Origin of the sequence: Parvibaculum indicum, from assembly GCF_011762095.1 — a bacterium.
Classification (GTDB): Bacteria; Pseudomonadota; Alphaproteobacteria; order Parvibaculales; family Parvibaculaceae; genus Parvibaculum; species Parvibaculum indicum.
Genome location: NZ_JAASQO010000010.1, coordinates 74114 through 185393, shown reverse-complemented (window position 1 = coordinate 185393; position 111280 = coordinate 74114). Strand labels below are relative to the sequence as shown.

General features: G+C 63.5%; 109 protein-coding genes, 2 tRNA genes and 1 other annotated feature (2 of these 112 cut by a window edge). Of the genes, 50 read left to right on the top strand and 61 right to left on the bottom strand.

What is annotated here, in order from left to right:
- A protein-coding gene (locus FHS78_RS13595) for an acyl-CoA dehydrogenase family protein (protein ID WP_167094910.1) crosses the window boundary here: on the bottom strand, positions 1–1286 show its 5' portion. The gene continues 385 nt to the left of window position 1, outside the view; the window shows 1286 of its 1671 coding nt (coding positions 1–1286); the start codon lies at positions 1284–1286; its stop codon lies off the left edge, out of view.
- A gap of 281 nt (positions 1287–1567) precedes the next feature.
- On the opposite strand from FHS78_RS13595, the gene FHS78_RS13590 reads away from it, so the two are divergent.
- Positions 1568–3016 carry a TrkH family potassium uptake protein gene (locus FHS78_RS13590; RefSeq protein ID WP_167094909.1) on the top strand — a complete coding sequence of 483 codons (1449 nt, stop codon included), beginning with the start codon at positions 1568–1570 and terminating at the stop codon, positions 3014–3016.
- 115 nt (positions 3017–3131) lie between these two features.
- Here the strand turns inward: FHS78_RS13590 and ccrA are convergent, their stop codons facing one another.
- The 3 genes from ccrA to FHS78_RS13575 all read right to left on the bottom strand — a co-directional run bounded on the left by ccrA (position 3132) and on the right by FHS78_RS13575 (position 5300).
- A complete protein-coding gene (gene ccrA, locus FHS78_RS13585) occupies positions 3132–4415 on the bottom strand; it encodes a crotonyl-CoA carboxylase/reductase (protein ID WP_167094908.1) in 1284 nt (427 codons plus the stop codon).
- 208 nt (positions 4416–4623) lie between these two features.
- On the bottom strand, positions 4624–4938 hold the full coding sequence (locus FHS78_RS13580) for a helix-turn-helix domain-containing protein (RefSeq protein WP_167094907.1): 315 nt from the start codon (positions 4936–4938) through the stop codon (positions 4624–4626).
- A gap of 2 nt (positions 4939–4940) precedes the next feature.
- Positions 4941–5300, bottom strand: a complete 360-nt coding sequence (locus tag FHS78_RS13575; RefSeq protein WP_246220499.1) for a type II toxin-antitoxin system RelE/ParE family toxin — start codon at positions 5298–5300, stop codon at positions 4941–4943.
- A 174-nt stretch (positions 5301–5474) separates the two neighbouring features.
- Between FHS78_RS13575 and FHS78_RS13570 the strand changes: the two genes are divergently transcribed.
- From FHS78_RS13570 to FHS78_RS13555, 4 genes are all read left to right on the top strand, one after another.
- Entirely contained in the window at positions 5475–6578 is a 1104-nt protein-coding gene (locus FHS78_RS13570) for a ferritin-like domain-containing protein (protein ID WP_167094906.1), read from the top strand.
- A 142-nt stretch (positions 6579–6720) separates the two neighbouring features.
- Positions 6721–8457: an alpha/beta fold hydrolase gene (locus FHS78_RS19680; protein WP_167094905.1), complete on the top strand. Its 1737-nt coding sequence runs from the start codon at positions 6721–6723 to the stop codon at positions 8455–8457.
- A gap of 126 nt (positions 8458–8583) precedes the next feature.
- Positions 8584–9066 (top strand): anti-virulence regulator CigR family protein, encoded by a 483-nt coding sequence (locus FHS78_RS13560; RefSeq protein ID WP_167094904.1) that lies wholly within the window; start codon positions 8584–8586, stop codon positions 9064–9066.
- 179 nt (positions 9067–9245) lie between these two features.
- Positions 9246–11264: a protein meaA gene (locus tag FHS78_RS13555; RefSeq protein ID WP_167094903.1), complete on the top strand. Its 2019-nt coding sequence runs from the start codon at positions 9246–9248 to the stop codon at positions 11262–11264.
- Between the two features lie 237 nt (positions 11265–11501).
- Here the strand turns inward: FHS78_RS13555 and FHS78_RS13550 are convergent, their stop codons facing one another.
- Positions 11502–12146: a class I SAM-dependent methyltransferase gene (locus FHS78_RS13550; protein ID WP_167094902.1), complete on the bottom strand. Its 645-nt coding sequence runs from the start codon at positions 12144–12146 to the stop codon at positions 11502–11504.
- 362 nt (positions 12147–12508) lie between these two features.
- Here FHS78_RS13550 and FHS78_RS13545 point away from each other — a divergent pair, with 362 nt between their 5' ends.
- Genes FHS78_RS13545 through FHS78_RS13535 form a run of 3 tightly spaced genes read left to right on the top strand, consistent with a single transcriptional unit; the run spans position 12509 to position 14662 of the window.
- Positions 12509–12817 carry a hypothetical protein gene (locus FHS78_RS13545; RefSeq protein WP_167094901.1) on the top strand — a complete coding sequence of 103 codons (309 nt, stop codon included), beginning with the start codon at positions 12509–12511 and terminating at the stop codon, positions 12815–12817.
- Positions 12814–13971, top strand: a complete 1158-nt coding sequence (locus tag FHS78_RS13540; RefSeq protein WP_167094900.1) for a hypothetical protein — start codon at positions 12814–12816, stop codon at positions 13969–13971. Before FHS78_RS13545 ends, FHS78_RS13540 begins: the two co-directional genes overlap by 4 nt.
- A 16-nt stretch (positions 13972–13987) precedes the next feature.
- On the top strand, positions 13988–14662 hold the full coding sequence (locus tag FHS78_RS13535) for a hypothetical protein (protein WP_167094899.1): 675 nt from the start codon (positions 13988–13990) through the stop codon (positions 14660–14662).
- A gap of 64 nt (positions 14663–14726) precedes the next feature.
- Here the strand turns inward: FHS78_RS13535 and FHS78_RS13530 are convergent, their stop codons facing one another.
- Entirely contained in the window at positions 14727–15065 is a 339-nt protein-coding gene (locus tag FHS78_RS13530; protein ID WP_167094898.1) for a GIY-YIG nuclease family protein, read from the bottom strand.
- Between the two features lie 137 nt (positions 15066–15202).
- Here FHS78_RS13530 and FHS78_RS13525 point away from each other — a divergent pair, with 137 nt between their 5' ends.
- Positions 15203–16156, top strand: a complete 954-nt coding sequence (locus FHS78_RS13525; RefSeq protein WP_167094897.1) for an AEC family transporter — start codon at positions 15203–15205, stop codon at positions 16154–16156.
- A 180-nt stretch (positions 16157–16336) separates the two neighbouring features.
- Here FHS78_RS13525 and FHS78_RS13520 read toward each other — a convergent pair whose 3' ends face one another.
- The 5 genes from FHS78_RS13520 to gluQRS form a co-directional block, all read right to left on the bottom strand.
- Positions 16337–17407 (bottom strand): acyltransferase family protein, encoded by a 1071-nt coding sequence (locus FHS78_RS13520; RefSeq protein WP_167094896.1) that lies wholly within the window; start codon positions 17405–17407, stop codon positions 16337–16339.
- A gap of 392 nt (positions 17408–17799) precedes the next feature.
- On the bottom strand, positions 17800–18702 hold the full coding sequence (locus FHS78_RS13515) for a fatty acid desaturase (protein ID WP_205305316.1): 903 nt from the start codon (positions 18700–18702) through the stop codon (positions 17800–17802).
- Positions 18699–18896, bottom strand: coding sequence for a hypothetical protein (locus FHS78_RS13510; protein WP_167094895.1), 198 nt, complete (start codon positions 18894–18896; stop codon positions 18699–18701). The genes FHS78_RS13515 and FHS78_RS13510 overlap by 4 nt, the downstream gene beginning before the upstream one ends.
- Positions 18893–19558, bottom strand: a complete 666-nt coding sequence (locus FHS78_RS13505; RefSeq protein ID WP_205305315.1) for a TetR/AcrR family transcriptional regulator — start codon at positions 19556–19558, stop codon at positions 18893–18895. Before FHS78_RS13505 ends, FHS78_RS13510 begins: the two co-directional genes overlap by 4 nt.
- Before the next feature lie 250 nt (positions 19559–19808).
- Positions 19809–20717, bottom strand: a complete 909-nt coding sequence (gene gluQRS, locus FHS78_RS13500; protein ID WP_167094893.1) for a tRNA glutamyl-Q(34) synthetase GluQRS — start codon at positions 20715–20717, stop codon at positions 19809–19811.
- Between the two features lie 227 nt (positions 20718–20944).
- Here gluQRS and FHS78_RS13495 point away from each other — a divergent pair, with 227 nt between their 5' ends.
- The gene (locus FHS78_RS13495; RefSeq protein ID WP_167094931.1) at positions 20945–21496 is read left to right on the top strand and encodes an HNH endonuclease; all 552 of its coding nucleotides are present in this window, start codon (positions 20945–20947) and stop codon (positions 21494–21496) included.
- A 484-nt stretch (positions 21497–21980) separates the two neighbouring features.
- On the opposite strand, the gene recQ is transcribed toward FHS78_RS13495, so the two are convergent.
- Together recQ and FHS78_RS13485 are read right to left on the bottom strand one after the other, a co-directional pair.
- On the bottom strand, positions 21981–23831 hold the full coding sequence (gene recQ, locus FHS78_RS13490; protein ID WP_167094892.1) for a DNA helicase RecQ: 1851 nt from the start codon (positions 23829–23831) through the stop codon (positions 21981–21983).
- A 168-nt stretch (positions 23832–23999) separates the two neighbouring features.
- On the bottom strand, positions 24000–25223 hold the full coding sequence (locus tag FHS78_RS13485; protein ID WP_167094891.1) for a VRR-NUC domain-containing protein: 1224 nt from the start codon (positions 25221–25223) through the stop codon (positions 24000–24002).
- Between the two features lie 134 nt (positions 25224–25357).
- Between FHS78_RS13485 and FHS78_RS13480 the strand changes: the two genes are divergently transcribed.
- Together FHS78_RS13480 and FHS78_RS13475 are read left to right on the top strand one after the other, a co-directional pair.
- A complete protein-coding gene (locus FHS78_RS13480; protein WP_167094890.1) occupies positions 25358–25591 on the top strand; it encodes a hypothetical protein in 234 nt (77 codons plus the stop codon).
- A gap of 70 nt (positions 25592–25661) precedes the next feature.
- Positions 25662–26378 (top strand): DUF4336 domain-containing protein, encoded by a 717-nt coding sequence (locus FHS78_RS13475; protein WP_167094889.1) that lies wholly within the window; start codon positions 25662–25664, stop codon positions 26376–26378.
- A gap of 312 nt (positions 26379–26690) precedes the next feature.
- Here FHS78_RS13475 and FHS78_RS13470 read toward each other — a convergent pair whose 3' ends face one another.
- Positions 26691–27353 (bottom strand): glutathione S-transferase family protein, encoded by a 663-nt coding sequence (locus FHS78_RS13470; protein ID WP_167094888.1) that lies wholly within the window; start codon positions 27351–27353, stop codon positions 26691–26693.
- A 10-nt stretch (positions 27354–27363) separates the two neighbouring features.
- A complete protein-coding gene (locus FHS78_RS13465; RefSeq protein ID WP_167094887.1) occupies positions 27364–27945 on the bottom strand; it encodes a dihydrofolate reductase family protein in 582 nt (193 codons plus the stop codon).
- 92 nt (positions 27946–28037) lie between these two features.
- Between FHS78_RS13465 and FHS78_RS13460 the strand changes: the two genes are divergently transcribed.
- Entirely contained in the window at positions 28038–28550 is a 513-nt protein-coding gene (locus tag FHS78_RS13460) for a winged helix-turn-helix transcriptional regulator (protein WP_167094886.1), read from the top strand.
- Between the two features lie 376 nt (positions 28551–28926).
- Here the strand turns inward: FHS78_RS13460 and FHS78_RS13455 are convergent, their stop codons facing one another.
- The 4 genes from FHS78_RS13455 to FHS78_RS13440 form a co-directional block, all read right to left on the bottom strand.
- Positions 28927–29373: a glyoxalase superfamily protein gene (locus FHS78_RS13455; protein ID WP_167094885.1), complete on the bottom strand. Its 447-nt coding sequence runs from the start codon at positions 29371–29373 to the stop codon at positions 28927–28929.
- Between the two features lie 233 nt (positions 29374–29606).
- On the bottom strand, positions 29607–30260 hold the full coding sequence (locus FHS78_RS13450) for a demethoxyubiquinone hydroxylase family protein (RefSeq protein ID WP_246220498.1): 654 nt from the start codon (positions 30258–30260) through the stop codon (positions 29607–29609).
- Entirely contained in the window at positions 30260–30805 is a 546-nt protein-coding gene (locus FHS78_RS13445) for a disulfide bond formation protein B (RefSeq protein ID WP_167094884.1), read from the bottom strand. The genes FHS78_RS13450 and FHS78_RS13445 overlap by 1 nt, the downstream gene beginning before the upstream one ends.
- A gap of 40 nt (positions 30806–30845) precedes the next feature.
- The gene (locus FHS78_RS13440) at positions 30846–31427 is read right to left on the bottom strand and encodes a YqaA family protein (RefSeq protein WP_167094883.1); all 582 of its coding nucleotides are present in this window, start codon (positions 31425–31427) and stop codon (positions 30846–30848) included.
- A gap of 174 nt (positions 31428–31601) precedes the next feature.
- Here FHS78_RS13440 and FHS78_RS13435 point away from each other — a divergent pair.
- A tRNA-Leu gene (locus tag FHS78_RS13435) sits at positions 31602–31688 on the top strand.
- Between the two features lie 10 nt (positions 31689–31698).
- Here FHS78_RS13435 and FHS78_RS13430 read toward each other — a convergent pair.
- The 3 genes from FHS78_RS13430 to FHS78_RS13420 form a co-directional block, all read right to left on the bottom strand.
- Positions 31699–32514, bottom strand: coding sequence for a sulfotransferase domain-containing protein (locus FHS78_RS13430; RefSeq protein WP_167094882.1), 816 nt, complete (start codon positions 32512–32514; stop codon positions 31699–31701).
- Between the two features lie 173 nt (positions 32515–32687).
- Entirely contained in the window at positions 32688–33200 is a 513-nt protein-coding gene (locus tag FHS78_RS13425) for a GNAT family N-acetyltransferase (protein WP_167094881.1), read from the bottom strand.
- A gap of 3 nt (positions 33201–33203) precedes the next feature.
- The gene (locus FHS78_RS13420) at positions 33204–33902 is read right to left on the bottom strand and encodes a TetR/AcrR family transcriptional regulator (RefSeq protein ID WP_167094880.1); all 699 of its coding nucleotides are present in this window, start codon (positions 33900–33902) and stop codon (positions 33204–33206) included.
- Positions 33903–34087: 185 nt separating this feature from the next.
- Here FHS78_RS13420 and FHS78_RS13415 point away from each other — a divergent pair, with 185 nt between their 5' ends.
- From FHS78_RS13415 to FHS78_RS13405, 3 genes are all read left to right on the top strand, one after another.
- A complete protein-coding gene (locus tag FHS78_RS13415) occupies positions 34088–34909 on the top strand; it encodes a Coq4 family protein (RefSeq protein WP_167094879.1) in 822 nt (273 codons plus the stop codon).
- Between the two features lie 96 nt (positions 34910–35005).
- Positions 35006–35359, top strand: a complete 354-nt coding sequence (locus tag FHS78_RS13410) for an arsenate reductase (RefSeq protein ID WP_167094878.1) — start codon at positions 35006–35008, stop codon at positions 35357–35359.
- Between the two features lie 11 nt (positions 35360–35370).
- Entirely contained in the window at positions 35371–35949 is a 579-nt protein-coding gene (locus FHS78_RS13405; RefSeq protein WP_167094877.1) for a GNAT family N-acetyltransferase, read from the top strand.
- Positions 35950–36079: 130 nt separating this feature from the next.
- Here the strand turns inward: FHS78_RS13405 and FHS78_RS13400 are convergent, their stop codons facing one another.
- Positions 36080–36367 carry a sulfurtransferase TusA family protein gene (locus FHS78_RS13400; protein WP_167094876.1) on the bottom strand — a complete coding sequence of 96 codons (288 nt, stop codon included), beginning with the start codon at positions 36365–36367 and terminating at the stop codon, positions 36080–36082.
- A 120-nt stretch (positions 36368–36487) separates the two neighbouring features.
- Positions 36488–36543, top strand: a sequence feature (sul1 is cis-regulatory element that is thought to sense ions involved in sulfur or methionine metabolism; They are found in Alphaproteobacteria).
- Positions 36544–36615: 72 nt separating this feature from the next.
- Here FHS78_RS13400 and FHS78_RS13395 point away from each other — a divergent pair.
- The 3 genes from FHS78_RS13395 (at position 36616) to FHS78_RS13385 (ending at position 41046) form a co-directional block, all read left to right on the top strand.
- Entirely contained in the window at positions 36616–38100 is a 1485-nt protein-coding gene (locus FHS78_RS13395; RefSeq protein ID WP_167094875.1) for a SulP family inorganic anion transporter, read from the top strand.
- Between the two features lie 109 nt (positions 38101–38209).
- Complete coding sequence (locus FHS78_RS13390; protein ID WP_167094874.1) at positions 38210–39064, top strand: universal stress protein; 855 nt, start codon at positions 38210–38212, stop codon at positions 39062–39064.
- Between the two features lie 182 nt (positions 39065–39246).
- On the top strand, positions 39247–41046 hold the full coding sequence (locus FHS78_RS13385) for a long-chain-acyl-CoA synthetase (RefSeq protein ID WP_167094873.1): 1800 nt from the start codon (positions 39247–39249) through the stop codon (positions 41044–41046).
- A 93-nt stretch (positions 41047–41139) separates the two neighbouring features.
- On the opposite strand, the gene FHS78_RS13380 is transcribed toward FHS78_RS13385, so the two are convergent.
- A complete protein-coding gene (locus FHS78_RS13380; protein ID WP_167094872.1) occupies positions 41140–42354 on the bottom strand; it encodes an LLM class flavin-dependent oxidoreductase in 1215 nt (404 codons plus the stop codon).
- 60 nt (positions 42355–42414) lie between these two features.
- Positions 42415–43014 carry a TetR/AcrR family transcriptional regulator gene (locus FHS78_RS13375; RefSeq protein ID WP_167094871.1) on the bottom strand — a complete coding sequence of 200 codons (600 nt, stop codon included), beginning with the start codon at positions 43012–43014 and terminating at the stop codon, positions 42415–42417.
- A gap of 209 nt (positions 43015–43223) precedes the next feature.
- On the opposite strand from FHS78_RS13375, the gene FHS78_RS13370 reads away from it, so the two are divergent.
- Positions 43224–44030: a glucose 1-dehydrogenase gene (locus tag FHS78_RS13370; RefSeq protein ID WP_167094870.1), complete on the top strand. Its 807-nt coding sequence runs from the start codon at positions 43224–43226 to the stop codon at positions 44028–44030.
- Positions 44031–44135: 105 nt separating this feature from the next.
- Here the strand turns inward: FHS78_RS13370 and FHS78_RS13365 are convergent, their stop codons facing one another.
- The 5 genes from FHS78_RS13365 to FHS78_RS13345 all read right to left on the bottom strand — a co-directional run bounded on the left by FHS78_RS13365 (position 44136) and on the right by FHS78_RS13345 (position 49326).
- Positions 44136–45071 carry a glutathione S-transferase family protein gene (locus FHS78_RS13365; protein WP_167094869.1) on the bottom strand — a complete coding sequence of 312 codons (936 nt, stop codon included), beginning with the start codon at positions 45069–45071 and terminating at the stop codon, positions 44136–44138.
- Positions 45072–45080: 9 nt separating this feature from the next.
- A complete protein-coding gene (locus FHS78_RS13360) occupies positions 45081–45863 on the bottom strand; it encodes a glutathione S-transferase family protein (RefSeq protein WP_167094868.1) in 783 nt (260 codons plus the stop codon).
- A 103-nt stretch (positions 45864–45966) separates the two neighbouring features.
- Entirely contained in the window at positions 45967–46941 is a 975-nt protein-coding gene (locus tag FHS78_RS13355; protein ID WP_167094867.1) for an MBL fold metallo-hydrolase, read from the bottom strand.
- A 65-nt stretch (positions 46942–47006) separates the two neighbouring features.
- Positions 47007–48407 carry an amidohydrolase family protein gene (locus tag FHS78_RS13350; protein WP_167094866.1) on the bottom strand — a complete coding sequence of 467 codons (1401 nt, stop codon included), beginning with the start codon at positions 48405–48407 and terminating at the stop codon, positions 47007–47009.
- 10 nt (positions 48408–48417) lie between these two features.
- A complete protein-coding gene (locus FHS78_RS13345; protein ID WP_167094865.1) occupies positions 48418–49326 on the bottom strand; it encodes a fumarylacetoacetate hydrolase family protein in 909 nt (302 codons plus the stop codon).
- A 79-nt stretch (positions 49327–49405) separates the two neighbouring features.
- On the opposite strand from FHS78_RS13345, the gene FHS78_RS13340 reads away from it, so the two are divergent.
- The 5 genes from FHS78_RS13340 to FHS78_RS13320 all read left to right on the top strand — a co-directional run bounded on the left by FHS78_RS13340 (position 49406) and on the right by FHS78_RS13320 (position 53832).
- Positions 49406–50107, top strand: a complete 702-nt coding sequence (locus FHS78_RS13340) for an FCD domain-containing protein (RefSeq protein WP_167094864.1) — start codon at positions 49406–49408, stop codon at positions 50105–50107.
- A 187-nt stretch (positions 50108–50294) separates the two neighbouring features.
- On the top strand, positions 50295–51680 hold the full coding sequence (locus tag FHS78_RS13335; RefSeq protein ID WP_167094863.1) for an arylsulfotransferase family protein: 1386 nt from the start codon (positions 50295–50297) through the stop codon (positions 51678–51680).
- Positions 51677–51943 carry a hypothetical protein gene (locus FHS78_RS13330; RefSeq protein ID WP_205305314.1) on the top strand — a complete coding sequence of 89 codons (267 nt, stop codon included), beginning with the start codon at positions 51677–51679 and terminating at the stop codon, positions 51941–51943. Before FHS78_RS13335 ends, FHS78_RS13330 begins: the two co-directional genes overlap by 4 nt.
- A 27-nt stretch (positions 51944–51970) precedes the next feature.
- Complete coding sequence (locus tag FHS78_RS13325; RefSeq protein ID WP_167094862.1) at positions 51971–52705, top strand: hypothetical protein; 735 nt, start codon at positions 51971–51973, stop codon at positions 52703–52705.
- On the top strand, positions 52702–53832 hold the full coding sequence (locus tag FHS78_RS13320) for a sulfotransferase family protein (protein WP_205305313.1): 1131 nt from the start codon (positions 52702–52704) through the stop codon (positions 53830–53832). Before FHS78_RS13325 ends, FHS78_RS13320 begins: the two co-directional genes overlap by 4 nt.
- A 15-nt stretch (positions 53833–53847) precedes the next feature.
- Here FHS78_RS13320 and FHS78_RS13315 read toward each other — a convergent pair whose 3' ends face one another.
- From FHS78_RS13315 to FHS78_RS13305, 3 genes are all read right to left on the bottom strand, one after another.
- Positions 53848–54705 carry an SDR family NAD(P)-dependent oxidoreductase gene (locus tag FHS78_RS13315; protein ID WP_167094861.1) on the bottom strand — a complete coding sequence of 286 codons (858 nt, stop codon included), beginning with the start codon at positions 54703–54705 and terminating at the stop codon, positions 53848–53850.
- A gap of 75 nt (positions 54706–54780) precedes the next feature.
- Positions 54781–55341 carry a carboxymuconolactone decarboxylase family protein gene (locus FHS78_RS13310; RefSeq protein WP_167094860.1) on the bottom strand — a complete coding sequence of 187 codons (561 nt, stop codon included), beginning with the start codon at positions 55339–55341 and terminating at the stop codon, positions 54781–54783.
- A 4-nt stretch (positions 55342–55345) separates the two neighbouring features.
- The gene (locus FHS78_RS13305; RefSeq protein WP_167094859.1) at positions 55346–55888 is read right to left on the bottom strand and encodes a carboxymuconolactone decarboxylase family protein; all 543 of its coding nucleotides are present in this window, start codon (positions 55886–55888) and stop codon (positions 55346–55348) included.
- Positions 55889–56121: 233 nt separating this feature from the next.
- On the opposite strand from FHS78_RS13305, the gene FHS78_RS13300 reads away from it, so the two are divergent.
- The 5 genes from FHS78_RS13300 to FHS78_RS13280 all read left to right on the top strand — a co-directional run bounded on the left by FHS78_RS13300 (position 56122) and on the right by FHS78_RS13280 (position 62096).
- Positions 56122–57690, top strand: a complete 1569-nt coding sequence (locus tag FHS78_RS13300; protein WP_167094858.1) for a long-chain-fatty-acid--CoA ligase — start codon at positions 56122–56124, stop codon at positions 57688–57690.
- A 155-nt stretch (positions 57691–57845) separates the two neighbouring features.
- Complete coding sequence (locus FHS78_RS13295) at positions 57846–59717, top strand: AMP-binding protein (RefSeq protein ID WP_167094857.1); 1872 nt, start codon at positions 57846–57848, stop codon at positions 59715–59717.
- A 226-nt stretch (positions 59718–59943) separates the two neighbouring features.
- Positions 59944–60492 carry a DUF924 family protein gene (locus tag FHS78_RS13290; RefSeq protein WP_167094856.1) on the top strand — a complete coding sequence of 183 codons (549 nt, stop codon included), beginning with the start codon at positions 59944–59946 and terminating at the stop codon, positions 60490–60492.
- Between the two features lie 207 nt (positions 60493–60699).
- Positions 60700–60906 (top strand): hypothetical protein, encoded by a 207-nt coding sequence (locus tag FHS78_RS13285; protein ID WP_167094855.1) that lies wholly within the window; start codon positions 60700–60702, stop codon positions 60904–60906.
- 251 nt (positions 60907–61157) lie between these two features.
- Positions 61158–62096 carry an alpha/beta hydrolase gene (locus tag FHS78_RS13280; RefSeq protein WP_167094854.1) on the top strand — a complete coding sequence of 313 codons (939 nt, stop codon included), beginning with the start codon at positions 61158–61160 and terminating at the stop codon, positions 62094–62096.
- Positions 62097–62323: 227 nt separating this feature from the next.
- Here the strand turns inward: FHS78_RS13280 and FHS78_RS13275 are convergent, their stop codons facing one another.
- Positions 62324–63097, bottom strand: coding sequence for a TIGR01458 family HAD-type hydrolase (locus tag FHS78_RS13275; RefSeq protein ID WP_167094853.1), 774 nt, complete (start codon positions 63095–63097; stop codon positions 62324–62326).
- A gap of 138 nt (positions 63098–63235) precedes the next feature.
- On the opposite strand from FHS78_RS13275, the gene FHS78_RS13270 reads away from it, so the two are divergent.
- The 4 genes from FHS78_RS13270 to FHS78_RS13255 all read left to right on the top strand — a co-directional run bounded on the left by FHS78_RS13270 (position 63236) and on the right by FHS78_RS13255 (position 67915).
- On the top strand, positions 63236–64822 hold the full coding sequence (locus FHS78_RS13270) for an AMP-binding protein (RefSeq protein WP_167094852.1): 1587 nt from the start codon (positions 63236–63238) through the stop codon (positions 64820–64822).
- Between the two features lie 107 nt (positions 64823–64929).
- Positions 64930–65457, top strand: coding sequence for a hypothetical protein (locus tag FHS78_RS13265; RefSeq protein ID WP_167094851.1), 528 nt, complete (start codon positions 64930–64932; stop codon positions 65455–65457).
- A gap of 196 nt (positions 65458–65653) precedes the next feature.
- A complete protein-coding gene (locus tag FHS78_RS13260; protein WP_167094850.1) occupies positions 65654–67360 on the top strand; it encodes a SulP family inorganic anion transporter in 1707 nt (568 codons plus the stop codon).
- Positions 67361–67483: 123 nt separating this feature from the next.
- Complete coding sequence (locus FHS78_RS13255; protein WP_167094849.1) at positions 67484–67915, top strand: hypothetical protein; 432 nt, start codon at positions 67484–67486, stop codon at positions 67913–67915.
- Positions 67916–68196: 281 nt separating this feature from the next.
- Here the strand turns inward: FHS78_RS13255 and FHS78_RS13250 are convergent, their stop codons facing one another.
- The 4 genes from FHS78_RS13250 to FHS78_RS13235 all read right to left on the bottom strand — a co-directional run bounded on the left by FHS78_RS13250 (position 68197) and on the right by FHS78_RS13235 (position 73534).
- On the bottom strand, positions 68197–69867 hold the full coding sequence (locus tag FHS78_RS13250; RefSeq protein WP_167094848.1) for an FAD-binding oxidoreductase: 1671 nt from the start codon (positions 69865–69867) through the stop codon (positions 68197–68199).
- A 210-nt stretch (positions 69868–70077) separates the two neighbouring features.
- Positions 70078–71079, bottom strand: a complete 1002-nt coding sequence (locus FHS78_RS13245; RefSeq protein ID WP_167094847.1) for a diacylglycerol/lipid kinase family protein — start codon at positions 71077–71079, stop codon at positions 70078–70080.
- Positions 71076–72770 (bottom strand): glycerol-3-phosphate dehydrogenase/oxidase, encoded by a 1695-nt coding sequence (locus tag FHS78_RS13240; protein ID WP_167094846.1) that lies wholly within the window; start codon positions 72768–72770, stop codon positions 71076–71078. Before FHS78_RS13240 ends, FHS78_RS13245 begins: the two co-directional genes overlap by 4 nt.
- Before the next feature lie 293 nt (positions 72771–73063).
- Positions 73064–73534: a GNAT family N-acetyltransferase gene (locus tag FHS78_RS13235; RefSeq protein WP_167094845.1), complete on the bottom strand. Its 471-nt coding sequence runs from the start codon at positions 73532–73534 to the stop codon at positions 73064–73066.
- 244 nt (positions 73535–73778) lie between these two features.
- Between FHS78_RS13235 and FHS78_RS13230 the strand changes: the two genes are divergently transcribed.
- Positions 73779–74063, top strand: a complete 285-nt coding sequence (locus tag FHS78_RS13230; protein WP_167094844.1) for a hypothetical protein — start codon at positions 73779–73781, stop codon at positions 74061–74063.
- Here the strand turns inward: FHS78_RS13230 and FHS78_RS13225 are convergent.
- Complete coding sequence (locus FHS78_RS13225; RefSeq protein ID WP_167094843.1) at positions 74060–74707, bottom strand: 2-hydroxychromene-2-carboxylate isomerase; 648 nt, start codon at positions 74705–74707, stop codon at positions 74060–74062. The two genes, FHS78_RS13230 and FHS78_RS13225, sit on opposite strands and share 4 nt — an antisense overlap.
- Before the next feature lie 191 nt (positions 74708–74898).
- Here FHS78_RS13225 and FHS78_RS13220 point away from each other — a divergent pair, with 191 nt between their 5' ends.
- A complete protein-coding gene (locus FHS78_RS13220; RefSeq protein ID WP_167094842.1) occupies positions 74899–76146 on the top strand; it encodes an MFS transporter in 1248 nt (415 codons plus the stop codon).
- Here the strand turns inward: FHS78_RS13220 and FHS78_RS13215 are convergent.
- A complete protein-coding gene (locus FHS78_RS13215) occupies positions 76127–76618 on the bottom strand; it encodes a GNAT family N-acetyltransferase (protein WP_246220496.1) in 492 nt (163 codons plus the stop codon). The genes FHS78_RS13220 and FHS78_RS13215 overlap by 20 nt on opposite strands.
- A gap of 313 nt (positions 76619–76931) precedes the next feature.
- On the opposite strand from FHS78_RS13215, the gene FHS78_RS13210 reads away from it, so the two are divergent.
- The 4 genes from FHS78_RS13210 (at position 76932) to FHS78_RS19430 (ending at position 78788) form a co-directional block, all read left to right on the top strand.
- Positions 76932–77417, top strand: a complete 486-nt coding sequence (locus tag FHS78_RS13210) for a hypothetical protein (RefSeq protein ID WP_167094841.1) — start codon at positions 76932–76934, stop codon at positions 77415–77417.
- A gap of 149 nt (positions 77418–77566) precedes the next feature.
- The gene (locus tag FHS78_RS13205) at positions 77567–78004 is read left to right on the top strand and encodes a hypothetical protein (protein WP_167094840.1); all 438 of its coding nucleotides are present in this window, start codon (positions 77567–77569) and stop codon (positions 78002–78004) included.
- 343 nt (positions 78005–78347) lie between these two features.
- Entirely contained in the window at positions 78348–78560 is a 213-nt protein-coding gene (locus FHS78_RS19435) for a DUF6998 domain-containing protein (RefSeq protein WP_246220495.1), read from the top strand.
- Between the two features lie 33 nt (positions 78561–78593).
- Positions 78594–78788, top strand: coding sequence for a hypothetical protein (locus FHS78_RS19430; protein ID WP_246220494.1), 195 nt, complete (start codon positions 78594–78596; stop codon positions 78786–78788).
- 144 nt (positions 78789–78932) lie between these two features.
- On the opposite strand, the gene FHS78_RS13195 is transcribed toward FHS78_RS19430, so the two are convergent.
- Together FHS78_RS13195 and FHS78_RS13190 are read right to left on the bottom strand one after the other, a co-directional pair.
- Positions 78933–79595, bottom strand: coding sequence for a hypothetical protein (locus FHS78_RS13195; protein WP_167094839.1), 663 nt, complete (start codon positions 79593–79595; stop codon positions 78933–78935).
- Between the two features lie 2 nt (positions 79596–79597).
- A complete protein-coding gene (locus FHS78_RS13190; protein WP_167094838.1) occupies positions 79598–80809 on the bottom strand; it encodes a TIR domain-containing protein in 1212 nt (403 codons plus the stop codon).
- 270 nt (positions 80810–81079) lie between these two features.
- On the opposite strand from FHS78_RS13190, the gene FHS78_RS13185 reads away from it, so the two are divergent.
- From FHS78_RS13185 to FHS78_RS13170, 4 genes are all read left to right on the top strand, one after another.
- A complete protein-coding gene (locus tag FHS78_RS13185; protein WP_167094837.1) occupies positions 81080–81988 on the top strand; it encodes an alpha/beta fold hydrolase in 909 nt (302 codons plus the stop codon).
- A 5-nt stretch (positions 81989–81993) separates the two neighbouring features.
- A complete protein-coding gene (locus FHS78_RS13180; protein WP_205305312.1) occupies positions 81994–82917 on the top strand; it encodes an alpha/beta fold hydrolase in 924 nt (307 codons plus the stop codon).
- A gap of 322 nt (positions 82918–83239) precedes the next feature.
- The gene (locus FHS78_RS13175) at positions 83240–84217 is read left to right on the top strand and encodes an alpha/beta fold hydrolase (protein WP_167094836.1); all 978 of its coding nucleotides are present in this window, start codon (positions 83240–83242) and stop codon (positions 84215–84217) included.
- Positions 84218–84296: 79 nt separating this feature from the next.
- A complete protein-coding gene (locus tag FHS78_RS13170; RefSeq protein WP_167094835.1) occupies positions 84297–85007 on the top strand; it encodes a type 1 glutamine amidotransferase domain-containing protein in 711 nt (236 codons plus the stop codon).
- A 168-nt stretch (positions 85008–85175) separates the two neighbouring features.
- Here FHS78_RS13170 and FHS78_RS13165 read toward each other — a convergent pair whose 3' ends face one another.
- The 9 genes from FHS78_RS13165 to FHS78_RS13125 all read right to left on the bottom strand — a co-directional run bounded on the left by FHS78_RS13165 (position 85176) and on the right by FHS78_RS13125 (position 94204).
- A complete protein-coding gene (locus FHS78_RS13165) occupies positions 85176–85943 on the bottom strand; it encodes an SDR family oxidoreductase (RefSeq protein WP_167094834.1) in 768 nt (255 codons plus the stop codon).
- 410 nt (positions 85944–86353) lie between these two features.
- Positions 86354–88210 carry an acyl-CoA dehydrogenase C-terminal domain-containing protein gene (locus tag FHS78_RS13160; protein ID WP_167094833.1) on the bottom strand — a complete coding sequence of 619 codons (1857 nt, stop codon included), beginning with the start codon at positions 88208–88210 and terminating at the stop codon, positions 86354–86356.
- A gap of 83 nt (positions 88211–88293) precedes the next feature.
- Complete coding sequence (locus FHS78_RS13155; RefSeq protein WP_167094832.1) at positions 88294–89622, bottom strand: hypothetical protein; 1329 nt, start codon at positions 89620–89622, stop codon at positions 88294–88296.
- A 558-nt stretch (positions 89623–90180) separates the two neighbouring features.
- Complete coding sequence (locus tag FHS78_RS13150; RefSeq protein WP_167094831.1) at positions 90181–90501, bottom strand: helix-turn-helix domain-containing protein; 321 nt, start codon at positions 90499–90501, stop codon at positions 90181–90183.
- A complete protein-coding gene (locus tag FHS78_RS19425) occupies positions 90498–90689 on the bottom strand; it encodes a type II toxin-antitoxin system RelE/ParE family toxin (RefSeq protein ID WP_343041980.1) in 192 nt (63 codons plus the stop codon). The genes FHS78_RS13150 and FHS78_RS19425 overlap by 4 nt, the downstream gene beginning before the upstream one ends.
- Positions 90690–91149: 460 nt before the next feature.
- Entirely contained in the window at positions 91150–91704 is a 555-nt protein-coding gene (locus tag FHS78_RS13140; RefSeq protein WP_167094830.1) for a PAS domain-containing protein, read from the bottom strand.
- A 310-nt stretch (positions 91705–92014) separates the two neighbouring features.
- Positions 92015–92434, bottom strand: coding sequence for a hypothetical protein (locus FHS78_RS13135; protein ID WP_167094829.1), 420 nt, complete (start codon positions 92432–92434; stop codon positions 92015–92017).
- A gap of 272 nt (positions 92435–92706) precedes the next feature.
- Positions 92707–93528, bottom strand: a complete 822-nt coding sequence (locus FHS78_RS13130; protein WP_167094828.1) for an enoyl-CoA hydratase/isomerase family protein — start codon at positions 93526–93528, stop codon at positions 92707–92709.
- 322 nt (positions 93529–93850) lie between these two features.
- Positions 93851–94204, bottom strand: coding sequence for a hypothetical protein (locus tag FHS78_RS13125; protein WP_167094827.1), 354 nt, complete (start codon positions 94202–94204; stop codon positions 93851–93853).
- Between the two features lie 242 nt (positions 94205–94446).
- Here FHS78_RS13125 and FHS78_RS13120 point away from each other — a divergent pair, with 242 nt between their 5' ends.
- Complete coding sequence (locus FHS78_RS13120; protein WP_167094826.1) at positions 94447–94857, top strand: DUF6165 family protein; 411 nt, start codon at positions 94447–94449, stop codon at positions 94855–94857.
- Here the strand turns inward: FHS78_RS13120 and FHS78_RS13115 are convergent.
- The 3 genes from FHS78_RS13115 to FHS78_RS13105 all read right to left on the bottom strand — a co-directional run bounded on the left by FHS78_RS13115 (position 94839) and on the right by FHS78_RS13105 (position 96961).
- Entirely contained in the window at positions 94839–95786 is a 948-nt protein-coding gene (locus FHS78_RS13115) for a glycosyltransferase family 9 protein (RefSeq protein ID WP_167094825.1), read from the bottom strand. The genes FHS78_RS13120 and FHS78_RS13115 overlap by 19 nt on opposite strands.
- Positions 95787–95894: 108 nt before the next feature.
- On the bottom strand, positions 95895–96593 hold the full coding sequence (locus FHS78_RS13110; RefSeq protein ID WP_167094824.1) for a S24 family peptidase: 699 nt from the start codon (positions 96591–96593) through the stop codon (positions 95895–95897).
- Positions 96594–96884: 291 nt separating this feature from the next.
- Positions 96885–96961, bottom strand: a tRNA-Arg gene (locus tag FHS78_RS13105).
- Between the two features lie 445 nt (positions 96962–97406).
- Here FHS78_RS13105 and FHS78_RS13100 point away from each other — a divergent pair.
- Genes FHS78_RS13100 through FHS78_RS13090 form a run of 3 tightly spaced genes read left to right on the top strand, consistent with a single transcriptional unit; the run spans position 97407 to position 100379 of the window.
- Complete coding sequence (locus FHS78_RS13100) at positions 97407–97982, top strand: helix-turn-helix transcriptional regulator (protein ID WP_167094823.1); 576 nt, start codon at positions 97407–97409, stop codon at positions 97980–97982.
- A gap of 31 nt (positions 97983–98013) precedes the next feature.
- Complete coding sequence (locus FHS78_RS13095; RefSeq protein WP_167094822.1) at positions 98014–98895, top strand: thermonuclease family protein; 882 nt, start codon at positions 98014–98016, stop codon at positions 98893–98895.
- A gap of 32 nt (positions 98896–98927) precedes the next feature.
- Positions 98928–100379, top strand: coding sequence for a M48 family metalloprotease (locus FHS78_RS13090; RefSeq protein ID WP_167094821.1), 1452 nt, complete (start codon positions 98928–98930; stop codon positions 100377–100379).
- Here the strand turns inward: FHS78_RS13090 and FHS78_RS13085 are convergent.
- From FHS78_RS13085 to FHS78_RS13060, 6 genes are all read right to left on the bottom strand, one after another.
- Entirely contained in the window at positions 100369–101274 is a 906-nt protein-coding gene (locus FHS78_RS13085; RefSeq protein ID WP_167094820.1) for an RNA polymerase factor sigma-32, read from the bottom strand. The genes FHS78_RS13090 and FHS78_RS13085 overlap by 11 nt on opposite strands.
- A gap of 202 nt (positions 101275–101476) precedes the next feature.
- Positions 101477–102637: a CarD family transcriptional regulator gene (locus tag FHS78_RS13080; protein WP_167094819.1), complete on the bottom strand. Its 1161-nt coding sequence runs from the start codon at positions 102635–102637 to the stop codon at positions 101477–101479.
- 698 nt (positions 102638–103335) lie between these two features.
- Positions 103336–103674: a ferredoxin FdxA gene (gene fdxA, locus FHS78_RS13075; protein WP_167094818.1), complete on the bottom strand. Its 339-nt coding sequence runs from the start codon at positions 103672–103674 to the stop codon at positions 103336–103338.
- Between the two features lie 102 nt (positions 103675–103776).
- Positions 103777–104229 (bottom strand): tellurite resistance TerB family protein, encoded by a 453-nt coding sequence (locus FHS78_RS13070; RefSeq protein ID WP_167094817.1) that lies wholly within the window; start codon positions 104227–104229, stop codon positions 103777–103779.
- Between the two features lie 58 nt (positions 104230–104287).
- Complete coding sequence (locus FHS78_RS13065) at positions 104288–104773, bottom strand: RNA-binding S4 domain-containing protein (protein ID WP_167094816.1); 486 nt, start codon at positions 104771–104773, stop codon at positions 104288–104290.
- A gap of 10 nt (positions 104774–104783) precedes the next feature.
- A complete protein-coding gene (locus FHS78_RS13060; RefSeq protein ID WP_167094815.1) occupies positions 104784–107876 on the bottom strand; it encodes a helicase-related protein in 3093 nt (1030 codons plus the stop codon).
- Positions 107877–108231: 355 nt separating this feature from the next.
- Here FHS78_RS13060 and FHS78_RS13055 point away from each other — a divergent pair, with 355 nt between their 5' ends.
- Entirely contained in the window at positions 108232–109527 is a 1296-nt protein-coding gene (locus tag FHS78_RS13055; protein WP_167094814.1) for an acyl-CoA dehydrogenase family protein, read from the top strand.
- A gap of 37 nt (positions 109528–109564) precedes the next feature.
- Here the strand turns inward: FHS78_RS13055 and FHS78_RS13050 are convergent, their stop codons facing one another.
- Positions 109565–111280 carry the 3' portion of a PAS domain-containing sensor histidine kinase gene (locus FHS78_RS13050; protein WP_167094813.1) on the bottom strand. The gene runs 549 nt beyond the window's last position, so only the last 1716 of its 2265 coding nucleotides appear in the window; its start codon lies off the right edge, out of view; it ends in the stop codon at positions 109565–109567.

The window sequence follows — 111280 nt, the reverse complement described above, 5'->3', positions numbered from 1 at the left end:
TGCGCGACGCCGACCGCGCGGGCCGCCGTCTGGATGCGGGCGCTCTCGAAGGTCTGCATGAGCTGCTTGAAGCCCTGGCCTTCCTCGCCGCCCAGCAGGTTTTCCGCCTTCACCTCGAAATCGTCGAAGCCGATCTCGAACTCCTTCATGCCGCGATAGCCGAGCACCTCGATCTCGCCGCCCGACATGCCGTTGGCGGGGAAGGGTTCGTCGTCGTCGCCGCGCGGCTTTTCCGCGAGCAGCATGGAAAGGCCCTTGTAGCCCGGCGCATCGGTGGTGCGCGTCAGCAGCGTCATCACGTCGGCGCGGGCGGCATGGGTGATCCAGGTCTTGTTGCCGCTCACCTTGAAGACGTCGCCCTCGCGCCTGGCGCGCGTCTTCAGGCTTGCAAGGTCGGAGCCCGTATTGGGTTCGGTGAAGACGGCGGTGGGCAGTTTTTCGCCGCTGGCGATCAGCGGCAGCCATTTGTTCTTCTGTTCGTCCGTGCCGCCGCCCAGAATGAGTTCGGCGGCGATTTCGGAGCGCGTGCCGAGCGAGCCCACGCCGATATAGCCGCGCGACAGTTCTTCCGACACGACGCACATGGATTCCTTGCCGAGGCCCAGCCCGCCGAATTCCTCCGGGATGGTGAGGCCGAAGACGCCGAGTTCGGCCATGTGCGAGACGACCTCCAGCGGAATATAGTCGTCCTTCAGATGCCATTCATGCGCATACGGAACGACTTCGGCATCGGCGAAGCGGCGCATCTGGTCGCGGATCGCATCATAGGTTTCCTCAAGGCCGGTATCGCCGAAGGTCGCCGCGCCCGCCTGCGTGCCGAGGATTTCGGCAAGGCGGGCGCGCACTTCCGCCGTGTTGCCCCGTTGGGTCAGCGTCTCGACCGCCGGGATCATCAGCTCGCGCTGGTCGTCCTGGCTCAGGCCCATATCCTGCGGGCGCAGAATTTCGCCCTGGCTCATCGGGATGCCGCCATAAATCTGCCAGAGATATTCGCCGAAGGCGATCTGCACGATCAGCGCTTCCGTCTCGCCGAAGCGGCCTTCGCCCGTCATGCGCTCGGCATAATCGGCGAGCTGGCGCAGCGCCTCCACATAGGTCGCAAACCAGGCCAGCCCGTGGGCGGCGAATTGTTCGCGCTCCAGCGCGGCCGCCGACACCTTGCCGTCCGCCACGACCTTTTCACGCACGCCCGCGCGGGCCTTGGCGAGCAGCTTGTCGGCCGCCGTCACGGCTTCCTTGGCAAGCCCGATCAGATTGTCGAGAACGGCGGGGGAGGTCTGGCTCATGGCGATACTCTTCGGTTTCGGGTCGTTTCGGGCCGGGTGAAACGGCCGGGCGGGGCCCCGCGCGCAACGGGGAACTAGGCCCTTATATATCGCGCTTGGGGCATGCGGCCAGTGCTGCGCTGCGTCATATTTGCCTCCCTGCCCCGGCGCGGGGTGGTTCGTGGGGTTTGTACATCCCCGCGGGGCAGGATAGAAAGAGGCCCTTCGCGGCGGCGGCGAGGGGGTTTGCCGGCCCGGAGAATGCCAGGAGACCGGGGAGATCCGGCTAATGAGAGGACTTCATGCATAGCGGCAAGGTTGTCGGTCTCGTTCTGGGCGCGTTGCTGGTCGCGCTGGCGGTGCTGATGCTGGTGCCCGCGCTGGCGGACCTCGTGGCCCAGCGCGACGACTGGACGGCCTTTCTGCTGGCCGCCGCCATTACCGGGTTCGCGGGCGGCGGGCTGATGCTCGCCTTCAGCACGGAAGACCGCGATCTCGGCTATCGCGCCACCTTCATGATGACCACGCTGGGCTGGCTCGGCGTCTCCGCCTTCGCGGCGCTGCCCTTCGTCTTCTCCAGGATCGGGGTGAGCTACACGGACGCCTTTTTCGAGGCGATTTCGGGCGTCACGACCACGGGCGCGACCGTCTTTTCCGGCCTCGACAAGATGCCGCCCGGCATTCTTCTCTGGCGCGCGCTGCTGCAATGGATCGGCGGCGTCGGCATCATCGTCACCGCTGTGGCCATTCTGCCTTTCCTGCGCGTCGGCGGTATGCAGCTCTTCCGCACCGAAAGTTCCGACCGCTCCGAAAAGGTGCTGCCGCGCCCGGGGCAGATCGCGCTCGCCATCGCCGAGATCTATCTGCTGCTGACGCTTTTCTGCGCCGTGCTCTACATGTTCGGCGGCATGACGCCCTTCGATGCGATGACGCATGCCATGACGACGCTCTCCACGGGCGGCTATTCCACGCATGATGCGTCCTTCGGCTATTTCGACAATCCGTGGCTGAGCTGGGTCGCGATCGTCTTCATGATCGCGGGCTCGCTGCCGCTGGTCGTCTATATCCACATGGTCCGGGGCGAGCACGATGCGTTGTGGAAGGATCCGCAGGTGCGCGGCTTTCTTCTCTTCATCGTCATCGCCGTCCTGATCCTGACCCGCTCCATCTGGATGGACGGTCATTACGACCTGCTGGAATCGCTGCGCCACGCGGCGTTCAATGTCGTGTCCATCGTCACCACGACGGGCTATGCGACGACGGACTACACCCTGTGGTCGCATTTCGCGGTGATGTTCTTCTTCCTGCTGACATTCGTGGGCGGCTGCACGGGCTCCACGGCGGGCGGCATCAAGATCTTCCGTTTCCAGATCCTCGGCATCCTGTTCCGCACCCAGATGCGCCAGACGCTTTATCCGCATGTGGCGCAGACGCTGCGCTATGGCGAGCGCACGGTGGACCGCGAGATCGTCTTTTCGGTCGGCCTTTTCATCGTGCTTTATTTCGCGACCGTCTTCGGCATCGCGCTGGCGCTGGGCGCGCTGGGGATCGAGTTCATGACGGCGATTTCGGCGTCGGCCACCGCGGTCGGCAATGTCGGCCCCGGCCTCGGCGAGATCATCGGCCCGGCGGGCAATTTCGCCACGCTGCCCGACGCCGCCAAATGGCTCCTCAGCGCGGGCATGCTGATGGGACGGCTCGAACTCCTCACCGTCTTCATCATGTTCACCAAGGATTACTGGCAGCAGTAGAGTTTCCCCTCTACCCGTCATTGCGAGGAGCGCAAGCGACGAAGCAATCCAGCGCAGCGCTTGCCGCTTCTGGATTGCTTCGCTTGCGCTCGCAATGACGGAAAATAAAGAACTCCTACTGCCCCGAAAGCTCCAGCACATCCTCATAGGTGCGAAGCCCCGGCCTTTGCGCCGTCACCAGCACGGCCATGTTGCCGGGCAGGTGTTCGTTCTTCCACATCTTGGTGTGGGCGCGCGGGATGTCTTCCCAGGAAAACACTTCCGACATGCAGGGGTCGATGCGGCGTTCGACGACGAGCTGGTTTGCGGCGCTTGCCTGTTTCAGATGCGCGAAATGCGAGCCCTGAATGCGCTTCTGGCGCATCCAGACGAAGCGCGCGTCGAAGGTGAGGTTGAAGCCCGTCGTGCCCGCGCAGAAGACGACCATGCCGCCGCGCTTGGCCACCATGCAGGAAACAGGGAAGGTCGCCTCGCCGGGATGCTCGAACACGATGTCGGGGTCGATCCCCTTGCCGGTGATGTCCCAGATCGCCTTGCCGAATTTGCGCGCTTCTTTCATGAAGTCGTTGAATTCGGGCGAGTTCACCTTGGGGAGCTGGCCCCAGCAATTGAAGTTTTTGCGGTTGATGACGCCCTTGGCGCCCATCGACATGACGAAGTCGTGCTTGGACGGATCGGAGATGACGCCGATCGCATGGGCGCCCGCCGTCGCGCAGAGCTGCACGGCAAAGGAGCCGAGGCCGCCCGACGCGCCCCAGACCAGCACGTTCTGGCCCGGCTGCAGCCCGTGCGGGCGATGGCCGAACAGCATCCGGTAGGCGGTGGCGAGCGTCAGCGTGTAGCAGGCGCTTTCTTCCCAGGTCAGGTGCTTGGGGCGCGGCATGAGCTGCTGCGACTGCACACGCGCGAACTGCGCGAAGGAGCCGTCCGGCGTCTCGTAGCCCCAGATGCGCTGCGAGGGCGAGAACATCGGGTCGCCGCCATTGCATTCCTCGTCGTCGCCGTCGTCCTGGTTGCAATGGATGACGACTTCGTCGCCCACCTTCCAGCGCTTCACCTTGGAGCCGACCGCCCAGACGATGCCGGCGGCATCGGAGCCGGCGATGTGAAAGTCGTTCTTGTGCGAGCCGAAGACGGAGACGGGCTCGCCGAGCGCGGCCCAGACGCCGTTATAGTTCACGCCCGCCGCCATCACGAGGACGAGCACTTCATTGCTGTCGATTTCCCAGGTGGGCACGACCTCGACCTGCATGGCGCTCTCGGGCGGCCCGTGCCGGTCGGCCCGGATCGACCAGGCGTACATGTTCTTGGGGACGTGACCCAGAGGCGGCACTTCGCCGACTTCGTACAGGTCTTTCTTCTCCGCACCGCTGTCGGCACCGGTCTCGACGGCTGTCATTTTTCGCACCTCTTTCGCATGTCGCGCGCCGGATTTGAGGCTGCCACCGAAGGGCGCGCGGACGGCTTGGAGTGATGGTCGCATTTTCATGACCGTTTTGCCGGGATCATTGGCGCTCGACACAGCGTATGCAAGGCATTTTTGCGGTGCAGCAATAATCTGGCGGCTTTGCGGGCATGCATCGGCACCTCTGGCGCGGGGGCGTCCGTCAGGCGCTGAGGCGTTCCCTGTTCTGCTCGATGGCCGTGCGGATGGCGTCCGGCGCGATCTCGATGAGCCGCACCAGGGTCTTGACCGAGCCGGGCGGCTGCCGCTTTCCCTGCTCCCATTTCTGGAGCCCGGACACGCTGGTGCCGAGGAGAGGCGCGAAAGCGGCCTGCGTCATGCCCAGCGCCTTGCGCGCATTCCGGATTTCTTCCTGCGCGGAACGGACTTCATGGATGGTCACGCCACTCGCACGCCCTTCGGCATGCGCGGCGGCTTCCTCCATGGCCTCGATGAGTTCTTTGCCAAAGTCGGACATGGTCATGTCTCCTTCTTCTTCGCCGCGGCTTTGATCCGTGCCGCCAGGGCGGAAACGATCTTCTTCTCCTCCGCGGAGAGGTCGGCTTTCTCGTTCTTGCCATAGATCGTGAGGGCGTAGAGCGGGATCGTGGCGTTGAAGACGTAGTAGATCACGCGAACGCCGCCGGATTTGCCTTTGCCTTTCGCCCTGAAGCGCAGCTTTCTGACGCCGCCGGTGCCTTTGATTTCGTCTCCGGCTTCCGGATTGTTCGCCAGATAGGAAATCAGTTCGGTCCGGCTTTCCTCCGTCAGGAGGAGCGCGGCCTTTCTCGAAAAGACGCTCGTTTCGGCAACGGTCTGCACGACCGGAATGTAACCCAATGGGCGATATAATCAAGTAAAAACCAACCCAATGGGCGATGCGGGCCCGCATGCCGTCCGGGCATCCGTCTCCCCTTTCCCTTGCGTCGGCGGAGCAGAGTGTTAGACTTCCAAGTGCGTAGTGGAGATACGCAATTTTACGATACACGCATCATCGCTCGGGGAGGAGACCGGATGAAGCAGATCAAGGACATGTATGCGCTTGCGCTGGACGACAGCCATTGGGACGTCCCGCAGGATTACGACGTGATGTTCAACTGGGAATACGATCCCGAACGCACGGCGATGATGGGCCTTTACCAGAAGGGCAAGGAAATGCAGTGGGATGCGGAAACCCGCATCGACTGGTCGCAGGAGCTCGACGAGGACAATCCCGAACAGCTTCCCGACGAAATGCTGCCGATCAACGGCATGGCTGAGTTCGAGAAGATGTCGCGCAAGGAGAAGGCCAATGTGCGCAAGCACTTTCAGGCCTGGCAGCTTGCGCAGTTCATGCAGGGCGAGCAGGGCGCGCTCATCTGCACCGCCAAGATCGTCACACAGGTGCCGGACATGGACTCCAAGTTCTATGCCTCGACCCAGGTGATCGACGAGGCCCGCCATGTGGAGGCCTACAAGAAGCTCCTGTCGAAGTTCGAGGTCGTCTATCCGATGACCAAGCCTCTGAAGGATCTCATCGAGCAGACGCTGCGCGACAGCCGCTGGGACATGACCTATCTCGGCATGCAGGTGGTGATCGAGGGCCTTGCGCTCGCCTCCTTCGCGCAGATCCGCGACAACGCGCAGAACCCGCTCTGCGCGGCGGTGAATGCCTATGTGATGCAGGACGAGTCCCGTCACGTCGCCTTCGGGCGTCTGGCGCTTCGGGACTATTACCCGCAGCTCACCCAGGCCGAGCGCGACGAGCGCGAGGAATTCCTTCTGGAAGCGAGCTATCTCATGCGCGACCGTTTCGACGCGGTGGAGGTCTGGCAGAATCTCGGCCTCGATCCGGTGAAGTGCGGCGAGCATATGTACAACTCCGGCTTCATGGAGATGTTCCGCAACTCGCTCTTCACGCGCATCCTGCCCATCGTCAAGGATGTCGGCCTGTGGGGCGACAAGATCCGCACCGGCTATGAGCAGATGGGCGTCATCCAGTATGCCGATCAGGACGTGCAGGCGCTGCAGGACGAGGACGAAAGCATCGCCCGCGAGTTCGATGCGCGTGCCGCCCATATCGCCAGCATCGCCGCCCGCGCTCAAGGCATGAACGCCGGGGCGAGCGCGGCGGAGTGACATAGACCGGCTGCGAAGCGATTTACGGGCGGGCCGCGCGGATATGTGCGGCCCGCCCTTTTTTTGTTTTATAATGACCGCTTGTTCGGGGTGTCATGCGTAAGGGGCGGTTGTGGAAACCGGAACAGGGAGCGGCGCCGGGGTGGCGTCGCGCACAGCGGGAAACGGGATCGCCGAGGCGGTGGATGCCGTCTATGGCTTCGCCACGATTCCCGACAATTGGGAAGACCTGATCCGGCTCCTCGAACATCTCGACGGCGGCGCGGAGGCCGGGGACATGACCGGCGCGCCGGGCGAGGCGTTCCGCAATGTCGTCGTCTCGCATCTGCTGCGCGCGCAGGAGCTGGCCGACCGGCTGCATCGCGCCGACGAAACCGCGCCGGAAGCGCCTTATGCCTATCTGCTGATCGACCGCGACCGCCGGGTCGCAGGCGTCAATGCCAGCGGCGCGGCGGTGTTCGGCGAGGTCGTGGCGTCGCTCGAAACGGGCACGCGCCTTTCCTTCCTTACCGAAGAACACGGCCATAATTTCGCCGATGCGCTGAAGCGGGCCGGGGAGGGCGCCGCCGGGCCGTCCATCATGCGTTTCCTCTCCGATGAAGGCGGGGTCGATCTTCTCTGCTATCTCGTGCCGCCCGCTTCCGTTCCGGCGGCCATGCTGCGCGCGGGCGGGGCGGCGTCGCGCGACAATCTTCTCTGCGCGCTGGCCGCGCCCGAACATGGCGGCGGGCAGGGCGGGCCGGATGTCCGTCTGGCGCTGGGCCTCACCCATGCGGAGGAACGCCTTGCCGCCCGGCTCAAATCCGGTCTGGCGCTGAAAGAGGCGGCGGCGGATCTCAACATTTCCGTCAACACGGCGCGCAACCAGCTCAAGAGCATTTTCGAGAAGCTCGGTATCAAGCGGCAGAGCGATCTGGTGCGTCACCTCGTCGAACTCAACATGGTTGCGGCCTTTCTCGACACGCCGTCCGGCGAGGCGGCCCCCGTGGAGACGGGCGGTGATGCGCGGCGGTTCTTCCATTTGCCGGCCTCGGGCGAGGAACCGGCGCGTACGCTTGCCTATCGCGATCTCGGGGCGCGTAACGGCTTTCCCGTCTTCGTCTTTCAGAGCCTCATCGTGTCGGGCCTGATGCGGCCGGACGAAATCGAGGCGGCGACGCGCGCGGGCGTGCGTCTCATCAGCGTGGACCGGCCGGGCGCCGGTCTGTCGACGCCCGATCCCGCCTTCGGCTATGCGAGCTTTGCGCGCGACTGCCGCGCGCTTGCCGACCATCTGGGGCTGCGGCGCGCGGCCATGTTCGCCTGGGCGTCGGGCGCGCCTTTCGCGCTGGCCGCGGGCGCGGAGCTGGGCGAGCGCGTCACGGGCGTCATGCTCGTCGCGCCGCGCCTCGTCTTCCAGCCGGATATGGAGCGCACCCATCCGGCGGCGGAGTTTTTCGGCGGGCTTCGCCGTCATCCCTGGCTCATCGACGCGGTCTTTTCCATCATCCGTTCCAAGCGCTCGCGGCGCTTTCTCGGACCGATGATCAAGCGCTTCTTCGAAGGCTCGGCGGCGGATGCCGCCGTGATCGAGCGCGATCCCTCGCTCGTGCCGTTTTTCGTCGACGGCGTCATCGAGGGGCTCGACGTGACGCGGGAAGGGCCGGTGCGCGAGGCGCTGATGTTCGCGGAGAAGACATCTCTCGATCTTTCCGGCCTCACCGCGCCCGTGACCGTCTGGCTCGGCGGCGACGACCGCATGAACGGGCCCGACGATGTGCGCCGTATGCTGAAGAATATTCCGGTCGCCGATTTCAGGCTCTTTCCCGGCGAAGGCCATCTCGTCGCCATCACGCGGTTCGGGGAGATGATGGAAAAGCTGAAAAGGGAGGCGGGCTGACGCCGCTATCCCTCGCCGCCGCGTCGTCTCGGTGCCGTCCCATCGCGAAGTTGCGGTTTCCCGCCGCGTCATTTTCTCGCCATATGCCGTTGCTCATCTCCTCGCCCTTATATCGAGGAGGTCAAGATGACACATGCATGGAAGAGCCCGCTCGCGGCCGGTATCGCGGTCGCACTGGCGCTGGCGCCCGCATCCGCCTTCGCCGATCCGCCCGGCAAGATGAAAGGCCCCGGCAACGGCAAGGCGGCGCATGGCAATCCGCATAGCGGCAATCCCGGCGCGGCGGGGAAGGGCAAGGGCGGCGATCTCGGGAGCGGGATTCTCGACGCCTCCATCAATGTGCGCTTCGGCACGCGCGAGGCGGAGATCATCCGCGACTATTTCGGCGCGCAACCGGCGGCGACCAAGCCCCTGCCGCCCGGCATCGCGAAGAACCTCCAGCGCGGCAAGCCGTTGCCCCCCGGCATCGCCAAGCGCTATCTGCCCTCCGCGCTTCAGGCCCAGTTGCCGTCCCGCGACGGCTATGAGCGGCTTCTCGTCGGCAATGACGTGCTGCTGGTGAAGGCGGCGACGGGGATCATCGTGGATGTGCTGACCGGTATCCGCTGAGCGCATCTTCCCGCCTTCGAGCCCTTAACAAGCCCGGTTTTCCGCCGTTTCGGGACGGGAGGCCGGGCTTTCCCTTTTGCGGTGCGGCAAGGGGTGTGATAATGGCCCTTACCTCGCGGCAGGCAGGGGCGGCGCGCCTTTCTGCCGCGCTTTCCATATTTGGCAAGAGCGGACGGGTCATGGCGGATCAGGACAACAAGGGCGCGGGCGGCAAGGCGGCGAGCGAGGATCGCCCCAAAGACAGGCCGTGGATTTTCCGCACCTATGCGGGCCATTCCAATGCGAAGGCCTCCAACGAGCTTTACCGGACCAACCTGTCGCGCGGCCAGACGGGGCTTTCCGTCGCCTTCGATCTGCCGACCCAGACCGGCTATGACAGCGACCATGTGCTGGCGAAGGGCGAGGTCGGCAAGGTCGGCGTCGCCGTCTCCCATATCGGCGACATGCGCGTCCTTTTCGACCAGATCCCCATGGAGGAGATGAACACCTCCATGACCATCAATGCGACGGCGGCCTGGCTGCTGGCGCTTTACATCGCGGTCGCGGACGAGCACGGCGCGGACCGCGCAAAGCTCACCGGCACGGTGCAGAACGACATCATCAAGGAATATCTCTCGCGCGGCACCTACGTCTTCCCGCCCGAGCCTTCCATGCGCCTCATCACCGACATTGTGAGTTTCACCTATTCGGAAATGCCGAAATGGAACCCGACCAATGTCTGCTCCTACCATTTGCAGGAAGCGGGCGCGACGCCGGTTCAGGAACTCGCCTTCGCGCTGGCGACGGGCTGCGCCGTGCTCGATCATGTGAAGGCGAGCGGGCAGGTGCCGGATGCCGATTTCGCGAAAGTCGTCGGCCGCATCTCCTTCTTCGTCAATGCGGGCGTGCGCTTCGTCACCGAGATCGCCAAGATGCGCGCCTTCGTTGATCTCTGGGACGAAATCTGCCGCGAGCGTTACGGCGTGGAAGACGAAAAGCTCCGCCGCTTCCGCTATGGCGTGCAGGTGAACTCGCTCGGCCTCACCGAGCAGCAGCCGGAAAACAATGTCTACCGCATCCTGATCGAGATGCTGGCCGTGACGCTGTCGAAGAAGGCCCGCGCCCGCGCCGTGCAATTGCCTGCCTGGAACGAGGCGCTCGGCCTGCCGCGTCCCTGGGACCAGCAATGGTCGCTGCGCGCGCAGCAGATCCTCGCCTATGAGACGGACCTTCTGGAATATGCCGACATCTTCGACGGCTCGGAGGTGATGGAGGCCAAGGTCTCCTCGCTCAAGGAGGAAGCCCGGGCGGAGCTTCAGCGCATCGACGAGATGGGCGGCGCCGTCGCCGCGGTCGAGAACGCCTATATGAAGCAGAAGCTCGTGGAATCGAATGCCGCGCGGCTGGCCGATATCGAGGCCGGCCGCATGACCGTCGTCGGCGTCAACAAATATGAAGAGACCGCGCCCTCGCCGCTTTCCACCGGCTCGGGCGATATTCACGTCATCGAGGAAGGCGTGGAGGCCGCGCAGGTCGAGGCGCTGAAGACATGGCGCGAGAAGCGCGACGACGCGGCGGTTGAAAAAGCGCTCGCCGCGCTGAAAGAGGCCGCGAAGTCCGGCGCCAACATCATGGAGCCTTCCATCGCCTGCGCGAAGGCGGGCGTCACCACGGGCGAGTGGGGCGCGGCGCTGCGCGAGGTCTTCGGCGAATATCGTGCGCCGACCGGCGTGTCGCAGTCCATGCGCGCCGACAGCTCGCATCTCGACGAGGTCCGCAAGCAGGTTGACGCGGTTTCCGCCAAGCTCGGCCGCCGTCTGAAATTCCTCGTCGGCAAACCCGGCCTCGACGGCCATTCCAACGGCGCCGAACAGATCGCCGTGCGTGCGCGCGATTGCGGCATGGAGGTCGTCTATGAGGGCATCCGCCTCACCCCCGCGCAGATCGTCAACGCCGCGCTGGAAGAAGGCGTCCATGTGGTCGGCCTCTCCATCCTGTCGGGCTCCCACGTCTCGCTCGTGACCGAAGTGCTGCGCCTGATGAACGAAGCGGGCATCGGCGAGATCCCCGTCGTCGTCGGCGGCATCATCCCGCCCGACGACGAACAGACCCTCATGCGCGCCGGCGCGGCGGCCGTCTACACGCCGAAGGATTTCCAGATCAACGACATCATGTCCGAGATCGTCCGCCTGGTGGACTATTCCGACGAAGCGGCCTGAGGTTTCCTTCCCCTCCCCCTTGACGGGGGAGGGCCAGGGAGGGGGTGAAGCGGCAAGCGCCGCGCCTTCGATTGTCTCCACCGCCGCATCCCCCCACCCGGAAATCCGTTTCACGAATTTCCGACCTCCCCCTCAAGGGGGGAGGTGAACCCGTGCTCGAGGATGCTCCCCCCAGAAAACGGATGTCATCCCGGCGAAAGCCGGGACCCACTCGCCTTCGCGGAACAAGGGCCGCCCTCAGTCCCCCGCGCGGGCGGCGATGAAGGGGCGGGTGTCCTTCTTCTCGGAGCCATGGCGTTCCTCGGCGAGGATATCGAACCCCGCCGCGCGGATCGCCTCCGCGAGCGAGGCGGCGGTCATCGACGCCACGCTGGAGGGTGCCTTGCCGAACAGGCGCATGACCGGAATCGCCAGGCCGATCAGCGGGTTCATGTCGCCCAAACACGGCGTCTTGGAGATGAAGAGCCCGCCGGGCCGCAGCAGCGTCCCGATATCGCGAAGCGCTTCGGGCACGTCGCTCACCAGGTGAAGATAGTTGAAGCCGAGCACGGCGTCGTAGCGGGTGCCTTCCGCGGCCAGCTCGCGGGCCGTCGCCTGCCGGAAATCCGGTCGCGTGCCGTCCGCCGCCGCGGCTTCTGCCTTTTCCTTCGCGATCGCGATCATCTCCGCCGAGATGTCGGTGGCGAGATAGCGCTGCGCCGCGTCGGCGAGCCGCAGGGCCGCCGTGCCGGTGCCGCAGCCCAGTTCCAGCACGCTTGCGGCGGGCGGCAGCAGCTCGCGGGTGCGCGCCAGCGTCCTGTCGAACCCCGCCATATCGGCGACGGGCGATTTTGCATATTTCCGCGCCGCCCTGTCCCAGAAGGCTGCGTCCGCTTCGCTCATGCGTCTTTCTCCCGTTCCCGTCTTGCCGTTGCCGCTTAAGGGCGGCCCTCTGCCATCCTCTGCCATCCCCATTCTCGCCATAATAGCCTGTTTCACTCCGGTACGGTCGGTTAAGGCTAATCCGCGTGAAGACTCGCGTCGCGTGTGAGCCTTCATGTAACTTTCATCCGTCTGAGGACGGCGTTTGGCCTGAATCCGTCAGCTTATGCCTTGAGAGGGCGCGATTGCGCCCGCATGGTTAACAAAACGTAAAATCGTTCAGCCGGCATTCATCTCGGCCGGGCGATTATGGCAAGTGGGTTCGCATATCCGCCGGGGCCGATGCGGCGCGGCGGAGTTGCGAAGGCGCAAGCGGGGTAGCAATGAGCGAGAGTTACGATACCGCCCGCGAGGCGGGCAAGGGTCAGTCCGCGGCGGCCTATGGCCGTCATGTCGAGCCGCTGCCGGAAATCCATATCTTTTCGCGTCTGTCCGAGCTCGACGCGGCCTATGCCGCCGATCTCGCCAAGCGCCGGGCGCGCCAGGAAACGCTGGAGCGCGAGATCGCAGGGCTTGCCAAACATCTCGCCGCGCCGCTCGAAGGCGAGGAGCCGGAGGGCGCGCGCCGCGGTTTCTTCGCCCGCCTCTTCGGCACCGGCAAATCCAGGGCGAACAAGGGGGGCGAGGCATGAGCGCGAACGTCTCTCTCATCGCGGAGGATATGCGCGAAAGCATCGGGCGCAATTTCGTGCGCTCCGAGCGGGCCGCGCGCATGGCACCCTTCTTCTTTATCGGCTTCGTGCTGACGGCGCTTGTCGCGCTGGGCGCGGTGGCGGTCGATTACATGATCGTCTCGGAATTCTGGACGCGCGCGCTCGCCAACGAGTTTCTCGAACTGCCCGGCGCGCTCGGCCAGTCCGTCGCCTTCAAGTCGGCGCAGGTGCTGTTCGCCACCGTCGCCGCGCATATGCTTTACGAGCAGCTCGGGCCCATCGGCAAGGCGGTGTTCGTGCGCATCGTCTTCGTGCTGGCGATCCTCATGCTGCTGGGCGTCGGCTTCATGCTCGCCTTCATGTCGCTGCCCAACGGCATCGCCGCCACGGGCGACGGCGGCGCGGGCTCCTCGCTGTCGGATACGCTGGCCGGCCTCGGCCTTGCCACCGGCGGCACGGCGGAGACCGCGCGCAGCGCGAGCGAGATCGACAAGGTGCGCGAATGGCAGCCGCTGGCCTGGCTCGGCTCGCTCGGCATCGTCTTCCTCGTGGTCACGGGCGTCGCCGCGCTCTGCCTCCATGTCGCCATGGCCTCGGTGCGGCGCATCTTCCTGTCGCGCGACTATCGCCACCGCAAGCAGGACATGGCCAGGCTCGCCGCGCTGGAAGAGGAATATGACGCCAACCGCCATGCGCTCACCGAAATGGAAGGGCCGGAAAACCGCCGTCACCTTCTCTGGACCGGGCTGATGCGCGAGGCGCGCGCCTATGAGCAGGGACTGGACGAGGCCCGCCGCGAGGCAGCAAAGCCTGCCGCGCCTGCGCCGTCCGTCCCGGCGTCGAAGACATCGCGCGGCCTTCTCGGCCGCAAGAAGGAGGAGGCCCTCCCCACCGCCGTTTCCGACCGGGGCAAGGACGGTCAGGCCGCTTTCGCGGAGCGGATCAAGGCCTGCGAGCAATCCCGCTCGCTGGCGCGTCACGAAAAGCTGTTCGACGAATGGTGGGAGCGCCGCTCGCGCAATGCGATGAAGGCCGGTCCGTCCGGCGTCACCCATGTGCGCGAGCCCATCGGCGAAGTCCTGCCGCCGCCGCGCCGCGTGCCCATCGGCCGGCAGGGCCGGGAGCAGGATTGAGGGAAAGACCGAGCCCATGCGCCTCTTCGTATTGATCGTCGCCCTTCTCGGCACGCTGGCCGCCGTCTTCGTCAATCGTGCGGCGAATGCGGCGGAGGCGCCGCGCACCGTGGTGATCGGTCTCGACCTCTCCAAAAGCAATCCGCTGGTGAACGACGATGCCTATGCCGCCCGCGCGGGCCGCAAGGTCGTTGCGCATATCGAGCATCTGTCGCCGCATTCCCGCGTCATGCTGCGCACCTTCGGGTCCTACGATGTGACGGCGAATGCGCTGAAGGTCGATCAGGTGATTTCCGCCCGCGCCAAGCCCGACGCGGTGGCCGACGGGGTCCGCGTGCTCATCGCCAACATTCCGAAGCTGGTGCGCGACGGCAAGCTGGAGGCGCAGGGCTTCACCAATATCCTCCCCTTTCTCGACACCATGTCGCAGGTGGTGGACTGCGCCGCCCAGCCGACGGATTACATTCTGCTGACGGACGGTTTCGAGGATTCCGAATATGCGAAGCTGAAAGCGGGCGGGAAACTGCCCCGTCCGCCGGGCGATGCCTTTCAGGACTGCGCCTCGCTCACCATTCTCGGTCTCGGCCAGGGCGCAGGCAGCCCCGCCGTCACGCAGCGCGTGCGCGACGAATGGCGCAACTGGTCGATAGCGGCCGGCTTCCGCCACTTCGCCGGGCTTTACGACTGGTGATTTAACCCACGGTGTCATCCCGCTTGGCGACCGGGTTTCAGTGACAGACAGGTAAAAACAAATGTCACCCCGGGCTTGTCCCGGGGCCTAGGGGCGAACCTGCTCTGTCCTCTCCAACAAGGTCGTCGTACAAGTCACGCCATTGAGGGTTCATCTCCTCAATGACATTTAGCTTGTAGGCGCGTGACCACTTTTTCATCGTCTTTTCAAGCTGGATGGCGGCATCGACGTCGGGCGTTTCCGAATACCAGACAAGGCGATGCACGCCATGTTTCTTCGTGAACCCTTCCGCGATGCCAGATTTGTGTTCGGCCACCCGGCGAGCAAGGTCGTTCGTCACGCCTACATAGAGGGTGCCGTTTCGACCGCTTGCCAGAAGGTATACGTAGTAGCTCCCCTGCATGGGCAGAAGCGTACCGCCCCTGGGCCCCGGCACAAGGCCGGGGTGACACCTAAAATGTGCGCACCCACACACCTTTGACCCCGGCCCCGGCCCGGGCTAGCTTCCGCCGGCCTCACCACCTGCCGGAACGTCGTCCCATGCTTTTCGCCCTCAGCCTCGTCCTGCCGATCTTCGGCGTCATCGCGCTCGGCTATGCCGCCTCGCGCTCCGGGCTCATGAGCGACGAGGCGATCGACGGGCTCGACACCTATGTCTTCACCTTCGCCATGCCCTGCCTGCTGTTCCGCAATCTGGCGACGACGCCCTTTCCGGACGTGCTGCCCTGGGGCTTATGGGCCTCCTATTACGGCGCGATGCTGATTTCATGGGGCGTGGGCAGCGTCGTCGCGTTGGGCGCGCTTCGCCGCCCGAGCACGGATTCGGTGATGATCGGGTTCGGCGCGGCGCAGGGCAATACGGTGATGCTCGGCATTCCGATCATCGTGACGGGCTTCGGCGAGAAGGCGGGCTTTCCCGTCTTCCTCATCCTCGCCTTTCACGGGATCATCCTCTTCACCGTCGTCACCTTCCTGCTGGAGTTGACGAAGCCGCGCGCCGAGCATGAGCAGATACATTTCCTGTCGATCCTGAAAGAGGCGCTGAAGGGCACGGCGAAGAACCCGGTCATCATCGGGCTGGCGCTGGGCGTCGCCTATGGGCAGACGGGACTTCCCATGCCCGGTATCGCCAACGACACGCTGCATCTCATCGGGCGCTCGGCGATCCCCTGCGCGCTGTTCGTGCTGGGCGGCATGCTGACGCGCTATGCGATCAAGCGCTCCATCGGCGCGGCGACGCTCACCTCGGTGCTGAAGCTCGTCTTCATGCCGGTGCTGGTGTTCCTCGCCTCGCATTATCTCTTCGACATGCCGCCGCTCTGGGCCGTCGCGGCGACGGTGCTGGCGGGCATGCCGGCGGGCGTCTATTCCTCGATCATGGCCAAGCGCTACAACGCCGCGCCCGGCGCGGCGTCCTCCGCCGTGGTGCTCTCCACCGCGCTCAGCCTCGTCACGATCACGCTGATGCTCAGCTACTTCCTGCCCGAGGGGTGACGAGAAAATTCCCCTCCCCCTTGAAGGGGGAGGGTCAGGGAGGGGGTGTGGCGGCATACGCTATGCCCGCGATTGCCTCGATCGCCGGTTCCCCCACCCGCCGCGCTGCCGCGCGTCGACCTCCCCCGCAAGCGGGGGAGGTGAGAGAATGCGCAGGCGTCGATGGGCTTGCCGAGGGTCTCAGACCCCCGCCGGGATCGCCGCTTCCTTGTCGGGCCGGGCCGGTTCGTCCTTCAGGCGGAACATCGCGGGCCGCACGAAGAGGAAGGAAAGCGGCGTGCGCTTCAGCACCTCATAGCCGACGATCGGGCCCGCCACCGCCACCACGAAGGCCACGAGGGTGATGAGGTCGCCGTTTTCCCAACCGGCGAATTTCACCAGACCCACCCGCATCGCGGCCATCGGGGCGAAGAAGGCCACGAAGATATAGAGCGAGCGGTGCCCGATATAGGAGAGCAGGCCCGCCAGGCCGATATCCGCCAGCACGGCGACGGCCATGATGGAGCCGATGCCGCCCGCATAGCCCATCAGCAGTTCCAGCGCGCGAATCTCGATGAGGCCGGAAAAGACCATTGTCCCCACGGCCGCGTAGAGGAGCGCGGCGAGGCCGAGCGCCTCGGCCTTGTGCTCGCGCGACCAGGCGGCCAGCTCGAAGATGCGGCTTGCGCCATAGACGCCGGAGACGAACCAGATGAAGCGCCAGGCAAATTCGTCGATCAGCATCCAGCCGGTCGCGATCTGGGTGAAATAGAGCGCGACGGCGGCGGCGAAGAACCAGGCCGGGTTCGCCTTGCGGAAGACGCGCAGCACGGTGAAGAAGATCGCCAGCTCATAGATGAACCAGAGCACGGCAAAGGGCTGGATCGGGATGAGCCACATATCGGTCCAGGTGGTGGTCCAGTTGCCGCCCGTCGGTATGGCGATCTTGATGCCGATCTGGATCACGGACCAGAGCAGGTAGAAATAGCCGAAATGCAGGAGCTTGCGGTCGAGGAAATCGCGCCAGGGGCCGTTGATCGCCTTCCAGGCGAAAAGGCCGGCCACGAGGAAGAAGAGCGGCATGCGGAAGGGCTTGGCGAAGTCCGACAGGTCGCCGAAGATCTCCGGTCGCGTGCCCAGCGTCGCCATCACGCCCCAGGTGGTGTGTTCCATCACCACCAGGCTGATGGTCAGGCCCTTCACGGCGTCGATCCAGCCCAGACGCGGTTTTTCTCCCTTTGAAACGGTGGTCGCCGTCCCGGAATCGGCCATTGCGCTCGTCATATCCTGCACCTCGCGTCAAATCGGGCCGGAACCGTTCCCCTTCGGGATCGGTCGCCCTGTTCACGAAAGATCGGAGCAGGATGCGGGCCATCCTTCGAGACGTGGGCCGGAAAAGCCCTCCCGCGAGCGGAGAGGTGAAGGGGCGTCGTGTGCCTAAAGCCCTCCCCCGCTTGCGGGGGAGGGTTGGGAGGGGGTGAAGCGGCAAATACAAGCGTTTGCGGATGCCGAAAGGCAGTGTCCCCCACCCGCCGCGCTGTCGCGCGTCGACCTCCCCCGCAAGCGGGGGAGGTGAAGGAGGGGCGGAGTATGTAACTAAGCCCTCCCCCGCTTGCGGGGGAGGGTTGGGTGGGGGATAGGGCGTCGGACTGAAACGCGAGGCCTCAGAACGTCTCCATGCGGCAGCCGCGCGCTTCGAGGATGGGCCGCATCTCGCGGAAGGCGGCGCCGTTCCAGTTGAGCGGGATCGCCGGGTGCAGGTGATGGACGATGTGATACTGCATCCCCATGGACAGGATGTTGCCCACCGTCGCGTCGAAATAGCGGGTGTTGCGGTAGCGCCCCCGCTCCGTCATGGGGTGGTGCGGCGCCCAGCTCAGCATCATCGAAATATAGATCGAGCCGATATAGCGCGGCAGCCACCAGATCGCGGCGGCCTCGATGGCATGGCCGCTCCAGGCCAGCGCGCAGAGAATGCCCCAGAAGGCGAGGGTCTGGGCGAGCCCTTCCAGCTTCGCCCGGTTGACGGTGGCCGAGTTCCCCAGCCGCTCCAGCGTGCGGCCGTAGTCGTTGGGGCGGCCCGGCTGGCGGCGGGCGATATTGTTCAGCACGAAATGCCACCAGCTATCCGCCTTCACATTGTAATCCGGGTCGAGCTCGGGATCGTTCGTATGCGTATGATGTTCCATATGCGTCAGGCGCGCGATCTTGAAGGGCAGCACCAGCGGAATGGTGGAGGTGTAGCCGATCAGCTCGTTCAGCCAGCGCAGGCGGCCGTTCTTGGCGAAGTTGGAATGCTGCGCCTCATGCGAGGGCAGGTAGCACAGGATCACGTTGAGCGTGGCGATGGGGAAGGCCGCCCAGACGGGCAGCATGCCCGTGAGCGTCAGCGGCCAGAGCGCCAGCCAGCAGGTGAGGTTCGCGATCCACCAGACGAGCATGAACCAGGAAAAGCGTCCCAGATATTTCCGCGCGATGGTCATTTCCGCGCGCATCAGCTCCTGTTCGCCCATCTCCCGGAAATCGGGTGTGCCGGTGAGCGTTTTGTCGGTCGCATTGATGTTCATAGCCAGCGCCCCCTCAGCTTTGCGGCCAGGCCGAGCAGCGTCCCGCAGATAAGCCCCGCCTCGACGGGCGTCAGGCCGAGCGGCGGCATGCGGTCCAGCTTCTCGATCGTCTGGGCGATCAGCGGCGCGAGAAATCCCACGCCGAAAAAGACCGGGCCCCAGGGGCCCAGCTTTCCAAGGATTGCTTTGATCATCGGTTCCTTCCCTTCGTGCCGGCGTTCTTTTGGGCATTCCGGCCACGGCTCTTCTGCGGCGCGGCCGGGTCGATGATGAGGCGCACGATGCGCTCGATCAGCTCGTCCGTCGTGCTGTCCTCATCCTCGAGGTTCATCTCGCCGGGGCCGTGCAGCGGATCGGAGAGCGAGGCGGCGGCGCCGCGCACCGTGGCGATGGAAAACATCATCACGTCTTCGGTCCGTTCGTCGGAGAGCCAGCCCGCGGCCTGCGCGGCGCGCGCGGCCTCGAAGATCATGTCGTGGCGGCGTTCCGCGCTTTCGTTCAGCTTCCTGTCGGCATGCGCGGCCACTTCCGGGTGGTTGATGGCGCGGTAATAGGCCGGGTAGGTGAGGCTGAAGCGGATATAGGCCTTGCCCATGGCGGCGTAGCGTTCCAGCGGATCGTCCTTCGCTTCGTCCGCCGCCGTCATGATGTAGTCGATGAAGCGGTCGCTGCCTTCCGTCGCCAGCGCGCGCAGCAGGGCGGCCTTGTCGGCGAAGTGGCGCGTGGGCGCGGCATGGGAGACGCCGAGATCGCGGGCCAGCGCGCGCAGGCTCAGGCTTTCGATCCCCTGTTCGGCGATGACATGCGCGGCGCGCTCCAGCAGCTTCTGGCGCAGATTTCCATGGTGATAGGACATGCGTCCTCCGGCCTCCGTCCCATATGTTGTCACTGACAACATTTCCGCGACTCTAGGAGGCGGCCCCAATGTTGTCAATGACAACTTTGCGGGGAGGTTTTCTCTCCATCGTCATGCCCCGGCCATCCTTCGAGACGGACGCTGTCGCGTCCTCCTCAGGATGAGGTGTGGACTGAACCCGGTTCCTCACCCTGAGGAGCGGACGCAAGTCCGCGTCTCGAAGGGCGAGGCCCGGGAAGGTGAGAAAGCCTCACGCCCTTTCGGCGAGCCCGATCGTTTCGCGCACCTCTTCCGGGGTGACGCCGCGGGCGCGCAGTTCGCGCAGGCCCATATCCTTCGCCGTCTTGGAGAGCCGCCGCCCGTCCGCGTCGCGCACGAGTTCATGGTGGTGCCAGCGCGGTTCCGGCAGGCCCAGCAGCACTTGCAGCACGCGGTGGATATGGGTGGCGGGGGCGAGGTCCTGGCCGCGCGTCACCAGCGTCACGCCCTGCGTCGCATCGTCCAGCGTGACGGAGAGGTGATAGCTCGTCGGCACGTCCTTGCGGGCGATCACGACGTCGCCATAGGCCTGCGGGCGGGCGCGGATCAGGCCGTGTTCGCCGCGCGATCCGACGCCTTCCTCCATGAAGGTCACCGGCCCGCCGTTCAGCTCCTCGGCCATGGTGCAGGCCTTTTCGGTGTCCATGCGCCAGCAATAGGAGCGACCTTCCCACATCAGCTCGTTGAGCTGACGTTTGGGAATGTCCTTGTAGAGGCCGGGATAGACGGGCGCGCCGTCCGGGTCGAGCGGCCATTGGCGCGGCGGGATGCCGCTCTCGGCGATGGCGTCCTGGATCTCCTTGCGCGTGGCGAAGCAGGGATAGACGAGGCCCATCTCGCGCAGCTTCTTCAGCGCCGCTTCATATTCCGCGAAATGTTCCGATTGGCGGCGCACCGGCTTTTCCCATTCGATGCCGAGCCAGGCGAGGTCGTCGTAAATGCCTTGCTCGTATTCCGGGCGGCAGCGGCCGACATCTATGTCCTCGATGCGCAGGATGAAGCGCCCGCCCGTCGCCCGCGCCATATCCCAGGCAAACAGCGCCGAATAGGCATGGCCCGGATGCAGCCAGCCGTTCGGGCTGGGGGCGAAACGCAGCGTTTCGCGCTTTGTGTCGGGCATGAGGAACTCCGTGTGCAGCTCGGGGCGGGCGCGCGCGCAAAGGGGCGGGGCTCACATATCGGTATGCCGGTCCGGTCTGCCAAGCGCGGGATGGAATATCCACCTTCGGTGGCTTCACAAAGCCGTTGCACAATATATAGTAAACTGCAGTCACTGGGGTCTACCGCTTCGCGGCAACCTGGTGTAGCCGCGGCGGGCCCGCCCTTAAGGAGGACGGTGTGCAGGCGATGTTTGCCAGTCCGGAAGCGTGCCCGGCACTTGTGCTGAATGCGGATTACCGTCCGCTCAGCTATTACCCTCTCTCGCTCTGGTCCTGGCAGGACACGATCAAGGCGGTCTTTCTGGACCGGGTGAATATCGTTTCCTCCTACGACACCTTCGTGCGCTCGCCCTCCTTCGAGATGCAGCTGCCGAGCGTCGTTTCCCTCAAATCCTATGTGAAGCCCGCGCGCTATCCCGCCTTCACGCGCTTCAACCTGTTCCTGCGCGACAGCTTCACCTGCCAGTATTGCGGCGACCGGGGCGAGCTGACCTTCGACCACGTCATCCCGCGCTCGCGCGGCGGGCAGACGACCTGGGACAATGTCATCACCGCCTGCGCGCCCTGCAATCTCAGGAAGGCCAACAAGATGCCGAAGGATGCGGGCATGGAGCCGACGCAGCATCCCTACCGGCCCACGGTGAACGACCTCCACAAAAACGGCCGCGCCTTCCCGCCCAACTACCTGCACGATAGCTGGCAGGACTATCTCTACTGGGACAGCGAACTGGAGCCGTAAGGGCCTCCCCGTCATTGCGAGGAGCGATGGCGACGAAGCAATCCATCCTTCGAGACGGCCCTTTGGGCCTCCTCAGGATGAGGCCATTGTCTTGGCTCCTCATGCTGAGGAGCGGCGAAGCCGCGTCTCGAAGCAGCTTCGCGTGCGCTCGCAACGACGACGAAAATTCGGGACACCCCCAAAACAAGGTGTCATCCCGGCCACCTTCACACTTAAGGAGGGCCGGGACCCATTGGCGTTCCCGCAAATAGGAGAGGCGAGTGGGTCCCGGCAACAAGTGCCGGGACGACACGGGGTTTTTGATTTTCAGCCTTTGCGCTAATCACCGTTGTCATCCCGGGATTTATTCCCGGGATCCACTCGCCTTTCCGCTTGCCGCAGCGCTAGTGGATTCCGGGTCAAGCCCGGAATGACGTTTTCGTGTGGGTGCGGCTACAAAAGACACGTCACCCCGGACTTGATCCGGGGTCCATGGAGTCTTGCCTCAGGCGCTCTCGCGTATCAGCGTGAGGAACGGCTCCGCGAATTCCTTCAGCTTGGCCGCGCCCACGCCATGCACCTGCGCAAACGCCTCGCGCGTCGTGGGCGCTCTCCGCGCCATGTCGATCAGCGTCTTGTCGGAAAACACCACATAGGCCGGCACGCCGCGTTCCTGCGCGATGTCGAGGCGCAGCGATTTCAGCCTGGTGAACAGCCGGTCTTCTTCCGGCGTCAGCTTTTCCGCATCGCTGGCGCGCTTGCGCTTCGCGGTCTTCTTGTCATGGCTGTCCGGGCGGTAGAGGAATTCTTCCTCGCCCGCCGCGAGGCTTTCCCCCAGCGCGGTGATGATGAGGCTGCCATAGCCGCCCACATCGACCTCCAGATAGCCGCCCGACACGAGCTGGCGGATCAGCGATTGCCAGTCCGGCTTTTTCAGCCCCGCGCCCTCGCCGAAGGCGGGCAGCCGGTCATGCTTCACGGCCAGCACCTTTTCGGTTTCCTCGCCCAGCATGATGTCGATGATATGCGCCGCGCCATAGCGCTCGCCCGTATCGCGAATGGCCGACAGCGCGGACATGGCCATCTCCGTCCCGTCGCTGAGGTCGGCCGGGTTCAGGCAGTTGTCGCAATTGCCGCAAGGCTCCGCCGTCTCGCCGAAATAGGAGAGCAGAATCCGGCGGCGGCATTGCGGCGCATCGGCATAGGCCAAGAGCGCGTTCAGCCGCTGGTGCTCGCGGCGCTGGCGCTCCGGCCCCGCGTCTTCGTCGTCGATGAATTTCCGCCGCATGCGAATGTCGCCCGGGCCGAACAGCATATGCGCTTCCGCCGGTTCGCCGTCGCGGCCTGCGCGGCCGATCTCCTGGTAATAGGCTTCGAGCGAGCCCGGCAGGTCCACATGCACGACGAAGCGCACATCCGGCTTGTCGATCCCCATGCCGAAGGCGATGGTCGCCACCATGACGAGGTTTTCTTCCGCCATGAAGGCGCGCTGGTTCGCCTCGCGCTCTTCCTTCGTCATGCCCGCGTGATAGGGCCGCGCGTTACAGCCGTTCTGGCGCAGCAGCGCGGCGGTCTCTTCCGTCTTCTTGCGCGACAGGCAATAGATAATGCCGTTTCCGACTTCCGGCCCGCGCCTGTCCAGGAAACCCAGTAGCTGGTCCTTCCAGCTCGTCTTGGTTTCCACGCTCAGTTGAATGTTCGGCCGGTCGAAGCCCAGCACCTGCGTGTCCACATCGCCGGCGAAGAGCTTCTGCGCGATGTCGGCCCGCGTCACCTCGTCCGCCGTGGCGGTGAGCGCGGCGACGGGCACGCCGGGGAACACCTCGCGCAAGCGGCGCAGGTCCTCATATTCGGGACGGAAGGCCGGGCCCCATTGCGAGATGCAATGCGCCTCGTCGATGGCGAAGAGCGTCACGTCGAGCCTGCCGATGGCCGCCAGCATCCGCTCCGTCATCAGCCGTTCGGGCGCCATGTAGAGAAGGTTGAGCTCGCCCGCCGCGGCGCGCCGCCAGACGGCGACATTGTCCTCGCGCGACTGGCCGGAATGGATCGCGTCGGCCGCGACGCCCGCCAGCTTCAGCGCCGAGACCTGGTCCTGCATCAGCGCGACGAGCGGCGACACCACGATGGTGAGCCCGCCCTTCACCAGCGCCGGCACCTGAAAACAGAGCGATTTGCCCGCCCCCGTCGGCATCACGGCCAGCAGGTTGCGGCCCTCAAGCAGCGTATCCACCGCCTCTTCCTGTCCGGCGCGAAACCCCTCGAAGCCGAACACCTCGCGCAGCACGGCATATTTCGCAGCGTTCGGATCCTGCGGATCGCGCGCGTCGGACCGGGCTGCGAGGGTGGAGGCCATGAGACTCGAATGGGCAAATAGAGCAGGGCCCCGAAAAAACGCCCGGAGCCGAAAGGCGGGCGCGGCAGGCCTCCAAGCGTCTCAAAGACGAATCAAGCCCCGCCGCACCCCCAGACTCTCACGGGGAGGGGTGAGGGGGCAAATTGGACTACGTAGAGCCAGGGAGAGTTACGTGCTCATTTTGTGTAACTTGGCAATAGCAAAAGGTAGGTGAAGGCAATTTCTATTGTTGATAATCCATCGTTTTTGATCATTGCTCAGCTTGTCGTTAGAAGATTTTACTTCCACCAGAAGATAATCATCTTCCCTATATGCAATTAGATCTGGCCAACCTAGGTAGTGGTGCCAATAGTCGTTCAAAAGATATTGCAGGATTTCGATAATTTTCATGGGTTCCATAATCGTTAAGAGGAGGCGAGCTTTGTTTAAATCCTCCGCTCGATGGGCCCATAGGTACTGTCGTAGATCGGAGCTGCCACCGATCCAGTAGTCAAAAAGCCAAATCAAGTCATCCTTGTGTTCCGAAATCCAATTGAGATGTTCTGTAATTTCGGCTTCTCTTCTTTGTGCGTATCCTTCACATCCGAAGTCTTCAGGTAGAAACGTCTGTATCAAGTTTACGTCGAATTTACTGTTTGACCAATTGTCCCGTCTTCCGAAGCAGACAATTCGATTCATAGGGTCCGTGACGTCTTGAATAAGGAGCCACAAAAAGACGCCAAACAACGCGTGGAGAGGTGTGCTCTCCAGTTTTTCTACGCACCATCCTTCTGATTTCAGGTGCTGGCAGACAAACTCCTCTGGGGAAATCGCTTTGCCATCCCAGAGGATAGCTTTCCCTTTCTCTGGTTTGTCTGTATACTGAGCATATAAATCTAAAACTCCTATATTTTGCTCTTTTATAATTTCTGCTTGAGATGGCTCACTCATGTCATATTTCGGAGATTTCTTGTGTAGCTCCTTTATTTTTTTGAGGGCAGCTTCTTTGGTTGCGTTGTGGGCGGCTAGACGTTCGTTTGTTGTGGCGTTGGGGTTCTGTTCGTCCCAGTCTGCGGCAAGAGTAGTCTCTTCAAAGAAAAGCTCTCTCCAGTAATACCGCTTTATTTTTGTTGTTCGACCGTAGATCTGAGCAGCTGGATGAGCTTCGAGGGGCTCATTGCGGCATTCGGCACAGATGTTTGGTTGAAATCCATGAGTGACCGGAACTCGGCGTTGGGTCTTGAGTTCCGTGCCCACATCTAACTGGTGAGAGAGAAACCTCCTTCCGAATTTTTCATCACAGCGACACATCATGACCGCGCCACATGACAGGCAGCGGTATTTTCGAATCAACTCATGTTGATTCAGGCACTCTACTTTCGCGTGAGCGCAAACTTCGTTGGCCGTTTGCATTGTGCCCTCCTAGGTAAGCGAGGACAGTTTCGCCATTTAGGAAATTAGACGTTCGCCCCTAGGACAATTCTGTGCATCATAGAAGTGTTCTGCAATATTGTTTTCTTTTATCCATTTGAATTGAGTGGGGACATATGAATAAAACTACAAGCTCGACGGCTCGCGCAATCGTATTGACGTTTGGTGTTGTTGGGTTTCTGGCTGCTTGTGACGGAAAGCAGGAAGCCAGCCAAGATGACCTCATAAAGGTTGCGGTTGTAGTGAGTGCGCTGAATGGTCGTGTCGCGGATCTGGAACAAGAGGTTGAGGCTCAAAAGTCGAAGATCAGCGACTTGGAGGACGAAGTTGTTCGGTTGAGAAATAACTGAATCGCTAGCAGGTGCTGCCTTTGCAGCTGAACGTCCTAAGAATAAAGTTTGTTATTTCGCGAGAGTGACCATGCTGAAACCATTCGCGCCGGACATCTGGATCGCGGAGGGGCCGGTGGTTTCGGCTTATCTCGGCTTTCGTTATCCCACCCGCATGGCCGTCATCAGGCTCCCCAAAACGGAAGAGAGCGATGGCGGTCTTTTCATCTGGTCGCCGGTGGCGCTGACGGATGAGTTGCGCGCTGAAGTCGCGGCGCTGGGGCCGGTCGCTCATATCGTCGCGCCGAACGCCCTGCATCACCTCTCCATCCCCGAATGGGCGCGCGCCTTTCCCGACGCGAAACTTCATGCCGCGCCGGGCGTGCGTGAGAAGCGACCGGAGACGCGCTTCGCTGCCGACCTTACCGACGCAGCCGATCCCGCCTGGGCGGGCGCGATGGATCAGGCGGTGCTGCCCAATGCCATCGCCACCGAGATCGTCTTCTTCCACCGCGCGAGCGGCACGGTGTTTTTCACCGATGCGTTGCAGCAGTTTTCCGACGACTGGTTTTCCGGCTGGCGGCGATGGGTCGCGAAGGCCGACCTCATGGCCGGCGACGAGCCGCATGTGCCGCGCAAGTTCCGCCTCGCCTTTCGCGACAAGCCCGCCGCCCGCGCCGCGCTCGCGCGCATTCTCTCATGGCCGGTGCAAAACGTCGTGATGGCGCATGGCGAGCCCGTCACTTCTTGCGAGACGGGTGACGCCTCCGCCTTCCTCGCCCGGGCGTTTTCGTTTTTGAAAGTCTGACCGGCTTGTCTTCTCTTTCCCTCCCCCTTGAGGGGGAGGGTCAGGGAGGGGGGAGGCGTCACGCTCAGACATTTGCGGGCAGGCAGGGCCCCCACCCGCCGCGCGGACCGCGCGCCGACCCCGGATCAAGTCCGGGGCGGGCTCTCCCCCGCCAGCGGGGGAGGTGAAGGGAGTCGGTTCCGGAAACCTCAGCAAAAACGGGTGTCATCCCGGCACTCGTTGCCGGAACCCACTCGCCTCTCTCCCTGCCGCGGCGCCAATGGATCCCGGGAATAAATCCCGGGATGACAGTTCTTTCCCTTTCGGACCCCCTCAATCCCTGTCCGTCGGCGCGCCGAGCGGGAAGAGGTGGCGGAAGGGGCGCGCTTCGTCGAGCGCCCTTGCAAAGGAGGGCCGCTCGATCAGCCTCTGGCGATAGGCGCGCAGGGTTTCGAACCGCGCCGGGATCTCATAGGTCCAGTCCGCATAGAGCAGCGCGGGCGCGGCGGCGCAGTCGGCCATGCTGAAATCGTCGCCCGCCGCCCATTGCAGCCCGGCCATTTCGCCGTCGAGCCATTCATAGCTCGTATCGAGCAGCTTCTGCGCTTCCGCCACGCCGTAAGGGTCGCGGTCGCCTTCCGGTCGGATCGCGTCGAAGACACAGCGCCCCTGCGGCGTCATCACGTAATTGTCGAAGATGCGGTCCATCATCCGTACACGCACCGCCTGCGCCGCATCCGCCGGGATGAGACTTGTCCCGCCCGCATGATGCGCCTCCAGCCATTCGATGATGGCGGTCGCCTCCATCACCTGTTCGCCGTCGGCCACCATCAGCGGAAAGCGGCGGACCGGCCAGCGCCGCCCGTGTTCTTCGTTGTTCTCCGGGTGCTCGGGCGAGAGCATGCGCAGCGTCCAGGGCACCTCCTTCTCGTAGAAGGCCATGATCGCCTTCATGCAATAGGACGAGAAAGGGTGCGCGAAAATTTCGATGGTCATGCCGTGTTCCTCACGCGCCGCGCCTGCGGCGATAGCGCAATATGGTCGCGCCCGTGTCGAGTGCGCGCGTTTCCACAAGCTCCAGCGCGAGGCGCGGGCCGCCCGTGCCGAACAGTTTCTTCCCGCCGCCGAACAGGTCCGGCGTCAGCAGGATCTTGTATTCGTCGGGCAGATCCGCCGCGATGAGGCTTTGCGAAAGCTCCGCGCCGCCAAGCGCGATCACATCTCCCCCGTTTTGGCCCTTATCCGCGCGCTTCAGCTCCGCGATGCGGGCGGCGAGTGCGTCCATGTCGCGCAGCACCGTCGCGTTCCAGCCGGGCGCGTCCGGCAGCGTGGTGGAGAGCACGGTTTTGGGCAGGCCGTTCATCCGGTCCGCATAGGCGATCTCGGCGGCGGGGCCCGTCTCGTCCAGCCAGAAATCCGTGTTGAAGGTGAAGTTCTTCCGCCCGTAGACGAGGTGGCCCGCGCGGGCCAGCGTTTCGCCGGACCAGTGGACCTCCAGATCGTCCGACCAGGCCGGCGGCACGAAGCCCTCCGGCCCCTCCATGAAGCCGTCGAGGCTCATGAAGGCGGCAAGCACGAGATCGGCCATTCTTCTCCCCCTAATACTGGTTGCGTTTCGCAATCGGTTGTATCCTGCCGATGCCGGTTTTATTTTGCAACCGGTTTCTTTCGGGAGTGCAAATGGACGCGGATCATCGCTCGGGCTGTCCGATCAATCTGACGCTGGAAATGCTGGGCGACCGCTGGAGCCTCATCGTCATTCGCGACGTGATGTTCGGCGATCGCCGTCATTTCCGCGAGCTGCTGACGCAGTCGGAGGAGGGGATCGCGTCGAACATTCTCGCCGCGCGGCTGAAGCGGCTGGTGGCGGCCGGGCTCCTCACCAAAGAGCCCGATCCCAGCCACAGCCAGAAGGCCGTCTACAGCCTCACCGGGCCCGCCATCGAGCTGGTCCCCCTCATCGCCCAGATGGGCGCCTGGGGCCGCCGCCATACGCCGGTTTCCGAGGAGCTTTCCATCCGCGCGCAACTATTGGAGGAGGGCGGGCCGAAGCTCTGGGCCGGCTTCATGGACGAGCTTCGCCACATCCATCTCGGCGCGCCGAAGCCCCGCCGCTCGGTACTGGCCGAGCTTCAGGCGGCCTATGAGCGCGTCGTCGCGGAAAACGCGGCAAAGCGCAAGCGCGGCCGGTAGGGGGAAATCCGTCTCCAAACACCGTCATGGCCCGGCTTGTCCCCACGTCTTCCCTCCCTGCCGCAGCGCGCGTGGATCCCGGGAATAAATCCCGGGATGACAATGTTGAGTGAGGCAAAGGCAGGAAATCAAAACACAGTGTCGTCCCGGCACTTGTTGCCGGGACCCACTCGCATCTCCGATTAGCGGCAGCGCGGGCGGATGAACTCATTCCCTCCCCCTTGAAGGGGGAGGGTCAGGGAGGGGGTGAGGCGGCAGGCGCCGGCGTTTGCGGTAAGGCAGGGCCCCCACCCGCCGCGCGGACCGCGCGCCGACCTCCCCCGCAAGCGGGGGAGGTGAAGAGCAATCATCAGTCAGCGGATGATTGCGCCTCTTCTTACTCCTCTTCCGCCACCACCATGTGCCGCTCGCCGTCGCCGGTGCGTTCGCGGCTTTCGCCTTCGCTCGACACGCGCGCCGTCACGCGGTGGCGGAAGGCGGAGAAGCTGTCGAAACTCACCACATCCACCGGCTCGTCGAACTGGATGGTGATCTCATAGGCCTCGCCGCCCGCCATTTCCCGCGCGGCGATAATCTCGCCCCTGAAAGGCTGTTTCAGATAGGTGCCGGTCACGCGCATGCCGAGCGCCGGTTTGAATTCCGGCCGGTTCGACAGCCGCGCGCTTGCCGTGTTCCAGTCGCGATAGCCGAGTTCGCGCGCCACCAGTTCCAGGGCGGCGCTATGGGTGAGCGATGTGCCTTGCGCGGCAAGTTCCATGCGCAATTCGCGCGCGCGGCGTTTGGCGGCTTCGCGCGTCGGCAATGTCTCATGGGGGGTCTGCATCTCGCAGTCCTTCCGTCAGTCGGCGGTCTTTGAAAGCGGGGGCTCACATTTGCCGCGCGACCGCGGATGAACGGTTGGGCTGCGTTCGCATCTGGCGCCGGAGACGGGGTCTCCGGGGAGGTCTTCACCATCGGACATATCGTCCGGTGAGCGGCGGGCGCCTCTTGCCTGCCGGGAGTGATAGTCCGGGCAGGCGAAAGGATCAAGAGGCCCGTAGTGTCAGGCCTTCGGTGTCAGACCTTTTCCGCGACGCGGATGGCGAGCTTGCAGCCGAGGCGGATGGCGCCGGAAAGGAGCGGATAGCCAACGGCCTCTTCCGCGCCTTCGGCCAGCGCTTCTTCCTTATGGCGCACTTCTTCCTCGCGGAAGGTCTCGATGGTGTCGGCCAGTTCCGCCTCTTCGCCGCCCAGCTCTTTCAACTTGGCGATCTGGTCGCGGTAATGGCCGTCGATCACCTCTTCCACCGCCGCAGTGCAGGCATGGGCCGCCTTTTCGCCCATCAGCGCGGTTGCCGCGCCAAGCGCGAAGCCCGCCACATGCCAGAAGGGGGTGAGCGCCGTCGGGCGCACGCCGCGCTCGCGGATCAGCTCGCTGAACTTCGCCAGATGCACCTCTTCCTCGTCGCGCATATGGGCGAGCGACTCGGTGATCTTGCGTTTGTGCGGCAGGCGTTCGAAGACGGCGAGCTGGCCGGAATAGATGCGCACCGCGCCATATTCGCCCGCATGGTCGACGCGGACCATTTCCTGTACCGCGTCCTGGCGCGTCACGCCCGGCAGTTCCGTCATTTTCGCGTAACCGCTCGGGCTCTTGCGGCGCGCGCGTTTCACGCCCGGTCTTTTTGCCGCCATGTCCCTTTTCGCCGCCATCTCCGAAGTCCGGGCCATCAGGCGTTCTCCTTCCGGGTCTGAAGGTAATGCGCGATGGGCGCGGCGGAAAGGGCGGCCAGCAGGAGCGAGATCAGGAAGTTGTAGCCCGCCAGCGAAATGCCGAACAGCGTCCAGGCCGCCTCGTCGCAGCGCGGCGGGTGGATGCCGCCGGAAAGCTGGGCCTGAAATTCCTCCACCGAGCCGGGCAGCGCCACGCCGCCGCCGCAGCTGTCCGGCCCCGGCCAAAGCCCGTATTCCGCGCCTGCGTGATAGAAGGAGAGGCCGCCATTATAGAGGAAGGCCGCCAGGCAAAGCGCGAGCGCGGCGAGCACGAATTTCTTGCTCACGCCTTGCGCGCCCGCAATCCCGGCGATCAGCGCCAGCGGCACCGTCAGGTAATAGGGCTCGCGCTCCATCCAGCACAGCGCGCAGGGCACATAGCCGAAGCCATATTGGAAGATCCAGGCACCGGCCAGCGTCGCCGCGCTGATGGCCGATATGGCAAAGGCGGCGCGCGTGGGCCCGAAAGGGAAGGGCGGGGCAAGGGGCGTCTTCGTCGTCATGGCGTGCATTCAAGCATGGGCGGGCGCTGCTTGTCCTGCGTCAGAATAGCCATTTGATCGCCACGAAGCCGCCGATCAGCAGCACGATGAAGGCGATGGAGATGAGGCCGAAATAGCGCTCGATGAAGTCCTTGATGGGCGGGCCGAAGGCCCAGAGCAGGCCGCAGACCGCGAAAAAGCGGATCCCCCGCGCCACCAGGCTCGCGGCCATGAAGACCGGGAAATTCAGCGCCGTCAGGCCGCTGGCAATGGTGATGACCTTATAGGGAAAGGGCGTCAGCCCGGCGATCAGCACGATCCAGACGCCATATTCGTTATAGCGGCTGGCGAAGCTCTCGAATTTGTCCTGATAGCCATAGAGCTGCAGGATATGCGCGCCGATGGAATCGTAGAGGAAATAGCCGATCGCATAGCCGAAGGCGCCGCCGATGACCGAGGCGATGGTGGTCCACAGCGCATAGACCCAGGCCTGGTCGCGCTTGGCGAGCACCATGGGAATGAGCGCCACATCGGGCGGGATCGGGAAGACGGAGCTTTCGGCGAAGGCCACCGTGGCAAGGCCCCAGCGCGCATGGCGATGCGCCGCCAGATTGAGCGTCCAGTCGTAAATGCCGCGGAACATCTGAAAGCGCACCCCTCAACAAAGCCGGAAAACTCAATTAGCAGGCGGGACGGGGGGTGTCTATCCGCAGTCTTTCCGGGGTCTCTTCGGCGTCGGGCCGCGAAACCGTTTGCCGCTGCGCCATGTCTGATTATGATGCGGCCCTTCCGGCGGCACCTCGCGCCGCTCTGCGAAGCCCCTGTGGCGGAACTGGTAGACGCGACAGACTCAAAATCTGTTTCTGGCAACAGAGTGCCCGTTCGAGTCGGGCCAGGGGCACCATTTTTCCGGATTAAAGATAGCCGAGCTTTTCCATCGACGGGCCGAATGCGTCCTCGATGCGGCGCGCGGCGACGGGCGGGAGTTCCTCGCGCCAGGTCTCAGCCTTTGCCTTGCGGACGAAACGGGCATTCTCGTCGAATTTGTGTTTTCCTCGTTTGTGCCCGATATCGCCCGCTTCCTCGATTCTGCGCATTTCGGCGGCACTTGCGCGTTCGACGGCGGTTTCGATCGCTTCGTGACTGGCGGGGATTTTCAGGAAATGCGCGATACGCGACAGTTCCGATTCCGGCGCGTTCATCATCGCTTCATAGGAAACGGGAAGGAATTTCGGATCGTCTTCCTTCGCGCCAAACCAGCTCCCGACATGCTCGCCCCAATTGCCGAAACCGTTGCCGCTGATAGGTCCCGATTCCACGAACAGTTTCGAATAGCCATCGAGACTTAGGGATTCGTCGACCGCGCCGGTCGCCTTGCCGTGGTGGAAATAGGACACGGCGACATCCCGAGGGTCGCGATAGAGGTAGACGACACGGTCATAGTCGGGGCGAAAGGCCTCATGGCTCTTGATGACTGAGAAAGCTCCCTTGTCGAGATCCTTCGCTTTCAGCACATAGATGTCGGGCACCGTTTGCTGCACGTCCGCGCCATTCGCTATTTCGCCCGGCCGGATCACATGGGAGAGGAGAAAGCGGAGCCATGTGTTGCCCGATTTCGGGTAGGAACAAAGCACTCCATATGGCTCGCTCAGCCGGACTGTGGCCGCTGGCGTCTGATCGCCCACCCGGATACGCAAGCTGGGCGGCAAAACCTTTGTCTGTATGGTCACATGTCCGGTCATATCGCTGGCTTTTTCTTCCCTTTATCTGTCTGGCATGCATGATTTCGGCACCGGAACGTAAAGCAGGCTGCGGTGGTTTAAAGTGCATTTCTTTATTGTAACGGCGAACTATAAGAATTCAGTCGCTGGATTCAAAAAAATCAACATAAGAACATTATATATTAGGCGGAAAGCATTTTCTGCATCAGCACCAGGTCCAGCCTTCGGCCGAATTTGAGGCCGACTTCGGGCATGCGCGCCGTCTCGGTGAAGCCGCGGGCGGCATGAAGTGCGATGGAGGCGGTATTGCCCGCCTCGATCCCGGCGACCATGACGTGGAGGCCCCGGCCTTGCGCGTGACCGATCAGCGCGTCGAGCAGGGCGCCGCCGATCCCGCGGCCCTGCAGCTCCGGCATGACATAGACGGAGTTTTCGACCGTCTCCCGATAGCCTTCATGCGGGCGGAAGGGGCCGTAGGTTCCATAGCCGGCGAACCCTCCGTCCGCTTCCGCGACCAGTACCGGAAAGCCGGCGGCGCGGCGCTCGTCCATCCAGCGGCCGCGCTCTCCGGGGTCGGAAAGCGTTTCGTTCCAGATGGCGGTGGTTTCGCGGACGGCGTGGTTGTAGAGCGCCGACAGGGCGGGCAGGTCGTCGGGCACGGCGTCGCGGATCGAGGCCAGGGCGCTCTGCGTCATCGCCTATTTTCCTTCATCGTCTCCGGCGGGGGTGTCGGTCCGCTCCACATGCTGGCGCAGCAGTTTGCCGAACCAGTTGCGGAAGCGTTTGACGCCGGCTTCGTCCAGGCCCGCCTCTTCGGCCAGATAGCGCCCGATAATGGCGTCGCCGAAGGCCACGCTGGTGGTCAGCATGGCCAGGAAGAAGGTGTCCTCGCGGTCCGGCGCGGGCGCGCCGTTCTGGCTGGCGTTTTCCTCGCGATAGGCATGAAGCTGGTCCGCGATTTCCGTCATCAGCATTTGCGGGCTTCTGTCGGTGTCGGTCACGCGGCCTGTCAGCAGCAGCCAGGCGAGAAGGCGCGCCGTGCCCCGGTCCGAAAGCGCCTCGAAAACGCTTTCGATCGGGTCCTGGGCGGGGTCGTCGGCATTGCTCAGCGCCGCCAGGAGCTTTTCGCGGAGCTGGGTGTTGGTGCGCGCGATCAGCGCTTTCACCAGCCCTTCGCGGCTTTCGAAATGATGCAGGATGGCGGGGTGCGAAATGCCGACATCGCGGGCGATGTCCTGCAGGCGGATGCCTTCGGGCCCTTGCGTCGCCAGTCTTTTTTCCGCTGCGTCCAGAATGAGGCGGCGCGCCTCCTCCGCCGTCCGCCGGACGCGCTTTTGCGCGGGCTTGGCAGGTGTCGGCGATGTGGCCGCTGTGTGTGAGCTGGCGGTACTGGACAAGGGGCCTCCTCAACTTTCATATATTGACAGCAATGTAAGTATAACCTATCTGAGCATGAGGCGCAGCATAAGGCGTCGGTCAGTCTTTGCGTAGTCGCGCAACGTATTTATTTGTCTGGCCGCCTGCCAAGTCACGATGTCCCTGAAGGACAGGCCCTTGGGGCCCCTGACCCGGAGCAGAAACAATGACTGTCACACATCCTGCCGGTGAAACGAACGATCCCGCGGTTAAAGCGGCTGAACGGCCCCGGCGCAAGCGTATCCAGCCGCTGAAGGCGCTGGCCGCGATCCGCGCGCTGAAAGAGAACAAGGAAGATACAGGCCAGGTCTTCAAGGTGATCGAAGCCCTGTCGGGCGGCGCGGAGGAGCGCTTGTTCCATCGTTTCGAGGCCTCCCATGGCGGCAAGCGCGTCCTCGGCGAGAAGCTCGACCTCCTGTCCGTGCTTTGCGACCGCGAAAAGCTGGCGGCGATGCCCGAAGGCAGTCTCGGCGCGGCCTATTACCGGTTCATGACGTCGGAAAACCTCACGGCGGACGGGCTGGTGGAGGCCAGCAACGAGATGAAGCTGCGCGAGAACATGCCCGAGGCGGGCAAGCGCTTTCGCGACCGGATCCGCGACCAGCACGACCTCTGGCATATCGTCACCGGCTATGGCCGCGACGGGCTGGGCGAGTTGTCGCTGCTTGCCTTCTCCTATGCGCAGACGCGCAATCGCGGCATCGGCGCTATTGTGCTTCTCATCACCTACTCGGCGAACAAGACCTATGCGGGCTGCGGGCTGTGGCGCGCCATTCGCGAGGGCTATCGCCGCGGGCGCGAGGCGCATTGGCTGCCGGCGGAAATCTGGGAAGAGCTTCTGCCGCTGCCGCTCGAACAGGTCCGCGCGAAACTCGCCGTCACGGTGCCTGCGCCGGAATACCGCCGCGCCATGGCCGCCGCCGAAGCGCTCGATCTGGCGCGCGCCGAACTCGGCCAGCCGACCGGCGACGTCAAACTCGCGGCATAAAGCCGGGAAACCGGCTTCAGGCGGAAGGGCGGACGGGCTTCAACCCGCCGCCCTTTTCGTTATGCTGTCCCCCTCCATCGGAAAGAGGCTGGCGGCATGATCAAGGTATATGGACTGAAGAACTGCGACACCTGCCGCAAGGCGCTGAAATGGCTGGAGATGCGCGGGACGGCGCATAGCTTCCACGATTTGCGCGCCGACGGCATCGCCAGGGCCGACATCGAGAAATTCGCCGCGGCGGTCGGCTGGGAAAAGCTGCTCAACAAGGCGAGCACGACTTGGCGGGCGCTGGACGATGCGGAAAAGGACGGCGTGAACGAGAAGAAGGCCATCGCGCTCATGGCGGCGCATCCCGCGCTCATCAAGCGTCCGGTCTTCGTATCCGGCAAGACGATCATTGTCGGCTTCCGCGACGAACAGAAGGCCGCCCTCGAAAAAGCGGCCAAATAGGCATGGCCGTCATGTCGCTGAACGGTGGCAGGAAAGGTGCGCCCTTCATTGCGCTGCCGCTGGAGACGCCGCGCCTTGTCCTGCGCGATTTCGTCATGAGCGACTTCGACGCGGTTCATGCATGGTCCGCGCGGGAAGATGTGACGCGCCATCTCATATGGGGGCCCAACAGCAAGGCGCAGACGCGCGCGGCCTTGCGCGACTTCAAGGCCGATCAGCGCCGCCGGCCGCGCCGCTGCTGGGAGCTGGCGGTCACGCTCAAGGACGGCGCCGGGCTTATCGGCGGCGCGGGGCTCCGGCTTCATGAATGGGAAGAGCGGACGGGCGAGCTCGGCTATGTGCTGCATCCGGATTACTGGGGGCAGGGCTATGCCGGCGAAGCGGCATGGGCGATGCTGAATGAGGGCTTCGGTACGCTCGGCCTTCACCGCATCATCGCCACATGCGACCAGCGCAATACCGCGTCTGCCCGGCTGATGGAGCGGCTCGGCATGCGCCGCGAAGGCGCCTTCCGCGCCTCGCGCTACATTCAGGGCGAATGGTGCGACGAATATCTCTATGCGCTGCTGGCATGGGAGTTCGCGGGCTGAGGGATTGGGCGGTCTGCTGTCTCTCCACGTCATGCCCCGCTTCATGCGGGGCATCCACGTCTTTTCATCCGCCTTGCCTTAGAGACGTGGATGGCCAGGACAAGCCGGGCCATGACGAACGAAAATACTTCTACAAACCCCGCACCGGCTTCGACAGGATATCCTCGTCCGGCTCGCGCACATTCTCGCCCCGCCGGATCAGGAATTCGAGCCAGGTGCCCCTGTCGCGGACTTCCAGCAATTCATGGCCCGCCTCGGCGCAGAAATGCGGCATGTCCAGCCGGGCCACCGGGTCGGTTGCGAACACGCGGAGCAATCGGCCGGGGTCGAGCCGCAGCAGGCGCTTGCGCGCGCGCAGCACGGGGAGCGGGCATTGCTGCCCCATCACGTCGAGTATGATTTCTCCCTGATCGTCCATTGCGCTGTCCCGTTTTGTCTCCGTCCGGACATAGCACGGCCGTCTTTTTCGCGGAAATGAGCCGAATGGGCGGGGCCCATGTTGCGTCGCAGCATAAGGAGCGCTAGAAAGGCGCCTCACCTTGGACCCGGGTTCTCGCCGGGTGGCTCTTCCGGCCGCCGATCCGCCGGACAACCCCATTGAAATGACAGGCGCGTGCAGCGGACCGCTTATCCGATCCGTCCCGCTATGCCTCAATCGGGAGACCCATGTTCAGTTCAGTTGCGTATCGTCATGAGTGGTTCGGCAATATCCGGGCGGACCTGCTGGCCGGGCTCGTCGTGGCGCTGGCGCTTATTCCGGAAGCCATCGCCTTTTCCATCATCGCGGGCGTCGATCCCAAGGTCGGCCTCTACGCGTCCTTCTCCATCGCCTGCATCGTCGCCTTCACCGGCGGACGGCCCGGGATGATTTCGGCGGCGACCGCCGCCACCGCCGTTCTCATGGGGACGCTGGTCAGGGAGCACGGGCTTCAATATCTCCTCGCCGCCACGGTGCTGGCCGGCGTGCTGCAGGTGGCCGCGGGCTATCTGAAGCTCGGCAATTTCATGCGCTTCGTTTCACGCTCGGTGATGACGGGTTTCGTCAATGCGCTCGCCATTCTCATCTTCATGGCGCAATTGCCGGAGCTGATGGGCGTGCCGCAGCTCACCTATGTCATGGTCGCGGCCGGGCTCGGCATCATCTATCTCTTTCCGCGCCTGACGAAAGCCGTCCCCTCGCCGCTTGTCTGCATCATCGTGCTGACGGCGGTGACGCTCTATTTCGGTTTCGATCTCAGGACGGTGGGCGATATGGGCGAGCTGCCGGACGCCTTGCCGGTGTTCCTGCTGCCGCAGATCCCGCTGACCGTCGAAACGCTGCTCATCATCCTGCCCTATTCGGCAGGCGTGGCGGCGGTGGGCCTGCTGGAATCGCTGATGACGGCCTCCATCATCGACGATCTCACCGACACGCCGAGCGACAAGAACCGCGAATGCGTCGGCCAGGGCGTCGCCAATTTCTGCACCGGGTTCATCGGCGGAATGGCGGGCTGCGCCATGATCGGCCAGTCCATGATCAATGTGAAATCGGGCGGGCGCGGGCGGCTTTCCACCTTCAGCGCGGGCGTTTTCCTGCTGATCCTCATTGTCGGGCTCGGCGACTATGTGAAACAGATCCCGATGGCGGCGCTCGTCGCCATCATGATCATGGTCTCGATCGGCACCTTCAGCTGGTCCTCGATCCGCAATCTGCGCGATCATCCGAGGTCTTCGTCGGTGGTGATGCTCGCCACCGTCGTGACCGTGGTCGGCACGCATAATCTTGCCATCGGCGTGCTGGTGGGCGTGCTGCTGTCGGGGCTCTTCTTTGCCTGGAAGATTGCGCAGATCTTCCGCGTCACCTCCACCCTGTCCGCGGACGGGCGGGAGCGGGTCTATACTGTCGAGGGGCAGATCTTCTTTGCCTCGTCGGAGGATTTCACCGGCTCCTTCGATTTCAAGGAGGTGCTGGAGCGGGTCGTGATCGATGTCAGCCACGCGCATATCTGGGATATTTCCAGCGTCGCGGCGCTCGACATGATCGTGCTGAAATTCCGCCGCGAGGGCGCGGAGGTCGAAATCATCGGCCTCAACGAAGCCAGCGAGACCATCGTCGACAGGCTCGCCATTCACGACCAGCCGGGCGCGCTGGAAAAGCTGATGGGCCATTGACGTCTTCGGCCTGCCGCGCGCCCGTTTGCCGGGTTCGCGACCCAATGAAACGGGGCATCCGCCGCCTGGCCGGCCATGCTCCACAAGATCGGATCTGGGGGTAAGCGTTTTGACAAAGTTCGTCGCTCTGGTGGACGGTTCCATCTATTCGCAAAGCGTGTGCGACCACGCCGCATGGGCGGCGACGCGGGCGGGCGCCTCGGTCGAGCTTCTGCATGTGCTCGGGCGGCGCGCACCCTTCGGTACGCCGTCCGATCTCAGCGGCGCCGTCGGGCTCGGTGCGCGGACCTCGCTGCTGGAAGAGCTCGCCGAGCTCGATGTCGCCCGCGCCAAGCTTGCGCAGAAGCAGGGCCGGGCCATTCTGGACGATGCGACCGCCATCCTCGAAAAGGACGGTGTTGCAAGCGTCACCGCGCAGTTGCGCATCGGCGATCTCGTGGAGGAAGTCGCCGCGAGCGAGGCCGATGCCGATATGGTGATGGTCGGCAAGCGCGGCGAGGCGGCGGATTTCGCCAAACCGCATCTCGGCTCCAATCTCGAACGGATCGTGCGTTCGAGCGTGAAGCCGGTCTTCGTGGCCTCGCGCGCCTTCAAGCCCATCGAGCGTTTCCTGATCGCCTATGATGGCGGCACCAGCGCCATGAAGGCGGTGGATTATGTGTCGCGCAGCCCGATCTTCGCCGGGCTCGAATGCCACCTCCTCACCGTCGGGGCGGAAGATTCCGAGGCCGCGAAGCGGCTGGAGGATGCCCGCGCGCTGCTCGGCGGGGCGGGCTATGAGGTGCACGCGAAACTGGTTCAGGGCCAGGCGGAGGCCGTCATTGCCCGCGAGGTGGAGGAGGCCGGTATCGGCCTCGTCGTCATGGGCGCCTATGGCCATTCGCGCATCCGCACGCTGATCATCGGCTCCACCACCAGCGAGATGCTGCGCGCCTGCAAGGTCCCGATCCTGCTGTTCCGCTAGGCGGGCGTTTTTCTCTATCTCCCCGCGATTGGCCGCCAGGCTATGGGCCAAGGCTCGTGTGAGCCTTTTCCCAGCGTTTTCCTGCTTTTCTTGACGTCCTTGTCGGCGGGCGGGCATAACATTCCTCAAACGCCAAATGAGTGGCTCATCGGAGGGGGATGGCCGCAAATAGGGAACAGGGAATGGGTCTTTTCAATCGTATTCGCAATGAGATCATTTTCGTGCGCGCGGCGCTCAGGACGCTGAAGCGCATGGGCGATCTCGGCAAGGACAAGTCCACCACCTTCGCCGATATCGTGGAGAAGCTGGCAGAGGAAAAACCGGACAATATCGCCATCTATTGCGGCGACCGGACTTTCACCTATCGCGACTATAACGGCGCGGCCAACCGCTATGCCCGCTGGGTGAAGGCGCAAGGGCTGGGGCAGGGCGACGTCGTGGCGCTGATGATGGAGAACCGGGCCGAATATCTCATGGCCTGGCTCGGCATCGTCAAGGCCGGGGCGACGGCGGCGCTCATCAACACCAATCTCACCTCCAACGCGCTGGCGCACTGCCTGAAGATTTCCGGCGCGAACCACCTCATCCTCGGCAATGAGCTGGCCGAGGGCTATTTCACCTGCACCGACTGCATGGAAACGCCGATGACCGTCTGGGCGACCGGCGGTAAGGTGCAGGGCAGCGAAGATCTCGACGCCGCGCTCGACAATTTCAACGACGGTCCGCTGCCGGACGATTTCCGCGCAGGCCTCACGACCGACGAGAATGCGCTTTTCATCTACACCTCCGGCACGACCGGCCTGCCGAAGGCCGCGCGCATTCCGCATCAGCGCCTCAACGGCATGATGGCCGCCTTCTCGGCGGGCGCGAATGCGACCGAGAAAGACCGCATGTATGTGGTGCTGCCGCTCTATCATTCGGCGGGCGGCGTCTGCGCGGTCGGCACCACGCTCACCGTGGGCGGCTCGGTGATCCTGAGGCGCAAATTCTCCGCGCATCATTTCTGGGACGATTGCGTCCAGTACAAGGCGACGCTCTTCCAGTACATCGGCGAGCTTTGCCGCTACCTGCTCAATACCGAGCCCAACAAGAACGAGCGCAAGCACAAGCTGCGCCTTGCCGTGGGTAACGGGCTGCGTCCGGAAATCTGGGAGGAGTTCCAGACCCGCTTCCGCATTCCCCGCGTTCTGGAATTCTACGGCGCGACGGAAGGCAATGTGGCGCTGATGAATTTCGACGGCACGGTGGGCGCGGTCGGCCGCATTCCGGGCTGGGCGAAGGACAAGTTCAATGTCGAGATCGTCAAGTTCGACATCGAGAACGAAAAGCCGGTGCGCGGCGCGGACGGGTTCTGCATCCGGGCCGAGCCGATGGAGGCGGGCGAGGCGCTCGGCCAGATCATCGACGATCCGGAGCGTCCCACGGGCCGTTTCGACGGCTACGCCAAGAAGGAGGAAACCGAGAAGAAGATCCTGCGCGACGTGTTCGAGAAGGGCGATGCCTGGTTCCGGTCCGGCGATCTCCTGAAGCAGGACAAGCTCGGCTATTTCTATTTCGTGGACCGTATCGGCGACACCTTCCGCTGGAAGGGCGAGAATGTCGCCACCTCGGAAGTCGCCGAGGCGATGTCCGTCTATCCCGGCATTCAGGAAGCCAATGTCTATGGCGTCGCCGTGCCCGGCGCGGACGGCAAGGCGGGCATGGCCTCGATCGTCAGCGAGAACGGGATCGATCTCGACAAGTTCCATACGCATCTGGAAAAGCAGCTGCCGGAATATGCCCAGCCGCTCTTCATCCGCCTGCAACAGGAAATGGAAGTCACCGGCACCTTCAAGCACCGCAAGGTGGACCTCGTGAAGGACGGCTTCGACCCCGACGCCATCTCCGAGCCGGTCTATTTCAACGATCCGAAGGCGAACAAGTTCGTCCTGCTCGACAAGCCGCTCTATGAGCGCATCTGCGCGGGCGAGGTCAGGGTCTAAAGCGACAGTGTCACCCCGGCTTTCGCCGGGGTGACACGGAATAAAAAGGGCGGCTCCTCGGAGCCGCCCTTTCCTTTTGTGTGCAACGCGACCTTACTCCGCCGCGTCGGAACTCTTGATGCCCATGGCGGCGAGGATTTCCGGCGAGATGTCTTCCGTGCCGTGCTTCTCGATATGGCGGGCGACGCGCTCGCCGACCGAGGCCATGGCTTCGCCCATGAAGCGTTCGCGGTTCTTGCGCGCCCAGTCGAGCGAGATGCCGCGATTGACGTTCGTTTCCTGGAAATGCGGCATCACATAACGCGCGACGAGTTCGTAGGAGCGCTTGGTCTCGGCGAAATCGGCCCAGTTATGCGCCATCTGCAGGAAGGTGCCGAAGCCGCCGGACTGTTCCTGCAAGCGCTGGATCTGCGCCACGCAATCGTCCGGCGTGCCGATCACGGCCATGCCGGAATTGATGAGCGCGTCCACCGGGTCCGACCCGTCCTGCGGTGCGAGCGGCAGGGCGGCCACTTCGCGGAAGTAATAAAGCCACTTTTCCAGCCCGAAGCGTACATTCTCGCGCGCCTTTTCCCGCGTTTCGGCCACATGCACCGGGCCGACGAGGCGCCAGTCGTCGCGGTTGACCTCGGTGCCGGCTTCCCTGGCGTTCTTCTCCGCGATCGCCCAGTTGGAGGCGAGCGCGTTGAAGCCGCCGGTCGTGGTCGCGCCGATGGAGAGAAGGCCCACGCCGTGACGGCCCGCCGCCGTCGCGCCGGTCGGCGAGACCTGGCTTGCCACGGCGATATCCACGCTGGGGCGGGAGTAGGGCGTGAGCTGCAGGCGCGCCTCGTTCAGCTCGAACCAGTCCGTCTTCATGGTCACGGTCTCGCCGCGCAGAAGCGGCACGATCGCATCCAGCGCCTCGTCCATCATGTCGCGCTGCTTGGACACCGTAATGCCCATCATGAAGGCGTCGGAGGGCAGCGCGCCGGGGCCGACGCCGAACATCACGCGGCCGCGCGTGATGTGGTCGAGCTGGTTGATGCGGTCGGCCAGCATCAGCGGCTGATGATAGGGCAGCGAGGAAACGCCCGTGCCGAGGCGGATATTCTTCGTGCGTTCGGCCACCGTCGCGATGAAGAGTTCGGGGCTGGCGATCAGCTCGTAGCCGGCGGAATGATGTTCGCCGATCCAGGCTTCGTCATAGCCCAGATTGTCCATGTGCTGCACGAGTTCCAGATCGCGTTCCAGCGCGAGCGTCGGGTTCTCGTCCAGCGGGTGAAACGGCGCGATAAAGGCACCGAATTTCATTTTGCGTCCGACCATTTTTTCCTCCCTGTTCGGATTTGTCGTGTTTTGGATAGCGGTTTCGGTCGTTTCTTTCGTTCAGCCGGCCTTGAGGCCGTTCATGGCGATGTCGAGAAAGGCGTTGCCGCTGCTCTCGGTTTCGATATCGGGGTTTTCGAGCCAGAAGGCGATGAGCGCGCTCCATGTGGCGACGATGGAGAGCGCGGCGAGTTCGGGAAGAAAGCCTTTCCGGAACTCGCCTCTTTTCTGTCCCTGCCGCACGATATTGGCGACGAGGGCGATCAGGCTTTCATTGGCTTCGCGCGCCATCTGATAGCTGGCGGGCTGTTCGAGAAATTCGGTGAGCAGGCGGCGCATCACCTGCGCATTGGAGTGATAGGCCTCGCCGAAAACGTCGGCCATGAAGCGAAGCTGTTCCTCCGCCGAACTGCCGTCGTTCTGGCTGAGCTTTTCGGCCAGCGCCGTCGTGATTTCCTCGTTGAAGGCGAGAAGCAGCGCGGCCTTGTTCCTGAAATGCAGGAAGAAGGTCGCCTTGGCGATGCCGGCGCCCGCGCAGATATCCTCGATGGTCACGCCGTCATAGCCGTGCTCGCCGAAGAGCTGCATGGCGGTGCGATAGATCTCGCGGCGCGTGCGCTCTTTCTTGCCCAGGCGGGGCGCTGTCGCGGCGTCGGCCATTGCGTGTCGATCCTCCCTGCGGCGTCGCCGGTCCCGGCATCTCGCCATGTCTCCCCGGGGGCGTGTTTCCCGGCAACAAAACTAGACCACAGTCCAATTTCCTGCAAGTCTGTGGTATAGGTCCGTTGCCGCGGCGTATAAGAGCCGTTGGTGCATCCGGCCCCTTGAAGAAGGCCGGAGCAAAGGGACGCGAAAACCAGGAGGAAGACATGGGACGGGTTCAAGGCAAGGTCGCGCTGGTCACGGGCGCGGCGGCGGGCATCGGCCGCGCGGCGGCGGTCGCGCTGGCGGCGGAAGGCGCGAAAGTCGTCGTCACGGATGTGGACGAGAAGGGCGGCGCGGAAACGGTCGACATCATCGGCAAGGCCGGCGGCGAGGCGAGCTTCCTGCCGCAGGACGTGGCCGACGAGGCGCGCTGGCAGGAAATCGTCGCCGCGGTGAAGGAAAAGCACGGCGCGCTGCACATTCTCGTCAATAATGCGGGCATCGGCGTCGGCGCGCGCATTTTCGACATGCCGGTCGAGGACTGGCGCCGCCAGATGGCGATCAATGTCGACGGCGTCTTTTTCGGCGTGAAGCACGGTATTCCGCTGATGGCGGAATCGGGCGGCGGCTCCGTCGTCAATATCTCCTCCGTGGCGGGCCTTCAGGGCGCGCCGGGGCTTGCGGGCTATTGCGCCACCAAGGGCGCGGTGCGCCTCTTCACCAAGGCCGTCGCGCTCGAATGCGCGCAGGAGAAGATGAATGTGCGCGTGAATTCCGTTCACCCCGGCATCATCGACACCGACATCTGGAACAAGATCCCGCAGGGCGGTACGAGCGCGCTGCAGTCCGATCTTATTCCCGAAGGCGCCAACACGATCGACGCGGGCGCGCTCGGCGAAATGGCCGCGCCGCTCGGCTTCGCGGGCATTCCGGCGGATATCGCCAACGGCATCGTCTTCCTCGCCTCCGACGAAAGCCGCTACATGACGGGCTCCGAACTCGTCATCGACGGCGGCATGACGGCGCGGTAACGGTTCCCGTCATTGCGAGCGAAGCGAAGCAATCCAGAAGCGGCAGGCGCCGAACTGGATTGCTTCGTCGCTGCCGCTCCTCGCAATGACGATGAAGGTGGAGGCCTACGCCGCCATCACGAAAAAGCCCGCGCGGGGGAAGTGCACCACCACATCCCCCACCGGCATGTCCTCGCGATGGATGGCGATGTGTTGTGCCGACGATGAGACGACGACGCCCACCACGGGATCGCGGCCGTAATCGTCCGGCGTCACGCTGACGAGGTCGCCCGGCTTCCAGCCATTGGGCTCGTTCGGGTCGGCGGCTTCCTTCTCGATACTCGTCGAGGCTTTCGCAATCGACAGTGCATCCTCGCGCGAAATCTCCTGCCGGTTGCCATGGCCGATGGCTTTCACGCGCTCCTCCCAGGCGGCGAGCTTCGGCATGTGCGCGACCATCGCCGCGCCCTGCGGATGGATCCAGCGGATGAAGGCGAGATTGTAGAAACCGCTCGCATCGGCAAGGCCGGGCTTGTCGCCCAGCAGGAATTTGCGCCCGTCGGCGAGCTGCTCCTCGATCCAGCCGAGCTGCGCGCGGAGTTGCTCCATCATCAGCGGCACGGCGGCCTTCATCGCATCGGTGTCGAAGGGGCGGCCCGTCAGCGCTTCGCGGTCCTTCTTGAAGGCTTCGTCCACCGCATCGCCCGCGCCGCCGAAGATCACCGCCACCGCCGCCTGAAAGAGCAGGCGGTCGGTCCACATGGAAAGGCCCCAGCCGAGCCCCTTGTCCTCGCCGGGAAAGAGCGTCGGCGCGGGATAGCGCTTTTCCAGTTCGCGCAGGATGATCTGCGTGTCGCAATAGATATCCGCCCCGATCTGCATCACAGGGATCTTGCGATAGCCGCCCGTCAGCGAGGTCAGTTCCGGCTTCGGCATGATGACGGGCTCATCGCAGGCGAACCAGTCGAGCCCCTTGATGCCGAGCGCCACGCGCACCTTTTCGGAAAAGGGCGACACGTCATATTGATGCAGGATGATGGAATTCGCGTCTGCTTGCGCCATGGTCGCCTCCTATTCGATTTCGTAGCTGTAGCGGATATTGCCCTTTTCGAGCCCGTCCAGCACGACGGGAACGCCGCCGGAGCGCATCATCCATTCCAGCCGGTGGTCGCGATATTCGCGCTTGAAAAGGCCCTGTTCCAGCAGCTCCGCGATATTGCCCATGTCGCCCGCGCCGGTTTCGCTTTCGGCAAGCGTCGGCGCCACGCTGTCGCGCCGCATGGCGCGGTCGAGCCAGTTCGACAGCGGCGAGCCCTTTTCCGGCGCAAAGCCGAAACGGATGGAGGCCGCCACGTATGGCACGGCGGAAAGGTCGCCCCAGCCGAAGTTCTTGCCCGCGAACCAGTCGGCATCGCCGAGCTGGCGCGTCAGCCAGCCTTGCAGCTTTTCCGTCTGCGCCTTCGCATGGGCGAGGATGGTGTCCTTCGCCTCGCCGCCCCGGCCGAACCAGAGGAGTTCGCCCATGCCCCAGTTGATCGCTTCATATTGCGTGTCGCAAATTTCCTCGATCATGCGCTGTTTGGCGCGCGCCGCCGGGTCGGCGGGCAACAGCGCCGGGCTCGGCCATTTGTCCTCGATATATTCGAGGATGATGGTGGAATCGAAAATGCCTTCGCCCTCGTCGATGAGGGCGGGCACTTCGGCGCGCGGATTGGCTCGCGTAAATTCGCCGCCCGCGCCGCCTGCGCCGATCCCGTCAGGCGTCTTTACCTCGAAAGGAATGTTCTTTTCCCTGAGCGCGATCTTCACCTTCTGGGCATAGGGCGAAAGCGGATGCTCATAGAGTGTCGGCATGGTCTGTCCCCGGTTCTCCAATGTTTTGGTGCGGGGATCATGGGCATGCGTGCGCGCCCCGTCCATGCGGGGCGCGATCACGGATTTGTGAGGGAGCCGGTTTCTAGAGGCGGCCCCTGCGTTTTGCGATTTCCGCCATCTGGCCGAAAAGTTTCGCGGCGTCGAGTTCCTCGTGCACGCCGTTGAACTCGTTATAGAGCGTCGTGACATTGACCACGATGCGTTCGCCGTCGCCCCAGCTGTCGTAATCGCTCATGTCGATGTCGAGCGCGGCCTCGAAGGCATCCATCCCGGAATCGTAGCGCTTGCGCGCCTCGTCGCGCACGTAGGTTAGATAATCCTGTACCGCCTTCACGCCCTTCTTGTCGGTGATGGGGCCGTGGCCCGGCACCACCGTTTCCACATCCATCGCCATGATGCGCTCGCAGGCCTCGATCCAGTTCCCCACCGGGCCTTCCCACATGATGGGGTGGCCTTCGATGAAGAGGATGTCGCCCGTATAGACGGTGCGGTCGGCGGGCACATGCACCAGGGCATCGCCCGGCGTATGCGCGGGGCCGACATGCATGATGCGGACTTCCTTGTCGCCGACCTTGCGCGTCAGTTCCGTCTCGAAAGTGGTCGTCGGAAGGGTCTGCGTCACGCCCTTGAAGTCGAAGGGGCCGAAGCATTTGGTGATGAAGGTGCCGAGATCGCCCATCTCGGGCGCCATGTCGAGAAAGCCCGCCAGCATCTGCGGCGGTTCGCGCGTCATGGCTTCGGCGGCGAGCTTGTGCGCGATGATCTCGGCATTGGCGCAGCATTCATTGCCGTTGCAATGGTCGCCATTGTGATGCGTGTTGACGACGATGCCGATGGTCTCCGCCGCTTTCGGCTCGGCCTTTTTCATGGCGTCGAGCATTTCCTTCGTCAGCGGCACGTCGAACAGCGTATCGACCAGCAGCGACTCTCCGCTATCGGTGATGAGCCCCGCATTGGACCAGCCCCAGCCGCCATCCGGCTGCAACCAGGCATAGGCGCCGTTGCCGATATCGTGGAGCCCCTTGGTGTATTGATATTTCGCCAGACCCAGTCCCATCGCGTCCTCCCTGGACGATTAGTGTTTGTTCAAGTGTCGGATTCCGTTCGGTCCGCTTCAAGCCTTCATTCCAGATGCGGCATGATGGGCCGGGCGGCCTCCGCGATGGGCGGAATGTCCAGCGTCTCGAAGCCCGCCATGATGCGCTCGGCGGAGGCGACGAATTTGCCGCGCAGCGACGGCCAGTCCGCCTGGACGAGTTTGCCGTCGCGCTTCACCACGTTGCCCGCCACCAGCACGGTCGAGATGTCGGTGGGCCGCGCATTCAGCACCAGCGCGCCGACCGCGTCGAAGGCGGGCGTCATATGCATCGCCTCGGTGGAGACGATGACGATGTCGGCGCTCTTTCCCTTTTCGAGCGAGCCGATCTCCTTTTCCATATGGATCGCTTCCGCGCCGCCCAGCGTCGCCATGCGCAAGACGCTTGCCGCGTCGGGCGTGATGTCGGCGGGCGCGCGGCCCCGCGCCTCATACTCCGCATTGCGCGTGGCGCGCGTCGATTGCAGGCCGAGCCGCATGGGCATGAACATGTCGCCTGCATAGTTCGACACGATATCGACGCCGAGCCCCGTCTTCACGCCATGCGCCGTGGCGCGATGCGCGACGGGGAAACCCATCCCCATCTGGAGTTCGGTTTCGGGCGTGGAGGAAATGCCCGCGCCCGCTTCCGCGATGAGGTCGAGTTCGCGGTCGGTAAAGGCCGCGCCATGCACGAAGAGAAGATCGGGGCCGAGCAGCCCTTCCTTGTGGAGCTTCTCCACGATGTCGGCCCCCATCGCATAGGCGCCCATGGCCGCGTGGCAGGAAATCGCCGCCGCGCCGAGATCGCGCGCCAGCTTGATTTCCGCGACCAGCTCCTCGAAGGGCATGGCTTCGGCTTCCGACGGCGCAAAGCCGAAATGCGTCAGCCCCTTGCTGCCGGAGAAGGCTTTCGCATGCAGCTCCCGCGCCGTCTTGTGCCGCCAGCCGGGATCGTCCGGCACGCTCATCTTCACACGCGGCTCGTTCGGGAAGGTGCCGTAGCAGAAGATCGAGCGCAGGCCGCTTTCCTGCAATCCACGCACGGCTTCTTCGGCGTGTTCGGGCGTGTTCAATATGTGGCAGTGATCGACCATCGTCGTCACGCCCGCATCGACCGCTTCCAGCGCGCCGACATAATTGCCGAGATAGGCGTCCTCCGCCGTGTAGAAGGTCGAATAGGAAAGCCGCATCTCCACGAAATAGTCGAAGAGGCTCCAGTCCGTCGCCACGGTGCGAAGCTGCGTCTGCCAGACATGGCGATGCGTGTCTACGAAGCCCGGCATGACGATGTCGCCGCTCGCGTCGATTACTTCCGCGCCGTCGGCGGCAAGGTTCGGCGCGATGTCGGCAATGCGGCCGTTCTCGACCAGAATGTCGGCGGCGATCTCCTTCGTCCCGTCCGCCATGGTCAGGACGCGGCCGCCCTTGATGAGCGTTTTCGTCATGGTTCCCTCCCTAATGTCTCACGAGGCGGTTGCGCAGCGTGCCGAGCTTTTCCACCTCGAATTCGATCGTGTCGCCGGGGGCGAGAAAGCGGCCATGCTCCAGCAGGCAGCAATCGCCGATGGTGCCGAGCCCGATCACCTCGCCGGGATAAAGCGTTTCGCTCGCCGACATATGGGCGAGGATCTTCCCCACCTCATGCTGCATGTCGCTCGCGGTCGTGTCGGCCACGGTCTCGCCGTTCACCGCCGCGCGGACATGCAGATCGCGGATATCGCCCACCTCGTCGGCGGTGACGAGCCAGGGGCCGAACACATTGCCCGTGTCGAAATCCTTGCCCTTGGCCGGGCCGAGCTGGCCCTGCATTTCGGCCATCTGTGCGTCGCGCGCGCTGACGTCGTTGAAGATCATGTAGCCGAAGATGTGGTCTCCGGCCTTTTCCGGCGCGATGTCCTTGCCCTTGCGGCCGATCACCAGCGCAAGCTCCAGCTCGAAGTCCAGAAGTTCGGCGTAAGCCGGCCATTCGATATCGGTCTCCGTGCCGATCACCGAAAAGCGGTTGCCCTTGTAGTAGATCGGCTGCGCGTACCAGACGGGCGGGATGTTCGCTTTGGGGTTTTCCGCGCCCGTCAGCTTCTGGCCCTGTTCGCTCGCCTGTTTCAGGTGCTTTTCATAGACCATGCAGTCGCGGAGCTGGCGCGGCTCGGGCAGCGGCGCCAGCAGCCTGAGGCCGGCGAGCGGCAGGGGTTTCGCAGGCGCCTGCGCCTCCTTGCGCGCGGCGGCGAGGCCGTCCTCCCCCGCGTCGATCAGCGCCAGCAGGGAGGGGTAGAGATGGCCGAGATCGGCGACCGTCGCCCCGTCCTCCAGCAAAAGGCCGGGCCGCTGGGCCCCTTTCTCCCCGGCATAGGTCACGAAACGCATGGCCGATCCTCCCTGAATGGCTTTTTCGGCTGCTTCTTTTTGTTGGCAGCGGGACCAACGCTAGGTAGATTCAATTTCGATGTCGATTCAAAATTTCGAAATTCTGGAATCCGCCGACGACCGCACGCTTTCAGCCGGGGTGGCGGCGCGGCTGCGCGCGGACATTCTGAACGGCGCGCTGGCGCCGGGCAGCCGGCTTGCCATGACCGACCTCACAAAGCGCTATGGCGCGGGCATGAGCCCGGTCCGCGAGGCGCTGTCCCGTCTGCTGGGCGAGGGGTTGGTCCAGACGGAAGGGCAGCGCGGCTTCCGCGTCGCCGCGATGAGCCGGGCGGATTTCAACGAGATCGTCATGCTCCGCCAGATGGTGGAGGAGGCGGGCGTGCGCGCCGCCATCGAAAAGGGCGACGAGGAATGGGAGGCCTCGCTCGTCGCGGCCTTTCATCTGCTGGAGCGGCGTCACGCCCTGTTGCAGGAGCGCGCGACGGACGAGGCGCTTGCCGCTTACGAGGAAGCGCATCGCCGGTTCCATTTCGCGATCATCGCGGGCGCGGGCTCGGCGCGTCTGTCCCGCATGCAGCAGCGCCTTTACGAAGAGGCGCGTCGTTATCGCCTGCTTTTCTACAAAAAGCATGTCGCGGGCAGCGCGGTCGACTTTGCCGAAGCGGGCACCGTTCATCGCGAAATCCTCGACGCGGTGCTGGCGCGCGATGCCGACCGCGCGGCGGAAATCCTGCGTGGCCATGTCACGCTGATCGAGGATTTCGACCCCGAGGAATAGGCGGACGACATCGCCGCACTTCTTCGTTCGTATACTGATGTTTTCCGTAATCACCGGTTGTGCGCAGGATTGCAGCGCAAAGCCTCTCTATTGCCCCGCTTATGTCTCTTTTTCGCCATGGGGCTGCGTTGGGCTTTCGCAAGCGATACCTGAAAAACCAACTGCTCGACGAGCGATCGGCGGCGGCATGAACTCTCGGGATCAGATTCCGGAAAATGGACCGGATGCCGGCGGATCGGCGGGCTTCGTCATCTTCGTGCTCTGCATCGCATTGATCGCCTTCATTGCGGGCAGCACGGTGGTTTTCACCAAGGTCTGGCCCTACCGCCTGCTTGCCGATGCGCATGAAGCGGCCGTCGCGCTTTATCTGAAGGAAACGCAATACTCCGATCGCTACAACACCGATCAGTGGGCCGAAGCGCGAGCGGTCGGTGAAGGCGTGACCGTCAACAGGCCCGGCAAGGCGCTCAAGGGCTACACGCTCTATTCCTCCACATATGAGCCGGCCGCCTATCTCATCGATATGGACGGCAATGTCGTTCATGAATGGAAGGCGGATGTCGACGCGGTCTGGCGTCGGTCCGATGACCCGGCAAAAAAGCCGCCGCTCGGCTCGGGCGTCTATATGCGCAAGACCTGGATGTATCCGAACGGGGATCTTCTCGCGGTCTATGAAGGGGCGGGCGATACGCCCTGGGGCCTCGGTCTCGTCAAGTTCGACAAGGATTCCAACGTCATCTGGTCCTATACGAAGGAGATGGCCCATCACGACGCCGAGGTCGGCGCGAACGGCATCGTCTATCAGCTCACGCACGCCATGCGGCACGAGAAACTGGAAGGGCAGGGCAATCTCGAACCGCCCTTCATCGAGGACTTTCTCGTCACTCATTCGTCCGACGGCAAAGTGATCGGCCGCGTCTCCCTGCTCGAGCTGGTGGAGCAGTCGCGGTTCAAATGGCAGCTCTTCTCGCTGAACGAGGCCGAAACCCAGGATCCCCTGCATACCAATTCGGTCAAGGAGATCGGCAGGGAGGCCGCGGCGCATATGCCCTTCGCGAAGGAAGGCGACCTTCTCATCAATTTTCGCAATCTGCGACTGATCGTCGTTTACGACCCGGCGGCGGAGAAGATCGTTTGGGGCACGACCGGCGCCTGGGCCGGCCAGCACGATGCCGAGCCCCTCGCCAACGGCCATATCCTGCTTTTCGACAACAACGGCAATTATCGCGGCATGCGACACGCGTCGCGCGTCGTCGAGGTCGATCCGATGACCATGGAGGAAGTCTGGTCGTGGCAGGGAACCCCCGACGACAAGCTCTACAGCGAATTGCGCGCGGCGGCCCATCGGCTGGAGAACGGCAATACGCTCATCACCGAGGCCGAGGGCGGACGCCTTATCGAGGTGACGCAGGCTGGGGAAATCGCCTGGGAATATGTGAATCCGGTACGCGGCGGAAAGGACAAGAAGAAGATACCGGCCGTCGTCTGGGGTCATCGTTACACGCAAGATGAAATAGACCCCGCCTTTCTCTCCACTCTCGAACCTTCCTCGTCGAAAGGAGACGCAAGATGACTCATCGCAAAACCATATTCGTCTTCACCCTGATAGTCGCCGCCGCCTGGGCCGCGCCTGCCATGGCCTATGTGGGCCCCGGCGCGGGCCTCAGCGTGCTCTCCGCGCTTTTCGGGGTGCTGGCGGCCGTCGGCGCGGCGCTCGCCTTCATCGTCGTTTGGCCCCTGCGTCGCGCTCTGCGCAAGCGCAGGAAAGCGCAGCCGGCCGTCGATGGCGGCACGTCCGACAGCGCGGCCGATATACGCTCGCAGGCCGGCTACTAGCGCCGGCATGGCAGGGAGGTAAGCCCCGTGGGACTTCTCGATTTGCCGTCGCCGTTTTTTCAGGCGGTCGATTTGCTGATGCAGAACATTCCCGCTTCCGTCCGTATCGTCGTCTGGGCGGTCGTCGGCGCGGCGGTCTCCATGTGGCTCTACAAGCTTCTTTCTCCTCAGCAGGAACTTGAACGCGTGGAGGCACAGGCTCGCGACGCGCGGATGAAACTCAACGCCTTCGACGGCGATATGGATAAAGCCGGGCCTCTCATTGCCAATGCGTTGGGCAAGGCCATGCGACGGTTGTGGCTTGCTTTCCCGCCTGCACTCGTCGCCTCCCTGCCGCTGCTCGTGCTTGTCGCCTGGCTCTCCAACCAATATGGCTATCGCTTCCATGAAAGCCCGCCGCAGACGGCAGTCGCAGTCGAGCCCGGCACCTACCAGGCGACCATGGTCCGCCCGGCAGCGGTTGCCGACACCGGCAGCGACCGCCATGTCGTCGTGCGCGAGCCGCAGGGCCGGATGATCTTGGACGTGCCCGTTCGCGCACCCGTGCCCGTCATCGAAAAATGGCAATGGTGGAACTGGCTGCTCGGCAATCCGGCGGGCTATCTCCCCGATGCCTCGCCGGTAACGCGGGTCGACCTCTCGCTGCCGAGGCAGAACGTCATTTCCGTTGGCCCGTCATGGATGCGCGGCTGGGAATTCTCATTCTTCGTCCTGCTTTTCGCGTTTTCCCTCATCTTCAAAAAGGCCGGGAGAATTGCATGACCGGGACATCTTCCTCCTCCGATATCGTCGACAGATTCGCCGTCACGCCATGGATGGATCGCGTGGGACGTCACCTGTTCGAAAGGCCGAAGCTCATGCGGTCGCTGGCGAGGATGGAGACGAAACTCTTCGAAGACCGCATGGAAGACATCCCGCTGGTCTCGCCGATCTGGGTTTCGGGCCTTGCGCGCTCGGGCTCCACTGTTCTCCTCGAATTGCTGGCGGCCCATCCCGAAGTCGCCACGCAGCGCTATCGCGATTTTCCGCCGGTCTTCACGCCGATCCTGTGGAACAGGCTCGTCGACTACATGGCCAGGAAGGATGAGCGGCCGGAAGAGCGGGCGCATGGCGACGGGATCTATGTGACGTCGGAAAGTCCGGAAGCCTTCGAGGAGCCGATCTGGATGTCCTTCTTTCCCCATCTTCACAAGAAGACATGGGACGAACGGATCGATGCGGAGAGCGACAATCCGGAGTTCGAGGCGTTCCTGCGCGCCCATATGCGAAAGCTTCTCTATTTGCGGGGCGGTTCGCGCTACCTCGCCAAGGCGAATTACAACATCTCCCGGCTGGAATATCTCGTGAAGATATTCCCCGATGCACGCTTCATCGTGCCGGTGCGCGACCCGGTCTGGCATGTCGCATCGCTGATGAAGCAGCATCGCCTTTTCGTGAAAGGCGAGACGGCGCATCCCGAAGCGCGGGCGCATCTTGCGCGCGTCGGCCACTTCGAGTTCGGCCTCGACCGGGTTCCGCTCAACTATGGCAACGCAACCGTCACCCGGGAGATCGAGGGTCTCTGGGCCCGGGGCCGGGAGGCGGAGGGCTGGGCGCTGCAATGGGCCGAGGTCTATGGCTATCTCGCGGCCACGCTCGACCGAAACGATGCCCTGTCGGAGGCGACCATGGTGGTGCGTTACGAGGACATGTGCGCCGCGCCGGGTGAGATGATGGGGGATATGCTCACGCATGCGGGCCTTGAGGGTGATTTCGACCTTGCCGCCCGGGCGCGGGACAGGCTTCAGCCGCCCGGCTATTACCGTCCGGATTTCACGGATGACGAGCTTCGCGCCATTGCCGGGCGGACGGCCAGGGTCGCTGCGCGTTTCGGCTATGAGATGGGTTGAGCGCCGCGCCCTCCCTCAGCTGATCCCGGTGAGCCCGCTATCCACCGCCAGCGTCTGGCCTGTCACATAGACGCTTTCATCGGAGATGAAGAAGAGCGCCGCATAGGCGATCTCCCAGCCGGTCGCCTGCCGACCGAAGGGCACGGGCGTGCGCCTGCGCGAGGGGCGGCCCTGCGTCGCCAGCCGTCCGAGCGGCGTATCCACCAGTCCCGGTGCGACGATGTTGGCGCGGATGCCGCGCTTTGCGCCTTCGAGCCCCACATGGCGCATCAGTCCGCCAAGCGCGGCCTTGGAGGCGTCATAGGCCGGCAACCGGCTCCCGGCGACGAGCCCGGCAATCGAGGAAATGAAGACGATGGAGGAACCTTCTTCCATTTTCGGCAATGCCGCCTGGCAGCACAGCATGGGCCCGCGCAGATTGACGTCGAGCGCCTTCGTCCAGTCCTCCGCCGAAATGCCGTCGAGCCCCAGCCCGCCCACGCCGACGCCGACATTCAGCACCATGCCGTCGAGCCCGCCCATGGCGGAAATCGCCTCGTCGATCATGCGGGTGATGTCGTCGGGTTTGGCAATATCGGCGGCGATGGCGGTCGCTTTGCCGCCTTCCACTTCGGCCTGGCGTACCGTTTCGGCGGCGGCCTCCGCGTTCATGTCCGCGACGGCCACTTCAGCGCCTTCCCGCGCAAAGAGCAGCGACATGGCGCGTCCATTGCCGACCGGGTCGGTCGCCGCATCGAGCACACGCTGCCCGCCGCCCACCACGAGAATGCGCCGGCCTTCCAGCCGTCCCCGCCCCGGCGCGTCGCCTTCGGACTCCGCGCTCAGCGGGCGCACATAGCCCTGTTTTTCGGGACCCTTCTTCTCCTCCGCCATGTTTCCTCCCTCATTTTTTTCGTCATGGCCCGGACAAGCCGGGTCATGATGCGTTTGGTTGTTACCCTAAACCCCTCACCGCCCCATCGTCGCGCCGATCTCCTCCAGACCCGAGCCCTCGATCTCCGTCTCCTCCAGCTCGATCTCCATCGTTTCGAGATAACGGCAGACCAGCATGTAGATGCCCACGATGAGGATCAGTTCCTGCATCCCCGCATCGCCGACATGCTCATGCGCGGCGTCGAACAAGGCGCCGTCCGCCTTCACCTTGGCCACCTGGTCGTCGATGAAGGCGAGCGCCGCGTTCTCCGCCGCGCTGAAATGCGGCGAGGGGAGCGGCCCGCCCGCCGCGGCGATGCGCTCCGCGCTCATCCCGATGGTGCGCGACACGCGCTCATGCTGGTGAAGCTCGTAAGGGCTCTTCTGCAAATGCCCGACCCGCAATATGGCCAGTTCGCGCAGCTCCGCCTCCAGCGCCCCGTGGTTCAGATAGGCGTTGATGAGCGCCATGAAGGCCGGAAAGCTCGCCCCCGCGCCGGAGAGCATGTGGAAGATGTTCAGCGGCGGGAGCGTTTCGAGGAGTTTCCGGTTTTCCTTCGGCAGCGCCGCCGGGTCCGGATAGGGCAGTTTCGCCATCGCGTCAGGCCTTCTTGCCGATGCCCGTATCGACGGGCTTCTCCTCGATATCCACGTCGAAGGTTTCGAGGAAGTTCGAGACCATCGTGTAGTAACCGATGGTGATGGTCAGTTCCTGCATCTGCTTGGGGCCCAGCTTTTCCAGCAGCGGGTCGAAGGTCGCGTCGGAGGCGCGTGTGTTCGTCACCACATCGTCGGTGAAGCGCATCACCATGCGCTGCATGTCGTCGAACGCCCCGGCCTCCGGCCCCTCATGGATCGCCTCGATGAGGGCGTCGCTCATGCCCATCCGGCGCGAGATCGCCTCATGCTGATAGACCTCGTAGGAGGAGCCGCGCAGCACGCCCGTGCGCACAATGGCGATTTCACGCAGGACCGGGTCCAGTTCGGAAAACATCAGGATCTGGTTGCCGAGCTTGATGAAGCCGTCCAGCATCTCGCCGGAATGGCCGAGCATGCGGAAAATATTGAGTGGCGGCAGCTTCTTGTAGACTTCCTTCGCGCGGCCTTCGGCCTGTTCCGGATCGAAATAGGGTATGCGGGCCATCTGGTTCTCCCTGTGACTTTCTCTTGTTGTGTGTGGGGTCTTTCGCCCCTTCCGCAGCGTATCGTTGCGTCGGTTCCGTGTCCGGCGCTTATAGCATTTCGGTGCGCCGGTTGCGCTTGCTCCCTGCGATAGCACCGTTACACTCGCGGCAAAGAATACTCACAAAATGACATCGGCGCGCCGGCAAACGGCCCCGGGGAAGGGCCCGGCGCGTATATGAGGGAGGAAATGCCATGTTCGACGCGAACGAGGTTCGCTGCGTTGCGGATATCACGCGCTACCGGGCCAAGGCGCAGGGCGGCGACACCGCCCAGGTCTTCGGCGAGCGCCGCACCACCTATGCCGAACTCGACGCCTATGCCAATCGCGTGGCGCAAGGGCTGATTGCCGAGGGCTGCAAGCCCGACAGCCGCATCGGCTATATCGGCAAGAGTTCCGACCTTTATTTCGAGGTGCTCTACGGCGCCTTCAAGGCGAAGGCGGTGATGGTCGGCGTCAACTGGCGTCTCGCCGCGCCGGAAATCGCCTATGTGCTGAACGATTCCCGTACGGAAATTCTGTTCGTCGGCGCGGAATATTACGACGTCGTCGAAAAGGTGCTGCCGGAATGCCCCAATATCCGGAAAGTGGTGGCGCTGGACGGCGGCCGGTCGGACTGGATTTCCTTTGCGGAGTGGCGCGACAGCTTCCCGAACGAAGACCCGATGCTGCCTTCCGACATCGACGACGACGTGATCCAGCTCTACACCTCCGGCACGACGGGCCATCCCAAGGGCGTGCAGCTCACCAATCGCAACTATCTCGCGGTTTTCGAGCAGGGCATGAAGTCCGGCTGGGCGGATTGGCGCGAGGACGACGTCGTGCTGGTCTGCATGCCGCTCTTCCATGTGGCGGGCGTCAATATTGGCATTCTGGGCCATCTGCATGGCTGCAAGAATGTCGTGCTGAAGGATGTGGACCCGGCGGTGATCCTGCAGTTGATCGAGAAGGAGGGCATCACCGTCCTCTTCATCGTGCCCGCCGTCATTCTCTTCCTCCTGCAGCAGCCCAATATCGCAGAGGTGAATGTCTCCACCGTGCGCCAGCTTCTCTATGGCGCTTCGCCCATTGCCGAGGACGTGCTGCGCAATGCGCAGGACCGTTTCAAGGCGGAGTTCGTGCAGCTTTACGGCCTGACGGAAACGACGGGCGGCGCGACCCATCTGCCGCCCCATGCGCATGACCCGGCCAGGAACAAGCTCCGCTCCTGCGGCATTCCCAATCCCGGCACCGAAATCCGCATCGTCGACGAGAACGGCAAGGATGTGGAGAAGGGCGGCGTCGGCGAAGTGCTCATCAAGGGCGGTTCGGTGATGAAGGGCTATTGGAACCGTCCCGAGGCGACGACGGAATCTATCGTCGACGGCTGGTTTTATTCCGGCGACGCCGGCTTCTTCGACGAGGACGGCTATCTCTACATTCATGACCGCGTGAAGGACATGATCGTCTCGGGCGGCGAGAACATCTATCCCGCGGAAGTCGAAAACGCGCTTTTCGGTCATCCCGCCGTCGCCGATGCCGCCGTGGTCGGCGTGCCGCACGACAAATGGGGCGAGGCGGTGCAGGCCATCATCGTGCTGAAGCCGGGCGAAAGCGCGAGCGCGGACGACATCATCGCCTTCGCCAGGACGCGCATCGCCTCCTACAAGGTGCCCAAGGACGTCGCCTTCATCGAGGCGTTGCCGCGCAACCCGTCCGGCAAGATCCTGCGCCGCGAACTGCGCAAGCCCTACTGGGAAGGCCGCGAGCGGATGATCAACTGATCGGCGAGATAAATTTGACCTGTCATCCCGGCCTTGTGCCGGGATCCAGGGGCCGCAAGCACTGACTGTGCCGCTCTGGACCCCGGGACGAAGCCCGGGGTGACAGTTATTGGAAATTGCTATCCGAATTCAAACTCTGCCAATGGGAGGAAACCATGAGCCTTGCGGAGGAGTTGAACGACGTTCCGTTCAAGCCGCTGAAGCAGAAGCCGCCGAAGATCGTCGTCGAGCGGATGGAGGACGGCACGACCTATGTCCGTTCCCAGCACGAGCTGCCGGCGATGAAGCGCTCCGTGCCGCATATTCTCGCGGAAAAGGCGGCGGCGCATCCCGAGCGCCATTTCATCGGCGAGCGCGGGCCGGACGGCGCTTGGCGCTACATCACCTATGGCGAGGCGCAGCGCGCGGCGCGTTCCGTCGCGGCGGCGCTTCTTCAGCGCGGGCTCAACCAGTCCACGCCCATCATGATCCTGTCGGGCAATTCCATCGCCCATGCCGTCATGGCGCTGGGCGCGATGAAAGCGGGCGTGCCCGTCGCGCCGGTCAGCGTGCCCTATTCGCTGATGAGCACGGATTATTCCAAGCTCAAGCATGTTGCCTCGGTCGCGAAGCCGAAATTCGTCTTCGCCGAGCAGGGCGAGATGTTCGCCAAGGCGATCGGCGCGCTCGATCTCGGCGACGACGTGACCGTCGTCACGGGCTCCGGCGAGGTGCCGGGCCGCGACACCGTCGCCTATCGCGATCTTATTCAGACGCCTGCGGGCTCGGAAGTCGATGAAGCGCTCGACCGGGTCGATCACGACACGGTCGCGAAATATCTCTTCACTTCCGGCTCCACCGGCATGCCCAAGGGCGTGGTGCAGACGCATCGCATGATGATGGCGCAGATCGCCGCCCAGGAAGCGCTCCGCACCGAGGAGCCCGATCCGGACGACATTCCGCAGAGCCTTGAATGGATGCCCTGGAACCACATCTCCGCGGGCAACATCTCCTTCAACGGCAATCTGGCCAATGGCGGCACGGTGCATCTCGATGCGGGCAAGCCCGTGCCGGGCCTGTTCGAGCAGACCATCGCCAATCTGCGCGAGGTGAGCCCGCGTGTCTTCGGCTCCGCGCCGGTCGCCTTCGGCATGTTGGCCGATGCGATGGAGCGCGATCCGGAACTGCGCGCCTCCTTCTTCCGGAACCTCGAATATATGGCCTATGGCGGCGCGACGCTGTCGAGCGATCTCTACGACCGCATGCAGCGCCTTGCCATTGCCGAGACGGGCCATCGTATTCCGCTGACCACCATGTATGGCGCGACGGAGACGCAGGGCATCACCGTCGTTCACTGGATCACCGAGCGCGTCGGCCTCATCGGCCTGCCGCTGCCGGGCATGGAACTGAAGCTCGTACCGTCGGGCGCGAAGATGGAAGTCCGCGTGCGAGGGCCCATGGTGACGCCGGGCTATCACGGCGATGAGGAAAAGACAGCCAAGGCGTTCGATGAGGAAGGCTTCTATTCGCTCGGCGATGCGGCCAAGTTCCTCGATGAGGACGACCCGCATCTCGGTTTCGTTTTCGATGGCCGCGTGACGGAGGACTTCAAGCTTTCCACCGGCACATGGGTCTCCACCGGCACGCTGCGCGCCGACGTCGTCGCCGCCATGTCGCCCATGGTGCAGGACGCGGTGGTCTGCGGCCTCGACAAGCCTTACATCGCGCTCCTCGCCTGGCCGAATATCGCGGGCATGAAGGCCGCCGCCGGCCTGCCGGAGGATATGGCGCCGGAAGATGTAATCGCGCATCCGAAAGTGATCGAACACCTCCTCAATGCGCTCGAGATGCACAACAAGTCGGGCGGCGGATCGTCCACCCGCATCGCGCGCCTCCACCTCATGCTGGAGCCGCCCTCTATCGACGGTCATGAGATCACCGACAAGGGTTATGTGAACCAGTCCGCCACCGCCTCGCGCCGCGCGCATCTGGTGGAAAAGCTCTTCGAGGCCGACCCCGCCGACGATGTGATCGTGGTGGTGAAGTAACGCTCCCGTCATTGCGAGGAGCGAAAGCGACGAAGCAATCCAGCGCAGCGTCTGCCGCCTCTGGATTGCTTCGCTTGCGCTCGCAATGACGGCTCTCTCCCCGTCCTGTCATTCCCGGGACCCACTAGCGTTCCAACAAATATCGAAGGCGAGTGGGTCCCGGCTTTCGCCGGGATGACACTTCTGGTTAGCTGGCGGCTCTGACATCTTCTCCGGAGCCGCCCCCATGTCCCTCATCCGCCCCCGCGACGTGCTCGACTTCTGGTTCAGTGCCGGACCGGAGAAGTGGTTCACCAAAAGCGACGCCTTCGATGCGGAAATCCGCAACGAGTTCGGCGACGCGGTGAAGGCGGCGGCGGAGGGCGATTACGACGATTGGGTGGGCGAGCCGGAAAGCGCGCTCGCGCTCGTCATCCTCCTCGATCAGTTCCCCCGCAATATCTATCGCGACGATCACCGCGCCTGGGCCGCCGACGCGAAGGCCCTCGAGCTGGCGCGCGAGGCGATCGCGCGCGGTTTCGACACGACCCTGCCGGAGGTCGCGCGCCGCTGGTTCTACATGCCCTTCATGCATGCCGAAGACCTCGCCGCGCAGGAAGAGGGGCTCAAATATTTCGCCGGGCGTCTCAACGACCCCGAAACGATGAAATTCGCCGACATCCATGTCGACATCATCCGCCGCTTCGGCCGCTTCCCGCATCGCAACGGGGTGCTGGGCCGCGCGACGACGCCGGAAGAGCAGAGCTTTCTCGACGAGGGCGGCTTCGCGGGCTGAGACTAGCCCGTCGCGGCGCGCGCCCATGGGCAAAATTGGCCGCATGGGGCGGTTTCGGCCGGGAAGGCTTTGCCGCCCGGTCGCCGGAACCGCGCGGCGTTCCGCTCAATTCATTGAAAAATATAGCTGATTTTCCGGGCCCCGCTCTGGCCCGCCCATTGCAATCCCTCGGGCAAAACCCCAACGCCTGACGGAGAGCCGAACCCCATGGTCACCGAGCACGAAATCAATCTTCTCGCCGCCTATATGGTCGATACGCATGGCGAAAAGGCCATCGGTTTTGCCGATCAGGCCGTCGACGAACTGGAGAAAATCGGTGAGAAACTGCGCGCCGAGGCCTGGCGGCAGTTACGCGTCGTCGTGCTGGACATGGTAAGCGGACGGCGCAACCGCGAAGGCGGCGTGTTGCACTGAGTTTTATCCGGGGCCGCATTCGGGGCTCCACTCCCTCCCCCTTGACGGGAGGGGGTGAAGCGCCAGGCACAGGCATTTTGACCCTTTTTCCCTCCTTTCCCGTTCCCTCTTTCCCCTGCGTACCGTTTCGTCAAGCGCATTTGTGGCTTGGCGCATGGCGCTTCGCGCGGCTAGATAGAGGGAAGAAGAACGGGACCGGCAAAAGCAGGCAATGCATTGCCGGCATGAGAAAGAATGAGGGGAGGCCTTCCATGACACTCGATCCGCAGGCGAAAGCCATTCTCGACGCCATGGCCGAGAATACGGAAATGCCGCGCATCATCGATCTGCCGCCGGAGGGCGCGCGCGAAATGTATCGCGGGCTGTCCGCCGCGCTCGATGCGCAGGGCGTTCCCATCGGCAAGGTGGAAGACCGCGCCATTCCCGGCCCCGCCGGCGACATCCCGATCCGTCTTTACGAACCCGTCGCGGGCGGCAACGGTTTGCCGGCGCTCGTCTTCTTCCATGGCGGCGGCTGGGTGATCGGCGATCTGGAAACGCATGACGCGCTGTGCCGGACGCTGGCCAATGAAAGCGGCTGCAAGGTGGTCGCGGTGGATTACCGCCTCGCGCCGGAACATCCCTTTCCCGCCGCGTCGGAAGATTGCTACGCCGCCGTGAAATGGGTGGAGGCGAATGCCGCCGACATCAATGTCGATCCCAACCGCATCGCGGTGGGCGGCGACAGCGCGGGCGGGCATCTTTCCGCCGTCGTCACGCAGATGGCCAAAGCCAACAAGGGTCCGGTCGTTTCCTTCCAGCTCCTGATTTATCCGGTGACGGATAAGCCCGGCCAGACCGGCTCCTATGACAGCTTCGCCGAGGGCTATTTCCTCGAGAAGGAAGGGATGGAGTGGTTCTGGAAGCATTATGCGGGCAATGGCGCGGATGAAAGCGATCCGCTCCTTGCGCCGCTGCGGGCGAAGGACCTGTCCGGCCTGCCGCCGGCCTATGTCGTGACCGCCGGTTTCGACGTGCTGCGCGACGAAGGCAAGGCTTACGCCGATGCGCTGAAAAAGGCGGGCGTCGAGGTCGAATATGTCAATTACGACGGCATGATCCACGGCTTCTTCAACCTGCAGGCCGCCCTCGACGTCTCGCGCGACGCGGTGAAAGCCGCCGCCAAGGCGCTGAAGGAAGCGCTGGGCTGATATTCAGGCAATGCCGCTTTCCTTTCCCTCCCCCTTGAAGGGGGAGGGCAGGGAGGGGGTGGGGCGACAGTCGCAGGCGCTGAAGGAAGCGCTCTCGTAAATTCCCGACAGTGGAAAACTATCCCGTCACCCTGGCCTTCAGCCGGGGTCCATGCGGCCTTGCAGTATGGATTCCGGGTCAAGCCCGGAATGACGAGGACAGAGGGGAGCCTCTTTCCCTTTGAGGCTCAGGCCAGCAGCTCCTCCACGATCTCTTCCAGCGACGCCGCCACATGCGCGCCGCCTTTCTTCGCGGTCTCCTCGTCGCCCGCGCGGAACTTTCCTTCTCTCACCAGCGCGGCCATGAAGCCCGCTTCGATGGCGCCCAGCACATCCGCCTCCACATCGTCGCCCACCATCAGCGTGGTGGCGGGGTCGGCGCCGATCTCCCTGGCCGCCTCGCGGAAATAATCCGGCGAGGGTTTGCCGATGAGGCGGGCCTCCGCGCCGCTGGCATATTCCAGCGCGGCGACGAAGGCGCCCGCATCGAGTTCGAGCCCGCTCGCCCCCTTGAAATAGCGGTTCTTCCCCAGCGCGTAGAATTTGCCGCCCTCGATCAGGATGCGGAAGGCTTCGTTGAGCTTCTCATAGGTGAAGTGCTGCGCGGCATCGCCCAGCAGCACGGCATCCGGTTCCGCCGCCTGATCGGGTAAATCTTCCAGAAGATCGGGATGGACGAGGAGATAGGGTTTCACGCCGTCCGCCTTCATCGCCGCGCAGGCGACCGAGGCGGTCGTCACCACGTCTTCCGCGCTCACCTCGAAGCCCAGCCGCGTCAGCTTCTCCACGATCATGCGTTTCGGGCTGCGGCTCGTATTGGTGATGAGGCGGAAGGGAAAGCCCGCCTGCCGGAGCCGGGCAAGCGCATCCGCCGCGCCGGGCAGCGCCGTGTCGCCTTCATAAAGCACGCCGCTGATGTCGAGCAGGGCGGCTTTCGCATCCGAAACTGACTTCGGGGTCATTGCAATCGCCCTTAGCATGGCCCCTCGCTCCCGCGTCCAAGTCTAGAGCGGCTTTGGCGCGGGGCTCAAGCCTGCGTTATCCTTCGGGAAAAGAACCGAACATAAAGAACCGAACATAAAGACCGGGGAGGTCGCCACATGCCCGCCTTGCGCTCGCCGCAAATCCATCCCTTTTCCGCGTTCGACGTGCCGCATCTGCTGGCCACCCATGCCACGCGCCGTCCCGAGCATCCGTTCCTCGTCTGGGAACCCTTCGAGGGGCCGGAGCGGATCTGGTCCTATGCCGCCTTCCAGCACGATGTGAAGCGCCTCGCGGCAGGCCTGAAGGCGCGCGGCGTGCAGGCCGGCGAGCGCGTGCTCATCCATCTCGACAATTGCCCCGAGGCCGTTGTCGCCTGGTATGCCTGCGCGCATCTGGGCTGCGTCGCCGTCACCACCAATGCGCGTTCGGTGGCCGACGATCTCACCTATTTCGCCTCCCACGCTTCCGCCGTCGGTGCGATCACCCAGCCGATCTTCGCCGATCTCGTGGCAAGCGCCTGTCCGGACCTCAAATGGATCGCGGTCACCGAGACCGATTGCGGCGTGCCGCCCGCTTCCGGCCATGCACCGGGCAGGTTCGACAGTTTCGAGCAGCTTTTCGGCAATGCCGACGATGCGCCGCTGCGCCCCGCCGATCCCATGCTGCCGGTCGGCATCCAGTACACCTCCGGCACCACCTCGCGGCCCAAGGGCGTCGTCTGGACGCACGCCAATGCGCTCTGGGGCGCGAAGATGTGCGCCATGCATGAAGACCTGCGGCCCTCCGACGTGCATCTCACCTATCTGCCTTACTTCCACACCAATGCGCAGAGCTATTCCGTGCTCTCCACGCTCTGGGTGGGCGGCACGGTGGTGCTGCAGCCGCGCTTTTCCGCCTCGCGTTTCTGGGACGTGTCGCTCAAGCATGGCTGCACCTGGACGAGCATGGTGCCCTTCTGCCTGAAGGCGCTGATGGACCGCGAAGTGCCGGAGCATTCCTACCGCTTCTGGGGCAATGGCGTGTGCGAGCCGCCCACGGATGCGCATTTCGGCGTGAAGACCGTCGGCTGGTGGGGCATGACCGAAACCATCACCCACGGCATCGTCGGCAATCCGCATCTGCCCGACCGGCCCATGAGCTGCGGCCGTCCTTCGCCGGGCTACGAAATCGCCATCACGCGCGAGGACGGCTCCTCCGTCGATGTCGGCGAGACGGGCTTCCTGCTGGTGCGTGGCGTGCCGGGCATTTCGCTGTTCCTCGAATATCTCAACAACCCGCAGGCCACAGCCGACACGTTCGACGAGAAGGGCTTCTTCATCACGGGCGACCGGGTGACGCTGCTCGAGGACGGCTTCATCCAGTTCGCCGACCGCGACAAGGACATGCTGAAAGTCGGCGGCGAGAATGTCGCCGCATCGGAAATCGAGCGCGTGGTGATGACGGTGCCCGGCATCGCCGAATGCGCGGTCGTGGCGCGCAAGGATTCGATGCTCGACGAAGTGCCCGTCGCCTTCCTGCTCGTCCCGGGCGGCGAGGACGCCGCGCCGCCGAGCCTCAAGGAAGATGTCATGGCCGCCTGCCAAAAGGGCCTTGCCGATTTCAAGGTCCCGCGCGAGGTCCGCATCCTGCCGGAGTTCCCGCGTTCGACGCTGGAAAAGATCGCCAAGGCCGAACTCAGGAACGTGCTGGAAGCGGAGGATTAATTATTTTGGGAATCATTCAAATATAGAAAACGTATATTTTTGTGGAGAATTAGTCCTGGTGCTGTAGAAATAAACCTAAATATAAATCATTTATATTGGAAGGGTCCATGACATCAGATTTTGCAACTCTCGGAGCCGCTGCGGTTGCAGCTGCGGCCTCATTTCTCAATCTATTGATTTCTGCGGGCAACCGAAGGCGGGAAGGAAATCGAGAGGCAGTCAGAGTCTCAATCTCTCGAAATTTAGATCGAGTAGGCAGGCTGGTCCATGAAGTCATAGCTTTGAGTTATATCTTGGCGAAGAATGAAAATCCTGATCTTCACAAGGAAAAACATGAAAGGGCGAAAGGGGCTGCCGATAAGCTCAAAGACCTACGCCTTGACGTGCGTTATTCTCTTTGGGGTATTGAAGAAGGACTCAGAACGCTGACAAGAGTTCCAGATTGGGTAGCACATACTAAGAGTGATATTGATCGACAAGAGAAGTTACTCCAAGCAGCATCTAGTTTGGGATTGGTGCTGGACGATGTAATTAGAAAAACCTATTTCTCTGGGACGCACCCTAATATCTATTCACGATGGCGTGTGAAGCGGAAGGCAGCGAAAGTTAGAAGTATTTTTGATGCTTTTAACTGAAGCCATTTCGAACGGTTAAGTTGGAGGCGTCCTTCGTTTGCGTGGGTGGGGATAAGAAAGCCTTCACGCTTCCCGGACTCCGGGCGGGAAGCGCACCAGACGTTCTCCGATGTTCGCTACGTAAAAATCCCTATGACATGGGCGAGGGGCCGCTTGCTAGACTCCGGGTTCCCAATCCCGCCTCGTGAGAGTTTCCATGTCCATGGACCGGCCCACCCCTGCCGCGCAGGGGCTTTTCGTACCCAAATTGCTGACCGTGCTGCGCGAGGGCTATACGCCCGGCAAGTTCGGCGCGGACCTCACGGCCGGTCTGACCGTCGCCATCGTCGCGCTGCCGCTTTCCATGGCGCTGGCCATCGCCTCGGGCGCGACGCCGGACAAGGGGCTGCTGACGGCCATCGTGGCGGGCTTTCTCATCTCCGCGCTGGGCGGCAGCCGTTTCCAGATCGGCGGTCCCACCGGCGCTTTCGTCGTCGTCGTCTTCAACATCATCGAGACGCAGGGCTATGACGGGCTCGTCATCGCCACCTTCATGGCCGGCCTCATGCTCATGGTGGCGGGCTGGGCGCGGCTCGGCACCTATATCAAATATGTGCCGCAGCCCGTGGTCACGGGCTTCACCGCCGGTATCGCCGTCATCATCGCGACGAGCCAGATCAAGGATTTCCTCGGGCTGACGACCGGCGAATTGCCGGGCGCCTTTTTCGACAAGATCCCCGTGCTGTTTGCCGCGCTGCCCACGCTGTCGCCCGCGACGCTTGCCGTGGCGCTGGGTTCGCTCGTCTTCATTCTGGCGCTCCGGCGCTACCGGCCCACCTGGCCGGGTTTTCTCTTCGTCGCCGTGCTGGCCTCCATTCTCGTCTGGGCCTTTGCGCTCCCGACCGAGACCATCGGCACGCGCTTTGCCGGGCTCAATCCCTCCTTTGCCATGCCCACCCTGCCGGATGTGAGCCTGCACCGGCTCGGCACGCTCATCCCGTCGGCCTTCACCATCGCCTTTCTGGGCGGGGTGGAATCGCTTCTTTCCGCCATGGTCGCCGACAGCATGACCGGGCGCCGCCACCGCTCCAATTGCGAGCTGGTGGCGCAGGGCGCGGCCAATTGCGCCTCGGCGCTGGTGGGCGGGCTGCCGGCGACGGGCGCCATCGCGCGCACCGCGACCAATATCCGCGCCGGCGCCGTCGGGCCCGTCTCCGGCATGGTCCACGCCGCCGCCGTGCTCGTCTTCCTGCTCGTCGCCTGGCCGCTCGCGACCTTCATTCCGCTGGCCGCGCTCGCCGCCATTCTTTTCGTCGTGGCCTGGAACATGTCGGAGATCGACAAGTTCGCGCATCTGATGAAGGCGCCCATCGGCGACCGGCTGGTGCTGCTGGCCACTTTCGGCCTCACCGTCGCGGTCGATCTCACCGTCGCCATCGAGGTCGGCGTGGTGCTCGCCGCCGTACTTTTCATGCATCGCATGTCGGAGGCGGTGGAGGTGCAGGCGCATATGAAGCTGCTGGAAGAGGACCGGGCCGACAATGCGCCCCATGCGGTGCCGCCGATGGAAGAGCGCGAGTTGCCGCCGGGCGTCGTGGCGAGCGTCATCAACGGGCCGTTCTTCTTCGGCGTCGCCATGCGGCTCGGCGAGACGATGGACCGCATCGGCACGCCGCCGAAGGTCTTCATCCTGCGCATGCGCGCCGTGCCGCTCATCGACGGCACCGGCGCCAGCGCCATCCAGACGCTGATCGACCGCTGCGCGAAGCACGGCACGAAAGTCATCGTCACCGCGCTCCAGCCCCAGCCCGAACAGGTGCTGACCCAGATGGGCGTCCTCGACGGCGCCGTCATCCGCGTGGCGAATTTCGACGAAGCCATCGCAACCGCGCGGGAGATCGTGGCAGGTAACTCTGCTCGATAGCGTCATGCCCCGAACAAGTTGGGCCATGACGTGGAGCAAGGCCAATATTTCCCACCGATTATCAATCGTCACAAAACTGCGCTAGGCTTTCCTCTTCCGGGTGACATTCGATTGGGGGAAATCATGAAAAACTGGATCGCGGCGCTCGTGGTGGCGCTTCTTCTCGTGCCGGGCTCGAGCGCCTTTGCGGGCTCGCTCGAAAGCCTGAGCGACGTCAAGGCGCTGACCGACAGCGCGATGAAGGATATTTCCGGCGGCAAGATCGATGCGGGCTTCGAGGCGCTCAAGCCTCATGTCGGCTTCTCGCAGGAGCAGTTCGGCGAGTTCAAGGCGCATGTCGCCGATCAGATGCCGCAGGTCGAAACCCATATGGGCAAGAATGTCGGTTACGAGCTTGTCGAGGACAAGGAACTCGGCACCTCGCTCTACCGCGCCGTCTATCTGCAGAAGCAGGAGACTTCCGCGCTGGTCTGGTACTTCACCTTCTACAAGGGCGCCGATGGCTGGACGCTGAACGACTTCGATTTCAACGACCACATCAAGGATCTGTTCTGAGGTCGGTCGGGGCCGTTTCGCTTTTCCCTCCCCCTTGACGGGGGAGGGCAGGGAGGGGGTGGGGCCGCAGTCGCGGGCGCCGGCGTTTGGCGCGTGGGGCCCCCCCCCCCCCCCCCGGGGGGGGCGCCCCCCCCCCCCCCCCCGGGGGGGGGGGGGGGGGGGGGGGCCCCGGGCCGCAGTCGCGGGCGCCGGCGTTTGGCGCGTCACCCCCACCCGCCCGGCTTTGCCGGTCGACCTCCCCCGTCAAGGGGGAGGTGATACTGCATCGTCGGAACGCGCTCCTACCCCAGCAATTTCCCCGGGTTCAAAATCCCCTTCGGGTCGAGCTTTGCCTTCACCGCTTTCAGCGTGCCCATCCCGATCTCGCCTTTTTCTTCCAGCATCCAGGGCGCATGGTCGGTGCCGACGCCGTGGTGATGGCTGATCGTGCCGTGGCCCGCCTCGATGGCGTCCGACGCGGCGCGCTTGATCGCTTCCCATTGCTCCACCTCGCGGTCGCGCTGGCGCGGAAACACGAAGGTGAAATAGAGGCTCGCGCCGTCCGGATAGGAATGGCTCACATGCGCCATCACGATGCCGCGTGCGCCCTGTTCGGGCATGTTGTCGTCCATCGCCCTGGTGATGGCCGCCGTCACCTTTTCGCGCAGCGCTGCGATGTTCGACCAGTGCGTCGAGGTTTCCAGCGTGTCGACGCCGAGCCCGCGGTCGAGCATCGGGTCGCGGCTATAGGGCGAGTGGAACCGGCTCTCATACCATTTGCGCCCCGGCCCGGTGCCGAGCGCCATCGCGCCCCCGGCCTTGGCGATCGCTTCGGTCTGCGCCTGCGCCCAGAGCACGGTGTCCTTTTCGCCTTCGAGCCCGATCAGCATCAGGCAGGGCCCTTCGGCAAAGCCGCGCGCCTTCAGATAGGCATTCTGCAGCTTCGACTTCAGCCCGCCCGCCGCGCTCGACGAGAATTTCTGGAAGAAAAAGGTCTCGTCGGCATCCGACAGCCGCACCATGGCGACCGGGATGCCGGCATGGTTGATGCGCCGCGCGGCTTCCACGCCCGCCTCGAAATTCTTGAAGAGATAGCCGCGATAGTCTTTCCGCGCGGGCAGTTCATGCACCTTCACCGTCGCTTCGCAGATGATGCCGAGCGTGCCTTCCGAGCCCGCCACGAGCTGGTTGAGGTTCGGGCCCGCCGCGCTCGCGGGAAAGTCTTCCGTTTCCCAGAAGCCTTCGGGCGTGGCGAGCTTTGCGTTCACCAGCCATTTTTCCGCCTTGCCGTAGCGGTTCGACTGCTGGCCCGCGCCGCGCGCGGCGATCCAGCCGCCCAGCGTCGAAAACTCGAAGCTCTGCGGATAATGGCCGAGCGTCACGCCATGGTTCTGCAACTGCTTTTCGAGGTCGGGCCCGTAAATGCCCGCCTCGATGCGCGCGGTCATCGACACCTTGTCGATGCGGATGACGCGGGTCATCATCGTCATGTCCACCGTCAGCACCGCGCCGTCGAGCGATTTCGCGAGCGCGTTGACGCCGCCCACCACGGAAGAGCCGCCGCCGAAGGGCACCAGCGTAATGTCTTCTTCCGCGGCAAGCTTCATCACCGACATCACTTCATCGGCCGCGCGCGGATAGACGACGCCGTCCGGCGCCATGTCGAGCTTGCCCGCGCGCACGTAAAGAAGGTCGTGATAGGACTTGCCGCGCGCATGGAAGGCGCGTTCGTAATCGTCCACGCGCAACTGGTTCTCGCCGACGATGGCGGCGAGCTTTTCCTGCTGGGCGTCCGTCAGTCGCGTCGGCGCGAGGCGGATTTCATTCATGGGTTGGGCGGGCGTCTTGGGCAGATGGCTCAGCCCCAGCGTCTCGCGGATCCATTCCCATTGCGGCGCCTGGTCCGGCAGCGCGTTTTCCTGGGCAACCGGCCCCCAGCCGTTCCAGCGCAGCGTCGTGCGGTCGATGGTCATTTGTCGTTTCCCCCTGGTCGGCCGGTGCTTGTCAAACCTGGTCCGGATGTTGTCGCGTCACCCCCTCCCAACCCTCCCCCGTCAAGGGGGAGGGCTTTCGAGGCAGCATTTCTGTATTCACCTCCCCCTTGATGGGGGAGGTCGACCGGCAAAGCCGGGCGGGTGGGGGTGAGGCGGCAGGTTCCGCGCCGGATTGTCTGGCCCGCCATGTCACACCCTCAATGTCAGCGCGCCGGGTAGTATCTCGAAGCGGGCGGGCAGCCGTCCCGGCGCCTCGCCGTCCACATCCAGAAGCACCGGGCTGTCGCCCACCGGCTCGGCTTCCAGCCAGCGCGCCCGCATGGTCGTCACCTTCGGATGGCCGATATGCTCGCCTTTGTAGAGCGAGCCGGAATTCTTCGCGAAATCGAAAAAGCCCATATCGCGCAGCACGGTCACGTCGAAGATGCCGTCATCGGGGGCCGCGTCCGGCGCGATCATCATGCCGCCGCCGAAAAAGCGTCCGTTCGCCACCGCGCAGGTGCCCACGCTCATCACCTCGTCGAGGCCCGCATCCGTCCGGATGCGGACGGGCCGCGGGCGATAGCCCAGCATGGCCATCATGGAGCACCAGAAGAAGGTGAAGCTGCCGCCGAAATTCTTCTGCCAGGTGGCGCGGTTCACCGCGCGCACCACATCGCCGGACATGCCGAAGCTCGCGATATTGTTGAAATAGCGCCTCGTCTCGCGCCCGTCCTCGGCGATGAAGCGCAGCCGCCCGATATCGATGCGCCGCGTATCGCCGCTCGCAATATGGGCGATGCCTTTTTCCCATTCCTGGGGAAAGCCGAAGGTCCGGCGGAAATCGCCGCCCGTGCCGCAATTCAGGATGGCGAGATGCGCTTCCGGGTTGATCTGCTCGTCGCCTTCGTAAAAGCCGTTCACGACCTCGTTGATCGTGCCGTCGCCGCCCACCGCGATGACGAGCTGCGCGCCCTCGCGCAGCGCCTGCCGCGTCAGTTCGGCGGCGGGCAGGTAGTGCGGCGAAGAGGGCGAGGCGGTGAAATGCGCGCGGACGGGCCCGAGATGCTTTTCGAGGTCGCTTGCGATGCGCCGCCAGGCCCGGCCCGTATAGCCGCCGCCGGAACGCGGGTTCACCACCGCGGCCACATGCGGCATGTAGCCGTCCGCCCGGATCCCGTCCATCGGGTATTCCGCGCCGCCCATGCTCATGCGCCCTGCGTCCTCTGGGGTGCCTGCTGGCTTGCTTGTTGGCTCTCGGCGGACACGGTCTCGAAGCGCTTCAGCGTGTCGGCCATTTCGTTGGCGAGCCGCGTCTCGTCCCAGTCCAGTTCGCGCGCCATCAGTTCGGCCACGCGCTTCACGACATCGGTGCCCGGCGTGCCCAGCGTGCCGAGGCCGGTGCGGCGGAAAATCACGTCGGAGAGCGTCTGCGCCATTTCGTTGCGCACGGCATGGATCACCTGCGCGCCGATATCGGGCACGTTGAGGCCGAGGCGGCGCTTCAGCGCGGGATCGGCATTGTCGCCTTCGGCCATGTCCAGCACGCGCTCATATTCGCTGCCGTAATACATGACGAGATTTTCGATCGCCTCTTCCGACATATCCGGATGGGCGCGCTTGGCCCGTTCGATGAAGCTCTTCAGCCGGCCGATCTCGCCGCCATGCACGGGCGTCGCTTCGGTTTCGCATTTCGCCTCGCGGCCGAGTTTGCCGAGCGCCATGTCCACCACTTCCTCGGCCAGCGCCCGGCTCGTCGTCCATTTGCCGCCCAGCGCGGAGATCAGCCCCTCGATCCCGTCCAGCTTCGCGTGGTCGCAGACTTCCGCCTCGCGGCTTGCCGTATAGGAGTTCTTCTCCTCGCCTTCCTCGCTGTCGTCGATCAACGGACGCAGTCCCGCATAGAAATGGATCACGTCCTCGCGCGTCAGTTCCAGCCCCGGCAGTCCGTTATTCACCACACGGATGAAATCCTCGATATCCTCTTCCGACACGCCCACCTTGTCCGGATCGCCCTCATAGAGCTTGTCGGTCGTGCCGAGAATGGTGTGGCCGCGCCACGGAATGACGAAAAAATGCCCGCCGATATCGGACTGGATGGCGAAGGCGTATTTGCCGGAAATGTCGCGGGTGATGATGTGAATGCCCTTGGAGCGCATCAAGCGGCGCGAGGGTTTGTGCTCCTCCGCCATGCCGATCATCTTGTCGGCCCAGGGCCCGCCGCCATTTACCACCACGCGGCCCTTCACCCTGTGGGTCTCGCCCGTCAGGCGGTCCGTCACGTCGACGCCGGTCACGCGCTTGCCGTTGCCGGTTTCCTCCGCCGCGAAGCGCGTCACCTCGGCGTAGTTCGCGACCTTGGCGCCATATTCCACCGCGCCCATCAGCACCGACAGGCAGAGCCGTTCCGGCGAAAACATCTGGCAATCGTAATAGATCTTGCCGCCGGTCAGTCCGTCGCGCGGCAGGCTGGGGATGAGGTCCAGCGTCTCGCCCCGCGAGATGGAGCGGAAGCCGGGCAGCTTCTTGTCGGTGTCGGCGAGCCAGTTCCGGTCATAGGAGAGGAGATCGTAAAAGGTGAGGCCGATGGAGAGCACGACCGGCCCCTTCATGCCCCAGCCATAGGTCGGGATGACGAAGGGCAGCGGATGCACCATATGCGGCGCGACCTGCTCCCAGACCCGGCGCTCGCGCAGCGACTCGCGCACGAGCTTCAGCTCCCCGTTCACCAGATAGCGCAACCCGCCATGGGTGAGCTTGGAAGAGCCCGAGGTCGTGCCTTGCGCGAAGTCGCCCTTTTCCAGCAGCGCCACTTTCAGGCCGCGCAGGCTCGCATCCCACGCCACGCTCGCGCCCGTAATGCCGCCGCCGACGATCACCAGGTCGTATTCGGCTTCGCTCATGGCTCTCAGGTCGCGCTGCATCGGGCGGGGATCCTCGTCTGGCTGGAAAATACGGTGGGGTACAGGGGAAATAATGGCGGATACGAGCCGGGGAGGCTATCCCCAGCGTCACCCCGGGTCCAGTGGAGAAGGGTGCGTCTTTGCCCGAATGCCGTCAAAGCCCTCCCCCGCTCGCGGGGGAGGGTTGGGAGGGGGTGGGGCCACAGTCTCATCCGTCGGCGTTTGGCGCTCTACCCCCACCCGTCTCTTCGGGCCGACCTCCCCCTCAAGGGGGAGGTGAGGGCGCTGCGGCCTTACTCCACCAGCCGCTTGCTCATCAGCAGGCAGCCCGTCTCTTCCCAGCCGAGGCTCTCATAGAGGCGGCGCGCCCGCTCATTGGCCTTCACCACCTCCAGATGGAGATAGTGGAAGCCGAGCCGCCTCACCTCCGCCTCGAGGAAGGCCATCACCTGCCGCCCGAGGCCCTTGCCGCGATAGGCCTCCGTCAGGAAAAGCTCGTCCAGAAACCCGTCCCGCCCGCCATATTGCATGGAAAAGCCGATGGTCAGGATGAGATAGCCCGCGACCGTCTCGCCATCCTGAACGATCCAGGCCCGCACATTGGGATCGCCCGCGCAAATGGCGTCGAGCGCGCGGCCGTGTAAGGCAGGCTCATATTCGTGATCGTCGAAGTCGTAATAGGCCCGCACCAGCTCCTCCAGCAGCGCCCGGTCGGCCGCGCCGACGGGCCGGAAGGAAAGGGAGATGTCATGCGTCGCGTTCATAGACGGGGAAATAGCACGGCAGCGACAAAATAGACATGTCATCCCGGCCACCTTCACACTCAAGGAGGGCCGGGATCCATTCGCGCCTCGATCGGTCGCAGTGCTAATGGATCCCGGGAATAAATCCCGGGATGACAGCGTGTGTTGTTTTTAGGAAAGATGCCAGAAATTCGGTGTCGTCCCGGCACTCGTTGCCGGGACCCACTATCAATAGTTATTGCCGCCGCGCGAATAGGTCTCGTCCATGAAGCCCGCCATCCTCGAAATCCTTTTTGCCGTCTTCTTTTTCATCGACGGCCTTGCCGCGCTCTTCTCGATCTTTCCGCTGCTGGGCATGCTGACCAATGCCAATGGCTTCATGTCGGATCCGGGCGATGTCCGGTATCTCGCCGCCATCGCCTCTTTTCCGCTTGCGCTTGTCCTTGCCGGCCTGTTGCGCGGCGCGGGGCATCGGCTGGCCGGCGTGATCGTCGCAGCGATCCCGGCCATTCCCGCCCTCTTTCTCGGCTGGCAGATGTTCGGCGGCTAGCGCTTCCTCAACCCCTTCTGCTCCATGCGCCAGATGAGCAGGTCCAGCCGGTCCTGGCCGAAAAAGGGTTCGCCCTCGAACACCATGAGCGGCACGCCCCAGTGTCCGGCGTCCTTCTGCGCGGCTTCGTTCTCGGCGATGGCCTTTTCGTAGTGCTCCGGGTCTTTCTCGATGGCGGCGTCGAGGTCGGCCATGTCGAGGCCCGCGCGCGCCGCCGCTTTCTCGATATGGTCGCCCTCGTTCCATTTCTTCACGCCGCCGAAGATCACGCTCGACATCTCATAGATGAAGGGCAGGCCCTTGCCGCGCTCCACGGCGGCGATGCCGGCGCGTGTCAGGCGCGAGATATAGGGCTGGTCCTCCGGCACTTCGCCGGTGGAAATATCCATCACGATGGGATCGGGGTCCGGCCAGTTATAGGGCAGCCCCAGATATTGCGAGATGCGGAAGGTGTCGTTGATGAGATAGGGCGGCCACATCGGATTGACGTTCTTGAAGAAATCCTTGATGCGCACGGCGATGGGATAGACCGGGCGCACATTCACCTTCAGGTCGTAGGTCTTCTCCATCTCCACGATGCGCGGCGTCGCCAGATAGGAATAGGGCGAGCGGAACGACCAGAAGAGGTCGAATTCGAGCGTCATCAGGGCCTCCCTGCCTCTGTCTTAATGTTGAGCATTAATATGGAGGGCGCGGGCAGGGGACGCAAGGGGCGAAGCTGGGCGGGCGGTTGGCGTGTTTCGTACCATTTCCCTCCCCCGTCGAGGGGGAGGTAAGGAAGAGGATCCTGTGCTAGGCAGGGCCTCCCGCCGCCGCCGAGCCCCGAGGAGTTGCCATGCTTGCCGAATTGCGCGCCGATTTCCGCTGGCTCGCCGCCGGGTTCCTGCTCACCTTCTGCTCCGGCTTCGGCCAGACCTATTTCATCGCGCTGTTCGCGGGCCATCTGAAGGCCGATCTCGGCCTGTCGGAAGGCGGCTTCGGCGGGCTTTACACGGCAGGCACGCTGGCCAGCGCCGCGCTTCTCATGTGGGCGGGGCGGCTTGCCGACGATCTTCCCATCCGCCGGCTGGGCGTCGGCGTCATGGCGGGGCTTGCGCTCGTCTCGCTCGGCATGGCGAGCGTTTCGTCGCCTTTCATGCTGGCGCTCGTCTTTTTCGGCCTGCGCTTTTTCGGCCAGGGCATGCTCACCCATATCGCCATGACGGCGATGGGCCGCTGGTTCAACGCCAGGCGAGGCCGGGCGGTGTCCATCGCGGTGCTGGGGCTGTCGAGTGCGGAGGCCGCCTTTCCCATCGCGGCGGTGGCGCTGGTGGCGGCGCTGGGCTGGCGCATGACATGGGTCGCCATCGCCGCCGCGCTTTTCGTGTTGCCGACGCTGGCGCTCATTGCGCTGGTGCGGCGCGACCGCGTGCCCGAAACGGCGGAGGCCGCCCCCGGTTCCGCCGCGCCCGCGCCCGAGCGGCATCACTGGACGCGCGGCGAGGTGATCCGCTCCCCGCTCTTTTATGCGCTGATGCCCGTGCTGCTCGCGCCGCCTTTCATCCTCACCGGCATCTTCATCAACCAGGTCACGGTGGTGGAGACGAAGGGCTGGGACCTTGCCTGGTTCGCGGCGAGCTTTCCGGTGCTGGCGGGCGTCAACATGATCTCCGGTCTCGGCACGGGCTGGCTCGTCGACCGCTTCGGCGCGCGCCATGTGCTGCCCTTCTTCCTGCTGCCGCTGGCCGCCGCCATCGCCGCGCTCGCCTTTATCGGCGAGCCCTGGGTGCTGCCGGTCTTCATGGCGCTGGCGGGCATCACCATGGGCAGCGCCGGCACGCTGGGCGGCGCGCTCTGGGCGGAGCTTTACGGCACGCTGCATCTGGGCGCCATTCGCGGCGTCGCGACCTCGGCCATGGTGTTTTCCACCGCGCTGTCGCCGGGGCTCATCGGCGTGCTGCTCGACGCGGGCGTGCCCTTCCTCTGGCAGCTCCTCGCCATGGGCGCCTATTGCCTCGCCGCTGCCGCCTGGAGCCTCCTCCTGATTCCCGGCCTCGACCGGACGGCGCGGGGCGAGCGGCCGATCAGATCTCCCGCGACATGAAGGTGTTGTGCGGTCCGGCCTTGTAGTCGCCGAAGGGCTCGCAGGGCGTGAAGCCGTGGCGGGCATAGAGCGCGCGGGCGGAGGCGAAATAGTGCTGCGTGCCGGTTTCGAGGCTCAATCGCGTCATCCCCGACGCCTTCGCCTTTTCCACGATATGGCCGAGCATGGTGGATGCGATGCCGAGCCCGCGCAAATGCGCCACCGTATGCATGGATTTGATTTCGCCATGTGTGGGCGAGAGCCGTTTCAGCGCGCCGCACCCGGCCAGCTCTTCCTCCGCGTCCTTGCCGTTCCCCCGTTGACGGTCAGAGTGCCAGACGGTCCAGAAGCCGATCCCCGGCGCCTTGAGCCCTTCAAGGTCCAGCGCATAGGCGGTGCCGGGCGGCGAGGCCCCATGCGCCAGCATCACATGAGTCTCCAGCAGCTCGATCACGCGGCGGTCCGAAAAATCCCCCTCGATAATCCGCAGCATGATGCGGCCCCCCGGTCGTTTCGCTGGGACCAGAATAACCCGAACCAACCCCATCGTGTCATGCCCGGGACTCTTTTCCCTCCCCCTTGACGGGGGAGGGTAGGGAGGGGGTGGGGCGGCCATCGCAGGCCATGCGTCCGCCCCCGCAAAAACACGTGCTCTTCCGGACATATTCACCGGCAAGGATGGCCGGAATTCACCGGGCCCACCGATTTACATGAAACGGGCGCGGCCCGAGAATGTTCCACCGGCTGTCCGGCGTCGCGATTGCCGGTCAGCCTTTCCGGTCTTCGAGGCAAAAGGGGGAAGAGGGATGGATTTTTCGTTCGATCTGGATACGGAGCATGGTGAGGAATCCGACAGGAAGTTGCTGCTGTCTTTCCTCGTGCAGCTTGAAAGGGGCCTGAGAACCGTCGCCCTTGAAGGGTATTGGATGGGCGAGCGGCTCACCTTCATCGGTGAAACCCCGTACCATCTGGAGCGTGCGTGGGGCGAGGTCCAGGGAGAGTTCGAAGCGGCTCGGAACGCCGTTCAATACAAAGAGATCGAAGTCTTCCAGTCGGCAGGTCTGACCGGGCACTCCCTGAGAGCCAAGCTCTATCTGTTGATGGAATGGGCGAGCCGCGTCGCGGATACGGCCCCCTTCACCTGGAAGCGCGCCGTTCGGCGCGTGCTTCAGAACATCAATTCGATACTGGGCAGCTTCGTCTATGCGGCCGGCGTCGGGGAGCCGATCAAGGAATTCAAGGAAATGCTCGAGAACGGGCTGGACGATCTGGAAGACGGCGCACCCGCCTAGCCCGCCGCCGAAACTCATTCCAGACAGGCGCAGCCGCCGTTTCCAAAAGATGCATATGGGAGGCAATCCCGGTTTCAGGTTTCGGTTTGTGCCCGGAAAATCAGCCTTGAGAGCCGCGCAGCAGATCACGCACGAACGGAGCAATCGTCATGGAGAAGAATCTACACATCGCCCGCAACGTATTTAAGGGCTTCGCCGGCAGATCGCAGTCCTACATCTACTTTCCCGGTTGCCCCATGATGTCGGGTTCCCTGGTCGGCAATGTCACGGTGGACCGGTGGAACCGCCTGGGCATGCGCATCGCGGCCTATGCCGTTCTGGCTTTTACGATCCTCAGCATTATCGGCGTGCTTCGCGGCGACGAGCCCCAGGCCGAAAAGACACTGGTCGCCATCATGACCGCGCTGTTCTTCGGCGGTGCCTCGGCCGCGCTGTTTTACATCTCCAAGGGGTGGGCCGTGATCGTCGAAACCAAAAGCGGCGAGGACACCTATATCTGCCAGATGCTCGGCCCCGATTCCCACAAGAAGGCCGTCGACCTGAAAGACCGCATTCTCGAGGTCGCCCCCATCGCGGCAAGGTCCTGACGCGCCCGCCTCACCGGCGCTTCGGCTGGCGGGGCGAGGGGGAGGTGTAGGACCCCGCAGGGCGCGGCCCGCCGCCACGCCCACAGGTGTCATCCCGGCGCCTGTCCCGGCGAAAGCCGGGAACACCGGGACCCACTCGCTTCTCAGGCCGGTCTCACCGCCAATGGGTCCCGGCAACAAGTGCCGGGACGACACTGAATTTTGATTTTCGGCCTTCCCCAACCAATGCCGTCATCCCGGGATTTATTCCCGGGATCCATGAAGCCTGTCGCCGGGCCGCCTGCGCCGCTATCATCGCACTATGAGCGATTTTCAAGGCCGGACCACGGCCCGGTTACTGGCTATGCACGCGGAGATCATGGAGGAGTTGCGCGCCCGCGGCATTCTGCGGAGCGCCAACAATCCCACGGGCGATCTGGCCGAGCATCTTTTCTGCAAGGCGTTCGGCTGGCAGATCGCCTCGAACTCCGAAAAGGGGTTCGACGCCACCGGCGAGCAGGGCCGCCGAATCCAGATCAAGGGGCGGCGGCTTCACCGTCACAGCAAGACGAGGTAGCTCTCCGCCATCCGCGATCTCGACGGCTTCGATGTGCTGGCGGCGGTTCTGTTCGATCACGACTACCGGGTCCTGCGCGCCGCCTTGATCCCGCCGGAAATCGTGACCCGGCGCGCGACCTATGTGGCCCATACCAATAGCCACCGCTTCATGCTTCGCGACGATGTGTGGAACGATGCCGGTGTAGAGGACGTAACCGACCGGCTGATCGCCGCAATGGCGGACTAGGGTCGTCGCGAGCCTTGTTGCGCGGCGGGCGATGCGGGAAGCCTGGCCGGGCGAGGGGGCGGCGTAGGGCCCGCGCAGGGCACGGCCCGACGCCACACCCACAGGTGTCATCCCGGCGAAAGCCGGGATCCATTGGAGAGACTTTTAAGCGGATTGATTTTGTGGATATCGCCGCGCCACGGTTTCCATTAGTTCGCCGAATTGAGCGTCGTAAAAATTCATTAGGCGTAGAGATCTTCGCATGTCTTCATATTTGATCTCAGGTCGAACAATGTCAGTCTCGCGGCGAGCATAGTCGAACATGTTTTCGCACTGAGCATAAATCTCCGCAACGTCGAGGATATATTCTTCTAGATCTGTCTTTGATGTAACTCGAGTCTCGGATTGCAGGCCGCGCAGGCGGGCGGCTTGAACTTGAATGTCACCGATTAAGTCTGCAATTGCTGTGGCTACCTCATTTGAGGCGGCTTCAACAACGTCTGTCAGCGTACGAATTTCATCGTGTGGAACTGGAGGTATCTGCCAAGCGTTTAGCGCATTTCTGTCGACTACGTTCCCATGCGATGCGAGATGAAAATTTTTCAGGTCTGCAGCTGCTGACCTTGAATAATCAATAAGGGCGCTGAGAACTAGTGGAAGAAGAGCGCGGGCCGCCTTGTGACGACGGTCGAGCCTATCAGACTCAAATGATTTAGCTTGCCGTATTTGATAAATTAAAATCGCCGAGCCTCCCGTGGCGGCGAGTACTGCGAGCGAGCCTGATATCAGAGTCTGCCACTTGGCTAAGCACGAAATTAGCTCTGGCAATTTTATATACTCCGTACAAAGCGGAGTAACTCATCGCCTATCATGAAGCCGCATGGCCAGTAGTCGTTGTCGCTTCCATAGTACTCCCTGGATTCAACGATCTTTGCCCCGACGAGATAAGCAGCAGCAGAGTTAAAGCGTCGCGGCTCCCAGCCTAAGGAAGTGCCAACTTCGTTAGCGTCGGCGTAATCTTCTTCAAGATTGAATAGATGGACGGCTAAATCTCGGGCATCTGCCTCCGGGTCCCATTCCTTGAACTCTCCGTCAAAGGTCATAAAGAGATCAGACTTTGGCCAGATAACGCCGTCTCCGCCTACATACTCCCGCTTCTCGACAAGACCTGCATTCTCGAGATCAAGAACACCAATCCTTACATCTGGCATCGGAAGGCCGGTCTCCTGCTGAATTTCCTCGTACTCAACCTGTGGTTCCATTGGTTTGGCGTGAGGGCTGGCTCTCACAAAGTATTCAGCAACAATCCTTGCTGAAGAGGACCAGCTTGAGCCCGGTTCATGTTGTTGAATGTATCTTGGAGCTTCGCCCAAAGGTGGCTTTTTGCTTACGCCATATATGTGGCCTGCCAACTCCTCCAAGCCGTCGTTGCCGAGTTTGAGCTCAGGAGTTAAGCGAGTGCGCAAAAATGGTGACAATGATGACAGGTCTAACTCGTGGCGCAGTCCAATAAACTTGGCTGAACCTTCTACCGTTCTCATCAAGCCTGCGTCTATTTCCTCTTGAACCCACGGCTTCTTCATCGAACGTGCTGTAAGCAGGACGACGAAGTGAGTGCAATCACCTAGGCCCTCTTCCATTTTTCTTCGAAGGCTGTCGCCGGGTCCAATTTCCCAATTGTCGTACCAAACATCTATGCCGCGCTGCACGAGTCCCTCTGCTAGCGGTTTGGCAATGGCCTTATCTTCTGAAGCATGAGCGAGATAGACCAATCGCTCTCGGTCGGCTGGTTCATTCATGAGATGAACTTCTCCTTGATCCCATCCAAGTCTTTTTTCCACGGCGCGTGCGAAAGCCGGTGAGCCTGTCGTGTGTATGGTCAGAGCCTCTTGGCCGATAACGCGGACGAAGACAGGGGCGTGTTTGCCTGTTTCTGGATCTACGACAGACGCCGCTTTCCCGTGTAGTTCTTCCGCGTAGGATTCAAGAACTTCGTTCAGAATGTCGTCGCCCAAGTTATCAAGAAACTCTTTCTCAGACACCTTGCGGCCATTCCGTCGGTACTCAATTGAAAACATTTCTATTGGCCCCGCTCAATTGGAACAGATTGTTATACTACGCCGATTCTCGAATATTGTTTTTCGATAAGTGATATCTTGGGCGGATCCCGGCTTTCGCCGGGATGACATCAACGGGTGGAGCAAATGCCTGCAACTCGCCGCCACCCCCTGAGGGGTAGACCCCCACAAATCCCCTGCTAAGCTCCCATTAAAGCCATAAACAACGGCAACAACATCAGGGGAGGAGACGCCATGGCGCAGGTTCAGGCCAACGGCATTACCATCGAATACGAGACCTTCGGCGCGAAGGACAATCCGACCATCCTGCTCGTCATGGGGCTCGGGGCGCAGCTTACCATGTGGAACACGGAGCTTTGCGAGGAGCTGGTGAAGCGCGGCTATCACGTCGTGCGTTACGACAATCGCGATGTGGGCCTTTCCACCAAATTCGAGGCGGCGGGCATTCCCGACATGGAGAAGATCTTCATCGCGCTCGCCACGGGCGGCGCGGTGGAGGCGCCCTATTCGCTGGACGACATGGCCGCGGACGGCATGGCGCTGCTCGATGCGCTGGGCATCGAGAAGGCGCATATCGCGGGCGCGTCCATGGGTGGCATGATCGTGCAGCTCATGGCGGCGAACCATCCTGAAAAGGTTCTCTCCGTCACCTCCATCATGTCGAATACCGGCAATCCGGACGTGCCGCAGGGGAGCGACGAGGCGATGGGCGCGCTGATGGCGCCCGCGCCGGACCCGAGCGACCATGAAGCCATCATCGCGCGCGGCATGAACACCTGGAACGTCATCGGCAGCCCCGGCTACCGCACGCCGGAGGCGCAGCTGCGCGAATGGGTGGAGCGCGACACGAAGCGCAGCTATTACCCGCAAGGCACGGTCCGCCAGATGGCGGCCATCGTGTCGAATGGCGACCGGCGCGAAAAGCTCAAGAAGCTCAACGTGCCCACCGTCGTGCTGCATGGCGAGGCGGATCCGCTGGTGCCCGTCGCGGGCGGCAAGGATACGGCGGCGAATATTCCGGGGGCAGAGCTTCGGATCGTCCCCGGCATGGGGCACGACTTCCCCGTGGCGCTGGTCGATGTGTTCGCCGACGCCATCGCGGCGGCCGCCTCGCGCGCTTCCGCCTCGCAAGCGGCGGAGTGACGCGCATGACCATGCGGAAAGTGAAGGCCAACGGCATCGAGATCAATATCGAAGACATGGAAGCGAAAGGAGGGGCCCCGGAGGGCGCGCCCGCCATTCTCTTCGTCAACGGTTACACCTCCACCATGATGAGCTGGCCGAAAGAGCTGATGGAGGGCCTGCGGGCGGAGGGCTTCCGCGTCATCCGTTATGACAATCGCGATGTCGGCCACACGCAGAAGTTTTCCGGCATTCCCGATATCGCCGCCGTGGCGAAGGCCGTCCGCGCGGGCGAAAAGCCCGACATGCCCTATACGCTCGCCGATATGGCGGCGGACGGGATCGGCGTGCTCGATGCGCTGGGCATCGACAAGGCCCATGTGATGGGCATTTCCATGGGCGGCATGATCGTGCAGCGCATGGCGATCCATCATCCGGAGCGTCTGCTCTCCGTCACCTCCATCATGTCCACCACGGGCAATCCGAACCTGCCTCAGGCCAGCGAGGCCGCGATGGAGGCGCTGCGCGAGCAGCCTGCTTCGGACGAGCGCGAGGTCGTCATCGCGCATCGCATGAAGGGCCGCCGCGTTTACGAAAGCCCGGCCTATCGCAAGACGGATGAAGCGCTGCGCGCGCTGGTCGCCGCGGAATACGACCATATGTATTATCCGGAAGGCGCGGCCCGGCAGTATGCGGCGATCGTCGGCGACGGCAGCCGCGTGGAAGAGCTTGCCCATGTGCGCGTGCCCTTCCTCGTCATTCACGGCCAGGCGGACCCGCTGGTGCCGGTCGAAGGCGGTATCGACACGGCGAAATCCGTGCCGGGCGCGAAGCTCGAACTCATCGAGGGCATGGGCCACGACCTTCCCGTGCCGCTCTGCGAGACCTATGTGCGGCTGATCGCCGACCACGCCAGGGCCGCGACGGCGGGCGCGCGCGCGGCGGACTGAGCGGATTTGAAAAACGAGTGTCATCCCGGCGAAAGCCGGGACCCATTAGCCATTCGGCAAAGGATGGCTGCGAGTGGGTCCCGGCAACAAGTGCCGGGACGACACCGGATTTTGGTATCTTCCCCCCAACACATGCTGTCATCCCGGGATTTATTCCCGGGATCCATCGGCGTTGCGGCAAGCGGCACAAGCGAGTGGGTCCCGGCTTTCGCCGGGATGACACCTGTTGTTCGTTGTGCCCCACCCTTTCTTCATGGGCCTGTCGCATCGCGGCTGCTAGGATGACGGCCGGTCCCCGCGTCTCCTTCCGCAAGAGTGTCTCATGCCGCATGCCGAGGTTCACGGTCTCCAGCTTTACTACGAGACCCATGGCGATCCGCGGCGCGAGGCGATCATCCTCATCATGGGGCTTGGCGGGCAGCTCATCGACTGGCCGGAGCGGCTGATCGACCGGCTCACCGGGGCGGGCTACCGCGTCATCCGCTTCGACAATCGCGATGCGGGGCTTTCCACCAAGTTCGACAGTTTCCGCCTGCCGGACGTCGCCGGGCTCTGGGGGCAGATGCTGTCCGGCCGGCCAAGCTTCACGCCCTATACGCTGGACGATATGGCGGCGGACACGGTGGGGCTGATGGATGCGCTGGGGCTCGACAAGGCGCATGTCGCGGGCGTGTCGCTCGGCGGCATGATCGCGCAGGCCGTCGCCGCGCAATATCCCGCCCGCGTGCTTTCGCTCACCGCCATCATGTCCACCTCCGGCAATCCGCGCCTGCCGCCGGGCAAGCCCGATGTGCTGTCCGCGCTCACCAATCCCGTGCCCGCAAGCGCCATCGGCGATCAGGCGATCGTGGAGCATGGCGTCTGGCTGCAAAGGCTGCTCGCCTCGCCCGGCTACCGCCAGGATGACGAGGCCCTGCGCGCGCAGGTTCGCGCCGGTGTCGCGCGCGGTTACGATGCGCGCGCCGTGATGCGGCAGTTCATGGCTTCGGTCGCCTCGGGAGACCGCCGCGCTGCCCTGCGCCGGATCGTGGCGCCGACGGTCGTCATGCATGGCGAGGACGACCCGCTGGTGCCGCTCGCGGCGGGGCGCGACGTGGCGGAGAATATTCCGGGGGCGGAGTTTCGTAGCATTCCCGGCATGGGGCATGACGTGCCGCCCGCGCTCGCCGACATTTTCGCCGAGGCGATCCTGTCCGCCGCCGCGCGCGCCCCGCGGCCCGCCGCCCGGCAAAAGCCCGTATCCATAATCGGGGAAATGGAGGAAGCCGCCTCGCGCTTACGCCGCTGGCTCGGGCTTTAGGGGTTCAACACCGCGCCGCTTCTTCCTATGTCTCCCTCAGGACGATGCGAGCGGGGGGGCAATCTCAAAGGAGGATGCCATGTCGAAACCCCATATTGCGATTATCGCCACCTCGAACGACCGGATGGGCGATACCGGCGAAAAGACCGGCTTCCATTACGAGGAACTGGCCACGCCCTATTTCGCCTTCGCAGAGGCCGGCTACAACGTCACCTTCGCCTCGCCGAAGGGCGGCAATCCGCCGGCCGACCCGGCGAGCCTTGCCGACAATCCCGACGACCAGCCGGAAAGCGTGCGCCGCTTCCTCGCCGACGAGGATGCGCTGGCCGCGCTCGAAAAGTCCACAGAGCTCGGCGTGCTGGAGCCCGAGGGCTTCGACGCCGTCTATCTGCCCGGCGGGCACGGCACCATGTGGGATTTTCCGGAAAACAGCGTGCTCGCGAAGTTCGTGTCCGCCGTCTATGAAAATGGCGGCGTGGTCGGCGCGGTCTGTCACGGCCCCGCGGGGCTTGTCGGCGCGAAGCTCTCCGACGGGACGCCGCTGGTGAAGGACCGCGCCGTCAACAGCTTCACCGACGAGGAAGAGCGCAAGATCGGCAAGGACAAAACCGTGCCCTTCCTGCTGGAATCGAAACTGCGCGAGCTGGGCGCGCGCTTTGAAAGCTCGCCGCCTTTCGAGCGCCATGTGGTGCGGGACGGGCGTCTCGTCACCGGCCAGAACCCGGCCTCGGCGCAGGCCGTCGCCGACGGCATGATCGCCGCCCTCCACGCGCTCAGGAAGGCGGCGTGAGGCGGACATGAAAAAGGGCGGCGCATCATGCGCCGCCCTTTGAGTATTCCATTTGGCTTGTCACCCCGGGCTTCGTCCCGGGGTCCAGGGGCTGCAAGCACAGAGCAAGACGCTCCTGGATCCCGGCACAAGGCCGGGATGACAGTCATTATTGCTTGGCGAGAACCCTTAAACCTCCGCCGCGCCGCCGTCGCAGGGGATGCAGGCGCCCGTCGTGTAGCCGCTGGCGCGCGAGGAGAGGAAGATCGCGACGCCCGCGATGTCTTCCGGCTCGCCGATGCGCCCCAGCGGATTGGAGGCGCGGATCGCGTCGCCCATCGTCTCCAGCGTTTCCTTCATCATCTGGCTGGGGAAGGGGCCGGGCGCGATGCAGTTCACCAGGATATGTTCCGGCGCGAGGCGTTTCGCCAGATGCCGCGTCAGCATGATCATGCCCGCCTTGGACGAGGAATAGGCATAGGTTTCGAGCGCAGGCGGCTCGATGCCGTTGATGGAGGCGGTGTTGACGATGCGCGCCGGCGCGCCCTCGCTCGCGGCCTTGCGCAGCATGGGCAGCAGTTTCTGCACCAGGAAGAACGGGCCCTTGAGGTTGATGTTGAAGACCTTGTCCCAGCCCTTTTCGGAATAGTCGTCGATGGGCTCGCCCCAGGCCGCGCCCGCATTGTTGATGAGCACGTCGAGCTTTTCCTCGCGCTTTGCGAGTTCCTCCGCCATCCAGTTCACGCCTTCCGTGGTGGAGAGGTCGCAGGGCAGCGAGACGCAGAAGCCCTTTTCCGACAGGCGTTCGGCGAGTTCGTTGCAAGGCGCCGCCTTGCGCGCGGAGATATAGACCTTCGCGCCGTTTTCCACGAAGCCGGTCGCGATCATCTCGCCGATCCCGCGCGAGCCGCCGGTGATGAGCACCACCTTGCCCTCGACATTGAACAGATTTTTCATGGGCGTTTCCCTTGCGTTGGATGTTTCTGGATGGCGGGAAAGCTAGCCGACGCAAGGGAAGGTGGCAATTGTTCACCCAGGGTGTCATCCCGGCGAAAGCCGGGACCCACTCGCATCGGCCACTTGCCGCAGCCGGGGTATGGATTCCGGGTCGAGCCCGGAATGACGGTGAAGATGGAGCTCGGCGAATACTCTCGGATCGTCACCCCGGACTTGATCCGGGGTCCATTCTGACTCGCTCTCTATCGAGAGGTGGATTGGGTCCCGGCCTCCTTTACATGCAAGGAGGGCCGGGATGACACCTGAACAAGAGAATTTCCTCCCCCAAACAAAAAAAGAGGCGCAAGCGTTGCCGCTTGCGCCCCTTCCCACTCACCGGCTTTTTACAAGCGCGGGAGCCCCTCTCTCAATCAGAACGCTTCGGCGTCCAGCGCCATCAGCCCGTCGGCGCCCTGCTTGGCGCGTTCCAGATAGCTTGCCGTCATCGGGATTTCGCGTTCCATCCAGTAGCGCGCCAGCGTCAGCTTGCGCTTGTAGAAGTCCGGATTGCCGGTGCCCGCCTCGAGCTTTTCGAGCGCGACCTTCGCCATCTGCGCCCACATCCACCCGAGCGTCACCGTGCCGAAGAGGTTCAGGATGTCGTAGCTCGCCGCGCCCGCGTGGTTGTAGTTCTTCGGCGCGTTTTCCATCAGCCAGCCTGCCGCCTCGCCGAGGCGCGCATAGCCCGCCTTCAGCGGCTCGATGAAGGGCTTCATCTTTTCGTCGCCCTCATTCGCCTTGATGAAGCCTTCCACCTTGCCGAAATAGGTCATGGTGGCGCGGCCGCCCTTGGCGCTCATCTTGCGCGCGACAAGGTCCAGCGCCTGAATGCCGTTGGCGCCTTCATAGACCTGGTTGATGCGCGCATCGCGCACGAACTGCTCCATGCCGTGGTCGCGCACATAGCCGTGCCCGCCATAGACCTGCATCGAGTCATTCGCGGCCTGGAAGCCCTTGTCCGTAAAATAGGCCTTGATGATCGGCGTCATCAGCTGCGCCATATCGGCGGCCTCTTCGCGCTCCTTCTCGTCCTTCGCAAACACCTGCGCGGAGAACAGCATGGAGACATACATGGCGAGCGCGCGGGCGCCTTCCACGAAGCTGCGCGAGCCCATCAGCAGGCGGCGTACATCCGGGTACACCATAATGGGGTCGGCCGGGCCGTCCGGGTTTTCCGCGCCCGTCAGCGCGCGGCCCGCCAGGCGCTCATTGGCATAGGCGACGCCGTTCTGATAGGCGACCTCGCCGATGGCGATGCCCTGAATGCCGACGCCCATGCGCGCGCCGTTCATCATGCCGAACATGCCGGCCATGCCTGCCGATTTCGACTTCTTCTTCTCGCCGCCTTCGGCGGGCTTCTCATCCTTCTTCTTCGGCGCGCCGAGGCGATAGGCCACCGCGTCGTCGAAGTTCAGCACGCAGGTCGCATTGCCCTTGATGCCCATCTTCTTTTCGATGGAGCCGACGGTCACGCCGTTGCGGTCTTTCAGCTCGCCGGTTTCCTGGTCGACCATCACCTTGGGCACCATGAAGAAATTCACGGTGGAAAGGTCGTCGGCCAGCTTGCCGTTCTCATCCGGGATCTTCGCGATCACCATATGGATGATGTTCTCGGTCATGTCGTGGTCGCCGCCGGAGATGAAGATCTTCGTGCCCGACAGGCGATAGGTGCCGTCTTCCTGCTCCACCGCCTTGGTCTTCATCAGCTTCAGGTCGGTGCCGCAATGCGGCTCGGTGAGGCACATGGTGCCCGCCCAGTCGCCCGCGATCATGCGCTTGGCGACATGTTCTTTCATCCAGGGTTCGCCCGTCGCCCAGAGCGCGGAATAGGCCGCGCTCGTGAGCCCCGGATACATCGCAAAGGCCTGATTGGCGGACATGCCCATTTCGGTAAAGGCGAAGGTGACGATGGAGGGCAGGCCTGCGCCGCCCGCGTCCTCCGGCGCGCCCAGCCGGTTCCAGCCGCCTTCGGCATAGGCCTGGAACGCCTCTTTAAAGCCGGGGGGCGTGCGCACGACGCCGTTTTCCAGCACGCAGCCATGCTCGTCGCCGACCTGGTTCAGCGGCTGCAGCACGTCCTCGCAGAACTTCGCGCCGCCTTCCAGGATCGCGCCCGTCATGTCGGGCGTCAGCTCGGCAAAGCCCGGCAGATCGTCGCGCTTGTCGATTTCGAGCAGCTCATGGAACAGGAACAGGAAATCCTCGACCGGTGCCTTGTAGCCGGGCATGCGTCACCTCTGTTTTCAAATTTGTAAGTAGATCGGGCGGGCCGGAATATGCCGCAGGGGAAGGGCTTTGTCGAGGGGTGGGGTCACGGCTTGGCTGCGTTTAGACAAATCACAATGAACTTGGAAAGCGTATCCCACATTGATTTCAAGTGTTGATCAGATGGAAAGAAGTTCGGATCATGCACGTAAGTATTTAAAGTTGTTGAAGATATGATTGGATCGCTTTGCGTGAATTTTTCGAGATTTTTCTTCTCCGAGAAATCTAGATCACCCTTTTTTTCTAGGTCGTCCAATACTTTTTGAAATTTTTTCTTAAGTTTATCGTTCGGGAACACGGTGCTTAACGTTGCAGCCTTGATGTAATGTTCGATAGAAAACTCGAGAAGCAGCCGAAATAGTACTGCGATGGCATTATCATGCCGACCAAACTGTAATTCGAACTGAAGCTCGTTCCAGATATCGAGCGCGCGCTGAATTTCAGGTGTCGCTTCAACGCCGTAATCGATATTTCTAATTAAGTGTTTTCGTTCGGCGGGGGTGGCAGGCCTATCTTGAGTCGCTTTGTTGGGCTCTCGGGCTTTCTCTACTTTTATTGGTTCCGCAGGACGAGCGTCGTGTGCAGAAGGGAGCATGCCTTCTCGCTCAAGGTCGTCGAGGTAGGTACGTTTTCCAGCGTTACTCCAAATTTTCTCTAGAGTAAGTCTCTCGTCGCCCTTGCGCGTCATATCCTGTACGACGCGTGATAGCGCTGAGATAACTTTAGCTTCGTCGTGCGTAATCTTTAGCTTGTTGCCCCTTACCGATACTCCTACTCGATTGCGGAATGTCTCAGAGGAGAACAACCTATTGAAGTTTGAACGTGGAATCCTCGCTTTCTCCGCAAGGGCTCCTTTGGTGTGCAGCAGTGTCTCAACTTCCTCAGCAAGATTTATTCGGGCGTGTTTTCCTGTTCGGCGCTCGAAATTTGATTTTGCTTCAGGGTTCCACTGAGTTTGTCCGACTCCACCTTGAGAGCCGGTGTGCCTTCGATACAGGATTTCATCTATACGCTCGAGATCCGTCTCCACTTGGCAGCCGATGCTGTTGGGGAAGGAGCCATCCCATTTCAGTCGTTCGTTTGTGAAGAAAGTTGCCCAGTCCGTGGTCGGAGATTTTTGCGGATCAGCGAGTAGTTTTAGGCAGGTGATACGCCGGTTTCCGTCGTAGACAGTGAAGCCTGCGCCGTGTTTGTGGACTAGTGGAAGTTCGTAAATAGTACTCTCTTTCACGATGTCCGCCGTAAGTTTCCGCATTTGGGCTGCGTGTTTCGAAAGCAGCCACTCAATGGCTTTGTCTTCGTCAAGCAGCTCCCCATGTCGGTCGTTTGCGTTATTTACGCTCAATTCTTTGAGCGGGATTTGCTGGAGTTTCATCGTGCCTCCCCCGAGTATGAAGCTTGAATATTCGCGCAAATGTGCTGGTGGAAATCAAGTCTGATTTATATGCACAGGATTCATATTGACTCACTCTTCAGAATCGTCGTGAGTCCATACTAAATAAAAAAGAAGAGGTGTCGGTATCCAGTGGCTCTAGAGCAAAAAAGGAGTCTTGGAATGAGGTATTACGTGAACAGGAATGCGCAGTCGAACGGTGACCATGAGGTTCATACCGCGAGTTGCAGCTTTCTTCCGAACCCAGAAAATCGCCTGTATCTAGGCGATTTCGATAGTTGCCGTCCCGCTGTCGCGGAGGCCAAGAAGACCTACGCGCAGTCGAACGGTTGTTATTACTGTGCAAATGCCTGCAATACAGGTTAGGTACCTTCTGGATGCCCGGATCAAGTCCGGGCATGACAGTTTCGGAGTAAGGCGTTTTCCCTAAAGCGTCATGCCCCGCTTTATGCGGGGCATCCACGTCTTTCCGCCATCGGGCTCAAGACGTGGATGGCCCGAACAAGTCGGGCCATGACGATAGAGGGGAGGCATTGCCCCTCATGCCGCCTTGCGCAGTTTCATTTCCACGCGGAAGCCGGCGCGGGTGCCGAGTTTCACCAGCATGTCCATGCTGAATTTCTCGATCCGGCCTTTCAGCAAATCGTTGAGGCGCGGCTGGGAGATGCCGAGCCGCTTTGCGGCGTCGGCCTGCGTCACGTCCCAGCTTTCCACGCGGTCGCGCAGCGCGATCATCAGATCGGCGCGGAGCCGCATGCTCGCCGCCTCCGCGTCGCTCGCAGCCAGCGCATGCGAGACGCTTTCATGCGCCTCCGGCGCGTCGGCCTTTTTGGGCGCTTTCTTTCCTGCCTGCCTGCTCATTTTGCTTTGTCCTTCCGCCGCCTTTGTTGCAGCGCCTTGAACCGCGCCGTCGCCAGATCGAGGTTCCGTTTCGGCGTTTTCCGCGTCTTCTTCTCGAAGGCGTGCAGCACGTAAACCGCCTCCTCGAATTTCGCGACATAGATGATGCGGAACCGGTCGCCGTCCTCGGCAATCCTGATTTCGCGCACCCCCGGATTTCGCGTTTTTTAGGCCGACAGTCTTCATCGGCTTCCAGTCATCCGGGTCGCGTCGGGGAAGGCGCGCAACTCGTCCAGCGCATCGCCCTCGAACCGGACCGGTTTCGTCATTTCTCCGCTCCCGCCCCCTCGTTCATTGAATTATATAAGTATTGATATAAACAGGGCAATAAGGATATTCCCCCCGGGGGTATAAAGCGCATCGGGGCGCCCGGGCATGACAGGTTCAGGACGGGGGAGGGGATAAAGATGTGGGTGGCCGGGTCGGGCCCGGCCATGGCGAAGGCGCGGAAGCGGGGATAAGTCCGTTGCGCGCGGGGCGTCCGGTCCTCATCGGGGCAAGGTTCGAACCTTGCGCTCAATCTTGCCCGAACCTCTCCCCAATCTCGCTTTTCTCTTGCGCAATCTCACTCGGGCTCACGCGCAATCTCACCCGAACCTCATCCCAACCTCACGCGCGGAAGGCGGCCAGCAGGCTTTCGTCGGGCAGGCCGAAGCCGAGGTCGAAGATTGTCGCATCGTCGATCCGGTCGGTCATGCGTTCCAGGCCGATGATGTGCTCGGCCACTTCCGGGTCGCGCGACCAGTGGCAGATCACGCGGGGCGGTTCGTTTTCCGGCGCGCGCAAGGGCAGGATCACCACCTCCATCCGGCCCGAATGGCCGCCCCGGTAGTGGTTCATGAAATGCGCCATGATGCCGATTTTCAGGCTCACCACGCTCTGGAAGGCGAAGGCCAGCATCTCGGCGAATTCCGATTTCACCATGTCCTGCAAGGACTTGCCGGTCGGCTCCAGGCCGGTGCGTTCCATCACCCGCGTGCCGGTGAGCCGGTAGCGCACCGTGCCGTCCTCCAGCACTTCGAAGATGATGAGGTCGGGCAGCAACTCCTTGATTTTTCCGGGGTTTACCTGCCGCGCATGGGGGATTTCGCCCTCCTGGCGCAGCGACTGCCAATAGGAAAGAAAGTCGCGCGAATGGCCGATCTCGAAGGAGAGGTCGGCCATGTTGTCGCATAGGGTAATGGGCAGTTTGGGGGCAGACGCAGGCGATTGGGCCATTAGCGAGTGCGGCTCCGTGAGAAATGAACGCGGGGACAATAATCGGCGCCATAATGGATGCGAGTTGGAGATTTGCCAAGTCGCGTTAACTATAAAAAGCCTGATATTTCGGGTTTTTACGACTATTCACGCAAAAGGCCGCCATCCCGAGGGAAGGGATGGCGGCAGGTGCGAGGATCATGTCTCGAAAGTCAGGGATCGAGAGATGACGACTGAGGAGGTCCGCCCACCGGGGGGGATTTGGGGGCTCGCCCCCTCAGTCGCGGGATCCGCCCGGGACCATGCCCAGGGCGAATATCGAGGCGGCCACCGCGCCGATGGCCGGAAACAGGGGAAGCGCGTCGAAGGCTTGCGCGAAACTGGTGGCGGGCGAGAGCAGCAGCATGGCGGCGCAGAAGCACAGGCCCACCCACACGCCGAACAGGGCGCCCATGCCGGTCCAGGCGGCGAAGCGGGCCAGCGCGCGCATGTCCAGGCCCTTTTCCGCCGCCCAGTTCCCGCTCATCGCGGCAAGGGCGTCCTGCGGGGCTTCGCTCACATGCCAGGCCCGCGCCATGCGGGCATTCGGGGCGCGGGTCCGCCCGGCCGGGGTGTAACGGGTCCGGTCGGCCGGGGTCCGGTCGACGAGGCTCCGCTCGGCAAGGCGGGCGCTGACGTGATCTGCGAAGCTGTCCATTTGCTCACTCCCTCCAAATGGCGAGGCTCCCGGGAACCTCTTTTGCATCCCCTCCGTGGAGGGGGCGGGAAGCGGCTGTCTCAAGTCTCCGTCCCCTCGGTGGAGACGTTCGGTCCGGCCGCTTCCGACACCCAAAGCGTACCGGCGGGCCCGTGTTACTCAACGCGACTTGCGTGGAGATGTGTGGGGTCGGTCAGGGTTTGTAATGTTTTGTGTGAGTCATTTTGAAAGCGAAACAAACCCTGCCGGAGCGTCCGGAAAACCCGCGGAAATCAGCGGTTTTCATACTCCGGTCGCCGCTTCTGGAGGAAGGCCGTCACCCCTTCCTTCATGTCGTTCGTCTGCGCGCAGAGGATCTGGTTGCGGTCTTCCATGGCGATGGCGGCTTCCAGCGAGCCTGCGTCGACGGACATGTTGAGGCATTCCTTGGTGAGGCGAAGCCCCAGCGGCGAGGTCGTCAGCATTTCCTCGATATAGGGCGCGGCCGCCTCGGCCAGTTTCTCGTCCGGCACCACTTCGGAAACGAGGCCCACCCGTTCGGCGCGCGCCGCCTCGATGAAGCGGCCCGTCATCATCAGTTCGGCGGCGACCGACGTGCCGACGAGGCGCGGCAGGAAATAGCTCACGCCGATATCGCAGGCCGACAGCCCGATGCGGATGAAGGCGGCGTTCATCCGCGCGCTTGTTCCTGCGATGCGGATGTCGCTGGCCAGCGCCAGCGCGAAGCCGCCGCCGCAGGCGGGACCGTGGATCAGGCTGACGATCGCCTGCGGGCAGCGGCGCATGCGCATCACGATCTCGCTGATCGAGCGCTGCTTGGCGAGGCCGGCCTGGGGCGAGGCGCCGCTTTCGTCCGCCGCGTTGCCGCCGCCCTCATTGGAGCGTTCCTTGAGGTCGAGGCCTGCGCAGAACGCGCGCCCTGCGCCGCGCAAGACGACGATGCGCACCGAATGGTCGGTATAGAGCCCGCCGAAATAGTCGCTCAGTTCCGCCACCAGCGTGGCGTTCATGGCGTTGAGCGCGTCCGGGCGGTTCATCGTCACCCAGTCGACGGCGCCGTCCTTTTCGATTTTCAGCGTCTGGTAGTCGGTCATGTTTCCTCCCTGGCTCTCGCCGTTTTTCATTCTGAATGAGGCGAGCCTACAGGGGGATAAGGTCTTGAAAAGCCATTCGTGACGGCGCGCGCGCAACGCCTTGCGCCCGCTGCGTCAGGCAGGTTGGGCAGGCATCGGACATTCATTACCTCCCCCGCCTGCGGGGGAGGTCGGCTGTTCAAACCCGGAGGGTTTGGGCGGACGGGTGGGGGAAAGCAGCGTCTCCACAGATGCGGGCGCCGGCTTTTGTCGCTCACCCCCACCCAACCCTCCCCCTCGGGAGGGGGAGGGCCAGCACTACCCGAGGGCCGGGTGGGGGCGGTCAGTCGAGGGCCGCTTCCATTTCCTGGTGGATGGCGAGCGGCAGGTCGAGCCAGCGCAGCGCCGCAAGGCCGCCCGGTTCCACCCGCAGCAGCTCCGCCGCGAAGGGCAGGCGGCGCGTATCGGCACGCCAGAAAAGCCGGCCGGAGACGATCTGCCCCGGTTCGGCGGCGGCGGAAAAACCCCGGATCGCGGCCCCGCTCAGCGACCAGTCCCGCGCGATATGTTCGTAGCCGTCGATTTCGAGCATCAGCACGGGGCGCGCCGCGCGCGTCTGCCCCCGGCGTTCATGGGGATCGCGATGTGTGTCCAGCCCCGCGCGCAGCGTGGCGAGGAAGCGTCCCAGCATGGTCATGATCCTCTGTCGGGCCTCCGGCCTTGTCGCGGGACCGGTTATAGGGCGGCGGGGTTGAGGAATGCTGAAGCTCCCGCTCCCCGCGTCGTCCCGCGCCGGGACCGGACTATACGCCGGGGCCGGGCCGCGGGCGAGTTGTCCTCCGGTCGCAGGCGGCGGTGCGCGCATGCTTCCATGGCGTGACAGCTTCCCGTGCATTGGGTATAGGACACCCCTCATCCATTTCGCAGCGCGAGGGGCTCATGGGCGGAGCAGCAGAGGTTACACCGATCCTGATCGAGGTCGGCCCGGGGGAGCTGATCGACAAGATCACCATTCTCCGGATCAAGTCGGAGCGGATGAGCGATGCGGCCAAACTCGTCAATGTGCGTCACGAGCTTCAGGTGCTGGACCGGGCGCGCTCGGAAAACCTCAAGGAAAGCGCCGAGCTCAAGCGTCTGGAGGGCGAACTCAAAGCGGTCAACGAGGCGCTCTGGGACATTGAGGACGATATCCGCCAATGCGAGGCGGACAAGGATTTCGGCGAGAAGTTCGTCGGGCTCGCCCGCGCGGTCTACAAGACCAACGACAAGCGCGCCGCCATCAAGAAGGAAATCAACCTTCTGACCGGTTCGGCGATCGTCGAGGAAAAGTCCTACACCGAATTCGACTGAGGCTTCAGCCGTTTCATCATCTCCGCATGCACCCGTTCCACGGGCAGCGCGGCGAGATCCGCCACCTCGATCACCCCGAAATTCTCCCGGATGATCCCCGTCCGCTCGGCCGGCGAGTAGCTGCCGAAAAGCGCCAGGCCTTGCGTGCCGAGATGCGCGGCCATGTGGCTCGGCCCGGTATCGTTGCCGACCACGAAGGCCGCGTTCTTCAGCACGCCCGCCAGCTCGAACCAGTTCAGCAGGCCCTTCACATCGGTGATGCGGATGCCGGGAATGGTTTTGGCCAGATCCATTTCGTCGGGGCCCGGCGCCATGGCGACGCACCAGCCTTCGCCGGTCAGTTTTTCGGCCAGCCTGTCGTAATGCGGCCAGCGTTTCTGCGGGTGGCGGGCGGAGCAGCCCGGCACGAGCACGATATAGGGCACCGTCACGCCGGCTTTGGCGAGCAGCTCTGTCACGTCGTCGGCGAGCCATGAAAGATCGGGATGCCGGCTCCATTTGATCGTTAGGCCCGCATCTTCGAGCTGTCCGGCGAGCCGGTCGAGCGTGCGGATCTTCTTCGGCTCCTTCGCCTTGTGCGGATGGCTGCATCCCGGCGCCGTGCCGGACCAGGGCGTGCCTTTCAGCATCCAGCGATAATAGAAGGCCGTGCGTTTCGAATTCTGCAGGTCGTAGACCATGTCGAAATGTCCGGCGCGCAACCGGCTACGCAGTGCGATCATCCGGTCCAGCCGCCAGCGCGGGTCGCGCCCGTCGATCGTCACATGGTCCACCCAGGGGCAGCGCCCCATGATCGCGCGGAACGCCGGCGTCGTCAGCAGTGTGATCTCGGCCTGCGGATGGTTTTCGCGGATGTCGCGCAGCGCGCCCTCGGCCTGCATGATGTCGCCGAAAGCGCCGTGTTTGATGATGAGAATGCGTGATGTCATGAGCCGGAGCGCCGCGGGAGGGTGAGTGCGCGCGGAGGATGTCATAGCCCGGCGGGAATTGGAACGTCGCAAAAGGCGTGAAGGCCTGGGGGTACGCGGAGGCGGACGCTAGATCCTGCCGCCCGCCCAGATCGCGCGGCCGAGGATATTCAGCGTCGAGGCGGCTTCGGCGTTGAAGCTCTCCGCCGGTCCGGCGGCCGGATTGTCCGATGAAACCAGGACGCTGCCGTCGAGTTTCATTTGCAGCCGGCGGATGGCGAGCATGTCCTGCACGCGGAAGGCGTAGATGCCGTCGCCGCGCAGGCGGGGCCGGGATGTGTCGACCAGCAGCAGATCGCCGTCGCGAAGCGCCGGTTCCATCGCCTCGCCTTCCATTTCCACGGTCAGCAGGCTTTCCGGATCGGTGCCGAATGCCGTCCGCAGCCAGTCCCGTTTGAAGGCCAGGGCGCCGTCGAGCGAGAGGTCGTCGATGCGCATGCCGTCTTCGGTCGTCCGGCTGCGCAAACGCGGAATGCGGACGAAACCGCCGCCGCCTATTTCGTCGTCGGCCAGGCGCGAGGGGGGAAGGTCCGAAAAGCCGTCCGCCGTCGCATTGCGCCTGTGCAGCATCGACCCTTCGCCGGTGAGCAGCCAATGCGTGTCGATGCCGTCCGCGGCGAGCCGAGCGAGGACGGAAGAGTTGGGCGGTTCGTTCGACAGTTCATAGCGCTGCCAGGTATTGCCCGCGATTCCCAGGCGAGCCGCCATGGCTTTTTGGGAGAGCCCGAAATGACTCCGCAGGGCGGTAAGGCGATCGGTTATGGACATCTGCTCACGGTCTGCTCGGTAAACTTCTCCATCTATAGCCGTAACACCATCTCTATAGCGAGGAACCAAAGGTCCAGAACACTATTCCTTTCGGATGTGCCAAAAAAACAGGTTGTCATACCAAAATAATTTGGTTTAAATCGTGGGCACATAGCAGATAGACCATTTTTATTGGTCTGTCCGCGCGCATTTCGGGAGGACGAAGACGATGTCTGCCAATGGGAGAATCGACCGGTTTTCGCCGGATCTTCGGAAAGGGGCCGCGCGGCCGGAACACTCCGGCCAGCGGGATGGTGACCCCGGCAGGATTCGAACCTGCGACCCTCAGATTAGGAATCTGATGCTCTATCCTGCTGAGCTACGGGGCCGGTCAGCGGGGCGTCCGAACCTCGCGGTTCGGCCGAATCCGGCGCGCTTTCAAGCCTCGCGAAACCTAGATCAGAGCCCTTCGCATCGCAACGCGGAATGCACCGGGCGGGGCCGGGCCGGGTCCGGCGGCCCTTTCATTGCACTTCATCCCCAGACCGGCGTCCGGTCTTGCCATATCCGTCCCGTTTCCGCGCACCTGCGAAACGCCGCCGGCGGAATGGCATCGCTCGATATGCCTAAACCTTTGCTTATAGAGAGAAATCGGGATAGAGATTTAGTTATGCTCGCCATGGTTGAAATTGGTTGTACGATCCAATTCGATACACCTGATAGTTGTATTTTGCATCGGTCTTTCCCGCGCCCGGAAAGGCCGACGGTATGAGGATCGTCATTTCCGGCAGCCAGCCGGTTTACTGCGAGGGGCTGCATTCGATCGTCGCCCGCATGTATGCCGATGCGGAGATCATGCGCCGCGACATCGGGGATCTCCTGGAGAGCGAGAACCCGGACACCGCGGAGATTTTTCTTGTGGAGCTGTCCGCCGCGCAGCAACAGGACGGCAGCACCCTTCAGACATTGTGCGACAGGCTGCAGGGCAAGATCGTTGTCTTCGGCGAGCGCGATACGCCGTCCGCCATCCGGCAGGCCATGGCGATGCGGGTTGCGGGTTTCATTCCCAAGGCGGCGCCGATCAGCCTCGTCGAGAGTGCGCTGCGGCTGATTGAAATGGGCGGGCGGTACCTGCCCGATGCGCTGCTGCAGGAAGGGCCGGAAGGTTTTGCGGAAGATCCCGCTTCCTTCAGCGCCGGCAGTCACCAGAAGCTGACGCCGCGCCAGCGTGAAGTGCTGGTGGAGATCGGCAAGGGGCGGTCCAATCAGGAAATCGCTTCCCTGCTGGGCATATCGGTCGCTACGGTGAAGCTGCATGTCAACGCGATCCTTTCGGCGCTGGGCGTGCGCAACCGAACCGAGGCTGCCATTATCGCCCTGCGAACCGCGGATGACACTGACAAAGACTGAACGAGGTTTTATCCGCAAGTCCGGTCGGCGCTTGGCCGCCGGTTGTCGCGCGCTTCCCGTCGCCCTCTCCATCGCCCTTTCTGTTTCCATCCCGGTTTCCGTGTCCGGCGCGTGGGCCGCCGGTCTTTCCGGTGGCAACCCCGTGGAAGCGAGCGGATGCCCGTTCCGCGCCGCGGGCGAGGCGCGGGTCGTCGATGTCGTGGACGGCGATACCGTCGTGCTGGACGACGGCCGCCAGGCCCGGCTTGTCGGCATTCAGGCTCCCAAACTTCCGCTGGGGCGAAAGGGGTTCGTCGCCTGGCCGCTGGCCGATGAGGCGCGCGACCGGCTGGTGCGGCTGGCGGCGGGTAAGCGGGTGACGCTCTATCGTGGGGAGACGGGGCAGGACCGGCATGGAAGGGAGCTTGCCCAACTGGTCACACAGGAGGAAAAGCCCGTCTGGCTGCAGGCGGAGATGCTTCGTAGCGGTTTTGCGCGCGTCTACAGCTTCCCCGATAACCGGCTCTGTGTGGACAGGCTGCTGGCGCCGGAAAAGGAGGCGCGTGCGCGCCGCGCGGGCATCTGGGCGCTGCCTTTCTATGCGATCCGCGATGCCGCCCGGGTGGAGGAACTGGGCGGGCTCGTCGACAGTTTTCAGCTGGTTGAGGGAAAAGTGAAGAAAGCGGCGCTTGTCCGGGGGCGTCTCTACCTGAATTTCGGGGAGAGATATCAGACCGACTTCACGGTGACGGTGCCGCCGCGGCAGGTTAAACTCTTTGCCGATAGAGAGTGGGCGGATCTTCTCGCCGATCGCGACGGGGAGATGCCGGTGGTGGGAAAGCGCCTGCGCGTGCGAGGCTGGATCGATCGCTATAACGGGCCTGAGATCGTGGTCACGCATCCAGAGCAGGTGGAATTGCTGAGCGCTCCATGACGTTGTCGAAACCGGGAACCGGAAATACACCCGTGATCGTCCGCCGCTGGCGGTATTTGGCGGTCATCGGTGTCAGTCTGTTCGGCCTTGCGGGCTGCGCGGTCAATTCATCGACGGGCTCGATGCAATTCGTGCCGCTCATGTCGGAGGCGGAAGAAGCGCGTGTCGGGGCGGAAACGCACCCCAAGATCGTTCAGGCCTATGGCGGCGTTTACGACAATGATGCGCTGGGCGGCTACGTCGCCGGCGTCGTCGCGCGCATCGCCGCTTCGTCGAACAAGAGCGTCCGATACCGCACCACGGTTCTGGACAGCGATGTCGTCAACGCTTTCGCGCTTCCGGGCGGATATGTCTATGTAACGCGCGGGCTGCTGGCGCTCGTCAATGACGAGGCGGAGCTTGCCGGCGTGCTGGGGCATGAGATCGGCCATGTCGATGCCCGGCACAGCGCGCAGCGGCAGACGGCGGCTGTCGGGACATCGCTTCTGGGCGCCGTTGTTGGGGCCGTGGTGGGCAATGATGTGGTGAGCCAGGTCCTGGGGATCGGGCAGAAAGGCTTCCTCGCCAGCTATTCGCGGGACCAGGAATATGAAGCCGACAAGCTCGGCGTCCAGACGCTGGCGCGAAGCGGGTACGACCCTTCCGCCCAGGCGGATTTCCTGCAAAGCATGGATGCGGAAATGAAGCTCCAGGCGCGTCTGGTCGGGGCGCAATCCGGCGGCGGCACGAACTGGTTTGCCAGCCATCCGCCGACGCCGGACCGGGTCCGCGCCGCGCGCGCCGAAGCCCGGGCCACCGGCATCGCACCGGGCAGCGGGCGCCGGAACCGGGAGGGCTATCTCCGCCATATCGATGGAATGATCTATGGCGACAGCCCCGCGCAGGGAATTGTCGACGGCAACAGCTTCGTTCATCCGGAGCTGCGCTTCTCGTTCTCGGTGCCGCGGGGCTTCCGGATCGCGAATTCTTCCCAGGCCGTGATGGTGACGGGGCCTGAAAAGACGATTGCGAAATTCGACGGCGCCGACAAGCCGGCGGGGCAGGCGGTCGCTTCCTATCTGGCGAATAGCTGGGCGCGGAATGTGCGGATCGGCAATCTGAGCCGCTTCAAGCTCAACGGTATGAATGCGGCGAGCGCGCTTGCCCGCGTCAATAATTACAATGCCCGGCTCGTGGTGATCGAATACTCGCCGACGCGGGTCTATCGCTTCCTGCTCGGCACGCTGCCGCAGGTCGGCGGACGGTACGACAAGGCGCTGCAAAGCGTGGTCGAGAGTTTTCACCGGATCAGCAAGGCGCAGGCCGCCCGCGTGAAGCCCCGGCGCGTGAAGATCGTGAAAGTGCGCTCCGGCCAGTCGGTCGCGTCTCTTGCCGGGCGGATGGCGTTTTCGTCCTATCGCGAGCAGCGCTTCAGGGTGCTGAACGGTCTCGGCGCGACACAGGCACTGCGCGCCGGCGACCGTGTGAAGATCGTCACCCGGTAAAGTCCGTGCGATCCGCGACGCCTGCCGAGGGCAGGTTCGCCAGCAAGGCCTCGCGCATCTTGTCGATGGCGCGATGTTCGATCTGCCGGACGCGCTCCTTCGACAGGCCGAGGCGGTGCCCAAGCGTTTCGAGCGTTGCGGTGTCTTCCCGTAGCCTGCGTTCGCGGACGATCAGGCGTTCTCTCTCGCTCAGCGCTTCCATCGCTTCCTCGATCCATTCGGACCGGCGGCGGCTGTCGCGGGTCTCCATCACGGTTTCTTCGGGCAGCGCGCGCTCGCAGGCGAGGATATCCTGCCATTCAAGCGAGCCGTCTTCGGCGTCCGCCTCCCGCATCGGGGCATTCAGCGACCTGTCGCCGGCATAAAGGCGCGCCTGCATAACCTCGACATCCTCCACGCCCACGCCGAGCTTTTCGGCAATGAAGATTCGCTCGTCCTCGGAGAGGTTTTCGCGCGCGCCGTTGTCGATCATCGCGCGCAGGCGGCGCAGATTGAAGAAAAGCGATTTATGCGCGGCCGTCGTGCCGGTGCGAACGATGGACCAGTTGCGTAAGACGTAGTCCTGGATGGCGGCCCTGATCCACCAGCGCGCATAAGTGGAAAAGCGCACGCCCCGTTCGGGCTCGAAACGGGCGGCCGCCTGCATCAATCCGACATTGCCCTCCTGAACGAGGTCGGCATGGGGCAGGCCGTAATTGCGGAATTTCGTCGCAAGGGAGATGACGAGCCGCATATAGGCGCCGGTGAGTTCGTGAAGGGCTTTCTCGTCGCGGTCGTCTTTCCAGCGGCGGGCGAGTTCGAATTCGCGGTCGGGCTCCAGCAGGGGCACGCTCATGGCGTGCTTCGTGAAACGACGATTGGCGCTCTGGCTGTCGCCGGTTTCCTGATGCGTCATGCGAGCCTCTCCTGCCTTGGCCGGGGAATTCTCAAGGGTGACGAGCGCAGGGCGAACGCCGTTCCCGGTCCTGATACGGCCGGGAAGGTCATTCGGATCAGCCGGTTGTCGAGGGCAGCGGGCGAGAGGGGGGGGCAGGCGAGCGGACACAAAAAAGGCCCGGCGCTGGCCGGGCCTTTCAAGATCGGCGTTTTTCAGCGGTTCAGGCCGCTTCGCTTTCTTCCTCGGATTTGGAGGAGGTCTTGTTGTCGCCCTGCAGGGCCTTCTCGACCTTCTCGATCGCCACATCCTCGCCGACGCGTTCCACGGCGGCGACCTCGCGGGCCATCCGATCGAGCGCGGCTTCGTAAAGCTGGCGTTCCGAATAGGACTGTTCCGGCTGGCGCTCGGAGCGATAGAGGTCGCGGACCACCTCGGCAATGGAGATCAGATCGCCGGAGTTGATTTTGGCCTCGTATTCCTGCGCACGGCGGCTCCACATGGTGCGCTTGATGCGGGCGCGGCCCCGAAGCGTCTCGATAGCGGAATCGACCACTTTGGAGTCCGACAGTTTGCGCATGCCCACGGCCGTCGCCTTATTGGTCGGAACGCGCAGCACCATCTTTTCCTTGTCGAAATTGATCACGAACAGCTCCAGCCTATGGCCGGCCACTTCCTGCTCTTCGATTTCCAGTATCTGTCCGACGCCATGCGCGGGGTAGACCACGAATTCCTTGGCCTTGAAGTTCGGCTTCTCCACTTTCGCGGCGGGGGCCTTGGCAGGCTCCTTCGTCTTCGCGGTTTCCTTCGGCTTCACGGCCTCTTTTGGCTTGGCGGCCTCTTTCGACTTGGCCGCTTCCTTCGGCTTGGCCGCCGCTTTGGCCGCGGCGGACTTTTCGTTGGCCTTCTGCACGGCGTCTTTCAGCTTGCTGCTGTTGGCCGATTTCGTCGCGGTGGTTTTGGCGCCCGTGGCCTTGGTCGCGGATTTGGCAGCGGTCTTCTTGGCGGTCGCCGCCTTTGCGGCGGGCTTGGCCGTCTTGCTCGTCGCGGCCTTCTTGGCCGGGGAGGCCTTGGCCGCAGCCGGTTTGGCCGTCGCGGACTTGGTCGCGGTCGATTTGGCGGCGGCGGGCTTGGCGGACGGCTTCTTGGCGGCGCTCGCCTTCGGAGCCGTCTTCTTCGCGGCGGGCTTCGCCGCGGGGGCGGCCTTGGTCGCCTTGGTCTTGGCGGTCGCCGCTTTGGCCGACGCCGCCCTGGCCTTGGGCTTCGAGGCGGGTTTGGCCGCTTTCGCCTTGGTCGTCTTGACCGTCCGGGACGCTGCCGGTTTGGCCCGTCCGGCCGAGGCCTTGGAGGTGGTCTTCGAAGCCTTCTTGGTATTCGTCGCCATCGATTTTTCCTTCATTGGCCGGAGCCTCCGGCGGAACCCGTCCGCCGTCCGGTCCGGACCATCATTCCGGTCTGTCGCCAGGCCATGCCTTCGGTAATGCCGACTTCCTGTGCACCCGCCATCCGGTCGGGATCCCGCCAACACTTAACTCACGGAATTGGAGAAGCGGCTCTGCCTTGCTCAATAATCTCCAGAAATCCCAAACGGAGTCTTGACCGATCTGCCGACAACAGGGGCTGCTGACCCATAGCCGCGCCTTAACGGCGGGGCCTCTTTCAGCGAACGAGGCGGATGTCCGAAACGAGGTTCCGGCCAAGCGCTTTTCCTGCGGGATCGTCGGTCGATTCGGCTGAAATTTCCGTTTCAGTCGACCGACAAGGCCCGCTCCGCTTCAGGGACGCCTGTCAGGACAGGCGAAAGGCGAAGCGCTGCAAGCTCCGCCTTTGAGGGTAAACAGCCTCTATGCTCGGTTCGCGTCAGTGTTAACTGCGCGGGATTCCTTCATTGCTTTATCTATAGCATGAAAAGCGTGAAATTGAAAGATATCCCCGGCAAAAACGCAGTTAACACAGTGGGATAGGCGGAATTTCGGCGTTTTTGCGTCGTGAACGGACGATTCGTGGCCGGCGGAAACAAAAGAGGCGGCCCGTTCCGGCCGCCCCCTTATCGTAGAACCGATTATCTATCCCGCGTTCGGCTCAATCCCCTTCGCCGGGTTCGGCGCTGAAGAACTTCTCGAACTTGTTGTCGACCCCGGACATCTCGTCGGCATCTTCGGGCGCATCCCGCTTGATGGTGATGTTGGGCCATTTGGAGGCGTATTCGGTATTGAGCTCCAGCCATTTCTCCAGGCCCGGCTCGGTATCCGGCTTGATGGCCTCGGCGGGGCATTCCGGCTCGCACACGCCGCAATCGATGCATTCATCGGGGTGGATGACCAGCATGTTCTCACCCTCGTAGAAGCAGTCCACCGGGCAGACTTCCACGCAATCCATGTATTTGCAGCGAATGCATGCCTCAGTCACGATATAGGTCATCGCACACTCCAAATCGCAGATACCGCCCCTTTGGCGGCGATCTGTACGGTCGTCCGGCGGGGGCATCCATGCCCGGGCCGCTTCAATTCCTCGATCCCGGCGTCAGCTCAGGCCGAGCCGTGCCAGAACGCGCTGCCGGGCCTGGCCCGATGCGCGGTCGGGAACGTATATCAGCCCCGCGACGCGCCGCAACAAATTGGCTTCGTAGTCGTCGAGTACGCCGTCGGCATACACCACTTCCCACATTTTTTCGATCAGGCCTATGCGTTCTTCCTCGTCATAGGCCCGCTTGATGGTCTGCACCCAGCGGTGGAGATCCATGGTCTCGGTTTCAGCGTTTTCCGCCTCGCCGATCAGCTGATCAAGCTCATCTTCCTCCAGCGAAAAGGACTGGAGCGCAATCCGGCGAATGGCCGCACGCTCCTCCTCGCCGAACTCCGCGTCCGTCGTCGCCGCCCGGATCAGCAGGGCGACGACGGCAATCTGCAAATCGTCCGGCCTGTCGTCGGTCTCGTCCGGCGCGCCCTGGAGGAAGGATTTGAGTTTGTCGATCATTCGTTTTGTCCATACACGAGTGGTGAGACCTCTTCAACCACGGATAAAAAATGGAGAATTATTTCTCCGTCTCCGAGCCGCCCGGTTTCAGCCGGTCGGTTGCCCGGCGTTCCTTTTTGGTCGGGCGTCCGGCGCCGGGTGCCCGGGGCGCTGTCTGCGAAGGGGAAGTTGGCCGGGCGGCGGTTTCGCCGGATTCGGGCGCGGCGCGGCGTTCGGGCGGCGGGTCGAGGTCGTCATAGAGTTCTCTTGCTTCGGGCGCGGGGCCGCGCCGCGTTCCAAGCCCCCTTATCCGTATGACACGGATATGCGCTCCCAAGGGGAAAGTAAGCACATCGCCCGGTCTTACAAGCCGGCTCGGCCGCGATATGCGCTCGCCATTGACGCGCATCCTGCCGCTTCGGACCTGCGTCGCGGCAATATTACGGGTTTTGGCAAAGCGCGCGTACCACAGCCATCGATCGACCCTCTGCCCTGCGTCGTGGAGCCCGGCTTCCCGGGATCCGTCTTGCGAAGATGGGCCGTCCTTGTCGCGCGATGAGGACATCTGCCGGGTGTCAGTTCTGCTTCTGGCGGTCCTTCAGAACGGCAAGCGCCGCGAAGGGGCTGTCGGGATCGGGTGCTTTTTCCCGTTCCGGCTTTCCATGGCTGCGATTGTTGCGCGGCTTTTTGGGGCCGCCATCCTTGCGGGGCGGCTTGCCCGAACGGTTTTCCGCGTTCGCGTTCTTGTCGGCTCCTTTGGCGCGACGGCGGCGAGGCTGCTGGTCGTCGTCGCGGCGGCGCTGCGGTTTGCCGCCCTGATGCCGCCTTTGGGGGCGCCAGATTTCGAGTTCGGCCGTTTCGGTCTCTCCGGATGCCGTCTCCGCCGCCTGTGCCTCGGGTGTAGCCTCCGGCGTTTCGGCGGATGGGGTTTCGGCAGGAATAGCGTCGCCGGACGGCGCGGCGTCGGCCGGTGCGTCCGGCGCGGGTGTTTCGGCTGCTTCCGTGGGCGCTTCGGGGGTTTCCGCGGGCGCCTCCGGCGTTTCCGCTGGCGCTTCTTGCGTCTCCGGCAGGGTCTCTGCGGCGGGGGCCGGGCTTGCGGCGGTCTCGCTTGTTTCGGCGGTCGGGGTTATCGGGGAAGGTGCCGCCGGTGCCGCGTCGGATGTGGTCTCCGTTTGCTCGCCGGTTGCCGGTTGAGCCGGCGCGGCTTCTTCTTTCGGCAGCTTCACCTTTTCCATTTGCGATCGATAGCCCAGACCGCGCAGCAGGCTGGCGAATTCCTCACCCGAGCAGCCGACCAGCGACATCATGTCGGGATTGACCACGAAGCCGCCATTGTAGCGGCGTTCGGCAATCACCGGCCGGATGAGGTCCGCCAGGCGCTCCAGCATGTCGACGCGCACCGCCCGTTCGCCGCAGACGCGGAAGCCCAGCACATCGTAAAAGCCGTCTGGCGCCGTCTTGTCCGCCGGGACGGAGGTGAGCCCGGGCGTAGGCGGGGCGGGCAGGTCGGCGAAGGGATCCTCGACCTCCTTGCGGGCCAGCGCCCAAAGCGTAAGCAACAGCCGGGCGGGCGCCGGTTTCAGCAAGGCGGGCATGAAAATCGTATAGGCGCCGAAACGCACGCCATGCTTGCGCAATTGTCCGCGCGCGGTCTGATCGAGGGCGCGGATATCTTCCGACACGGCCTCGCGGCGCAGCGATCCGAAATTCTCGACCAGCCTGTAGGCGACCCCGCGGGCAAGTCCTTCGACGTCTTCGGCATCCCGCATGCCCGTGAGCGGCGCAAGGGTCTGGTTGATATGCATGCGCGTCCAGGCCTGAAGCCGGGTTTGCAGGTTTTCCCGGGGCGGTCCGGTCAGTTCGTCGCCTGCGATCAACTCCACGCGGGGCAGGAGCGGATCGTCGGCGGCGTGAAGGCTGGCGACCGGCTGGCCCTCCCAGATGATCCTTCCGTGTTCTGAGAGATGGATATCGGCATCGGGCGCCGCCGTGAGGCGCGCCGCGCGGGCATTGATCTCCAGTGCCAGCGCAGCATCGGAGGCGGCGCGCAGCGCCTTGCCGTGAACTCCCTCCGCCCTCGGGTCGGGTACGAAAACGAACCCCTGAAGGCGACCCACAAATTCGCCCTCGACCAGGACCTCACCGTCACTGTTAACCGCCGCCATTAAATCCTCTTTCTGGCGAAGCCGCTTCATCAACACGCTGGTGCGACGATCGATGAACCGCTGCGTCAGCCGCTCATGCAACGCATCCGAAAGCTTATCCTCTATCGTACGCGCGCGCTCCTGCCAATGCACAGGATCATGCAACCAGCCCGAGCGGTTGGATACATAGCTCCATGTGCGCATATGAGCCAGCCTTGCGGCCAGCGTGTCTATGTCGCCATCGGTGCGGTCCAGCCGGCTCAGCTGGGTGGAAAACCAGTCGTCCGGGATCCGTCCGTCCGCGTTCATCAGGTACAGATAGATCCTGGACAGAAGGGTCGCGTGCTCGCTGGCCATCGTCTTGCGGAAATCGGGAAGTTGCGCCACGTCCCAGAGCTTCCGGATGGCCTGCGGGCTGGACGCTGCGTTGCGCACCTCGTGGTCGCGGCTCATGCGCGTGAGCGCCTCGAGGTCGTCGGCCACCGGCGCGCGCGTCAGGCCGTGCTGGCGAGGCGGGACTTCGAGGCTGCGGATCAGCGCTTCCATGGAGGCGAAATCGAGATCGGGATTGCGCCACTGGAAGACCTGATCGGCGTCGAACTGGTGGTTCTCGATCCGCTCGATCGTGTCGTCGGGCAGGGGGGAGGCATCCGCCGTGACCCCGAAAGTGCCGTCATTCATGTAGCGCCCGGCGCGGCCCGCGATCTGGGCGAGTTCCGCCACTCTGAGCGGGCGGTGCTGTCGCCCGTCGAATTTCGCGGTAGAGGCGAAGGCCACATGGTCGACATCCATGTTGAGGCCCATGCCGATGGCGTCCGTGGCGACGAGGAAATCCACGTCGCCGGACTGGTAGAGCGCTACCTGGGCGTTGCGGGTGCGCGGGCTCAGGGCCCCCATCACCACCGCCGCGCCGCCGCGTTGGCGGCGGATGAGTTCGGCAATGGCGTAAACCTGATCGGCGGAAAAGGCGACGATGGCGCTGCGTCGCGGCAGGCGCGTCAGTTTCTTCGAGCCGGTCCAGGCCAGTTCGGAAAAGCGGGGCCTGTTGACGAAGCGGGTGCGCGGCAGGAGCCGGCCGATCAGGTGCCGCGCCGTATCCGAGCCCATCAGCATGGTTTCGTGGCGGCCCCGGCTACGCAACAGCCGGTCGGTGAAGGTGTGGCCGCGTTCGCGGTCGGCGGCGAGCTGGATTTCGTCGATGGCGACGAAATCGACCTCCCGGTCCTGCGGCATCGCTTCGACCGTGCAGATGAAATAGCGCGCCGTGGAGGGCGCGATCTTTTCCTCGCCGGTGATAAGGGCGACCTCGCGGGCGCCCTTGGCTTTCACGACCCTGTCATAGACTTCGCGCGCGAGCAGGCGGAGCGGCAGGCCGATCATGCCCGATTGATGCCCGAGCATGCGTTCGATCGCGAGATGGGTCTTGCCGGTATTGGTGGGGCCGAGAACCGCCGTGACGGACCGACGCGCCGCGATGGCGGCCCGTTCGGTTTGGTCAGCGGTGGAGATGGACGCGCTACTCATGATGCTGTCGGCACCATCTCATAAAACGGGGTGTGTGCAAGTCTCTTCGATCCCGCCGCTCCCGCAATGCCGGGCGCGGCGAGCGTGACGGAATGTCACGTTAAGGACCGCGCCGTTAACTTTCGGAATATTGCGCGAACGAATCATGTCCGAATCGATGACCGTTCCATCTTCCGTTTTCGTTCACCGCTAAATCTTGTGTATCCACAACAAGTTAGGCGGACAACAGGTTAACGCAGGGGGACGCTGGGGCAGGTTTCACTGCTCTTTCGCGGGCTATTTTGACGTCTATAGTGATCCCATTCGCAATTGAAAAACGGGCCGGAATGCGTCCGAAATCCATGGGAGGATTGCAATGGACTTCACCTTGCCGAAAGAGCTGACCGACTATCTGGACGAGCTCGACGCCTTCATCGAAAAAGAGATCAAGCCGCTTCAGGAGCAGGACGATAACAACCGCTTCTTCGACCATCGCCGCGAACATGCGCGGACCGACTGGGACAATCAGGGTCTTCCCCGCCATGAGTGGGAAGAGCTGCTGGGCGAGATGCGCAAGCGGGCCGACAAGGCGGGCCATCTGCGCTATGCGCTGCCCGGCGAATATGGCGGGAAGGACGGCACCAATCTCGGCATGGCCGTCATTCGCGAGCATCTGGCCGCCAAGGGGCTTGGGCTCCACAACGATCTTCAGAACGAAAACTCGATCGTGGGCAATTTCCCCACCGTGCTGATGTTCAGGGATTTCGGGACCGAGGAGCAGAAGAAGACCTTTATCCCCGGCTCGCTCGACGGGTCTATCCGTGTGGCTTTCGGCCTGACGGAACCTGAGCACGGCTCGGATGCGACCTGGATGGACACGCATGCGAAGCCTGAAAAGCGCGACGGCGTCGACGGCTGGCTCATCAATGGCGAGAAGATGTGGAATACGGGCATGCATGTCGCGACGCATGACTTCGTGTTCGCACGCATCGGCGGCAAGGACGGCGACCCGCTCGGCATTGCGTGCTTTATCGTGCCCTGCGATGCGCCCGGTGTGAAAGTCGAGGAGTATTACTGGACCCTCAACATGCCGACGGACCATCCGCGCGTCTCCTTCACCAATGTGTGGGTGCCGGCGACGGAGATTCTCGGCGATCCGGATCGCGGGCTGGAACTCGCGCAGCATTTCGTGCATGAAAATCGCATCCGTCAGGCGGCTTCCGGCGTCGGCGCGGCTCAGTTCTGCATCAATGAAAGCGTGAAATACGCCAAGCAGCGCGCGCCCTTCGGCAAGCCGCTGGGGACGAACCAGGCGATCCAGTTCCCGCTCGTCGAGACGTATACGGAAGCGGAGATGATCCGCACCCTCATCTACAAGACGGCCTGGCAGATGGACCAGATGTCCAAGAAGGACGTGGCGCGGCACCTGTCGGACAAGGTGTCCATGTGCAACTACCGGGCGAACCGTCTGGTCTGTCAGGCGGCCGATCTGGCGATGCAGGTGCATGGCGGCATCGGCTATTCGCGCCACAAGCCTTTCGAGCATATCTACCGGCATCACCGGCGCTATCGCATCACGGAAGGCGCGGAGGAGATTCAGATCCGCAAGGTGGGCGGTCACCTGTTCGGCTTTATCGGGGCCAGCCAGAAGCAGAAGAAAGCCGCGGAATAGGCTCGCCTTTCAGGGCGGGCAGCGGTCGCATTCGGCGTCAGCCGATTGCGGCCGTTCCTATTTTCGGGGTTTGGGACGGCGGGATCAGACGGGAGGCGGGAAGGTTGACGGCCACTCTCGTGCCGCGGCCCAGTTCGCTTTCCAGCGTCAGCGATCCGCCATGCATCTCCGCCAGGGAACGGGTGATGGAAAGCCCCAGCCCCGTGCCGCCATGCTCGCGCGACGTGGTGTCGCCCACCTGAGCGAAAGGCTCCATGACTTCCTTCAGCTTTTCGGACGGTATGCCGGCGCCGTTGTCGCGGACATAGAGGGTGAGGCCGCCTTCGGGAGCTTCTTCCAGCCCCACATGGACGGCGCCGTCCTCGGGCGTGAACTTGATCGCATTGGAGAGGAGGTTCAGCAGGATCTGGCGCAAGGCTCTCTGGTCGCCCAGGAAATGCGGCGTCTGCGGCGGCACTTCGCGACGGATCGTCAGCCGCTTTTCCTGCGCTTTCGGGCGCGTCAGTTCGATGGACCAGGCGATGACCTCGCTCAGGTCGAGTTCGCTCTCTTCCAGCGTGTAGCGCCCGGCCTCGATTTTCGAGATATCGAGAATGTCGTCGATGACGCTCAGGAGATGGCGTCCGCTGTCATGGATATCGGCGGCGTAGTTCTTGTAGACCTCGGTGCCGACGGGGCCGAACATCTCTTCGCGCATGATTTCGGAAAAGCCGATGATTGCGTTGAGCGGCGTCCGCAGTTCATGACTCATATTGGCGAGGAACTTCGTTTTCGCACGGTTGGCCAGCTCGGCGGCTTCGGTGGCGCGCCGCAGGTTCTGCTCGGCGCGGCGACGCTCGATGGTGATGCCGGCGATATTGGCCGCGCCCTGGAGAAAATGATTGTCCGCGTCGGAAGGCCAGCGATTGTCGCGGAAATAGAGCGCAAAGGCGCCCGCGACATTTCCCTTCCCAATGAGGATGGGCTGAAACCAGATCGTCTGAACGTCCGCGCCGGCGCTGAAATCGGCAATCGTTTTCCCGTGCTTCTCACGCGAGCGAAGATCCGTTTCCACGATCGGTTCGCCTCGCATGGTCGCGGCGCCGAAACTCCCGTTCCTCAGATGCGGCCAGATACTCGTAATGGAATCTGCGAAATCCTCCGGCATGCTGGGCGCGGCGCATGTGGTCAGGTTCCCCTGACCGTTCACGAGGAAGACGACGGCCCGGCTGTCGGGCGTGGTTTCTTCCGCGCCCTGCGCCAGCTGGACCATGATCTCGGTCAGCGAGGCGCCGGTCGCGAGTTTCTGCAACACGTTGAACTGGTGACGTAGTTCGTTCTCCGTGCGCTTTCGGTGGGAGATGTCGCGGACATTGATAAGGATGCCGTTCACCGCCGGGTCGTCGAGCAGATTGATGGCGGAGGCTTCGATCCAGCGAAATTTTCCGGTGGTCGGATCGCGCAGGAGCAGTTCGACGAGTTCGGCGGGCGCTTCCGCGGAAATGGCGGAACGCAGCGCCTCGTCTATCGGCACCTTCTGCTCCTCCGGCATCTGGTCCCTCAGATACTTTCCGCGCATGTCTTCCGGGATATATCCAAGTTCTCTGATGCCCTGCGAGGCGAATTTGACGATACCGTTCCGGTCGGTGATGACGAGCGCGTCGAAGCCCTTCTCGACCAGCGACCTGAACTGCGCTTCGTCGCGATGGCTGCGTTGATAGGCTGTTTCGGCGTTCCGCCGCGCGGCTTCCGACCGGTCGCGGGCGGCGGCAAG

Coding starts and splice junctions, on each gene's coding strand:
- FHS78_RS13590 (WP_167094909.1), top strand. CDS start 1,568: ATGCATAGCGGCAAGGTTGTCGGTCTCGTTCTGGGCGCGTTGCTGGTC.
- ccrA (WP_167094908.1), bottom strand. CDS start 4,415: ATGACAGCCGTCGAGACCGGTGCCGACAGCGGTGCGGAGAAGAAAGAC.
- FHS78_RS13580 (WP_167094907.1), bottom strand. CDS start 4,938: ATGTCCGACTTTGGCAAAGAACTCATCGAGGCCATGGAGGAAGCCGCC.
- FHS78_RS13570 (WP_167094906.1), top strand. CDS start 5,475: ATGAAGCAGATCAAGGACATGTATGCGCTTGCGCTGGACGACAGCCAT.
- FHS78_RS13560 (WP_167094904.1), top strand. CDS start 8,584: ATGACACATGCATGGAAGAGCCCGCTCGCGGCCGGTATCGCGGTCGCA.
- FHS78_RS13555 (WP_167094903.1), top strand. CDS start 9,246: ATGGCGGATCAGGACAACAAGGGCGCGGGCGGCAAGGCGGCGAGCGAG.
- FHS78_RS13550 (WP_167094902.1), bottom strand. CDS start 12,146: ATGAGCGAAGCGGACGCAGCCTTCTGGGACAGGGCGGCGCGGAAATAT.
- FHS78_RS13545 (WP_167094901.1), top strand. CDS start 12,509: ATGAGCGAGAGTTACGATACCGCCCGCGAGGCGGGCAAGGGTCAGTCC.
- FHS78_RS13540 (WP_167094900.1), top strand. CDS start 12,814: ATGAGCGCGAACGTCTCTCTCATCGCGGAGGATATGCGCGAAAGCATC.
- FHS78_RS13535 (WP_167094899.1), top strand. CDS start 13,988: ATGCGCCTCTTCGTATTGATCGTCGCCCTTCTCGGCACGCTGGCCGCC.
- FHS78_RS13530 (WP_167094898.1), bottom strand. CDS start 15,065: ATGCAGGGGAGCTACTACGTATACCTTCTGGCAAGCGGTCGAAACGGC.
- FHS78_RS13525 (WP_167094897.1), top strand. CDS start 15,203: ATGCTTTTCGCCCTCAGCCTCGTCCTGCCGATCTTCGGCGTCATCGCG.
- FHS78_RS13520 (WP_167094896.1), bottom strand. CDS start 17,407: ATGGCCGATTCCGGGACGGCGACCACCGTTTCAAAGGGAGAAAAACCG.
- FHS78_RS13515 (WP_205305316.1), bottom strand. CDS start 18,702: ATGAACATCAATGCGACCGACAAAACGCTCACCGGCACACCCGATTTC.
- FHS78_RS13510 (WP_167094895.1), bottom strand. CDS start 18,896: ATGATCAAAGCAATCCTTGGAAAGCTGGGCCCCTGGGGCCCGGTCTTT.
- FHS78_RS13505 (WP_205305315.1), bottom strand. CDS start 19,558: ATGTCCTATCACCATGGAAATCTGCGCCAGAAGCTGCTGGAGCGCGCC.
- gluQRS (WP_167094893.1), bottom strand. CDS start 20,717: ATGCCCGACACAAAGCGCGAAACGCTGCGTTTCGCCCCCAGCCCGAAC.
- FHS78_RS13495 (WP_167094931.1), top strand. CDS start 20,945: ATGTTTGCCAGTCCGGAAGCGTGCCCGGCACTTGTGCTGAATGCGGAT.
- recQ (WP_167094892.1), bottom strand. CDS start 23,831: ATGGCCTCCACCCTCGCAGCCCGGTCCGACGCGCGCGATCCGCAGGAT.
- FHS78_RS13485 (WP_167094891.1), bottom strand. CDS start 25,223: ATGCAAACGGCCAACGAAGTTTGCGCTCACGCGAAAGTAGAGTGCCTG.
- FHS78_RS13480 (WP_167094890.1), top strand. CDS start 25,358: ATGAATAAAACTACAAGCTCGACGGCTCGCGCAATCGTATTGACGTTT.
- FHS78_RS13475 (WP_167094889.1), top strand. CDS start 25,662: ATGCTGAAACCATTCGCGCCGGACATCTGGATCGCGGAGGGGCCGGTG.
- FHS78_RS13470 (WP_167094888.1), bottom strand. CDS start 27,353: ATGACCATCGAAATTTTCGCGCACCCTTTCTCGTCCTATTGCATGAAG.
- FHS78_RS13465 (WP_167094887.1), bottom strand. CDS start 27,945: ATGGCCGATCTCGTGCTTGCCGCCTTCATGAGCCTCGACGGCTTCATG.
- FHS78_RS13460 (WP_167094886.1), top strand. CDS start 28,038: ATGGACGCGGATCATCGCTCGGGCTGTCCGATCAATCTGACGCTGGAA.
- FHS78_RS13455 (WP_167094885.1), bottom strand. CDS start 29,373: ATGCAGACCCCCCATGAGACATTGCCGACGCGCGAAGCCGCCAAACGC.
- FHS78_RS13450 (WP_246220498.1), bottom strand. CDS start 30,260: ATGGCCCGGACTTCGGAGATGGCGGCGAAAAGGGACATGGCGGCAAAA.
- FHS78_RS13445 (WP_167094884.1), bottom strand. CDS start 30,805: ATGACGACGAAGACGCCCCTTGCCCCGCCCTTCCCTTTCGGGCCCACG.
- FHS78_RS13440 (WP_167094883.1), bottom strand. CDS start 31,427: ATGTTCCGCGGCATTTACGACTGGACGCTCAATCTGGCGGCGCATCGC.
- FHS78_RS13425 (WP_167094881.1), bottom strand. CDS start 33,200: ATGACGCAGAGCGCCCTGGCCTCGATCCGCGACGCCGTGCCCGACGAC.
- FHS78_RS13415 (WP_167094879.1), top strand. CDS start 34,088: ATGACTGTCACACATCCTGCCGGTGAAACGAACGATCCCGCGGTTAAA.
- FHS78_RS13410 (WP_167094878.1), top strand. CDS start 35,006: ATGATCAAGGTATATGGACTGAAGAACTGCGACACCTGCCGCAAGGCG.
- FHS78_RS13405 (WP_167094877.1), top strand. CDS start 35,371: ATGTCGCTGAACGGTGGCAGGAAAGGTGCGCCCTTCATTGCGCTGCCG.
- FHS78_RS13400 (WP_167094876.1), bottom strand. CDS start 36,367: ATGGACGATCAGGGAGAAATCATACTCGACGTGATGGGGCAGCAATGC.
- FHS78_RS13395 (WP_167094875.1), top strand. CDS start 36,616: ATGTTCAGTTCAGTTGCGTATCGTCATGAGTGGTTCGGCAATATCCGG.
- FHS78_RS13385 (WP_167094873.1), top strand. CDS start 39,247: ATGGGTCTTTTCAATCGTATTCGCAATGAGATCATTTTCGTGCGCGCG.
- FHS78_RS13380 (WP_167094872.1), bottom strand. CDS start 42,354: ATGGTCGGACGCAAAATGAAATTCGGTGCCTTTATCGCGCCGTTTCAC.
- FHS78_RS13375 (WP_167094871.1), bottom strand. CDS start 43,014: ATGGCCGACGCCGCGACAGCGCCCCGCCTGGGCAAGAAAGAGCGCACG.
- FHS78_RS13370 (WP_167094870.1), top strand. CDS start 43,224: ATGGGACGGGTTCAAGGCAAGGTCGCGCTGGTCACGGGCGCGGCGGCG.
- FHS78_RS13365 (WP_167094869.1), bottom strand. CDS start 45,071: ATGGCGCAAGCAGACGCGAATTCCATCATCCTGCATCAATATGACGTG.
- FHS78_RS13360 (WP_167094868.1), bottom strand. CDS start 45,863: ATGCCGACACTCTATGAGCATCCGCTTTCGCCCTATGCCCAGAAGGTG.
- FHS78_RS13355 (WP_167094867.1), bottom strand. CDS start 46,941: ATGGGACTGGGTCTGGCGAAATATCAATACACCAAGGGGCTCCACGAT.
- FHS78_RS13350 (WP_167094866.1), bottom strand. CDS start 48,407: ATGACGAAAACGCTCATCAAGGGCGGCCGCGTCCTGACCATGGCGGAC.
- FHS78_RS13345 (WP_167094865.1), bottom strand. CDS start 49,326: ATGCGTTTCGTGACCTATGCCGGGGAGAAAGGGGCCCAGCGGCCCGGC.
- FHS78_RS13340 (WP_167094864.1), top strand. CDS start 49,406: ATGTCGATTCAAAATTTCGAAATTCTGGAATCCGCCGACGACCGCACG.
- FHS78_RS13335 (WP_167094863.1), top strand. CDS start 50,295: ATGAACTCTCGGGATCAGATTCCGGAAAATGGACCGGATGCCGGCGGA.
- FHS78_RS13330 (WP_205305314.1), top strand. CDS start 51,677: ATGACTCATCGCAAAACCATATTCGTCTTCACCCTGATAGTCGCCGCC.
- FHS78_RS13320 (WP_205305313.1), top strand. CDS start 52,702: ATGACCGGGACATCTTCCTCCTCCGATATCGTCGACAGATTCGCCGTC.
- FHS78_RS13315 (WP_167094861.1), bottom strand. CDS start 54,705: ATGGCGGAGGAGAAGAAGGGTCCCGAAAAACAGGGCTATGTGCGCCCG.
- FHS78_RS13310 (WP_167094860.1), bottom strand. CDS start 55,341: ATGGCGAAACTGCCCTATCCGGACCCGGCGGCGCTGCCGAAGGAAAAC.
- FHS78_RS13305 (WP_167094859.1), bottom strand. CDS start 55,888: ATGGCCCGCATACCCTATTTCGATCCGGAACAGGCCGAAGGCCGCGCG.
- FHS78_RS13300 (WP_167094858.1), top strand. CDS start 56,122: ATGTTCGACGCGAACGAGGTTCGCTGCGTTGCGGATATCACGCGCTAC.
- FHS78_RS13295 (WP_167094857.1), top strand. CDS start 57,846: ATGAGCCTTGCGGAGGAGTTGAACGACGTTCCGTTCAAGCCGCTGAAG.
- FHS78_RS13290 (WP_167094856.1), top strand. CDS start 59,944: ATGTCCCTCATCCGCCCCCGCGACGTGCTCGACTTCTGGTTCAGTGCC.
- FHS78_RS13285 (WP_167094855.1), top strand. CDS start 60,700: ATGGTCACCGAGCACGAAATCAATCTTCTCGCCGCCTATATGGTCGAT.
- FHS78_RS13280 (WP_167094854.1), top strand. CDS start 61,158: ATGACACTCGATCCGCAGGCGAAAGCCATTCTCGACGCCATGGCCGAG.
- FHS78_RS13275 (WP_167094853.1), bottom strand. CDS start 63,097: ATGACCCCGAAGTCAGTTTCGGATGCGAAAGCCGCCCTGCTCGACATC.
- FHS78_RS13270 (WP_167094852.1), top strand. CDS start 63,236: ATGCCCGCCTTGCGCTCGCCGCAAATCCATCCCTTTTCCGCGTTCGAC.
- FHS78_RS13265 (WP_167094851.1), top strand. CDS start 64,930: ATGACATCAGATTTTGCAACTCTCGGAGCCGCTGCGGTTGCAGCTGCG.
- FHS78_RS13260 (WP_167094850.1), top strand. CDS start 65,654: ATGTCCATGGACCGGCCCACCCCTGCCGCGCAGGGGCTTTTCGTACCC.
- FHS78_RS13255 (WP_167094849.1), top strand. CDS start 67,484: ATGAAAAACTGGATCGCGGCGCTCGTGGTGGCGCTTCTTCTCGTGCCG.
- FHS78_RS13250 (WP_167094848.1), bottom strand. CDS start 69,867: ATGACCATCGACCGCACGACGCTGCGCTGGAACGGCTGGGGGCCGGTT.
- FHS78_RS13245 (WP_167094847.1), bottom strand. CDS start 71,079: ATGAGCATGGGCGGCGCGGAATACCCGATGGACGGGATCCGGGCGGAC.
- FHS78_RS13240 (WP_167094846.1), bottom strand. CDS start 72,770: ATGAGCGAAGCCGAATACGACCTGGTGATCGTCGGCGGCGGCATTACG.
- FHS78_RS13235 (WP_167094845.1), bottom strand. CDS start 73,534: ATGAACGCGACGCATGACATCTCCCTTTCCTTCCGGCCCGTCGGCGCG.
- FHS78_RS13230 (WP_167094844.1), top strand. CDS start 73,779: ATGAAGCCCGCCATCCTCGAAATCCTTTTTGCCGTCTTCTTTTTCATC.
- FHS78_RS13225 (WP_167094843.1), bottom strand. CDS start 74,707: ATGACGCTCGAATTCGACCTCTTCTGGTCGTTCCGCTCGCCCTATTCC.
- FHS78_RS13220 (WP_167094842.1), top strand. CDS start 74,899: ATGCTTGCCGAATTGCGCGCCGATTTCCGCTGGCTCGCCGCCGGGTTC.
- FHS78_RS13215 (WP_246220496.1), bottom strand. CDS start 76,618: ATGCTGCGGATTATCGAGGGGGATTTTTCGGACCGCCGCGTGATCGAG.
- FHS78_RS13210 (WP_167094841.1), top strand. CDS start 76,932: ATGGATTTTTCGTTCGATCTGGATACGGAGCATGGTGAGGAATCCGAC.
- FHS78_RS13205 (WP_167094840.1), top strand. CDS start 77,567: ATGGAGAAGAATCTACACATCGCCCGCAACGTATTTAAGGGCTTCGCC.
- FHS78_RS19435 (WP_246220495.1), top strand. CDS start 78,348: ATGCACGCGGAGATCATGGAGGAGTTGCGCGCCCGCGGCATTCTGCGG.
- FHS78_RS13185 (WP_167094837.1), top strand. CDS start 81,080: ATGGCGCAGGTTCAGGCCAACGGCATTACCATCGAATACGAGACCTTC.
- FHS78_RS13180 (WP_205305312.1), top strand. CDS start 81,994: ATGACCATGCGGAAAGTGAAGGCCAACGGCATCGAGATCAATATCGAA.
- FHS78_RS13175 (WP_167094836.1), top strand. CDS start 83,240: ATGCCGCATGCCGAGGTTCACGGTCTCCAGCTTTACTACGAGACCCAT.
- FHS78_RS13170 (WP_167094835.1), top strand. CDS start 84,297: ATGTCGAAACCCCATATTGCGATTATCGCCACCTCGAACGACCGGATG.
- FHS78_RS13165 (WP_167094834.1), bottom strand. CDS start 85,943: ATGAAAAATCTGTTCAATGTCGAGGGCAAGGTGGTGCTCATCACCGGC.
- FHS78_RS13160 (WP_167094833.1), bottom strand. CDS start 88,210: ATGCCCGGCTACAAGGCACCGGTCGAGGATTTCCTGTTCCTGTTCCAT.
- FHS78_RS13155 (WP_167094832.1), bottom strand. CDS start 89,622: ATGAAACTCCAGCAAATCCCGCTCAAAGAATTGAGCGTAAATAACGCA.
- FHS78_RS13150 (WP_167094831.1), bottom strand. CDS start 90,501: ATGAGCAGGCAGGCAGGAAAGAAAGCGCCCAAAAAGGCCGACGCGCCG.
- FHS78_RS13140 (WP_167094830.1), bottom strand. CDS start 91,704: ATGGCCGACCTCTCCTTCGAGATCGGCCATTCGCGCGACTTTCTTTCC.
- FHS78_RS13135 (WP_167094829.1), bottom strand. CDS start 92,434: ATGGACAGCTTCGCAGATCACGTCAGCGCCCGCCTTGCCGAGCGGAGC.
- FHS78_RS13130 (WP_167094828.1), bottom strand. CDS start 93,528: ATGACCGACTACCAGACGCTGAAAATCGAAAAGGACGGCGCCGTCGAC.
- FHS78_RS13125 (WP_167094827.1), bottom strand. CDS start 94,204: ATGACCATGCTGGGACGCTTCCTCGCCACGCTGCGCGCGGGGCTGGAC.
- FHS78_RS13120 (WP_167094826.1), top strand. CDS start 94,447: ATGGGCGGAGCAGCAGAGGTTACACCGATCCTGATCGAGGTCGGCCCG.
- FHS78_RS13115 (WP_167094825.1), bottom strand. CDS start 95,786: ATGACATCACGCATTCTCATCATCAAACACGGCGCTTTCGGCGACATC.
- FHS78_RS13110 (WP_167094824.1), bottom strand. CDS start 96,593: ATGTCCATAACCGATCGCCTTACCGCCCTGCGGAGTCATTTCGGGCTC.
- FHS78_RS13100 (WP_167094823.1), top strand. CDS start 97,407: ATGTATGCCGATGCGGAGATCATGCGCCGCGACATCGGGGATCTCCTG.
- FHS78_RS13085 (WP_167094820.1), bottom strand. CDS start 101,274: ATGACGCATCAGGAAACCGGCGACAGCCAGAGCGCCAATCGTCGTTTC.
- FHS78_RS13080 (WP_167094819.1), bottom strand. CDS start 102,637: ATGGCGACGAATACCAAGAAGGCTTCGAAGACCACCTCCAAGGCCTCG.
- fdxA (WP_167094818.1), bottom strand. CDS start 103,674: ATGACCTATATCGTGACTGAGGCATGCATTCGCTGCAAATACATGGAT.
- FHS78_RS13070 (WP_167094817.1), bottom strand. CDS start 104,229: ATGATCGACAAACTCAAATCCTTCCTCCAGGGCGCGCCGGACGAGACC.
- FHS78_RS13065 (WP_167094816.1), bottom strand. CDS start 104,773: ATGTCCTCATCGCGCGACAAGGACGGCCCATCTTCGCAAGACGGATCC.
- FHS78_RS13060 (WP_167094815.1), bottom strand. CDS start 107,876: ATGAGTAGCGCGTCCATCTCCACCGCTGACCAAACCGAACGGGCCGCC.
- FHS78_RS13055 (WP_167094814.1), top strand. CDS start 108,232: ATGGACTTCACCTTGCCGAAAGAGCTGACCGACTATCTGGACGAGCTC.